Here is a 97,088-nt window from a genome sequence, read left to right as displayed (position 1 = left end):
CGCAATACCGTGGGTGCGAGCCATTCACCGCTGGCCATCACGGCGGTCACCGCGAGATCACTGTCCAGCACTACAAGGTTGGCTTTGCGGCCGGTGCAGAGCGCCCCGACGTCATTCAGCCCGAGCGCGCGCGCCGGGGTCGCCGATGTCATCTGCACCGCAGCGGGCAGGCCCGCATCGGCGGCCGCCGCCCGAAACAGTTGATCCATGGTCGCGGTGCTGCCCGCGATGGTCGACGTTCCCCGCACGCGTGGCACCGTCGAGACGACATCAACATCCATTGTCCCGAGCCGAAATTCGCCATCACCGATCCCGGCCGCCGAAATAGCATCGGTGACCAGCGCCACCCGATCAGGTCCTGCCGTCGCGAACACCGTCGACAGCACTGCGGGGTGGACGTGAGCGCCGTCTGCGATCAACTCGACGGCCACCCGCGGATCCTGTAGCAGCGCGAGCGCTGGTCCGGGGTCGCGGTGGTGCAGCGGCCGCATACCGTTGAACAGATGGGTGCCGACCGTCGCACCAAGAGCGATGGCGTCCCGGGTCTGGTCGTAGCTCGCATCGGTATGTCCCACAGCCACAACGACTCCCGCGTCGATAAAGCGGACAATCGCGTCGTCGCTTCCGTGCCGTTCCGGTGCCACCGTGACCATCCGGATCGCCCCGTCACCGGCCGCCAGCAGGGCGTCGATCTCAGCGGGCTCTGGGTCGCGCATCTGCTGAGGATCGTGCGCGCCGCACCGCCCCGGGCTCAGCCAGGGGCCCTCCAAGTGGATGCCGGCCACGATGCCGGCCTGTGTCGCTTCGGTCAGTGCCCCCACCGCGTTGCGCAGATGAGCGGGGGAGCCGGTGACCAGACTCGCCAATGTCGTGGTGGTGCCATGCCGGCGATGAAATGCCGCCGCCCGCACAATGTCTGCGCTGTCGGCGTCGGTGTAGCTCGCGCCGCCGCCGCCGTGCACATGCATGTCGACAAATCCCGGAACCACGATCGCGCTCGGCAGGTTGACGTCGGCCGGCCGGGGCGGAGGGCCGGCGCCGCAGCCCAGAATCCGATCACCCGACGTTTCCAGCCACCCGGGACGACAGACCCGCTGTTCGAGAACGACTGTGCCGGCCGTGATTAGAGCCATGACGGCGCATGTGGCGCGGTGGTAGGTAACTCCTCGGGCCAGCTGCCGCCGTTCTCCCAGAAGTGCCGGATGTCCTCCAACTGCTTGCCCTTGGTCTCGGGCGCAAACCGGTAAACGAAGCCGAAGCTTGCGACCGCCAAAACACCGAACACCGCGAAGGTTCCGGCGCCGCCCAACGAATTCAGCATGGACAGGAAAGCGCCGGCAACGACCGCATTGGCTACCAAATCTGCGGTGAGCATGGCGCTGGACCCAAGCGACCGCAGCCGCGACGGCATGCTCTCACCCGCATATACCGATACCAGTGCGCCGAAGCCGAATGTGAAGCCGACCATGAAGATCAGTACCCCGATGAACCCGAACAACGTGAGCGCATCGTAGGAGTCGGAACTCACGGCGAAGACGACGACCAGGATCACGTCAGCGACGATCATCGTGGCGATGCCGGTCAACAGAATCGGCCGGCGACCCAACCGGTCGACGAGCAGCAGCGAAACGATTACCGCTGCCAGGGCGGCGACCTGAACCAGTGCCGGCAACAGCAGCAGCGCGAAGCTGCCCCGGAAGCCCATCGCCTCGAACAGCCGCGGGCCGTAGCAGATGATGGCGTTGACGCCGGTGATCTGGATGAAAAAGCCGAGCCCGACCAGGAAGACGGTGGCCCGCAGATACGGCCGGCGCAACATCTCGGCGACTACGCCGCCGCTTTCTTCGCGTTCTTCGCGAAGCGCGCGGCCGATTTCGGCGAGCTCCTGCTCGACGTCGCGGTCCGGTTCGATCCGCTGCAGCGCCCGGCGCGCGTCAGCGGTGCGGCCCTTGAGCATGTACCAGCGCGCGGTGTCGGGCAATCGATGCAACAGCAGCAGCGCCAGCACGGCGGGCAGGGCGGCCAGGCCCAGCATCAATCGCCAACTCTGCGAGCCGGACAGCAGGTAGGCCGCCACGTAACCGAGGATGATGCCGATGACGGTTGCCACCTGGTAGGCGACCAGCATGGAGCCGCGGACGGCTGCCGGCGTGGATTCGGCGACGAATACCGGTGCCACCACCATGGACAGCCCGATGGTCAGGCCCAAGAGCAGCCGCGCGCCCAGCAGCATCGGCATCGACGACGACATCGCTCCCAGTACCGCCAGCACCGCGTAGGCGGCGGTGGCCAGGGTAAGCGACTTCTTCCGTCCGGCCGCATTGGCCAGGGGCCCGCCTCCCGCCGCGCCGATGATCTGGCCGATGACCACCGCCGTGGTGACCAGCTCCTGCTGGTGGGTGCTGAGGTGAAAGCCGTCGGTGATGTAGAGCAGCGCGCCGGCGATGTTGGACAGGTCATAGCCGCAGATCAGGCCCACACTCGCCGCGGTGACGCCGACCAGCAGCGCTCGTCGCGACAGCTGCGCCTGATTGGCGCGGCCCATTCTCGTCCGTTTGCTGATTCGTGCACGTGGCATTGGCATACGCCCTCCCACGTTAGGCGGCGCGCGCCGTTATGAAATGGCGGGGCATGCACCGGCCCCGCGGCACGCCATGTGGTATGCGCTGGGTGTTCAGAATTCGCGCTGCGGCCTGCGGTTCAGCGAGCGCGCGACCATGATCAAGCCGAACACGATGATGGTGCCGATGACCGCCACGCCGACTCGCACCGGCAGCGCGTCGGCGGGCGGCACGATAGCGGCGGCGGCGCGGGCGGCGAGGCCGTCGCCATCGGCATCGGTGACGGGTTTGGCTGCCACCAGCGCCGGGTCCGGCTCGATCAGCGTTCCCACCCGAGTGCCCGGGGAAGTGGCGAACCCGTAGTCCAGTAGATGTGCGGCCTGTTGCCACGGCGCAATCGGCTGACGGGTGCCGTGCAGCAGTACGGCCATCAGCCGGCGACCGTCCCGGTTGGCCGCACCTACGAACGTCTGGCCGGCGTCGTCGGTGTAGCCGGTTTTGCCGCCCAGGGCGCCTGGATAGTGTGCGAGCAACTGGTTGTCGTTCTCCAGCTGATAACCAGGGGCATCGCCGTGGCCGGGGAAGTCGAAGGTCGGTGTCGCGACGATGCCGGCGAATGTCGGGTTCTCCCAGGCATACCGGTAGAACAGGCCGATGTCGTAGGCGGATGTGCTCATGCCGGGCCCGTCCAATCCGGACGGCGTCGCGACGCGGGTGTCGCGCCCGCCGAGCTTGGCGGCCAGCGTGTTGATCTTCTCCAGGGCGACCTGCATGCCGCCCAGCTGCACGGCCAGCGCGTGGGCGGCGTCGTTGCCGGAATGCATGAGCAGCCCGTGCAAGAGCTGGTTGACGGTGTAGGTGCCGCCGGGCGCGACGCCCACCTTGGTGCCCTCTGCGGCGGCGTCCTCCGGGGTGCCGTCGACGGTCTTGTTGAGGTTGAGTTCGTTGAGCGATGCCATCGCGACCAGCACCTTGATGACGCTGGCCGGTCGGTGGCGGCCGTGGGGGTCGCGGGCGGCGATGATGGCGCCGCTGTCCAGGTCGGCCACCACCCACGCCTCGGCGGAGATGTCGTCGGGCACCGGTGGCGTGTCCGGCGCGGCGATGACACCGCAGCCGGCCAGCGCGTTGCCGCCGACTGGCGACGGGGGCACCGGCAGCGGAAGCGGCGGATCACCGGCCCGGGGCACTTCCGACGAATCCACCGCCGGCGGGGTGGACACCTTGTAGCGGCACGCGTCCGGCGCCGCGTCGGGTTCGGCCACGGCGGCGGGAAGGCTCGGCACCGCGGCCAAGAAAACCGCTGCTGCCAGGCACGATGCGGAACGTAGGAAGACCATCGTGTGTGCAGGGTAGGCGATCGGCGGCCCGATTCAGCGGAGCCGCGCTGTGACTGATGTTGCAGAAGTCAAAAAGCCAGGTTCAGCGGGCGCCGGCCGCCGCAAGTTCGACGTGCGCGACGGCCGGGAAGTCAATCGTGCCCATCCATAGCTTGCCGGCGCTTTCGACAAGGCCGGTGACGACGCCGAAGTGGGGATGGCTGGTACGTAGGCCGGCGACGGGCGCACCGCCGTCCGGGTCGAACGCGACGGCCCACACCTCGGGTTTGATCCGTGGTTGCAGGCGCTCGGGCAGTCGCCACGCGATCTTGCGCAGGATCGGCGGGCGCGGCAGCAGCCATTCCAGCGCGGTATTGGCCTAGGCGACCATCGCCGTCCAGATCCGCCAGTCGGCGTCGGCGACGACGTCCTCGGGTCCATTGCCGGGCAGCGGGACGACTGTGATGCTCGGCGTTGGCATGTCGGGAAGCGGGTCGACCGGTGGTGGCTGCCAGCGGACCGGGTCGATAATCTTGCCGCGAAAGTGCAACTACCGACGCTGTTCCGGGCTGTTTCGAAATTGAGGGTTAGGGCGGCATGTCCTACCGGGTGTGGTGGTGGATGTCGTTTAGATGGGTTGGTGGCCAAAGGGTATCGACCAGTGGAGCGTGATCAGCAGTTTTTGTTGCCGGAGAACATGCGGGATTGGTTGCCTGAATCCGATCCGGTGTGGCTGGTGATCAGGGTGGTGGCGGGGTTGGATACGTCTGGCTTGCACGCCACGCGGCGCACCGGTGGCGCGGGTCGGGCTGGCTATGACCCGGAGATGTTGTTGACGTTACTGGTTTGGGCGTGGGCTCAGGGGGTGCGGTCGTCGCGGGTGATCGAGCGGATGTGTCATCGTGATGTGGCCTTTCGGATCATTTGCGCCGGTGATGGCCCAGATCATGTGACGATTGCGCGGTTTCGTGCCCAGGCTGCGGCGGCCTGTGAGGAGTTGTTCGCTTCGGTGCTGGGGTTGTGCGCGCGGTTGGGGATGGGTCAGTTGGGGGTGGTGGCCATCGATTCGGTCAAAATCGCCTCCAACGCTTCGATATCGGCCAACCGCACCGAAGACGGGCTGGTCAAGGCGGCTGCCGAACAGGCCGCGATCGACGCGGACAAGGCCCGCGAAATCGCCGCGGCCGCCGCGGCTGAGCACGCCGCCGCCGATGCCGCCGAGGATGTTTTGTACGGGCCGGATCGTCGTGGTGATGAGCTGCCCGCCGATCTGGTCGATCCCCGAACCCGGGCCGCGCGTATCGCCGAGGCGCTCGCCGAGCTCAAGGCCGGTAGTGCCGCGGGTGGGGCCGACCGCCAGGGGGTGCAGGAGCGCCGGCGCCAGCGCGAAGCCGACCGTGCGGCCAAACGCCAGACGCTGTTGGCCGACTACCGGGACCGGCGCGCCCGCGGCCTTCGGGCCGGCCCGCCACCCGCAGAGATCCGCGTCGAGGTCCTCACCGAGAGTGTGGCCCAGGAGAAGGCCCGCGTGCAGGCCCGCAACGACGCCTGGGCGGCCCGCCCATTCCGCGGTGGGCATACTCCCGGTCCGGTCGAAGACAATGTCTTCGTCAAACGCAAGCAGGCTGCCCTGGACCGGGCGATCGCCGACCGCGCCGCCGCCGAGCAGGCCGCCGCAGCCAATGCCGAGGCTGAGAGCGCGCAGGGCGGCGCAGCGGCCGCAGCTAGCCCCAAACGCAATATCACCGATCCACAATCACGGATGATGCCGCTGCGCGGCGGAGGCTGGCTACAGGGCTACAACTGCCAGGCCGCCACCAGCAGCGACGGGTTGATCATCGCCACCAGCGTCGGCAACAACCCCAGCGACGCCACCGCATTTGCCACCATCATCGACAAGACCACCGCCGCCGCCGCGCTCATCGACACCCACGCCCCTCACATCGCCGGAGCCACAGCCGGGATCGGGGTAGTGCTGGCCGATGCCGGCTACCTGAGCATCGATAACCTCACGATGCCCGGCCCTGACCGGCTGATCGCGGTCGGCAAGAGCCGCGACCTGGCCCTGGCCGCCCGCCAAGATCCCGCCGCTGGGCCACCTCCGCCCGATGCCACCCCGATCGAGGCGATGGCCCACCGGCTACGCACTCCCGAAGGACACGACACCTACAAGCAGCGCAGCCATATCGCCGAAACCCCGTTCGCCCACGCCAAACACAACCTCGGATTCCGACGCTTCACCAGCCGCGGAATCGACAGAGCCGCAGCCGAATTCAACTTCCACGCCCTGGTACACAACATCATGAAAGCCATCACCACCGCCATCCCCACACCAACCCCGGCCTGAACGCGGCCAGCCCTAGCTCCCCACACCTACCTCGCCCGCCACACCAACCTCAGGCAATTTCGAAACAGCCCGGTTCCTCGAGAAATACGTCGGTAGTTGCACTTTCGCGAGACTAGAGATGACTCTCCGTGAGCGCACTGCGCAGAATCGATTCGATGGTGTCGAATTCGGCTGGGCCGCAGATCAGTGGCGGCGCCAACTGGATCGCCGGGTCGCCGCGGTTGTCGATGCGGCAGTACAGCCCGCCGTCGTAGATCGCCGCGGACAGCTTGGGCAGCAACCGCTGGCGTTCCTCGGCGCTGAAGGTCTGTTTGGTCGTCTGGTCTTTGACCAATTCGATCGAGTAGAAGTAGCCCTCGCCGCGGATATCGCCGACGATCGGCAGGTCGTAAAGCCGCTCCAGGGTGGTGCGCAGGTCGGCTGTGTAGTGTTTGACGCGATCGGTCAGGCCCTCACGTTCGAAGATGTCGAGGTTGGCCAATGCGACAGCGGCCGAGACCGGATGGCCACCGAAGGTGTAGCCGTGCGGGAACATCGTCGCCGCGTCGTCGAATGGCTCGAACAGTCGGTCGCCGGCGATCATCGCGCCGATCGGCGAGTACCCCGACGTCATCCCCTTGGCGCAGGTGATCAGGTCGGGCACGTAGCCGAAATCGTCACAGGCGAACATCGATCCGATGCGGCCGAAGGCACAGATCACTTCGTCGGAGACCAGCAGCACGTCGTAGTCATCGCAGATCTCCCGGACCCGCTCGAAATAGCCGGGCGGCGGCGGGATGCTGCCGCCGGCGTTTTGCACCGGTTCGAGGAACACCGCGGCGACGGTGTCGGGGCCCTCGAACTCGATCGCCTCGGCGATCCGGTCGGCGGCCCACCGCCCGAAGGCTTTGGCGTCGGCGTCGAACGGTTCAGCTGCGCGGTAGAAGTTCGTGTTGGGCACTTTCACCGCGCCCGGTACCAGTGGCTCGAACGGGGTCTTGAACTCCGGTACCCCGGTGATGGCCAGCGCGCCCTGCGGGGTGCCGTGGTAGGCCACGGACCGCGAAATCGCTTTGTACTTCCCGGGTTTGCCGGTGAGCTTGAAGTACTGCTTGGCCAGTTTCCACGCGGTTTCCACCGCCTCGCCGCCACCGGTGGTGAAGAACACCCGATTCAGGTCGCCGGGCGCGTAGTGCGCCAGCCGTTCGGCGAGCTCGATAGCCGGCGGCGTGGCGTAGGACCACAGCGGAAAGTACGCCAGCGTGCCGGCCTGCGCCGCGGCCGCGTCGGCGAGTTCGACGCGGCCGTGTCCGACCTGCACGGTGAACAGCCCGGACAGGCCGTCGAGATAGCTCTTGCCGCGGTCGTCCCAGATCGTGACGCCGTCGCCGCGGGTGATGATCGGCGCTGTGATGCCGGGTCCATGCCGGGCGAAGTGACCCCATAGATGCCGTTCGGCCTTGGCTGACAGATTCTCGCTCATGTTGACCGCGAGCGTAACGCCACGGCGCTTTCGGGCGCTTGAATTATCAGCGGCGTTACGCTCGGCGCCGACTGCCGACGCCTAGGCCGGCGCGCGTTGGCCAAGCAGCCGGCGCTCGATGAGGTCAGCGCCGTAGCCGACGCCGCCGGTGGCCGAGAATCCGTCCGCCACATGTCGTGCGCCCTCGGTCATCGACATCGCCTGCAACACCTTGTATTTCAACCGTTTCGGGCTTAGCCGCCGGGCAGCAAGGCGGGTTCCGCTGCGGGAGACCTCGACGCGTCGAGCCACCTCGAACTGGTCGCGGCCATGCGGCACGACGCAAACCGGCACACCGCGCACAAGCGCCTTCTGCGTGGTCCCCATACCGCCGTGGGTGACCGCGCAGACCGCCCGATCCAACACCGCGCCGTGCGGCACGAACGCTTTGACGGTGGCGTTGCGCGGCGGCGTGATTCCGTTCGGGACGCCGGTAGGCAACGTGGCGACGACGTGCACAGGCTGATCGGCCAGCGCTTCGAGGGCCGTGAGCGCCAGCGCGGCATCGTCTTGGCGTTCCGAGGAGTTGGTGACCAGCACGACGGGTGAGTCGATGTCGTCGAGCCATGGCGTCGGCTCAGCTGCGGGGTCAAAGTCGCAGGGACCGATCAGCTGGACTGAGCCACCCCAATCCGGGTGCGGATATTCGAACGGCTCGCCAGTGGCGACCAGGACCAGCGGCGCGCGCCGGGCGAACTCGTCGGCAGAACCGACCGGGGCGGCACCCGCGTCGCCGCGAACCTTGTTGAGCGGACCTAACATCGCCTTTTCCACCGCACCGAGCACAATCGGGCGCAGCGCCGCATTGCGTATCCGGCCGGCCAGGCCGGGCCACGGCCGCAGGCCCGGTCCGAATGGCGGCACATCGCGGGATCCCAGAAACGGGGTGTAGGGCCAGAACGTGAGCCAAGGCACGTCCCCGGCGTCGGCGACCGCGGCGGCGCCCCAGCAGTTGGTGTCGATGATCAACGCATCCGGCGCAACGGTATCGATCGCGCCACGCAGGTCGCCGATCTCATGTGCCGCGCGCTCGGAGAAGGTGGCGCAGGCCAGTGTCAATGCCGCCCGCTGATTGGGAGCCCGCCAGTCGGACATCACGATGTCTTCGATGCGTGAGTCGATGGCCTCGGTGGCGAATCCGGCTCGGCGGCCGGTGAGCACGCCGGCGGCCAGAGTGCGCAACACGACGCGGTGACCGCGTTCGCGGAGTTCGGTCAGCAACGCGCAGATCGGGTACAAATGGCCCAACGCGGGCGAGGTGTACGCCAAAATAGTTGCCATTACGGCTCTTTCGTCGTAAGTGGTTCGAGCATCTCTTGCAGCGCGGCGATGGTTTCCTCGCAGTTCAGACTGGAGTCGATGCGCAGCAGTTCCCAGGTGCGTAGATCGCAAATTGCAACCAGCTGCGCCAGCCGCCGCGATCGTCTCGGCTCGCCGAGCCGGGCCAGCGCGTCGGAAAACACTGCTTGGCACCAGTCGCGGTGATACTGCTTTCCGGCCGCCAGGGCGTCGCCGACGGCAGGGGAGGCGGTGTGCTCGCCGAGCATCTTGAGCATCAACGGCCCCCACTCTTCGTAGTGCCCGATCAGGTTGGTGACGATGTCATCGAGGTTGTTGGGGACCGCGTCGCCGCGCCGGGCGTGGACTTCGGCAGCGAAGTGGGCTACGGCAGCGGCGAACACGGAATCCTTGTCACCGAACCGGCGCAGGATGGTCTGCACCGTCACCCCGGAACGCGCGGCGATGTCGGCCAGGGTGATATCGGCGAACGCCTTAACCGCTACCAGCTCCTTGGTCGCGATCAGGATGTTGTCGGCGGTTTGGGCCGCAGCGGCCGCCCGAGCGGTCATCCGATAGGGCCGAGCCCTTTTCATGTTAATGATACTAACGCGAAAATTGCTCCGGTGGGTGCTTTGGTGGCGGGCGAACTTAAGCTGAAGCAATGACGACGGCTTCAGACGTCACCGAATTCGAGGCCTTACGGCCGCATTTGCTGACCGTTGCCTACCGGCTGACCGGCACATTCGCCGACGCCGAGGACATGGTGCAAGAGGCCTGGTTGCGCTGGGAGGGCACCGATGCCGAGATCGCGGACCTGCGGGCCTGGTTGACGACCGTGGTCAGCCGCCTCGCGCTGGACCGACTGCGCTCGGCGGCGCACCGGCGGGAAAGCTACGTGGGCGAATGGTTGCCAGAGCCGGTGGTGACCGGATTCGACGACGCCGATCCGCTGTCAACGGTGGTGGCCAACGAGGACGCCCGGTTCGCGGCGATGGTGGTGCTGGAGCGGCTGAGGCCCGACCAGCGGGTGGCGTTCGTGTTGCACGACGGGTTCGCGGTGCCGTTTGGCGAGGTCGCCGACGTGCTGGGAACCAGCGAGGCCGCCGCGCGACAGTTGGCATCGCGGGCGCGCCGGGCAGTGGCCGACTCGCCGCCACCGAAGCCGGACACCACCCACAACGAGGTGGTGGGCAAGTTGATGGCGGCGATCGCCGCCGGCGACCTGGCCGCCACCGTCGCCCTGCTGCATCCGGACGTGACATTTACCGGCGACTCCAACCGCAGGGCGCCGACCGCCGCCCGGGTCATCCACGGACCGGACAAGGTGGCGCGTTTCGTGTTGGGTCTCGCGCAACGCTATGGACCCGCCTTCGTCACCGCCAACCAGCTGGCGCTGGTCAACGGCGAGCTGGGCGCCTACACCTCGGGCTCCTCGGGTGAGGACGGCTATCAGGCGATGATGCCGCGCGTCACCGCGATGACGGTGCGTGCGGGGAAGGTGTGTGCCATCTGGGATATCGCCAACCCTGACAAGTTCACCGGCTCTCCGTTGCGGGCTGGTTAGCAACGGCAAGGCCGAGTTTGAGCGCTTCAGCGGCCTCCGCGGCGGCTTCGACGAACCGACCTCCGATGCCCACGAAGTTGAGGTAGGCGTGGGGTAGATCAGCCTGGCGGCTCAGCGCTACCGGAACTCCGCCGGTCCGCAGTTTGTCCGCGTATGCCTCGCCCTCGTCCCGGAGCGGATCGAAACCGGCGCTGGCGATATAGGCGGGCGGCAAGTTGTGGACCTCGCCGTGTAGTGGTGACAGTCGCGGGTCGCTGCGATCGGTTCCCGGCGGTACATAGTTGGCCAGCGCCCAACGCAAATTCTGGTCGGTGAAGGTCGAGCTTTGGTTGAACAGGTCGCGCGAAGGCCAGCGTGTGCTCAGGTCCGTCGGGGCATACATCAGCAGCTGAAACGCCGGGACCGGACCGCCTCGTCGCACCGCCTGCTGCGCGGTCACCGCGGCGAGATTGCCGCCGGCGCTGTCGCCGCCGACCGCGATGCGGTCGCGATGGGCGCCCAGATCGGTGGCGTGCTGGCATGCGTATTCGAAGGCGGTGATCGCGTCGTCGACGGCGGCGGGGAAGGGGTCCTCTGGCGCGCGCCGGTACTCGACGGACAGCACGCGCACGCCGGCCTGGCTTGCCAGGTAACGGGCGACCGGGTCGTGGCTTATCCGGGAGCCGACCGAGAATCCGCCGCCGTGGTAATACACCAGCAGCCCCGACGGCTCGGGCACCTTCGCGGGGATATACAGGGTGGCCGGGATGCGGCCGTGTCCGGCGGGGATGATGATCTCCCGCGACGCGATGGGTTCCGGCGATTGATACCCGACGAGGTGTGGGAGGCCGTCGTATCGCATACGGGCCTTATCGATGGGGTCGGTGAAAACGTCTGAGCCAGACAGGTTTTTGAGCCTGATCATCAGCTGCGCTTCGAGCGCCTGCTCCTGTCCGTCGATCCGCACCGGCGGGCCGGCCAATAACCGGCGGACCGGCTTGGGCAACGCGAAGACGCCACGGAACACGGTGGCCCGAACGCGGATACCTAGTGCTGCCATGGCAATTCCTCCATTCCCTTAACAGCGACGAACCGCATTACGTGGCCGAGTAGTCGGGACTGCAGGCTGAGGTCGAGCCCATGTCGCGCACACTCGGTCTGGAAGTCGTCAAGCACGATCAGCCGATGCGGTGAGCCGTCCAAACTGTGAAACAGCCTCGCCAGAGGCGTGCGGACCAGGTCGTAGCCGACGAAGATTCCGCCCCGCCGCAACACGCGTGCAACCTCGGCGACCGCGCGTTCCCAGTCGACGATGTGGTGCAGCCGCAGGCAGCTGACGACGGAGTCGAAAGAAGCGTCGGGGAACGGCATCGCGGTGGCGTCGGCCGTTTTCACCGTCGCTTTGGTGAATCCGTGCAGCCGCGCGGCGGTGGCCCGCGTCATGTGTGGGTCGATATCTATCGTCGTCAGAGCAAGGCCGGGTTTCCTCGACAAAAGCTGCTGGGCAACAGATCCACTGCCGGCGCCGATTTCCAGAACTTCGTGGCCCAGTCGTTGGCCACCCAGCTCACGCGCGATCGCTGCGCTGCTGCAACGCCAGAGCGCGCCGCAGCAGAAGGCACGTTCGGAGCGTGACATCACCGGCATGCCTCAAGCCTGCGGTTAACCCCCGGGGAACGCTTGTATGGATCCGTCAGATCCGGGTTTCTCGCTCCGCGTGTGCGAAGTCACGTGGGGCGGCCCCGGTCATCTCCCAGCACACCCTGTTGGCGTGCGACCCGTCGGCGAACCCGGCCAGGTGGGCAGCGTCGGTGACGGAGCGACCATCAAGGAGATAGCGCACGGCGGTCACCAGGCGCTCCCACCGGATCGCGGCCGAGAGCGAGACGCCGGTCTGCTGCTTGCACAGCCGGCCGAGGTAATCGGGCGACAGCGCTACCGCGCCCGCGACCGACGCCACGTCGATGTGGTTCGGTACTTGGCTCGACACGACTTCAATTGCTTGTCGTAGCTGAGGGTGAACGGATCTCGGCCGGCCGGAGCTTCGGTCGTCCATTCCGCAAAGCTGATCCACAAGGAAATCCGCCGCGGCGTGCGCGCCACTCGCGTCCAGCGCCGCAGTTGTCGCCTCGGCCAGTCGCTGTCCGTCGTCGACGATCCAAACACCTCGGTGGCCGCGGCAACGGCTCAGCGCGTTCAGCGCAATGCCCTGCGGTGTTTGCAGCCCGAAATACAGCGTCATCGCCCCGGATTCCGAATCCGACCGCACGGCGTGGCGTGCACCGCTGCCGATCACAACCAGCCGGCACACGGCATGCGCGTCGTCGGCATGGCTAACCGTTAAGGCACCCCGTCCACCGAGCGTGACTTGAACTGCCGGGTGATGGTGGATCGCAAGATCGGAGAACGCGCCGGCAACCATGAGCCGACCCGACCCGAGGTCCCTAACCCGCATTGCGCAACTGTAGCGCTGACAGCCACGACTGCGCCGTGCTTGTGATCGCGGCTAGGCCCACGGAACCCGGCAGGCGTCACCGGAATTGAAGCCCTGCTCGGTGATGCCCAGCGCCGAATACATCCGGGCCCGCATGTTTTCCACACCGATCTGGTAGCTCAACTCGACCACGCCGGCATCCCCGAAGCGGGTCCGCAGGTCGGCGACCTGCTCGTCGGTGATCGTGTGCGGGTCGGTGGTCATCGCGTCAGCGTAGGCGATGGCGGCGCGCTCGTCGTCGGTGTAGCGCGGCGACGTCGCGTAATTGTCGATGTCTTTCAGCCGTTCGACGTCAAGGCCGTCGAGGCGCTGCAGCATGGACCCGAAATCCACGCACCACGAGCAGCCGATGGTGCGGGCGGTCCAAAAGACGGCCAGCTCGCGCACACTGGCGGGCAGTTTGCGGGACGCTGACTGCAGCATGGACTCGTGTACGGCGTTGGCGGCCAACACCCGCGGGTGATGCGCGGCAACGGTAAACGGCTCGGGGACCTCGCCAAAGCGCCGCTTGGCATAGCGGTAGGCGGCGCGGGCCCACAGCGGGGCCTTCTTCGGCGGCAGCGGTTCGATGCGAGTTTTCTGTGTCATACCCGTCAGACGAGACACCCCGCGAAAGTGTGACAAGCCCCCCAATTGCCGCGAGCGTGCGTGTCCCCGGCCGACACGCCGGGTTGATTACCGGGGACACGCACGCTCGCGGCAGCAACGTCAGCGCATGAAGGTGTGACAGCTTTACGGCTTGACCGGAGACGCGTATACACACGCCTATGAGACTGGCTATCGCCACTTTGGCAGTGCTTTGTCTCACCCTCCTAGGGTGCGGTGGCGCCGCGGTGAACCCGCCGTCGTCGCCGCCCGGCGCGCCTGGGGAGTTCATTCTGACCAGTCCCGCGTTCGCCGACAACACGCCCATCCCTGGCGAATACTCTTGCAAGGGCCGTAACGTCCCTCCACCGCTGCGCTGGGAGAACGTGCCGGCCGGCACCGAGTCGCTGGCGCTGGTGGTCGATGACCCCGACGCCCCTGCCGGGCGCTACGTGCACTGGGTGGTCACCGCCATCCCGCCCGCGACTACCGAAATTCGAGAAGGCGTCTTGCCTCAACGAGCGACGGTGAGCCTGAATTCCGCTGGTAAGCCGGAGTATTTCGGTCCATGCCCACCGGCCGGCGCCGGTGTGCACCACTATCGCTTCCAGCTGTACGCGGTGAGCAAGCCTTTGACGGTGGCGCCGACAACGTCAGCGGCAGAAGCGACCCGGACGATCGCGGATGCGACCATCTCCGATGCCCGCACGGTCGGCCTTTTCAGCTCGTGAGTATTGAGATTGCGTCCAGGGTCGTGGATTTCGCGGAATCACAGCCCTACGCGCAACCTCAACGACAGCAGCTCGCGGCAGGAAAGCCACCGTTGCCGCGAGCGTGCGTGATCCCGGCCGACACGCCGGGCTGATAACCGGGGACACGCACGCTCGCGCAAGAGGCAAGAGGGGTAAGCGCTAACGCGCGAACATCAGCGCGCGCTTGACCTCTTGAATGGCCTTGGTCACCTCGATGCCGCGCGGGCAGGCCTCGGTGCAGTTGAACGTGGTACGGCAGCGCCACACCCCGTCGACCTCGTTGAGGATGTCGAGGCGCTCAGCGGCGGCCTCGTCGCGGCTGTCGAAGATGAAGCGGTGCGCATTGACGATCGCGGCCGGCCCGAAATACGAACCCTCATGCCAAAACACCGGGCAGCTGGTGGTGCAGGCCGCGCACAGGATGCACTTGGTGGTGTCGTCGTAGCGGGCCCGGTCGGTCTGGCTTTGGATTCGCTCGCGGGTCGGCGGGTTGCCGCTGGTGATCAGGTAGGGCTTGACCGCGCGATAGGCGTCGAAGAACGGCTCCATGTCGACCACCAAGTCCTTCTCGACGGGCAGCCCGCGGATCGGCTCGATGGTGATGGTCAGTTGCTTACTCGGCTTCTTGGGCAGCAGGTCACGCATCAGCACCTTGCAGGCCAGCCGGTTGTGGCCGTTGATCCGCATCGCGTCGGAACCGCACACCCCATGCGCGCAGGAGCGCCGGAACGTCAGTGTGCCGTCGAGGTAACTCTTGACGTAGATCAGCAGGTTCAGCAGCCGGTCACTGGGCAGGCACGGCACCCGAAAGCTCTGCCAGCCGGCAGCGTCCAGGTTTTCCGGATTGAACCGGGCGATCTTCAGCGTCACCATCACCGCGCCGTCGGGAACCGGCGGCAACGGCGGGTCACCGGCTTCCGGGGTCTCGACAACCTCGTCTGACGACATCAGTACTTCCGTTCCTTGGGCTCGTAGCGGGTCTGCGCCACCGGCTTGAAATCCAGCCGGATATCGGACAGCAGCTCGCTACCCTGCTTGTAGGCCATGGTGTGACGCATGTAGTTGGTGTCGTCGCGGTTGGGGTAGTCCTCGCGGGCGTGCCCGCCGCGGGATTCCTTGCGATTCAATGCGCCCACCACGGTGACTTCGGCCAGTTCCAGCAAGAATCCCAGCTCGATGGCCTCCAGCAAGTCGCTGTTGAATCGTTTCCCCTTGTCGTGCACCGTGATTCGGGAATACCGCTCTTTCAATGCGTGGATGTCGGTGAGCGCCTGCTTCAGCGTTTCCTCGGTGCGGAACACCGCGGCGTTGTTGTCCATGGTCTGCTGCAACGCGCCGCGGATATCGGCGACGCGCTCGTTGCCGTGTTCGGAGAGGATGTCCGAAACCCAGTTGACGACCATCGCCGCGGGCTCCGGCGGCAGCTCGACAAAGTCGTGGCCGGCCGCGTAGTTGGCGGCGGCAATCCCGGCCCGGCGTCCAAAGACGTTGATATCCAACAGCGAATTGGTGCCCAGCCGGTTGGCGCCGTGCACCGACACGCAGGCGCACTCGCCCGCCGCATACAGCCCCGGCACGGTAGTGGTGTTGTCCCGCAGCACCTGCCCGGTGACCGTGGTCGGAATGCCGCCCATCACGTAATGACAGGTCGGATAGACCGGCACCAGCTCGTTGACCGGGTCCACACCCAAATAGGTGCGGGCGAATTCGGTGATGTCGGGCAGCTTGGCTTCCAGCACGTCCTCGCCCAGGTGACGCACGTCGATGTAGACGTAGTCCTTGTTGGGCCCGGCACCGCGGCCCTCCAGCACCTCGAGCACCATTGAGCGGGCGACGATGTCGCGCGGCGCCAGGTCGACGATCGTCGGCGCGTAGCGCTCCATGAACCGCTCACCTTCGCCGTTGAGCAGCCGGCCACCCTCGCCGCGCACGGCCTCGGAGATCAGGATGCCCAGCCCGGCCAGGCCGGTCGGGTGGAACTGGTGAAACTCCATGTCCTCCAACGGAAGTCCCTTGCGGAACACGATGCCGATGCCGTCGCCGGTCAGGGTGTGCGCATTCGAGGTGGTCTTGTACATCCGCCCCGAGCCGCCGGTGGCGATCACGACGGCCTTGGCGTGGAACACGTGAATCTCGCCGGTGGCCAACTCATAGGCGATGACCCCGGTGGTGACCGGCCCCTTCGGGGTTTGGGTGAGCGCCAGGTCGAGCACGTAGAACTCGTTGAAAAACTGCACGTCGTGCTTGACGCAGTTCTGATACAGCGTCTGCAGGATCATGTGGCCGGTGCGGTCAGCGGCATAGCAGGACCGGCGCACCGGGGCCTTGCCGTGATCGCGGGTGTGGCCGCCGAATCGGCGTTGGTCGATGCGGCCCTCGGGGGTGCGGTTGAACGGCATCCCCATCTTCTCGAGGTCGAGCACCGCGTCGATGGCTTCTTTGCACATGATCTCGACTGCGTCCTGGTCGGCGAGGTAGTCGCCGCCCTTGACGGTGTCGAAGGTGTGCCATTCCCAGTTGTCGTCTTCGACGTTGGCCAGCGCCGCGCACATTCCGCCCTGGGCGGCGCCGGTGTGGCTGCGGGTGGGATAGAGCTTGGTCAGCACGGCAGTCCGAACGCGTGGACCCGCTTCCACCGCCGCTCGCATGCCGGCGCCGCCGGCGCCGACGATCACCACGTCGTATCGATGTTCTTGAATCATCGGGTTTCCTTCGCCAACAAACCCCGGTATTGATGCCAGGGAGGAACGCCGATTCCGGCCTGCGCGCGTGTGGTTTTTCTGTTGTTGTCGGTGGCGGTGGCTACCTTGCGGGTATGTCTCGATTTCGGTTGCTGCCAACGCCGGCTCAGCAGGTGGTGTTGGTGGAGCATTGCCGCCACGCCCGGTTCGTGTGGAACCTGGCGGTGGAGCAGCAGCAGTTGTGGCAGCCGGGACGTCGCGCTCCTGGGTATAACGAGCAGTGCGCGCAGTTGACCGAGGCCCGCGGTGAATACGACTGGTTGGCGGCCGGATCGCAGACTGTGCAACAGCAAGCGCTGCGCGACTTTGCGCAGGCCATGCGCAACTTCTTCGCTGGCACGCACCGGCGCCCGTCGTGGCGCAAGGCCGGCATGCATGAAGGCTTCCGACAAGTCGGAGTAAAACCTGGCCATATTGCGAAGGTGAATCGGCGTTATGGGCACGTATGGGTGCCGAAGATCGGCTGGGTTCGCTTTCGCCGGAGCCGGACTGTTCCGAAGGGCGTGAAGTCCTATCGCATCACGCGGGATCGGGCCGGGCGCTGGCATGTCGCCTTCGCGCAGATCCCCGAGCCGATCCCGGGACCGGGCGATGGGAGCGTGGTCGGCGTTGATCGCGGGGTGGTGGTCTCGGCGGCACTGTCCACGGGCGAGCTGCTGCACGCCCCTGGCCTGACCCCCGGTGAAGAGACCCGGCTGCGCCGGCTGCAGCAACGCCTCTCGCGCGCCCAGCGTGGCTCCAACCGCCGAGCCCGCACCAAACTGGCCATCGCCGGACTCAAAGCGCACGAAACCGACCGACGACGCGACTGGGTGGAAAAGACCACCACCGATTTGGCGCGCCGGTTTGACACGATTCGGGTGGAAGACCTTGATGTTCGGGCGATGACGCGTTCCGCGCGGGGCACCGTGGAACGCCCGGGTATTCGGGTCGCGCAGAAGCGGGGGCTTAACCGCGCAATCAGTTGTCAAGGGTGGGGTCGGCTGGTTGCCCGGCTCGACCACAAAGCTGCGGGGCGCCTTGAACGGGTCCCGGCTGCGTACACGTCGCAACGATGCTCCGTCTGTGGGCACATCGCGCCCGAAAACCGCAAGAGCCAAGCGGTCTTCGCGTGTGTGGCCTGCAATGCGGGCCCGTGCAACGCCGATGTGAACGCGGCTCGCAACATCGCCGCCGGGCGGGCGGTGCCAGCACAGGGAGACCTCGCCGTTAGGCGGTCTGTGAACTGTGAACCTCAACTCAGCTCTCCTGCTGCCTAAGTAGGTGGGACGGGTTGGAATCTCGGGACTTGAGTCTGGGGAGGACGTCAAGAGATGTTTGGGTCGAAGGTCAGCAGCACGTAAGTCCCCAGCACCAGCGTGAAGATCATCGACAACGCCAGCAGCGTGTTCAGCCAGAACCGGGTGGAATCCTTGCGGGTGTAGTCGTCGATGATCGTGCGCAGGCCGTTGCCGCCGTGCAGCTGTGCCAGCCACAACAACAGCAGATCCCAGGTCTGCCAGAACGGCGACGCCCAGCGCTGGGCGACGTAGTTGAAGTCGATGCGATAGACGCCGTCGTCCCACATCAACATCACGAACAGGTGCCCGAGCGCAAGAAATACAAGGACGAGACCAGACATTCGCATGAACAGCCAGGCGTACTTCTCGAAGTTGGGCATCCCGGCCCGGCGGCGCGGCGCCCGCGGATTGTCCAAGCCGGCGGGGCGGTCCTGGCTGCGCTGGCGCACCGGGGCGAACTGGCCACGGCCCAGCTGAAGATCAGGTGTGCTCATCCGAACCGCCCCCACATGTGGATGGCGACCACCACCGTCGCCGGAACCATGACCAGCAACCAGATGATCGCGATGGCCCACAGCATCAGCCGCTGATAGCGGGCGCCCTGCCACCAGAAGTCGATCAGAATGACCCGGATGCCGTTGAGCGCGTGGTAGAGCACGGCGGCCACCAGACCCAGCTCCATCAGGCCCACGATCGGGGTCTTATAGGTCTCGATGACCTCGTTGTAGGTCTGCGGCGCCACCCGGACCAGCGCGGTGTCCAGCACGTGCACGAACAGGAAGAAGAAGATCGTGGCGCCGGTGATGCGGTGCAGCACCCACGACCACATACCCGGATCGCCGCGATACAGACTTCGGCGCAGCGGCCGAACGCGCGATCCTTGGACTGTCGAGGATGTCGCCGTCGTCATCACCGCCTCCGGAATCTCGTGTCGACCCGCCGCGGCCCGGCTTCGCCGCGCTTGAGACGGCCACCAGTGAATTGATGGGCCGTCGGGTGGACTCTAAACCCATTTATGGGCCGGATAAACCACTCCGCGGCCGCCAACGCGTTGGACGGCGGTGGATCTAGGCTGGCGTTGTGAGTTAACCAACAGTGATCGGAGCCCGCCCCGTGTATTGCCCCCCACGCTCGTTGCCGCGATGATGACCGACACTGTTGACTGGGAATTGCTGCGCGACAAGGCGATTCAGGTAGCGCGGAGTGCTTACGCACCGTATTCGGGGCTGCGAGTGGGAGCAGCAGCGTTGGTCGACGATCGACGCGTGATCACCGGCTGCAATGTGGAGAATGTCTCATATGGCCTAGGTCTCTGCGCCGAGTGTGCTGTGGTGTGCGCCCTACATACGGGCGGCGGCGGACGGCTACTCGCGCTGTCCTGCCTCGAGGCAGGTGGCTCTCTTTTGATGCCCTGCGGGCGGTGCCGACAGGTGCTGTTGGAGCACGGCGGACCGGAGTTGCTGATCGATCACCCCGACGGCCCGCGCCGGCTGGGTGACTTGTTGCCCGACGCGTTCGGCCCGGGCGACCTCCCGTGAGCTTCGACGCGCCAACGGTCATCAAGACCAAACGCGACGGCAATCGGTTGTCCGATGACGCGATCGACTGGGTCATCGACGCCTACACCGACGGACGGGTCGCCGAGGAACAGATGGCGGCGCTGCTGATGGCGATTCTTTTGCAGGGCATGGACGCCAACGAAACCGCCCGCTGGACGGCGGCAATGATCGCCTCCGGTGAGCGGATGGACTTCGGTGATCTGCGCCGCGGCGGCGCGCCGCTGCCCACGGTGGACAAGCACTCCACCGGCGGGGTCGGCGACAAGATCACGTTACCGTTGGTAGCCGTCGTCGCGGCCTGCGGTGCCGCAGTGCCCCAGGCGTCGGGCCGCGGACTCGGCCACACCGGCGGGACGCTGGACAAGCTGGAATCGATCGCCGGCTTCACCGCGGACCTTACTAAACAGCAAGTCCGCCAACAACTCCGCGACATCGGCGCCGCAATCTTCGCGGCTGGCCGATTGGCGCCCGCCGACGCGAAACTCTATGCGTTGCGTGACGTCACCGGCACCGTGGAGTCGTTGCCACTGATCGCCAGCTCGGTGATGAGCAAAAAGCTGGCCGAAGGAGCCGGCGCGCTGGTGCTCGACGTCAAGGTCGGTTCCGGAGCGTTCATGACGTCGCGGCCGCCGGCCGAGGAGCTGGCACGTGCCATGGTGCGGCTGGGCGACGCGCACGGCGTACCCACCTGCGCGATGCTCACCGACATGAACGCTCCGCTCGGCCACACCGCAGGCAACGCGCTGGAGGTGGCCGAAGCCCTCGAGGTACTGGCCGGCGGCGGACCGCCCGACGTAGTCGAGCTGACGCTGCGGCTGGCCGCCGAAATGCTGCAGATCGCCGGCGTCGACGGCCACGACCCGGCCCAGACATTGGGCGACGGCACCGCGATGGACCGATTCCGGGCATTAGTGGCCGCGCAGCAGGGTGACTTGTCGGTACCGTTGCCAATCGGTAGGTGTTCCGAGACCGTCACAGCACCCCGGGGCGGCACAATGGGCGACATCGAGGCAATGGCAGTAGGGCTGGCGGTATGGCGGCTCGGTGCGGGCAGGTCCCGCCCGGGCGAGCGGGTGCAGCCCGGGGCCGGAATCCGAATCCACCGCCGCCCCGGAGACTCGGTGGCCGCCGGTGAGCCGCTGTTCACCCTCTACACCGACACCCCCGAACGCTTCGGTGCGGCAATGGCCGAGCTGGCTGGCGCGTGGAGCATCGGTGACACCCCGCCGGCCCAGCGGCCGCTGATCATCGATCGGATTGGGTCATGACCACACCGCTGAGCCTGGAGATGATCCGGCAGGCGCCGAAGGCGTTGTTGCACGATCACCTGGACGGCGGGCTGCGCCCGGCGACCGTGCTCGAGATCGCCGGTCAGACCGGATACGACGATCTGCCGGCCACCGATGTCGACGAGCTGGCCACCTGGTTTCGCACCGCATCGCACAGCGGCTCGCTGGAGCGCTACCTGGAACCGTTCTCGCACACTGTCGCGGTCATGCAGACTCCCGAGGCACTGCATCGGGTGGCCTGCGAATGCGTGGAAGACCTGGCCGCTGACTCGGTGGTCTACGCCGAAGTGCGATTTGCTCCAGAGCTGCACATCAACCGTGGGCTGTCCTTCGACGAAGTCACCGATGCCGTGCTGGCAGGTTTCGCCGACGGCGAGAAGGCCGCCGCAGCCGAGGGGCGCGCTATCACGGTGCGCTGCCTGGTCACCGCCATGCGGCACGCCGCGCTGTCCCGGGAAATCGCCGAGCTGGCGATCCGATTCCGGGACAAGGGCGTCGTCGGATTCGACATCGCCGGCGCCGAGGCCGGCTACCCTCCCACGCGGCATCTCGACGCCTTCGAATACATGCGAAACCACAACGCCCGCTTCACCATTCATGCCGGTGAGGCATTCGGTTTGCCATCCATCCACGAGGCGATCGCGTTCTGCGGCGCCGACCGGCTGGGCCACGGCGTGCGGATCGTCGACGACATCGATGTCGAGCCCGATGGCCGGGTCCGGTTGGGCCGGCTGGCATCGATCCTGCGGGACAAGCGGATTCCCTTCGAGATGTGCCCGAGCTCCAACGTGCAGACCGGCGCCGTCGACAGCATCGCCAACCACCCGTTCGACCTGTTGGCGCGGGCCAGATTCCGGGTGACGATCAACACCGACAACCGGCTGATGAGCGACACCTTCATGAGCCGCGAAATGCATCGGCTGGTAGAGGCTTTCGGCTACGGCTGGACTGACCTCGAGCGGTTCACCATCAATGCGATGAAGTCGGCCTTCATTCCATTCGACGAGCGGTTGGCGATCATTGACGACGTCATCAAACCGCGGTACGCGGTGTTGGTCGGCTAGCGCGGTGGCCGCGACCGACTCGGTGTTCGACTTCGCCGACGTCGTGGTGCAGCGTGACGATGTGCGTGCGCTGGACGGGTTCACCGCCGAGATCCCGAAGAAGGGGGTCACGGTGGTGTTCGGCCCGTCGGGATCGGGCAAGTCGACGTTGCTGCGATTGTGCAATCGGCTGGAGGTACCGACCAGCGGGCGAGTGTTGTTCTACGGCAACGACGTCGAAGACGCCGACCCGCTCTGGTTGCGGCGCCAAGTCGGCATGTGTTTCCAGCGCCCGACACCGTTTCCCGGCACCGTCAGTGACAACCTGCGAGCCGCCGACCCGCAGGCATCGCACGCGCAGATGCGCGACATGCTGGCGCGGGTGGCGTTGACCGGGTCGTGGCTGGATCGCGACGCCACGGCGCTGTCCGGCGGCGAGGCGCAGCGGATGTGCTTGGCCCGCACGCTGATTGCGCAGCCGCAGGTGCTGCTGCTGGACGAACCGACGTCGGCCGTCGACAACACCGCGGCGCGCGCGATCGAACAGGCGGTGCGCGCGCTGGCCGACGAGGACGGAATTCCTGCGCTGTGGGTCACCCACGATTCGGCGCAGGTTGAGCGCATCGCCGATTGGGTGGTGCAGATCGAACAAGGCCGCTGCACCGGAGCCGGACCGGCAGCGGGGAGGTGACGCGATGAACGGCGAAGTCGGATGGGTAGGGCTGGCGATATCGCTGGCATTGGTGGGATTCGCGGCGGCGATCTCGCTATGGCAGCGGCTGGATTTGGAACGCCAGGTGGTGTGGTCGGCGGTGCGCGCGCTGGTGCAGCTGCTGCTGGTGGGTGGCGTATTGGTCTTGCTTTTCGAGCCGGGCCGGTCGATGTGGTGGTCGTGGGCGTGGACGGCGGGCATGGTCGCGTATGCCGGCGATGTCGCCCGCAGACGCGCGCCGGAGGTCCCCCGACTGGGGCCATTGGCGATCGCCGCCTTCGCCACCGCGGCGGCCGTCACGCTCGGCGTGATATTCGGGTTGCGGGTGTTTCCCCTGGAGCCCCGGACCCTGGTTCCGATCGCGGGCATGATGATCGGCAACTCGATGACGGCCACGGTGCTGGTGGCCCGCCGCCTGGTCGACGAGTTGCGTGACAAGCGCGACGAGGTTGAAGCCCGACTGGCTCTCGCTCAGCCCTACCGTCAAGCTGCCGCCCCCTACCTGCGAACCGCGTTGCGGTCGGCGCTGACTCCGCAGATCGAAACCACCAAGGCCACCGGTCTGGTTTTCTTGCCGGGCGCGATGACCGGGCTCATCCTGGCGGGGGTGTCCCCGGTAGAGGCGGTACTGGTGCAGGCGGTCGTGATGTTTCTGATCCTGGGGTCGGTCGCGGTCACCACTGTGGTGGTGGCGCTTGGCCTAGTGCGTCGGATCTTCACTCGTGACCACCGGCTGCTGCCGCTCGGCCGCCGGCAGGCGAACCGGTAGTGGTTTAGCGGGCCGCGCCGATGTATTTGGTTTCCAGGAATTCGGCAATGCCGAGGAAGCCGCCTTCGCGGCCGAGCCCGGACTGCTTGACCCCGCCGAACGGGCCGGACGGTGTGGAAACCACACCCTGGTTGAGGCCGACCATCCCGGTGTCGAGCGCCTCGGCCACGCGCCAGCCGCGCCGGGTGTCGTTGGTGTAGAGGTAGGCGACCAGGCCGTATTCGGTGTCGTTGGCCCGTGCGACGACCTCGTCCTCGGTGTCGAAGGCGCTGACTGCGGCCACCGGTCCGAAGATCTCGGTGCACGCCATATCGGCATCGTCCGGGACATCGGTGAGAACCGTTGGGGGATAGAAGTATCCGGGCATGTCGAGGCGCTGCCCGCCGAGCCGTACGGTGGCCCCACGGGCGCGGGCGTCGGCCACCAATGCCGACACCTTGGCCACCGCGTCGGCGTCGATCAGCGGCCCGACGTCCACCCCGGTCTCGGTGCCACGCCCGACTTTCAGCGCGCGCATCCGGTCGACGAGCGCGGCGGTGAACGACTCGGCGATGGAGCGCTGAACGTAGATCCGGTTAGCGGCGGTGCAGGCCTGGCCGATGTTGCGCATCTTGGCGGCCAGCGCTCCAGCGACCGCCTCGTCGATGTCGGCGTCGTCGAACACGATGAAGGGCGCGTTGCCGCCGAGTTCCATCGAGGTGCGCTTGACGGTCGCCGCGCATTGCGCCAGCAGCACCCGACCAACGGCGGTGGAGCCGGTGAACGACAGCTTGCGCGCCCGCGGGTCGGCCAGCAACGGGGCCATCGCCGCTGCCGGATCGGTGGTCGTCACCACGGTGACGACGCCGTCGGGAACACCGGCCTCGCGCAGGCTGCCCAGCAGCGCAAGCATCGACAGCGGGGTCTGCTCGGCCGGCTTGACCACACAGGTGCAGCCCGCTGCCAGCGCCGGGCCGATCTTGCGGGTGCCCATCGCCAGCGGAAAGTTCCACGGGGTGACGAGCAACGACGGCCCGACCGGCTGGTGGGTGACCAGCAGACGGGACCGGCCGTCGGGTGAGGTCATCAACCCGCCGTCGATCCGCAGCGCCTCACCGGCGAACCAGCGGAAGAATTCGGCCGCATAACGCACCTCACCGGCCGCCTCCGGCAGGGGCTTGCCCATCTCGAGCGTCATCAGCAGCGCCAAGTCGTCGGTGCGCTCGACCATCAACTGGTAGGCGCGAGTCAAGACGTCGGCGCGTTGGGTGGGGGTGGTCGCCGCCCAGCACGGCTGCGCCGAGACCGCGGCGTCGAGGCAGGCGGTGGCCGCGTCGGGTCCCATGTCCAGCACCGCGCCTATCGGCTGCTCGGTCGAGGGATCGATGACGTCGAATCGGGTGCCGTCGGCCGGTTGCTGTTCCATGGCCCGGGCCACCACCATGCGTTCGGTATCCGTCGGCACGCCACTATGCTAGTGAATTGTCAACAATCGACAAAGGTAGGGGGCCCACGTGGCGCGCTTTATCTCGATCACGCTGACCAAGCGCAACGTGTCCTGCCGGGCGCGGTTGCTCGACGATCAAGCGCCGCGTACCTGCGCGGCAGTCTGGGATGCGCTGCCGGTGGCCGGCCAGGCCTATCACGGTAAGTACGCCCGTAACGAGGTGTACACGCTGCTACCGCCCCTGGGTGCTCCGGGACGCGAAAACTGCACGGTGACACCGATTCCCGGCGACGTGTGCTTCTTCGGCTTTGAGGCGTCCGAGATCGGAAACCCGGCCTACGGCTATGACGAAGGCTCCGAGGCGCATTCCCCGCAAGGGGCTACCGATCTGGCAATCTTCTACGGCCGCAACAACTTACTGATCAACGGGGACATCGGCTGGGTGCCCGGTAATGTCTTCGCCACGATCGAAGAAGGGCTGGACGACATCGCCGCAGCCTGTACCGACCTGTGGATGGGCGGCGCGATCGGCGAGCAATTGGCCTTCGCCCGCGCCTAGCTCGTTGGCCGGTCCCAGCTGCGAGCGTGCGCAAAAACGGTATCGCGCCAGGCGTGTCGGCCGGGGACACGCACGCTCGCGCAAAGGGAGGGGCTAACTCAGGACCTGTTCGGCGAACCGGCCCACGGCCAGCACCAGGTCGTCGCTGTGCCGGGGACCGATGATCTGCAGACCAATGGGCAGCCCGTCACGTGTCACCCCGGTCGGGATACTCAGCGCGGGCTGCTGAGTCATGTTGAACGGGTAGGTGAACGGTGTCCACTGCGCCCACCAACGCATCTCGGACCCGACCGGCACGTCATGGCCGGCGGTGAACGCCGGGATCGGCGTCGTCGGGGTGATCAGCAGGTTGTGCGTTTCATGGAACTGCCCCATTGCCAGGCCCAGGTCGACACAGACCTGCCGTGCGTCGAGATAGTCGACGCCCGATACGGTCAATCCCCGATCCCACATCTCCACCAGACCGGGGTCGACGAGGCCGCGGCTCTGGTCGCCGTAAGCCCGCAGGCTGCCGGCCACCCCGGTGGCCCACACGGTTTCGAAGGCGTCAATCGGGTCGGCGAAGCCGGGATCGGCCTCGACGACGTTCAGCCCTGCATCGGCCAGCGCCCGCACGGCCGTCGCCACCGCCGACGCGATCTCGGGATCGACCTCGACGTAGCCCAGCGTGGCCGAATAGGCGACGCCCAATCCCACGACGTCGCGGTGGAGTTCGCCGCGATAGGTGGCCAGCGTCGGTGGCAGCGAGGTCGGGTCACGATGGTCCGGCAGCGCGATGATGTCCATCAACATCGCGGCGTCCTCGACGGTTCGGGTGATCGGCCCGCCGTGCGCCAGTGGGCCGAACGGGCTGATCGGATACATCGGCACCCGCCCGTGGGTGGGTTTGAAGCCGACCACTCCGCAAAAGCTGGCCGGAATCCGAATGCTGCCGCCGCCGTCGGTACCGATCGACAACGGCGCCATGCCGGCGGCCACTGCCGCGGCGCTGCCGCCCGACGAACCGCCCGCCGTGCGAGTGGGATCGACCGGGTTGCGGGTCACACCATGCCGGGCGCTGTCGGTGACGCCTTTCCAGGCCAACTCCGGGGTGGTGGTCTTGCCGAGCATCACCATGCCGTCGTTGCGAATTTTGCCCACCGCCGGGCTGTCGTCGGGCCAGGGCCCGGCGGCGTCGGTCAGCCGCGAGCCGCGCAGGGTGGGCCAACCGGCGGTTCGGAACACGTCCTTGATGGCGATCGGCACACCGTCGAGAAGTCCCTTGGTGTAGTGGCCTTGCCAACGGGCCTCGGACTTGCGGGCCTGCGCCAGCGCCGCTTCCTCGTCGACCAGGCAGAAGGCGTTGATCTCGCCGTCACGCTCGGCGATGACCGACAGCGCGGCCGCGGTCGCCTCGACGGGTGAGAGTTCACCGGATGTGTAGGCAGCGACCAGCTGCAGCGCAGTCAGGTCGGTTGGTTCGGTCATGCGCGCTACTCCTTAGCCGGCCCCGGTCGGCGCGTAGCCGCGGTGCTTGTCGACGACATTGTGTAATGGTTGGCCGGCGCGATAGCGGTGGAAGTTGGCGATGAACTGCTGCTGCAGTTCGACGGTCCACCCGTGCACGTCGCCGCTATTGTGTGGAGTCAGAACAATATTGGGCGCAGTCCAGAGCGGATGGCCCGGCGGCAATGGTTCTGGATCGACGACGTCGAGTGCCGCACCGGCAAGGCGCCCGTCCTGCAGCGCCGCCACCAACGCATCGGTCACCACCAACTCACCGCGGCCAATGTTGATCAACCGTGCCCGGGGCGACATGGCGGCCAGCGCTTCGGCGTCCACGATTCCGCGAGTCTGCGGCGTCAGCGGAGCGGCGAGCACCACATAGTCGGCGTCGGCCACCGCGGCATGCAGATCAGCGCTGATCTCACCGAAGTCTGCATCGGCGCGCGGCGTGCGTCCGACACCGCGCACGGTCATGCCGACCGCCCGCAGCAACCGGGCGATGGCCCGGCCGACCGGGCCGGTGCCGACGACGACGACCGATGCGCCGGCAATTGGCTCCGATTCGAAGTGGCGCCACTGTTGAGTCTCCTGCGCACGCATCGACCGCCGGAAATCCTTGGCGAAAGCCAGGATCTGTCCCAGAACGTATTCCGCGATCGGACGTTCGAAGATGCCACGTGAATTGGTCAGCACCACCGGGCTGTCGATCAGATCGTCGAACAGCACCGCATCCACTCCGACGGCCGCGACCTGCACCCAGCGCAGCGAATCGGCAGCCGGCCAGGCCGACCGCAACGCCGGCGAGGAGAAGTCGTAGACAAAGAGCACATCGGCGCCCGGCAGCGCGTCGGCGAGCCGCGACGACGGCACCAGCCGCAGTTCGGCGTCCGCGTCGATCGAGGAAAGGTGGCCGGGGACCGACTCGCCGTGTTGGACCGTGACGACAGAGCGCGCGCCCACATTGACACGGTAGAAACACATCGTATGATTGTCAACAATCCAGGGCCGGCCTGGAGTGGTACGTCAGTTGGGACCACCCATGGATCTGTCGAGCTTGCCAGAGTTCGACGGTCCAGCTGAGCAACGAGGCATCGGCATCATCGCGCCCTTCGATCTGGCATTAGAACGCGAGTTGTGGCGATGGATTCCGGCCGACGTGTCCCTGCACTTGGCCCGCACCCACTATGAACCCGTTCCGGTGAGCCGGCTGATGGCCGAACTGGTTTCGAACACAAGCCATCTGGAGGCGGCGACTCGTGACGTGCTGCACGTCGAACCCGAGGTGGTCGCTTACCTATGTACTTCGGGTAGTTTCGTCCACGGCGTGGAGTATGAAAAGACCTTGGTCGCCGCCATCGAGGCCGCCGGCGCCAAGGCCGCCCTTACGACATCGGGAGCGTTAGCCGAAGCCATTACAGCGCTGAAGATTTCCCGGATATCCGTGATCACACCCTACGACGAAGAGTTGACCGAACTTCTGCACACCTTCCTCAACCAGCTGGGCGTGACGGTGCTGCAATCCGATTATCTTGGCTTGGGCGGCGGTATTTGGAAGGTGAACTACCGCACGGTGGCTGAACGGATCGTCGCCGCCGACCACCCCGACGCGCAGGCCATTTTTGTCAGCTGCACGAACCTGCGCACCTACGACATCATCGCCCCGTTGGAGGAAATGCTCGGCAAGCCGATCCTGACGGCCAACCAGCTGACCATGTGGGCGTGCCTGGGCCGGATGGAGCTACCGATGATGGGACCGGGCCGCTGGTTGCGAGACGTCTTCGCGGAGGCACAGCGATGAACGACACCGTCGGCTTCATCTACCCCGACCACGCCGCGGAATCCGACTACCCGTGGGTCGCGGAACGGCTCGGGGTGAACCTGGCCGTGGTGCACGTGTATGGAACAGACCTGCACGCCGTCGACGAGCTGCGCGACCTGGGAAGCCCGGCCAAACTGGCCGAGGGGGCGGCGTTGTTGGCGCCACACCGGCCGGATGCGGTGATGTTCGCCTGCACCTCAGGGGGATTCGTGTACGGGCCGGACGGGGCGGTCGAGCAGGCCGACGGACTGTCCAAGGCCGCCGGAGTGCCGGCGTCGAGCACCTCGTTCGCGTTCGTCCATGCACTGGCCGCACTGGGCTGCTCGCGGGTTGCCGTAGCGGCCAGCTATCCGCGAGACATCGCCGACCTGTTCGTCAGTTTCCTTGCCGCACACAACATCAGCGTCGAGTCGATGGGTAATGCCGGTATCGACACCGCTGCCGAAGTGGGGCGGCTGGACCCGGAGCAGGTGCAGAAGCTGGCCCAAAGCAACGACAATCCGACTGCCGACGCGCTGCTGATCCCGGACACCGCCATGCACACCGTGGCCCAGGTCGAGGCGCTCGAGCAGCTGCTCGACAAGCCGGTACTGACCGCCAACGCGGTCACCGTGTGGGAGGGCTTGCGTATTGCCGGGATAACGCGACATGCCACCGGCCTGGGGTCGCTGTTCGAGGAGCGACGATGACGGTTTCAGATCCGGCAGCCTTCGAGCCGTTGAGCAGACAGTCGACGGCCGAGCTGATCGCCGAGCGGTTGCGCGACGCAATCACCCGCGGCCAGCTGGCCCCCGGTCAACAGCTGGGAGAAGCCGGCCTTGCTGCCCAGTTCGCGGTGTCGCGCGGCCCGTTGCGCGAGGCGATGCAGCGGCTGGTGGCCGAAGGGCTGTTGCGCAGCGAACGCCACCGCGGCATCTTCGTGGTCGAACTCACCGAAGCCGACGTGTCTGACGTCTACCAGGTCCGCAAGGCCATCGAGCGGGCGGCGATCGAGGAGATTCTGCGCGGCGACACCGGCGCCGCCCGCGCCTGTCTCGCGGTGCCCGTCGACGCGATGATCGCGGCGGCCGCCCGCCTCGATGGTGCTGCAGTGGCGGACGCGGACCAGCAGTTTCATGAGGTGCTGGTCGCGTGCGCCGGCAGCCCGCGGCTGCATCGGGCGATGCGGACCCTGCTGTTGGAAACTCGAATGCTGCTCGGCGAACTCCAAGACGCCTACCCGGACCTGGCCGAACAGGTTGCCGAGCATGTCACGCTGCGCGACGCGATCGGCTCCGGTGATAAGGCAGCGGCGCTGCGGCTCATCGACGAGCACATGGACGACGCGGTCCGACGGCTCTTGGCACTGCGCGCTATTCGCGCCTGAGCCGCGACTCCACAAACCGGTCCAGCGCCTCCCACTCGCGCACCACTTCGGCGAACGGGGCGCCCGGCTTGCCTGCCGAACCCGGCTCCAAGACGTAGGCCACGAACTTGCCCAGCGGGCGTTCGTTCGCCAGCGCCTTGTCGACGGTGTTGTCCTCGGCGTAGTCGCCGACATCGCGCAGCAATTCCACCGCCAGGTCGAGCTGCTCCCGGTCCACCGCATCCGGCCCGTCGGCAAGATCGTCACCGAGGCCAGTCAGCACGTAGACGTTGTCGTCGGTGACCTCGACCTGCAACGACCCGTCGGTGGCGGCGGTGCGGATGTCGTCGTAGGTGCTCAGGTCCGACAGGTCATGGTCGTGCTCGTCGGCCAGATAACGCGCCAGGGCCCGCTCCGAGCTGAACACACTGATCCGCCCGTTGCGGCCCAAGAAGATCGGACGATCGTCGAAATAGCACCGCAGTGTGTAGAACGTGCCGGCCCCGGTCAGGAGCTGGATCGGGTCGATACCCACCTGGCCCCAGAAGTCCGCGTCGCCGCCCAACACCGCGGTGTCACCTGCCGCGCGGGTTTCCTCTTCGTCAGCGGCATCGTCGGCGGGCTCGACCTCGTCCGCTGCTGCGTCCTCGACCTCGTCTTCCTCGGGCTCGTCGAGCGGTTCCGCCAGTTCGTCGGCGGCCTTCGACGCCACCGCGGCGTCGACGTCGGGAGTGCTGATGACGCGGTCGACGGCGGCCAGCACGTCGTCCCAGCTGCGGGCGATGACCTCGGCGATCCCATGCCAGCGCCGCAGTCCGGCTTTGCCGGTGAAGTGATCGATACCGCCGGACACTGTGCCCAGACTGGGGTTGCCGTTGAAGAACTTCATCACCGCCGGCAACTCGCAGACCGAGCCGATGGAGGACACCACGGCCAGCGTGCCGGCCAGCGCCGTCACCGACTCCTCGGTCGGCTTCTCGGCGACCACCTCCTCGACCGCGATCAGGTCGAACTGCTGAGCCTCGGCGGGGTCCAGCTTGTGGGCGTTGGCCTCGGTCAGCCGCTGCCAGCCCGGATGGTCGACCAGGTCGTTGTCGGTGTTGGTACGTACGAAGGCGACCAGGTCAGCGGCCGTCTCGAAGCCGTACAAGTCTTCATCGTGGCCGAGGAACGCCTCCCACTCGTCACCGGCGTCGCGCCAGCGGGGCGCCCAGATGGTGTAGCGGTCACCGGCGGTCAGGCTCAGGCGAATCGGCACGAGGTCAGCAGCCATGCGGCACAGAATAACGACGGGTACCGTGCCGGTGACCGAGCGGGCTATCCGACCCAGATATCGGTGATGGCCGGCGCTCGCGCCGCCAAACCGAGCTTGGGCAGCCCGTACATCTGCTCCAGGGTGGACAGCAGGTTGTAGTGGCTCATCGGCTGACTGTAGGTGCCGGGCCTGACGTTGGCCCCGTAGAAGATCGTCGGGATCCGGTTGTGTTCGGAGTTGTCGTCCTCGTCCCAGGTCAAGATCAGCAAGCTGTTGTTGGCTTTTGCCCACTCGGCATAGGCCGACACGTTCTGCTGCAGCCAGGTGTCGCCGCGGGTGATCGAGCCGTCGTGCATGTCGTTGTCGACGTCGGGGATGACGAATGAGACGGTCGGCAGGCTGGCGTAGTTCTGCGGCGCCGGAAATGCGGAGAACGGCAACGAGTACGACGGCGGAATGTTGCTGAAGTTGACCCACGGTGCGTGCTTGCGGGCGTACTTCGCGGTGCTGCAGACCTGCGAGCCGGCGGCCGGCAGCCCTTCGGCGAACCCGATGAAAGTGCGCCCCGAGGCCAGCAACTGTGCGCCCAGGTTCGGGGTGTTGGCGCCGTTGACCGGGCAGGTGTTCTCTTTGACTCCCAGTGTGCTTCCGGCGAACAGCGCGAAGTAATTCGGTTGGCTCGGATGTACTTCGGCGAACGATTGCGTCATCGACGCGCCGCCGGCGGCCAGTGCGTTGATATAGGGGGCCGCCGCGTTACCGATGATGTTCGAGTAGGAGCGGTTCTCTTCCACCACCACCACCACGTGGGCCGGCGACGGTACGGTGGCGGCCGCGAAGCTCACTGGCGCTTTCGGGCCGGTGAAATGCGCTGTCGGCCAGGACATCACGACGGTCAACAGCGCCAATGTGCCATACAGGCTGACTGTTCGGTATCGGTTGCCATAGCGCCCGCGACGGCGTCGCATGCCGGGAGTATAAAAGCCGTTGTTCGGCGAGCCCGCCATGAACGCACGCGTGTCCAGCAGCAAAATACTAGGGTCGATTGCCGTGGAGGTGTGCGTCGTCGACCACCCACTGGCCGCGGCCAGACTCACTACGCTGCGCGATGAACAGACCGGCAGCGCGGCGTTTCGCGCTGCGTTGCGCGATCTGACGTTGATGCTGGTCTACGAGGCCACCCGGGACGCGCCCTGCGAGACGGTCACGGTGCGCACACCATTGGCCGACACGGCCGGTACGCGGCTGGCCAGACCGCCGCTGCTGGTGCCGGTGCTGCGGGCCGGTTTGGGCATGGTCGATCAGGCGCATGCGTTGCTGCCGGAAGCCCGTGTCGGGTTCGTCGGGGTCGCCCGCGATGAGGAGACCTTCCTGCCGGTCCCATATCTGGAGTCGCTGCCCGAAGACTTGAGCGAACAGGCGGTGATCGTGCTTGACCCGATGCTGGCCACCGGTGGGTCGATGGCGCACACCATCGCATTACTGTGTCGCCGTGGCGCGGTCGACATCACCGCGCTGTGCGTGGTGGCAGCTCCGGAAGGCATTGCGGCGCTTCAGGAGTCGGCTCCAACAGCGCGGCTGTTCACCGCCGCGGTCGACGAGCGACTCAACGAGAACGCCTACATTGTCCCCGGGCTCGGCGACGCCGGCGATCGGCAATTCGGTCCGCGGTGAGCTACCACCTTTGGATCACGGACATTAGTTCGTCGCGCAGCTCGGCTGCGTGATGCCGGGCATGATCCAGGTCGCCGGCCGGTGCGCAGCGAACTTCCAGATAGCACTTGAGCTTTGGTTCGGTTCCCGACGGGCGGACGACCACCCGGACTGACGTGTCGGCGGCGCCGCCGGTGAAGACCAGTGCATCGGTGCGCGGGGCGAGATCGGTTGTGCTGATCTGGAATCCGGCCAACCGGGTCGGATGGTTTGACCGTAACCGGCGCATGAACTCGGCTGCCTCGCCGGTGTCGGCTACCGGACGTGTCACGGCGCCCACGAGGTGCACCCCGTAGCGGCGCGCGAGTTCGTCAAGCACGTCGAGTACCGAGCGGCCCTGTTGCCGCAATGACGCCGCCAGATCACAAGCCAGCACCGCGGCGCTGATGCCGTCCTTGTCGCGCACTGCGACCGGGTCCACGCAGTGCCCGATCGCCTCCTCGTAGGCGTAGATCAAGGTGCTCTCGGGCTGCTCCGCGTCGGCGCGGGCCAGCCATTTGAAACCGGTGAGCGTCTCGACGTGCCGGGCGCCATAGTGCGCGGCGATCGCGGCCAGCATTCGCGACGACACCACCGTGCTGGCCACCACACTCGTCGCGGGGGCACCGACATGGGAGAGGAGGTAATCGCCGAGCAGCCAGCCGGTTTCGTCGCCCGACAGCATGCGCCACCCCGACGGGGTGGGTATTCCGACCGCGCAGCGGTCGGCGTCGGGATCCAGCGCAATCGCGATGTCCGCGTCGACATCGACGGCCAGGGCCAACAGCGCGTCGGTGACGCCGGGCTCTTCGGGATTGGGGAACGCCACGGTGGGGAAGTCGGGGTCCGGCGCGAATTGGGCGGACACAGTGCGCACGTCGTCGAACCCGGCGCGGCGCAAAGTTTCGACGGCCACCGCTCCGCCCACCCCGTGCAGCGGCGTCAGCGCTACTCGAACCGAACCCGCCGTCGAACGCCGCACACTGGCGGCGCGCTCGATGTAGCGGTCGATCAGCGCACTGTCCGCGGGTTCGACGGCCGAGCGCGCAATGCGATCGGCGAACGGGGCGGCCGCCATCGCGGTTTCGACGTCGCGGTCGGCCGGGAAGATGATCTGAATGCCACCGTCGAAATACACCTTGTAGCCGTTGTCGATTGGCCGGTTGTGTGATGCGGTGATCTGGATGCCAGCCACCGCGCCGATATGCCGCACCGCGAATGCCACGACCGGTGTAGGTACCGGCTGCGGCAGTGACAGCACTGAAAATCCTTCGGCGGCAAACACTTCAGCGGTTGCCGCAGCGAACGCATCCGAGCCGTGGCGGGCGTCGCGCCCGACGATCACCGTCGAACCGGCCGAACCGCGGCGTTTGAGCACTTGCGCCACCGCCCAGCTGGCACGCAACACCACCGCGAGGTTCATCGCGTCCGGCCCGCCCCGCACCGGGCCGCGCAACCCGGCGGTGCCGAACGTCAACGGCCGGGAGAACCGCGCGGACAGCTCAGCGGGATCGCAGCGGGCGAGTTCGGCGGCCGTCACCGGATCTGGATCGTGCGCGATCCACTCCTGAGGCGTCACAACCGCGCAACGACATCGGCCAGCAGCGAACCCATTCGGGTGGCCGAGGCGGCGCCGGCGGCCAGCACCTCGACGTGGCTGAGCGGCTCGCCGGTGATCCCGGCCGCCAGGTTCGTCACCAGTGACACACCCAGCACCTCGGCGCCGGCCGCCCGCGCGGCGATCGTCTCGTGCACGGTCGACATTCCCACCAGGTCGGCTCCCAGCACGCGCAGCATCCGGATTTCGGCCGGCGTTTCGAAGTGCGGTCCCGGCAACCCGGCATACACACCGTCGGCCAGCTCGGGGTCGACCTGCCGGGCCAGCTCCCGCAGCCGCGGCGCGTACGCATCGACCAGGTCCACGAACTGCGGCCCGATCAGCGGAGACCGCGCGGTCAGATTCAGATGGTCGCTGATCAGCACCGGTTGACCGACCGCGAAGTCCGTGCGCAGACCGCCGGCCGCGTTGGTGAGGATGACGACGCGGGCGCCCGCCGCGCAGGCCGCCCGCACCGGATGCACGACATGCACCAGGTCGTGTCCTTCGTAGGCGTGGACGCGGCCGGCCAATACCAATACCCGGTGTTCACCGATGCCGACCGACAACACCTGACCGATGTGCCCGACCGCGGTGGGTGGGGTGAATCCGGGCAATTCGGCCATCGGTAGTACTGCGGTCGCGGTGCCCAGCGCCGTGACGGCCGGCGCCCATCCCGACCCGAGAACAATCGCCACGTCGTGCTCGGCAACACCGGTGCCCTCGGCGATGAGTTTCGCCGCCCGTTGCGCCAGCGCGTCGGCATCGGGCGGACCAGTCACAAAGGGCGAGCCTACTCGGTGAGATACTGCGAGAATGCCCACTGCCACCGCGTTGAATGCCGTCAACGATGCGGTGTGGCGCCGTGGCACTGACCGGGTTGAGCCGTTCGAGGCAATCCACCCTGAACCAGAATCGGCGTTCGCGCACATCGTGTTTCGTCCGGCGGCGACATGAGCCTCGTCGACAGTGCCGAATCCTGGCTGGCCGCCCACTACGACGACCTGATCGACTGGCGGCGTCACATCCACCGCTACCCGGAATTGGGCCGGCAGGAATACGCCACCACCCAGTTTGTCGCCGAGCGGCTGGCCGACGTCGGCCTCAACCCCAAGGTGCTTCCCGGTGGCACCGGTCTGACCTGCGATTTCGGCCCGGAGAACGAACCGCGGATCGCGTTGCGCGCCGACATGGACGCGTTGCCGATGGCCGAGCGGACCGGCGCCCCCTACGAGTCGACGATGCCCAACGTCGCGCACGCCTGTGGACACGACGGGCACACCGCGATCCTGCTCGGCACCGCACAAGCATTGGCTTCGGTGCCCGAACTGCCGGTCGGGGTGCGGCTGATCTTTCAGGCCGCCGAAGAGCTGATGCCCGGCGGGGCGATCGACGCGATCGCGGCGGGGGCGCTGTCCGGAGTCACCCGGATCTTCGCGTTGCACTGTGATCCGCGACTTGCGGTCGGCCGGGTCGCCGTGAAACCCGGCCCGATCACCTCGGCGGCCGACCGGCTCGAGATCTCGTTGTACTCACCGGGCGGGCACACGTCACGCCCGCATCTGACCGCCGACCTGGTCTACGGGATCGGCACCTTGATCACCGGAGTGCCCGGTGTGCTGTCGCGCCGCATCGACCCGCGCAAAAGCACGGTGCTGGTGTGGGGCGCAGTCAACGCCGGGGTGGCCGCCAACGCGATCCCGCAGACCGGCGTGCTGGCCGGGACTGTCCGCACCGCCAGCCGGGAGACCTGGCAGAGCCTGGAGGGGATCATCCGCGAAGCCGTCTCCGCGCTGCTGGCACCGCTGGGGATCGAGCACACGCTGCAATATCACCGCGGCGTGCCGCCGGTGGTCAACGAGGAGGTCTCGACGCGGATCCTGGCGCATGCCATCGAGGCCGTGGGCCCCGATGTGCTGGCCGATACCCGGCAGTCGGGCGGTGGCGAGGATTTCTCCTGGTATCTGGAGGAAATCCCCGGCGCGATGGCGCGACTCGGCGTGTGGTCGGGCCAGGGGCCGCAGTTGGATCTGCATCAGCCGACCTTCGATCTCGACGAGCGCGCCCTGGCGATCGGCGTGCGGGTGCTGGTGAACATCGTCGAGCAGGCTGCTCTTTAGTCCACCGCGAGCGTGCGTGTTTGTACGCCGACACGCCGCAAATGCTGTACAAGGACGCACCCTCGGCGTCATTGTGCACAGCTGACTACACGGCCCGAGCCGATGCCCTGACGATCACTAGCATGAATGAAGAGCTGAACCGGTTGCTCGACGAGCAAGGCGGGGTTGTCACGTCCGCTCAGGCACTGACGTTCCTAACCCGCCGCGGCCTCGAGTCGGAACTGAAGCATGGTGGGCTGCAAAAGATTTGGTACCGCATCTATGGCCGTGGTCAAGTCAACCGTCGGTTGCAGTTGCGTGGTCTCGACCTCGCAGCTGGCACGACCGTCGCCGTTTGTCTGAGCACCGCGGCCGCGGCGTACGGCTTCGATACCGAGGAGACCCCGGATTTGCATGTGCTCAATCCACTCGGTCAACAACTGCGGTCCGCGGACGGTCTGATCGTGCATCGGCGCGAGGGCGCCCCGCTGACTCTGATCGTTGACCGACCGGCCACCGCTCCGGATTGGACCGCGATCGAGGTAGCCCGTGGACTGCGTCGGCCGCGAGCATTGGCGACGCTGGACGCAGCGCTGCGCAGTGGCGCGTGCACCCGTGCCGGTTTGGAACGGGCTATCAGCCGGCAGGCCGGTCGCCGCGGCATCGTCGCAGTCCGTGAGCTGCTCCCACTGGCCGCACCGGAGGCGGAGTCGCCAATGGAGAGCGAGGCGCGGCTGGTCATGATCGACGGAGGTTTACCGAAGCCGGTGCTGCAACACAAGATCGTCGATGCGAACGGCAAGGAGTGGCGGGTGGACTTCGCCTGGCCGGAGTATCGGGTCGCAGCCGAGTATGACGGCGTCGACTGGCACAGCGGCCCCGACGCCTTCTTCAGGGACCGCCGGCGATCCGCGGCGCTGCAAGAATTGGGTTGGGTAATCATCACTATCGTCGCCGAGGATGTCAGGTATCGACCGTGGGAGCTTGTCCGCCGTATCGACTCGCAATTGGAGCGTCGGAAAGCGGCGTGATGCCGTCACGAAGGTGCACAAAATGCCGTCGGAAACGGCATATCGGCGTACAAACATGCACGCTCGCGGAGAAGGGTGAGAAGCCAGAATAGTTACGTGCCCGGGCCGATGTTGCGTGCCGGGCGGGTGCGCAGATTGTGGACGTATTCCTCTGGAGCACCGGCTATTTCAGCCGCATCGGCCATCACGCCCAGGTAGTGGGCCGACGGCAGGCCGCCTTCCCAGGCATCCACCACGTACAACCAGGCAAGCACCGGATCGGTTGTGGTGTCCGACGACAAGCGCTCCACCCGACAGCGGATCTTCTTGTGGATGCCCAGCTCGGAGCCTTCCCAGCGGTCCAGGTCCATCTCATCCGAGGCCGTCACGTCGTAGAGCACGACGAACACCTTCGAGGCCGCGTCTTCGACGATGGTCGCCAGCGCGCCTTCCCAGCCGATGTCCTCGCCACCGAAGGTCAGCCGCCAACCATGCAGCCAGCCGGTTCCGGCCATCGGCGAGTGCGGTGCCCGCTGCTGCATCTGCTCAGGATGCATATTCGACCCGTAGGCGGCGTAGAGCGGCACGTGGACAAAGCTTAGACGCCGCCCGCTCACTCGGCGGTCATCCGACAACTTGGCTAGGTTAGGGGCTGTGGCGACCCGCATCGTGATCATCGGCGGTGGGCCGGCCGGCTACGAGGCGGCGCTGGTGGCCGCTGCACGCGATGCCGAGGTCATCGTCGTTGACTCCGACGGCATCGGCGGCGCTGCCGTGCTGGCCGACGTGGTGCCGTCCAAGACGTTGATCGCGTCCACCGGCGTGCGCACCGAATTGCGTCGCGCCCCCGACCTCGGCTTCGACATCGACATCGAGGACGCCAAGATCTCGCTCGCCGAAATTCACCAGCGGGTCAAGACGCTGGCCGCTGCCCAGTCCGCCGACATCACCGCGCAGTTGGTCAGCGCGGGCGTCGAGGTGATCCCCGGGCGCGGTGAGCTGGTCGACACCGCGCCCGGCTTGGCCCGGCACTGCGTCAAGGTGACGACTCACGACGGCGGCACCAGCGAACTCGTCGCCGACTTCGTGCTGATCGCCACCGGTGCCAGCCCGCGCATCCTGCCGTCGGCCCAGCCCGACGGCCAGCGCATCCTGACCTGGCGTCAGCTCTATGACCTGGAGTCGCTGCCCGACCACCTCATCGTCGTGGGCTCCGGGGTCACCGGTGCCGAGTTCGTCAACGCCTACACCGAATTGGGCGTCGAGATGACGGTGGTGGCCAGCCGGGATCGGGTGCTGCCCTACGAGGACGCCGATGCCGCGCGAGTGCTCGAGGAATCGTTCGCCGAACGCGGCGTCAAGCTGGTCAAGAACGCGCGCGCTGACTCGGTGACCCGCACCGACGACGGGGTCGTGGTGAAGCTGACCGACGGCCGCACCGTCGAGGGCAGTCACGCCCTGATGACGATCGGGTCGACACCCAACACCGCCGGCCTGGGCCTGGACCGGGTCGGCATCGAGCTGGGCCGCGGCAACTACCTGACCGTCGACCGGGTCTCGCGGACCTCAGTGCCCGGCATCTACGCCGCCGGGGACTGCACCGGTTTACTGCCACTGGCGTCGGTGGCCGCGATGCAGGGCCGGATCGCCATGTGGCACGCGCTGGGGGAGGCGGTCAGCCCGATCCGGTTGCGCACGGTCGCGGCGGCGGTGTTCACCCGGCCCGAGATCGCGGCGGTCGGTGTCCCGCAATCGGCCATCGACGACGGGTCCGTGCTGGCCCGCACCATCATGTTGCCGTTGAAGACCAACGCCCGGGCCAAGATGTCCGGACTGCGCCACGGCTTCGTCAAACTGTTCTGCCGCCAGGCCACCGGCGTGGTGATCGGCGGCGTGGTTGTCGCTCCGATCGCCTCGGAGCTGATCCTGCCGATCGCGGTGGCCGTACAGAACCGCATCACGGTCAACCAGTTGGCCCGGACGCTGGTCGTCTATCCGTCGCTGTCGGGCTCCATCACCGAGGCTGCGCGGCGGCTGATGGCTCACGATGATCTGGATTGACTCCCGGTAGCCTTAGGCCAGCGTCTACCGACGAGTAACCGACAGGAGTTCTGTGTCGTGAGCGACCCGATCCGCGGACCGGGCAACGGGCAGTACTGGCCGGCCTCCGCCTTGGGACCCGAACAACGTGCGGCTGCCTGGGAGCGGCTGGGTGCCGAACAGTTCGACGTGGTGGTGATCGGCGGCGGCGTGGTCGGCGCGGGATGCGCGCTGGATGCCGCCACCCGCGGACTGAAAGTGGCGATGGTCGAGGCGCGTGACTTTGCCTCCGGAACCTCCAGCCGGTCGTCGAAGATGTTCCACGGTGGTTTGCGCTACCTCGAGCAACTGGAATTCGGGCTGGTCCGCGAGGCGCTCTATGAGCGGGAATTGTCGCTGACCACGCTGGCTCCGCATCTGGTCAAGCCGCTGCCATTCCTGTTCCCCCTGACCAAGCGGTGGTGGGAACGCCCGTATGTGGCCGCCGGCATCTTCCTCTACGACCAACTCGGTGGTGCGAAATCGGTTCCGGCGCAGAAGCATTTGACCCGGGCGGGTGCGCTTCGGTTGTGTCCGGGGCTGAAGCGCAGTTCGCTGATCGGCGGCATCCGGTACTACGACACCGTCGTCGACGACGCCCGGCACACCATGACCGTGGCGCGCACCGCCGCGCATTACGGCGCGGTGGTGCGGTCCTCGAGCCAGGTCGTGTCGTTGCTGCGAGAAGGCGACCGGGTGACCGGGGTGCAGGTCCGCGACTCCGAGGATGGCGCGGTCACCGACGTACACGGTCATGTCGTGGTCAACGCGACCGGGGTGTGGACTGACGAGATCCAAGCATTGTCCAAGCAGCGCGGCCGGTTTCAGGTGCGTGCTTCCAAGGGCGTGCACATCGTGGTGCCGCGTGACCGCGTCGTCAGCGACGTCGCGATCATTCTGCGCACCGAGAAGTCGGTGATGTTCGTCATCCCGTGGGGCAGCCACTGGATCATCGGCACCACCGACACCGACTGGAACCTCGACCTGGCCCACCCGGCGGCCACCAAGGCCGATATCGACTACATCCTGGGCACCGTCAACACCGTGCTGGCGACCCCGTTGACCCACACCGACATCGACGGGGTGTACGCGGGATTGCGGCCGCTGCTGGCCGGTGAGAGCGACGACACCTCGAAGCTGTCCCGCGAGCACGCGGTGGCGGTGCCCGCGCCCGGCCTGGTCGCCATCGCCGGCGGCAAGTACACCACCTACCGGGTGATGGCAGCCGATGCGATTGACGCGGCGGCGCAATATATTCCGGCCCGCGTCGCGCCGTCGATCACCGAGAAGGTGCGACTGCTGGGCGCCGACGGCTACTTCGCGCTGATCAACCAGACCGAGCACGTCGGCGCGCTGCGCGGGCTTCACCCGTATCGGGTGCGTCATCTGCTGGACCGCTACGGGTCGCTGATCGGCGAGGTGTTGGCGATGGCCGATGACCGTCCCGACCTGTTGGACCCGATCGCGCAGGCACCGGTCTATCTGAAAGTGGAGGCGGCCTACGCGGCAGCCGCCGAGGGCGCGCTGCATCTGGAGGACATCTTGGCCCGCCGGATGCGGATTTCGATCGAGTATCCACACCGCGGCGTCGATTGCGCACGCGAGGTGGCTGAGGTCGTCGCGCCGGTACTGGGCTGGAGCGCCGCGGACATCGACCGCGAGGTGCAGACCTACACCGCGCGGGTGGAAGCCGAAATACTGTCACAGACCCAGCCCGACGACGAGTCTGCGGATGCGTTGCGCGCCAGCGCTCCCGAGGCCCGCGCCGAAATTTCGAGCCGGTGCCGTTAACGTGAGACCGGCGCCGTTGCCGGTCCGCGACGGATTGGGGCCGGCGCGGGTGCGGTTGCGCGGCGGACCGGTGCTGGCCGAGCTCAACGCCCGGTTCGGCGGGCGGCCCCGCGAAGTCGTCGACGCCGACGGGAATCCGGTTGACGACACGACCGTGCTGCCAACAGGTGCCAGCGTCTACCTCTACCGCGAGCTGCCGGTGGAGGTTGCCGTGCCCTTTGAGATCCCGGTGATCTATCGGGACGACGACATCGTCGTCGTCGACAAGCCGCACTTTCTGGCCACCATGCCGCGCGGTCGCCACGTCGCGCAGACCGCATTAGTACGGTTACGTCGCGAGCTGGGTCTGCCGGAGCTGAGCCCGGCGCACCGCCTGGACCGGTTGACCGCCGGGGTGTTGTTGTTCACCACCCGCCGTGAAGTGCGCGGTGTCTACCAGACGATGTTCGCTCGCGGAGCGGTCCGCAAGACGTATCTGGCGCGCGCGGACGTGGACCCGGATGCCACGTCGCCCCAGGTGATCCGCAGCCGAATCATCAAGCGACGAGGCTGTTTACAAGCCGTCGAGGAGCCCGGCGAACCCAACGCCGAGACGCTGGTCGAGTTGCTTGCCCCCGACGGGTTGTACCGGCTCACGCCGCGGACCGGACGAACCCATCAGCTGCGCGTGCACATGGCGTCGGTCGGCCTGCCTATTCACGGTGATCCGTTGTACCCCGAGGTCATTGACATCGCCCCTGATGATTTCAGTGCGCCGTTGCAGTTGTTGGCTCATACCCTGGAGTTCGACGACCCGATCAGCGGGATCCGGCAAACATTCGTTACCGGACGTCGTGGTCTTTAGGCGGCTTTCCTTGGCTAGCGCTGGCAGGACGGGCACCAGAACGCGACCCGGTCGCCGGTGTCGTCCGAGGCGATCGCGGTGCCGCAGCGACGGCACTGCTGCCCGGCGCGTCCGTATACCCACAGCTGACGGCCGCGACGGGTGTCACCGGTCGTGCAGCGCGACCAACGGGAGCGGTTGACCCACAACATGTCCCGAGCTCGCGCGACCAGACGCCGTGGATCGGCGAGTGCGGTGACCGGTGCCGTCGGCCGAAGGCCGCTAACAAAGCACAGTTCGTTGCAGTAGACGTTGCCGATCCCGGCCATCACCCGCTGGTCGAGCAGCGCCTCGGCCAGGAGCCGCTGCGGATCGGCCGTCAGGTTGGCGGTCGCGAGCTGCGGATCCCAGTCTTCACCCAGCAGATCCGGTCCCAGATGTGCCACCGCGTCTTGGTCGTGCGCCCGGTCGAGGACCTCCAACACGCCGAGGTCGATTCCCGCTACCCGAACATCACCGGCTTCCAGAATGATCCGCACCCGATGGTCGGGCGGACTGTTGGTGACCCGCCAGCTGCCGTCCATCTTCAGGTGCGAATGGATACTGGCGGACCCGGCCCGGATGAATAAATGCTTGCCCCGACTGAGCACCTCGTCGACGGTGTGCCCGGTCAGGTCGACGGTGGCAAACCGCGGGACTCGGATGTCGCAACGCGTCAAGGTCTTTCCGGCCAACGCCTGGCGCAGCGTGGCGGCCGTGTGCCAGACGGTGTCGCCTTCAGGCATGGTGGCTCATGTCCGCAGCCGCAACCCGCGTGGGGTGCGGGTGAACCCGGCATCGGTAAGAGCCGCGTGGACCGGCGAATCGCGCAGCTCCAGCACCGGCACGCCATTGACCCGCTCAACCAGGAGTGAGTCGATACGCCGCATGCCGACCACATCAGCGACGGCGGCGGCTGCCGCGCGGCCGGCCTCGGGGTCCTCGGTGAAACTGAGTAGTGACCGGCCGCCGCGCTCCAAAAACCAGGCCAGCGCGCCGTCCACCAGCACGACGAGCGCGCCTGCTTTGCGGCCGGGCCGTGCCGTGCCGTCGCTCGGCGGCCACGGCAGCGCGGCGCCGTACGGGTTGGCCGGGTCGGCGGCGGCCAGTACCACCGCCCGGTACTCGGGGCGTTCCGGGTCGACGCCATCGAGATAGCTGCGCAGCCGGTCGACCGTGGACGCGACGGCGAACTGGGCGCCGCCCAGCGACTCGACAAAATAGCCGCGCTGGCAGCGGCCGGCATCTTCGAACGCCGTCAGCACCTTGTAGAGCGTGGCGAACCCGCCGGGCACGGCCTCTGCGGCCACTGCGCCGCGGGTCAGCACACCGTGGCGGTTCAACAGCAGTTCGGCCTGATAGTGGGCCCGCAGTGTCGAGTCCGGCTCCGGCGCCGGCAGCGCCGACCAGCGACCGGCCACCGTTGCGTCGGTGGCGCGCGTCTGGGCGTGCGCGACGCTGTAGCGGCTCAGCCGCGGTGGGCGGCGGTTGCGGTGCGCCGGCGCGGAACGTTTGCGGGCGCCCGGGCCGCCGCCGAGCACGGCGCGCACCGGCGCGAAAGTGTCGCCGGTGACCCAGCCGGCCCAAATCAGTTCCCACAGCGCGGCTTTGAGTTCGCCGTCGGCGATCCCGTCACTGAGCTGTCGGAAGAAGAATGCGCCGCCGCCGGCCAGCGTTTCCAGCACCGCGCGGTGGGCGTCGGTGAACTCGATGTCGGTGCCGGCGGGCAGCGTCAACGGCGCGGCGTCGGCGGCGTGGAAGATGATCCAGCCGTCGGAACCAGAGATCGAGCCTGCGCCCGACCAGATGACTTCTCCCGAAGCCAGCAGTTCGTCGAGCATGGCCGGTGAATAGTCGCGCACCCGCGGCGTCAGCACCAGCGGCTCGATTGCCGAGGCGGGCAACGGCACGCCGGCGAGCTGGTCGATCACAGCGGCCAGGCCGTCCGCGCCGCTGTTGGTCGACGACCCCACCTGATGCCAGCCCCGCAGGAAGCGGGCGTAGGCGGTGGTGCTGACCGGTTCGACTTGTGCGCGCAGCGCCGCCAACGAGCGTCGACGCAGAATCCGCAGCACCTCGACGTCGCACCACTGGTCGCTGGAGGTATCGGTCGTGAACTCGCCGCGCACCAACCGGCCGTCGACGGCTAACCGACCCAAAACATCGCCCGCCACCCGCAGACCCAGGCCAAACCGAGCGGCGGCCTCGGCAGTGGTGAACGGGCCGCGCGTGCGGGCATACCGCCCCAGTAGTTCACTCAGCGGGTCGGCGACGGCTTCGGTGAAACTGGCCGGCACTCCGACCGGCACGGCCACCCCGACCCCGTCGCGCAGCCGGCCGATGTCCTCGATGGCTACCCACCAATCGCACCCGGCAAATGACACCGGCAGCGCCCGTTTGGCGGCGCGCAGGCCTTCCAGCCAGCCGCCCACGTCGGCGCCGCCGGCGCGGGCGCTGACTTCGTCTTCGGTCAGTGGGCCCAGCAGCCGCAGCAGGTCGGCGACCGCCTCGGCATCGCGGGCCGCCTGGTCATCCGCCAGGTGCTGCAACTGCCGGCCGGTGGCGGCGACGACGTTCGGATCGAGCAGCTCGCGTAGCTCGACACGGCCGAGTAGCTCGGCCAGCAGGGTGGCATCCAACGACAGCGCGGCGGCGCGGCGTTCCGCCAGCGGGCTGTCACCCTCGTACATGAAGGCTCCGACATAGCCGAACAGCAGCGGCGCCGCGAACGGCGACGGTGTCGCGGTCTCGGCCTCCAAGACCCGCACCCGACGCTGGGCGATCTGGGCCATCAGTGCGGTCAGCGTGGGGACGTCATAGACGTCTTGCAGGCATTCGCGCACCGTCTCCAACACGATCGGGAAGTCGGGGTATTTGCGGGCCACGTCGAGCAGTTGAGCCGCGCGCTGGCGCTGATGCCACAGCGGCGAGCGGCGGCCCGGATGGCGGCGGGGCAGCAGCAGGGCGCGGGCCGCGCACTCCCGGAAGCGCGACGCGAACAACGCCGATCCGCCCACCTCGGCGGTGACGATCGGATCGATCTCGTCGGCGTCGAAGACGAACAACTCGGCTCCCGGTGGGTTGTCCGCGGTATCCGCGTCCGGCAGCCGTACCACGATCCCGTCGTCAGAGGCAGTGGGCTTCTCGTCGATGCCGTAGCGCTCGCGCAGCCGGCGGCTCACCGCCAGCGCCAGCGGACCGTGCACCCGCAGTCCATAGGGCGAGTGCAGGATCACCCGCCAGTCACCGAGTTCGTCGCGGAACCGTTCGACCAACAGCGTGGCATCGGTGGGCACCACCGCCGTAGCGGCACGCTGGTCTTCGAGTAGCCGCCGCAGGTTGTCGGTTGCGTAGTCGTTGAAACCCAAGTCCGCGCAACGCTTCTCGAACGCACTGCCGTCCAGGCCGGCCAGCTCGCCGGTGAACGCACCGAGTGCGGCGCCCAGCTCGGCCGGTCGCCCGACGTCGTCGCCCCGCCAGAACGGTAGCCGGGCCGGCTGCCCCGGCGCCGGAATCACCAGCACCCGGTCGTGGGTGATCTCGGTGATCCGCCAGCTGGTCGCACCAAGGGCGATGACGTCGCCGGGCCGGGACTCATAGACCATCTCTTCGTCGAGTTCGCCGACCCGGGAAGGCGTTTCGGTGGCCAGGTACACCGCGAACAGTCCACGGTCGGGGATGGACCCGCCTGAGGTGACCGCCAGTCGCTGGGCGCCCGGGCGGGAGGTCAACGTACCGTTGTCCCGGTCGTAGACCAGCCGTGGCCGCAGCTCGGCGAATTCGGTGGACGGGTACTTGCCGGACAGCAAATCCAGCGTGGCCTCAAAGGCGCTGCGCGGCAACGTCGCGAACGGCGCGCTGCGCCGGACCGTGTCGAACCAGCGGTCGGCGTCAACCGGCTCCAGCGCGGCGGCGGCCACCGTGTGCTGGGCGAGGATGTCCAGCGGATTGGCGGGCACCCGCATCGTCTCGATCTGCCCGGTGAGCATGCGCTGCACCGTCACCGCGCAGCCGATCAGGTCGGTGCGATGTTTGGGAAACAGCACCCCCCGAGAGGTCTCGCCGACCTGGTGCCCGGCCCGGCCGATGCGTTGCAGACCGCTGGCCACCGACGGCGGCGCCTCGACCTGAATCACCAGATCCACCGCGCCCATGTCGATGCCGAGTTCCAGGCTGGAGGTCGCCACCACCGCCTTGAGCCGTCCGCTTTTGAGGTCTTCTTCGACGACGGCACGCTGCTCCTTGCTCACCGACCCGTGATGGGCGCGGGCCAGCACCAGCTCGGCGCCGTACGTCTGACCGCTGCCCAGCAGCTGAGCGGGAGCACCGCCGGCCACCTGCGGGTTGGCCTCCGCCGGCAAGCCGACGCCGGAGCGCTCGGCGTGAATCTCGTTGAGCCGCGCGGTGAGCCGTTCAGCCAACCGCCGCGAGTTGGCGAACACGATCGTCGAGTTGTGCGCTTCGATCAGGTCCACCAACCGGGCCTCGACATCGGGCCAGATGGTGTTGTTCGCCAAGTCGGCCATGTCGGGCACAGGTACCTGCACCGTCAGGTCAAACGTCTTGGCCGCGGCCGGCGCCACGATTGTCGTCGGGGCTGCGCCCGACAAAAACCGCGCGACCTCCTCGGGCGGGCGAACGGTGGCCGACAGCCCGATGCGCTGCGCCGGCCGGGGCAACAGCTCATCGAGGCGTTCCAGCGACAACGCCAGATGCGCACCGCGTTTTGTGCCGGCGATGGCATGCACCTCGTCGACGATCACGGTCTGCACGCCGGTCAGCGTCTGCCGGGCCGCCGAGGTCAGCATCAAAAACAGCGACTCCGGCGTGGTGATCAGCACCTCGGGCGGTGTGCTGACGAGTTGGCGACGGCGGGCGGGCGGGGTATCACCCGACCGCACCCCCACGCCGATCTCAGGGGTGGGCAGACCACGCCGCTCGGCGACTCTGGCCATGCCGGTGAGCGGCGTGCGCAGGTTGCGCTCGACGTCGACAGCCAGGGCTTTCAGCGGCGACACGTACAGAACCCGGGTGCCGGCCGGCCGCTCGGCCAAAGCGGCCAAGCTGTCGATCGCCCACAGGAATGCCGCCAGCGTCTTGCCGGACCCGGTCGGTGCGATGACCAGGGTGTTATGGCCGTCGGCGATCGCGGCCCAGGCGTCGGCCTGGGCGGGTGTCGGCGCAGCGAAGGTACCGGCGAACCAGTCCCGGGTGACCGGGCTGAACCGCGCGAGTGGATCGGCCGGTGTGGTGCTCACTCAGCCATAGTGCCAAGGGGCTACGACAAGGTCATGAGCGTTTGTCCGGACCCACCGCTTCGACCAGCTCGGGTGGGATGCCGGGAACCCGGGCGACCGCGTCGAGCAGCGTGTGCGCGCACGCGTCGGCGAGTCGACTCGCTTCGATCGAAGGGTTCATGATCCGCTGTCGGCCCAGCTCGAAGGTGAACGCTATCCAGCCGTGCACGATCACGTGCACGTCCTTCTCGACATCGGGCTCGAGTTGGCTTCCGGGCCCCTCGATATCGCAGATGCGCGACATGATGTGCATCATCAGGCGATTCTTGGTCTCGTCGTCGATGCCCAGCAGCACGGGATCGGTGCGGCCCAGGCCGACATACGCCGCCCAGGAGGAATGCGGATGCTGTTCGTGGTAGTACATGTACGCGAGCACGCCCGCCCGAACCTCGTCGAAGAGCGTCAAGCCCAAGTCGGGAAGGTTGTGGGTGGCGTCGAACAGCCGGTCGGCTTCGTCTTTGACCACTGCGGCGAAAAACGCTCGCTTATCCGGGAAATAGTGGTACATCAGCGCTCGCGAAACACCGGCCCGCTCCGCAATCTCGTCGATGCGGACGTCGTCGTAGGGTCGCTGGCCGAAGACCTCCGCTCCGAGGGCTAGCAACTCAGCGCGCCGACTCTCGGGAGATAACCGCCGTCTGGTTGCTGGCATACCGCGATGCTACTTGCACATCCCATTGCGGCGTTTGCTGCCATCATATTCAGCCGAAACGTCCAATAAACCGGATGCGGGCAAATTTTCGACCACCTGTGCCGGTCGGCACCGGCGAATGGTAAAAGTTAGCCAATGGCACGCCGCGATAAGGGATTGCAGAAAGCCGCCGCTCCATTGATCAGCTACCGGGCGCGCGACATTCGGCGGGAGCGGCTGATCATGCGAGTTTTCCAGAGCCCGCTAGTGGGCCGGGTGGTTCAGCGCATCGCCGGCCCGCAGCAGATCGTGGAGACGGGGATGGCGTTCTGGTCCTCCCGCCTCGTCCTGACCGCCGTCGAATGCGGTGTATTCACCGAATTGGCCGAGGGGCCGCGGACGAGAGGGGAGCTGATCGAAGCCTTCGGCTGGCACCCCCGGGCCGCCGGCGACGCACTGGATGCGCTGGTTGCCCTCGGGCTGCTGCGCCGCGACCGGTCGGGGCGGTATTCGAACTCGGCGCGCAGCGCCATTTTTCTGGATAGAGCCAAGCCGAGCTATGCCGCCGGACTGATGGAGTTGTCCAGCAAACGCCTCTACGGGCTGTGGTGCGGCCTTCCGGATCTGCTGCGGACGGGCCGTCCCGCCGCCGAGGAAGGCCAGGGCGAAGACAAGTTCTTTTCCACGCTCTACCGGGATCCTGAGGCGATGCGGGAATTCCTGACCGGGATGACGGGCGTTTCGACCGTCGAGGCCACCCTGCTGGCTGTCCGATTCCCCTGGAAGCGTTTTCGGACGTTCCTCGACGTCGGCTCAGCCCAGGGTGCACTTCCGGTACGGGTCGCGCTCACGCACCGGCACCTACGCGGCGCCGGTTTCGACTTCGCCGCAGTGCAGCCGGTCTTCGAGGAGTATGTCGCGTCGTTCGGGCTCAAGGACCGGGTCCGCTTCATCGCCGGCGATTGCCTCGAGGATCCCCTACCACCCGCCGATGTCGTTTCCTTCGGCCATGTGTTCCACGGCTACAACCAGACCACCCGGCGGGAATTGATCGACAAGGCGTATGCCGCGATTCCGCCGGGCGGTGCCGTGATCGTCTATGACGCCATGGTCGACCCCGGCCACCGTCACAACTACGCCAGTCTGCTGTCGAGCCTCAATGTCATGCTCGAGACTCGCGAGGGCTACGAATCTTCGGTTGCAGAGTGTGTCGAGATGTTTCGGGCCCACGGCTTGGTCGACGTCAAGGCGCGCCATCTGATCGGGCCGACCTCGGCGGTGTTCGGATACAAGCCAGGCCAGTTGCCGCGGGCGAACTGACGCCGAGGCGGCGCGCGCCTGTCGAGCGTTTGTCTAAATCCGGTATGGGTACCCAGCGTGCGAATTCCTATCCCGGAGGGACGCGATGGCAGACAACGAAAATGAAAAGCAACAGCAGCTTGACCAATACCGAGTCGACCGCAGCACCGGGTACTTAACCACTCAGCAAGGAGTCCGGGTCGATCACACCGACGATGCGCTCAGTGCCGGTGCACGCGGTCCCACGCTCCTGGAGGACTTCCACGCCCGGGAGAAGGTGACCCACTTCGACCACGAGCGCATCCCGGAGCGCGTCGTCCATGCCCGGGGCAGCGGCGCCTACGGCTACTTCGAGCCCTATGACGACGCACTTGCCGAATACACCGTCGCGAAGTTCCTGACCACACCTGGCAAGCAAACGCCGGTGTTTGTGCGGTTCTCCACGGTCGCCGGCTTTCGCGGTTCTGCCGACACCGTGCGCGACGTGCGCGGGTTCGCCACCAAGTTCTACACCGACCAAGGCAATTACGACCTGGTCGGCAACAACTTCCCGGTGTTCTTCATCCAGGACGGAATCAAGTTCCCCGATTTTGTGCACGCGGTCAAACCCGAACCGCACAACGAGATTCCGCAGGCCCAATCCGCCCACGACACGCTCTGGGACTTCGTGTCGCTGCAGCCCGAAACGCTGCACACCATCATGTGGTTGATGTCGGATCGGTCGCTGCCGCGCAGTTATCGAATGATGCAGGGCTTCGGCGTGCACACGTTCCGGTTCGTCAACGCCAAGGGCGAGGGCACATTCGTGAAGTTCCACTGGAAGCCGAAGCTCGGCGTGCATTCGCTGGTATGGGACGAATGCCAAAAGGTCGCCGGCAAAGACCCCGACTTCAACCGGCGCGACCTGTGGGACGCCATCGAGGCCGGTCAGTATCCCGAGTACGAGCTCGGTGTGCAGCTGATCGGTGAAAGCGACGAGTTCAACTTCGAGTTCGATCTGCTGGACGCGACGAAAATCATTCCGGAGGAACAAGTTCCGGTTCGGCCGGTGGGCAAGATGGTGCTCAACCGCAACCCGGACAACTTCTTCGCAGAAACCGAGCAGGTCGCGTTCTGCACCGCCAACGTGGTGCCCGGCATCGACTTCACCAACGATCCGCTGCTGCAGTTCCGCAATTTCTCCTACCTGGACACCCAGCTGATCCGGTTGGGCGGACCCAACTTCGCGCAGTTGCCGGTCAACCGGCCGGTGGCTGACGTCCGCAACAACCAACACGACGGCTACGGCCAAACCGCCATCCCGAAAGGCAAATCCAGTTACTACAAGAATTCACTGGGTGGCGGCTGCCCCGCGATGGCCGACGAGGGCGTGTTCCGGCACTACACCGAAAAAGTCGACGGTCACAAGATTCGTCAACGGGCCGAGAGTTTCCAGGACCACTACAGTCAGGCGCGGATGTTCTGGAAGAGCATGTCGGCGCCGGAAGCCAAACACATCGTCGCCGCATACGCTTTCGAACTCGGCCATTGCGAAACCATCGAAATCCGGTCGCGGGTCGTCGATCAGCTGAACCTGGTCGACCACGACCTGGCCGCTGCGGTGGCCGGCCAATTGGGCCTGCCCGTGCCTGACGAGCAACCCGTCGACGACAAGATGCCGGCTTCGCCGGCGCTGTCCCAGCTCAACACCGCCACCGATACCATCGAAAGCCGCAAGATCGCCATCCTGGCCGCCGATGGTGTCGACGTGCAAGGCACCGAAGCGTTCATCGAGGCGATGCGGCAGCGTGGCGCGATCGCCGAGGTGCTGGCACCGATCGGGGGAGGGACGCTGTCCGGTGGCTCCGGCGGCGAGCTCGCGGTGGACCGCGCCATCAACAGCGTGGCTTCGGTGCTGTATGACGCGGTGGTGGTGCCGTGCGGACCCGATGCCATCGAAACGCTGTCCGGCGACGGGTATGCGCTGCACTTCGTGACCGAGGCCTACAAGCACCTCAAGCCGGTGGCGGCGTTCGGGGCGGGCGTGAAGTTGCTGCCGAAAGCCGGCATATCCGAGCAGACCGCTGAGAGTACGGATGTGGTCGACGCCCAAGGCGTGCTGACGACGACAGCCGCCGCAGGCGACCTGGCCGACGATTTCTTCGACGCCTTCGCCGCCGCGCTGGCCAAGCACCGGGTCTGGGATCGAGAGACGGATTCGGTATCCGCTTGAGCTCACCGGCCCTCAGCCGAAGTGCACGCCCTGCGCAAGCGGCAATTGGTCGGAGTAGTTGATGGTGTTGGTGGCCCGGCGCATGTAGGCCTTCCATGCGTCCGACCCGGACTCACGTCCGCCGCCGGTGTGCTTCTCGCCGCCGAATGCGCCGCCGATCTCTGCGCCGGACGTGCCGATGTTGACGTTGGTGATGCCGCAGTCCGACCCGTCGATGAAGCGCTCTGCTTCGCGCATGTCGGTGGTGAAAATTGATGACGAAAGCCCTTGCGGGACAGCATTGTTCAAGGAGATGGCGTCGTCGAGATCATCATAGGTCAGCGTGTAGAGAATCGGCGCGAACGTTTCGGTCGCCACGATCGCCGTCGGCGAGGGCATCCGCACGACGGCGGGCGCAACGTAATACGCACCGGGCGGTCCGACATCGTGGCGCTCACCGCCGATCACCTCGCCGCCGTCGACCCGCGCCTGGTCCAGGGCGCCCACCATGTCGCGGTAGGCGGTTTCGTGGATCAGGGGTCCGACCAGGGTGGCACTGTCGGACGGATCGCCGATCGACAGCTGACGGTAGGCCGAGACGACCCGCTCAAAAACCTCGTCGGCGATCGAGCTGTGGACGATCAGCCGGCGCAGGCTGGTGCAGCGTTGCCCGGCCGTACCGGCGGCGGCGAACACGATGGCGCGCAGCGCCAAATCCAGGTCGGCTGACGGCGTCACGATCGCGGCGTTGTTGCCGCCCAACTCCAGGAGCGCCCGGCCGAACCGCTGCGCGACCCGTGGCCCGACCCGCCGACCCATCCGCACCGAACCGGTCGCCGACAGCAGCGCGACGCGCTCGTCGTCGACCAATTGCTCGCCGACCTCAGGACCACCCAGGGCCAGGCGGCTGGCCTCAGGTGGCGCCCCGACATCGCCGGCTGCGCGTTCAACCAGCGCCTGGCAGGCCAGCGCGGTCAACGGGGTCAGTTCCGACGGTTTCCACACCACGGTGTCGCCGCACACCAACGCCACCGCGGTGTTCCAGGCCCACACTGCAACCGGGAAGTTGAACGCGGTGATCACACCGACCACGCCGAGCGGATGCCAGGTTTCCATCAGCCGATGGCCCGGCCGTTCGGAAGCGATGGTGCGGCCGTACAGCTGACGCGACAACCCGACGGCGAACTGGCAGACGTCGATCATCTCCTGCACCTCGCCCAGCGCCTCGGCGGTGATCTTGCCGGTCTCGACGGTCACCAGGGCGGCGAGTGCTTCCTTGTGCGCGGTGAGCAACTCGCCGAGGCGCCCCACCAACGCGCCCCGCACCGGCGGCGGGGTGGCACGCCACGCCGGAAACGCCCGGGCGGCAGTCGCGACCACACTTTCGACATCGTCGGTCTGGGCGACGGTGAACAGTACCTCGCCGGTGATGGGAGTGCTGGCCGGCAAGCCGGACCCGCCCGGCTCGTCAAGCGTCGGCGAGGCGCCGATAGCGGCCAATGCGCGGTGCACTCGGGTGCGCAATTCATCGGCGGTGGGCAGTGTCATCGGGGCGGTCTCCTGTGCGGTTGCGTCGTAGCGTGCGGCGCCGGTCGGCAGGGACGTTTACCCCTTCCGACCACTGGGTATAACCGCTCCCGCGCGTGAGCGCGACGGAGTCGGGTATGGCTGACTACGACCGGATGTAACTGATGCGACCGATCGGACGATGGATCTAGAGCAGCCGAACGCAGGATCGAGGTTCAGGATGCAGATACCGCGCCAACGGTCACGTGGCGACCATATCGAGCAGCATGACGGCGACATTGGGTCGGCCGTCCGATTCGCGGTGTTGGCGGGGGCCGCTGCGGTGGGTTTTTTCATCGTCGCCGCCTTGTGGGTCAGCACCTGTACCGGTCCGCTGGCTGTCGACACCGCGGCGTGCGGCGCGCCGCAGCGCACGTTGCTGGCGTTCGGCGCACCGGCGATCCTGCTGGCCGGTGGGTTTTGGGCATTTTTGCGCACGTACCGCGTGTGGCGTGATCGTCGAACGTGGTGGGCATGGCAGGGCGCCGGATGGTTCCTGTTGGTGCTGATGGTCCTGACTCTGACGATGGGCGTCCCGCCGATCGTCGGCCCCGCGTTGGCCGGCTGAGGGCTGTTGGCTCAGGTCGCGGGCTGGTGCGGTCGGCCGTCGCGGTGCGCAACGTGCCACTGCTGGTCGATGCGGACCACGCGGCGACGCTCCACGACGAACCACAGCGCCCCGGTCACCGTGCCGAGCACGGCGACGAGCACTGTTGTGCCGAGCCACTCGTAATGCTGGTAAGCGGCGGCTGCCGCAGTGCTGATCATCCCGGCTACCGCAACGGCCAGCAGGATAAATCCGGGCCAGAACAGGTTGTCCTTCATAGACATACCAGCGTGGGGCTGGGTGGTACGGAAGTGATCGCTCGGATCGTGATGCCTGTCTCCCATCATCGCGCCTTCCGTCGTAGGACGAGACAAACACAATGCTAGTCAGTTCGAGCCGGCCTCGTCGCGGGCGAGCAACTCGGGCACCATGATCGCCCCCACCGTGGTCACGAGCCACACCACAACGGTGGTGGCAACCCAGGATGTCGTGTCGGAGATATCGAGCCCGCGTGTCACAGCCGCGGCAATGATCAATGCGACCACAGTCAGTGCCAGGCCGGTGGCCCCCAGCACCAGCGACGCATAGGCGCGGGGCAACCTCAAAATCCACCAGGACAGGACCGCCTGCGCTATCGAGAACACCACGATGGCGACGATGAACCCCGGCACCGACACCGAAACACCCGGCACCACCCACGCCGCCACCAGCAGTCCAATCGCCCACGCGGCCAGCAGCACAACAGCTCGCAGCAGAACTTGGCGGATAGTGACGCTCATGGCAATAAGCCTAAGTCCCGCGGCGCGGCCGGCGAAGGCTTACTACCGGTACTCCTCGCGGTCGTCATCGTCGCCGCCGACGATTTCCTGGTGCTGCTCTTGCCAGTCGGAGGTATTCGCCTCTACCGGCGGGATTTCGCCCTCGAGCACGCTCGGCACGGATGTGGTTTCCTGGTCCTGCTCGACGGCGTCGGCGACGGGAACTTCGTCGGATTTGTCGTCGCGGTCGTCCATCACATTCTCCTGGGTTTTATTCGCCGCAGCGAAGGGGTATCAAGTCTGCACAATGATGACTTCGACGGCATCCAGCAACGATGCGAAAACGCGGCTACGCCAGCATCGGAGACAGGATCACAAACGCGATGACGTAGATTCCCACTGCGACCAGAATCAAGACGACCAGCGTGATAACGGCAATCAGCGCAGTGCGCCGAAGTCGGCGCGTGCGGGGAGTTTCCGTCGTCTCAGCCTCGTCCATGGCGGCTGGAATACCCGGCGGTGGCCATGACTAACCGGCTCCAACGCGGGGGTAGTCTCAGTCGAACCATGCCGGGAGGGCAGATGACCACTACCGATGTGCCGGGCAACACCCAGCAACGGAGTGACCGCGCCATTGAGCTTCGGGTCGCCGCACGCTTGGAGAACCTTGCCGTGCTGCGCACTCTGGTCGGCGCGGTCGGCACTTTTGAGGACCTCGACTTCGATGCAGTCGCCGACCTTCGACTGGCGGTGGATGAGGTGTGCACCCGGTTGATCCGGTCTGCCGCCGACGACGCGTCGTTGGTGCTGGTGGTCGATCCGCGCGACGACGAGTTGGTGGTGCAGGCGTCGGCGGCCTGCCAGACCGCGGAGGTGGTGACCCCCGGGAGCTTCAGCTGGCATGTGCTGACCTCGCTGGCTGATGACGTGCAGACGTTCCACGACGGGCGAGCCCAAGATGGCTCCGGCGGGGTGTTCGGCATCACGCTGACTACGCGACGGGCGGGCTCCGCCAGGTGACACCGCGAGCTGTCGGCGGTTCGAGCTCGAGGCCCAACGAATACGCCGACGTTCCCGACATGTTCCGTGAACTGGTCAGTTTGACGGCCGATTCACCGGAATCCCAGCGTCAGCGGGACAAGATCGTCGAACGGTGCCTGCCGCTGGCCGATCACATCGCCCGGCGGTTCGAGGGCCGGGGCGAACCACGCGACGACCTGGTCCAGGTTGCGCGGGTCGGGCTGGTCAATGCTGTCGTCCGCTTCGATGTCGAAGCGGGGTCGGATTTCGTCTCGTTCGCGGTCCCGACCATCATGGGCGAAGTTCGGCGCCATTTCCGGGACAACAGTTGGTCGGTCAAGGTGCCCCGACGGCTCAAGGAGCTCCATCTACGGCTGGGCACCGCTACCGCCGACCTTTCACAGCGGCTGGGCCGCGCACCCACCGCCACGGAGTTGGCCGAAGAATTGGATATGGACCGCACCGAGGTCATCGAAGGCCTGGTGGCGGGCAGCTCGTACAACACGCTGTCCATCGACAGCGGCGGCGGCAGTGGTGATGAAGACGCCCGCGCCATCGCCGACACGCTCGGCGATGTCGACACCGGCCTGGAGCGAATCGAGAACCGTGAATCGTTGCGTCCGTTGCTGGATGCGCTGCCCGAACGTGAGCGAACGGTGTTGGTGCTCAGGTTCTTCGAGTCGATGACGCAGACGCAGATCGCCGAGCGCGTCGGCATCTCACAGATGCACGTGTCGCGGCTGCTCGCGAAATCCCTAGCGCGCCTGCGGGATCAGCTGGAGTAACCGCTGCGGCTCGTCATCGTCGGTGGCCAGGCCAGCCGCCGACGAATCCGTGGTCGGCAGTGTGTTGTCCGGATCGCAGATCCGCAGCAACCTGGAAACCGCGGGACCGGGCACGACGGCCCACTCCACATCGGCGCCAGCGCACCTGACGTTGATTGTGTGCAGCGCTGAAAAGCCTGCTGTGCCAAAGAATTCCAGGCCAGTCAAGTCCACGATCACTCGCTTGGCATGAGCGGAGCAACGCTGTACATAATTGGCGAGCTGATAGGCGTTGGACGCGTCGAGTTCACCGTAGGCACCGATTACGGCGACCGACGACACCCACTGAGCGGTGAATCGGACGGTGTGGGTTTCCCACGGTTGGGACGGAAATACGGCGTCTGCTGCAGCGGTGCTGCTCTCAACGCGTCTGTTCTTCGCGGAAGACATGGTGACTCCATCAGTCGACGAGTGTTCGTGCTGTGGATCACGTCAGGCGGTTTTGATGCCCCCTCACGGCGGGCGGCCGAGCCTCCCGCACGTCATTGACGCTTTTCCGGGCGGCTGTTAACTCAACCTGGTGATGAACACTACTCCCGCCCTGTCGGGTCGACAACGACCTGAGAGCGATTCTCAGAATCCCTGGTCACTGCGGGTTCGACGGCAGTGTCATCGCGAAGCGCCGCACCGACGCGCTGCCCGCCGCCGCCGGCTGGTCGTGGGTTGCGCGGGTTCGGGTGCGGATCTCACCGGTCGCCGGATCGAGCTTGACTTCGGCCAGCATCTCGCCCGTCGTCGGTTCGCATACCGCCCACGTGTAGCAGCTGTCCGATGCCCACTGGGCGGCACTGCGTTCGATGTAGTCGGGGTCAGTGACCCCGAGCTCGGCCAGCACCGGTCGGTCGTCGATCCGGTCGTCCGCTCGGAGTGCCCGCAGATACCATGTGCCGGCATTGATTTCGATGGGGTCTATGTCCGGCTCCTCGGTATCAGCCCGCGAGCTACTTGATCTCGGCGAGCACCGTGCCCTGGGTGATCGCGGCACCGGCCTCGACGGCCAGCTCGGTGATCGTCCCGTCCTTGTGCGCGGTGACCGGGTTCTCCATCTTCATCGCTTCCAGCACCACCACCAGGTCACCGGCAGTGACTTCCTGGCCCTCTTCGACGGCGACTTTCACCACGGTGCCCTGCATCGGCGCGGTCACCGCGTCACCGGAGGCCGCGGCGCCGGAGAGGGCGCCACGCTTGCGTGGCTTGGGCTTCTTTCGAATGACGCCCGCCGTGTCGCCACCACCGTTAGACAACGCCAGATCGGCCGGCAACGACACCTCGAGTCGGCGGCCGCCGACCTCGACGACCACCTTTTGGCGCGGACGGGCATCCTCGTCGTCGAGCGGCTCGCCGCCGGTGAACGGTTCGACGGTGTTGTTCCATTCGGTCTCGATCCAGCGGGTGTGCACCGAGAAGCCGTCATCGTCGCCGATGAACGCGGGGTCGGAGACCACTGCGCGGTGGAACGGGATCACGGTGGCCAGCCCCTCGACGTGGAATTCGTCCAGCGCGCGGCGAGCCCGGGCCAGCGCCTCCTGACGGCTGGCGCCGTAGACGATCAGCTTGGACAGCATCGAGTCGAACTGACCGCCGATCACCGAACCGGCTTCGACGCCGGAGTCCAGCCGGACGCCGGGCCCGGTCGGGATGTCGTACCGGTTGACCGGGCCGGGCGCCGGCAGGAAGCCGCGGCCGGCGTCCTCGCCGTTGATCCGGAACTCGATGGCATGCCCACGCGGGGTTGGGTCTTCGGTGATGTCCAGCTTTTCGCCGTTGGCGATCTTGAACTGCTGTAACACCAGGTCGATGCCGGCGGTCTCCTCGGTAACCGGGTGCTCGACCTGCAGCCGGGTGTTCACCTCGAGGAACGAGATCAGCCCGTCTTGGCCGACCAGGTATTCGACGGTGCCGGCTCCGTAGTAGTGGGCTTCCTTGCAGATCCGCTTGGCCGACTCGTGGATCTCCTTGCGCTGCGCGTCGGTCAGGAACGGCGCCGGCGCCTCCTCGACCAGCTTCTGGAAGCGGCGCTGCAGCGAGCAGTCCCGGGTTCCGGCGACGACGACGTTGCCGTGCTGGTCAGCGATCACCTGCGCCTCGACGTGGCGGGGCTTGTCCAGGTAGCGCTCGACGAAACATTCGCCGCGCCCGAAGGCCGCGACGGCCTCGCGGGTGGCCGACTCGAACAGTTCGGGAATCTCCTCGATGGTGCGGGCGACCTTCATGCCCTTGCCGCCGCCGCCGAACGCGGCCTTGATCGCGACCGGCACCCCGTACTCCTGGGCGAAGGCCACCACCTCGTCGGCGTCCTTCACCGGATCGGGAGTGCCGGGCACCAGCGGGGCCTGCGCGCGGGCGGCGATGTGGCGGGCGGTCACCTTGTCACCGAGGTCGCGGATCGACTGCGGGCTGGGGCCGATCCAGATCAGGCCGGCGTCGATGACCGCCTGAGCGAAATCAGCGTTCTCCGAAAGGAATCCGTAGCCGGGGTGGATGGCGTTGGCGCCCGACTTCGCGGCGGCCTCCAGGATCTTGTCGAACACCAGGTAGGACTCCGCCGAGGTCTGCCCCCCGAGCGCGAACGCCTCGTCGGCCAGCCGTACGTGCGGCGCGTCGGCGTCGGGTTCGGCGTACACCGCGACGCTGGGCAGGCCGGCGTCTCTGGCCGCCCGGATCACCCGGACCGCGATCTCCCCGCGATTGGCGACGAGAACCTTGGCGATCTTCGAGCTGGCGTGACTGGGCACTGCGCCTCCTGTATGGCTGGACGTCTGTCGATCTTTAAGAGATTTTCTTACAAGTCTGTCGGGGGGAAGTTTAAGCGTCGCGGTGTGGCGCCGAACCAGCCGGTGCCCCATTGGACTCGCGCAGCCGCCGCTTGATCCGGGCCAGGATCGCCGACATGCCGCGCAACCGCAGCGGGCTGATCAACGCCGCCAGCCCCAGATCGGTGTAGAAATCATCGGGCACCGCCAAGATGTCGGCGGCGGGTTGCTCGTCGAGCCCGGCCGCCAGGATCGAGGCGAACCCGCGGGTAGTGGGGGATTCGGCCGGCGCACTGAAATGCAGCCGCACTCGGTCGGGGTCATGAGCGTCGACGTGCAGGAACAGTGGGGTTTGGCACTCGGGCACCGGTTCCATCGCCGCTTCCTGCAGATCAACCGGCAAGGCCGGTAAGTCATTGGCGAATTCCAGTAACAACTGCAGCTTGTCCTGGCCCTGGACTTCAGCGAAGTCGGACACCACCTCGGCCAGCGGCGCGGGCATGCTCATCAGACCGGTACGGCTCCGGGTTGCTCGCCGGCGACGATCGGCACCCGCACGGTGTTGCCCCATTCGGTCCAGGAGCCGTCATAGTTACGCACGCCCGGGATACCGAGCAGATGAGTCAACACGAACCAGGTGTGGCTCGACCGTTCACCGATGCGGCAATACACGATCGTCTTGTCGTCCGGCTCGATGAACCCGTAGAGCTGCTCGAGCTCCTCGCGGCTGCGGAACCGGCCGCTGTCATCGGCGGCTTTGGCCCACGGAATCGACACCGCGCTGGGAATGTGGCCGGCCCGCAGCGCACCCTCCTCGGGATAGTCGGGCATGTGGGTGCGCTCGCCGGTGTACTCCTGTGGCGAGCGGACGTCGATCAGCGGGCCGGAACCCAACGCGTCCAGGACGTCGTCTTTGTAGGCGCGGATGGGTGCGTCGTTGCGTTGCACGACGGGATAACCGGTCGACGTCTTGGACGGGACATCCAGCGTGGTCTCCCGGCCGTCGGACAGCCACAGGTCGCGCCCGCCGTTGAGCAGCCGGACGTCCGGGTGGCCGAACAGCGTGAAGACCCACAGCGCATACGCGGCCCACCAGTTGCTCTTGTCCCCGTAGATCACCACGGTGTCGTCGCGCGCAATGCCCTTGCGGTTCATCAAGTCGGCGAACTGCTCGCCGGTGATGTAGTCCCGCACCCGGGGGTCGTTGAGGTCGGTGTGCCAGTCGATCTTGACTGCGCCGGGGATATGACCGACGTCGTAGAGCAGCACGTCCTCGTCGGATTCGACGATTACCAGGCCGGGTTTGCCCATGTTGCCGGCCAGCCAGTCGGCGGTGACCAACCGTTCCGGGTGGGCATAGGCGCTCAGGGTGGGGCTGGGATCTGCTGGTAGCGGCACGGCATTGAGCCTACCGTCGTGGCGCGTCGCCGGCGTCAGACGCTCAGCGCAACCTCGTAGGCCACCGCGAAGCGGCGGGCATCTGGCCTCGGCCGGAACAGCGCGCCGCCATTGGGGCACCAGCTGACCACCCGCAGAAGTCGCTTGCCCGGCGACAACTGGTCTCGCACAACGTTGGCCAGTGCGGCTCGGAGCTGTTCGGTGTCATAGCGGTCGATATCCCGCGACACGGGCACGTTCCACATCGTCTCTTCCACCGGCATGGGTCCAGTGTCCGCGGCGCTGCCCGCCAAGCGCGCAACCACGTCCGGCGCGCCCGGTCACGGTTGCGTCACGGCCGGGCGGCGCGCCGAAATCGACGGTAGAGCGCAAAAGTGCGAGAATTTCGGCGCTAACGTCGATCTCGACGAGTGGTCAAGCCCACAGGGCGCTGACGGACAACCCGACGCGCTGCAACAACCGGCGGGTCAACGGCAGGCTGATGCCGATGACCGTCGATGGATCGCCCTCGATCCGGTCGACGAACCAGCCACCGAGCCCATCGATCGTGAAGCCGCCGGCGACGCGCAGCGGCTCGCCGCTATCGATGTACGTCTGCAGGTCCGCTTGCTGAGGTCTAGCGAAATGCACTGTGGTGCACGATGGTTCGACTTCGCATGCGGCGATGGCGCCGTCGTGCAGGCGGACCAGGCAGTGGCCGGTGTGTAGCTGGCCGGGCCGGCCGCCCATCGAATGCCATTGGGCTTGTGCGGCATCGGCCGAGCCCGGTTTGCCGACCAGCCGGCCATCGACGTCCAGCATCGAATCACAGCCGATGACAACACAATCCGCGGCGACGGAAGCCTCCAGGCTATTGACCACCTGCTCGGCCTTGGCTCGGGCCAGCGCGCAGACAACTTCAGCGGATGAGGCATCTGATGGCAGCCCGGCCATGACGGCGTCCTCGTCGACGCCGGAGACCACGACCAGCGGCTCGATGCCGGCCTGGCGCAGCACATTGAGCCGGCCGGGCGAGGCGGACCCGAGCACCACCCGGGTCATCGGCGCATGTGCGTCCGTTCCAGCAGCGTCACCCGCTGCCAGCTGTACACCGGGTAGCGCAGCTTGTCGATGGGCAGCCCCCACCGGCTGCGCTGGGGCTGCACCGCCTCGGGTGCGCCGCCGCCGGCGCTGCCCAATACCGCGATCAGCGCGGCCAATTCCTCGTCGGTCGGGTTGCCCTTGAGCACCGCGATATGCGGCTCGTGTGCATGCTCCTGGTCGCTCATCTCGGTCCCGTCGGTCACAGCGGAATGTTTCCGTGCTTCTTGGGCGGCGTCTGGGCGATCTTGCGTTCCAGCAGCCGCAGCGCGGTCGCCACGTAGCCGCGGGTGTGCGACGGCGGAATCACCGCGTCGACGTAGCCGCGCTCGGCGGCAACGTAGGGGTTGACCAGAGTGTCCTCATACTCCTGCTGCAGCTGTAAGCGCAGCGCATCAACATCCCGGCCGTCCTCGCCCGCTTCCTTCAGCTGCTGGCGGTAGACGAACCCGACCGCGCCCGAGGCGCCCATCACTGCGATCTGCGCCGTCGGCCAGGCCACGCAGACGTCGGCGCCCATATCTTTGGAGCCCATAACGCAGTAGGCGCCGCCGTAGGCCTTGCGGGTGATCACGGTGATCTTGGCGACGGTGGCCTCACCGTAGGCGTACAGCAGCTTCGCGCCGCGGCGGATGATGCCGTTGTACTCCTGGCCGGTGCCCGGCAGAAAGCCCGGCACGTCGACCAGCATGACAATCGGGATGTTGAAGCAGTCGCAGGTCCGCACGAAGCGGGCCGCCTTCTCCGAGGCGTTGATGTCCAGGCAACCGGCGAACTGGGTGGGCTGGTTGGCCACGATCCCGACCGGTCGGCCGTCCACGCGGCCGAACCCGACCACGATGTTCTGCGCGTAACCGGCCTGCACCTCGCAGAACTCGTCGTCGTCGAGGATTCGGGTGATCACCTCGTGCATGTCGTAGGGCTGGTTCGGCGAGTCCGGGATCAGCGTGTCCAGCTCGGTGTCCTCGTCGGTGAGGTTGTCTTCGATGGCACCCTCGGGGATCGGCACCGGGTAGCGCGGCGGGTCGGTGAAGTTGTTGGGCGGCAGGTAGCTCAGCAGCTCGCGGACGTAGTCGAAAGCGTCCTGCTCGCCGGAGGCCACATAGTGCGCCAGGCCGGACTTGGACATGTGGGTGTGCGCCCCGCCCAGCTCCTCCATCGTGACGTCCTCACCGGTGACCGTCTTGATCACGTCCGGGCCGGTGATGAACATCTGGCTGGTCTGGTCGACCATCACGACGAAGTCGGTCAGCGCGGGGGAGTAGACGTGCCCACCGGCCGCGGCGCCCATGATCAGCGAGATCTGCGGGATCACACCCGAAGCTTGGATGTTGCGGTGGAAGATCCGGCTGTAGAGCCCCAGCGAGACGACACCCTCTTGGATGCGCGCGCCGGCGCCGTCGTTGATGCCGATCAGCGGGCGGCCGGTCTTGATCGCCAGCTCCTGCACCTTGACGATCTTCTCCCCGTACACCTCGCCGAGGCTGCCGCCGAACACCGTGACGTCCTGGCTGAAGACGCACACGTCCCGGCCGTCGATAGTGCCGTAGCCGGTGACGACACCGTCGCCGACCGGCCGCTTCTCACCGAGCCCGAAGTTGGTGCTGCGGTGCTTGGCCAGTGCGTCGAGTTCGACGAACGAGTCCTCGTCGAGCAGCGCGGTGATGCGCTCGCGGGCGGTCAGCTTGCCCTTGGCGTGCACCTTCTCGACTGCGGCCTCACCGACCGGGTGCAGCGTCTCGTTGGCCCGCTTGCGCAGTTCGGCCAGCTTGCCGGCGGTGGTGTGGATGTCGATCTCGTGCTCAGCAGCCGCTTCGACATGGCTCTCGGAAACGCTCGTCATGGGTGACGAGCTTAGCCGCGCTCGATCGATGGGCCGAATTGCGGGCATGCCGGTCGGCGCGTTGATTCTGCGTTCACCAGGCAGTCCACTCGCACATTTGCCTGGTAGCCGCAGACTCAACGTGAAAAAATCGCCGGATGGACGCTGACCTGCCGCGGCCGCCGCTAGACGCGGCGGTGATCGGCGGTGGGCTGATCGGGCCGGAGCTGGCATGGCGTCGGCTCGACGTGGTCGCCGAGACCGGCTCCACCAACGCCGACCTACTGGCCCGGTCGGCCGCCGGTGAAGACATCAACGGGTCGGTGTTGCTGGCCGAATATCAGAACGCCGGTCGCGGGCGCCATGGCCGGCAGTGGTCGGCACCGCCACGCACTCAGGTCGCCTTATCTGTGGGCGTCGACGGTTCCTCGGTGCCCCGGTCGGGTTGGGGTTGGCTGCCGCTGGCTACCGGTGTTGCCGTCGTCGACGCGCTGGCCGCAGAAGCCGACGTCGCCGCGGGCCTCAAGTGGCCCAACGACGTGCTGGTCGGCGACGGCAAGCTGGCGGGGATTCTCGCCGAAGTTGCCGCGCCGGCGGCGGCGATCGTCGTCGGGCTGGGCCTTAACGTGACACTGACGGCGGCGGAAGCACCCGACCCGGTGGCCACCTCGCTGCTGATGACGGGATCGGCAGTTGATCGAAATGCATTGGCCCACCGCATACTTCGCGAACTGGCCAGTCGAATCGATGCTTGGCGAGCCGCCGGCGGCGCCGACCCGAAGCTGTTGGCTGACTACCAGCGCTACAGCGTGACGTTGGGTTCACGAGTGCGGGCGCTGCTGCCCGGCGATCGGGAGGTCGTCGGCGTGGCCCAGGGCATCGACGAGTTGGGCCGACTGTGCGTGGACACCGGTGCTCAGACCGTGGCGGTCTCGGCCGGAGACATCACGCATCTGCGTTCCGCCGTCTAGAGTGCTGCCGTGGGTTACCCCGATAACGTGCTGGCCGGCGACGAACAGGTGGTGTTGCATCGACACCCGCACTGGAAGCGGCTGATCGGCGCGGTCCTCGTCCTGCTGCTGGCCACGGCGCTGGCGTCATTCGTCGCCGCCGTTGTCAGCACTACCGATTGGGATCGCAACGCCAAGAACATCATCTTCGCGGTCATCTGGGCGATCTGGCTGGTGGTTGTCGGCTGGCTGACGCTGTGGCCGTTCCTGACCTGGTTGACCACCCATTTCGTGATCACCGACCGGCGGGTGATGTTTCGCCACGGAGTGTTGAGCCGCAGCGGAATCGACATTCCGCTGGCCCGCATCAACAGCGTGGAATTCCGGCACGGCATCGTCGATCGGATCTTGCGCACTGGGACGCTGATCATCGAGTCGGCGTCACAGGATCCGTTGGAGTTCTACGACATTCCGCGCGTGGAGCAAGTCCACGCGCTGCTGTATCACGAGGTCTTCGACACCCTCGGGTCCGAGGAATCGCCGAGTTGAGAAAACCGGCTGCGGCGTGATCGCCAGGCGCGCAGCGGCGTAACGGTGCCGCCGCCCTCGATGTTGTTCTCGAGCGCCTCGGCGATCCCGCCGGCGGTGAGAGTGGATTCCAGCGCCTGATCCGCGGTTCGGCCGAACTCGTCGGGGAATACCCAGCGCCGGAACGCCCAGAACCGGAATCCCATCTGCAGCAGATTGCCGATGATGTAAGCCGAGATGAAGTCGGCGATGTTCTCCACCGTCAGCGAGACGTGCGGCACCCGCAGCTCCAGGATGTAGCTGGAGAACCACAGCGGCGCCATGGACAGCAGTACGCCGACACCGCTGAACACGAAGAACAACAGCGCCTCGTGGTGGCGTTCCCGTCCGCCGCGCTGCCGGAAGCTCCATTCCCTGTTCAGGATGTAGGACGCGATGACTGCGACGATGCCGGCGATGACCTTGGCGGTCACCGGCTTGGGCTCCAGAATCGTCAACTTGAGGGTGTAGAAGATCGCGGAGTCGATGATGAATGTGGTGGCCCCGACAATGGCGAACTTGATGAGTTCGTGATGGCGTTCCGCATACGGTCGGATCAGCCGCGGCAACCGCTCGATCGTGGCATCGGCAAAGGACACAGTGTCGCAGTGTACGTTTTGTCGGTTACTGGCGCGTCACGACTGTGTCGCCACCGTCAAATACCGCGGTCAGCCGCCATGACACCATGATGGCCGTGCCAAGTACTCCCTCTACTCCGCCGGTGGTCGCGATGGTCGGCGGCGGCCAGCTGGCCCGGATGACCCATCAGGCCGCGATCGCGCTGGGCCAGACGCTGCGGGTGCTGGCCGCCGACGCCGACGACCCCGCCGCCCAAGTCAGCCCCGACGTGGTGATCGGTTCACATACCGATCTCGACGACCTGCGCCGCGTGGCGGCCGGGGCCAACGCGTTGACCTTCGACCACGAGCATGTCCCGACCGAGCTGCTGGACAAGCTGGTCGGCGAGGGCGTCAACGTGGCGCCGCCGCCGCAGGCGCTGGTGCATGCGCAAGACAAGCTCGTGATGCGGCGCCGGCTGGCGGAATTGGGGGCGCCGGTGCCGCGCTTCGCCGCGGTCGGCGGGCTCGACGACCTGGATGCGTTCGCCGCCCGGGTCGACGGCCCGGTGGTGGTCAAGGCGGCCCGCGGCGGCTACGACGGGCGCGGGGTGCGGATGGCCGCCGATCTGGCGCAGGCTCGGGAGATCACCCGGGACATTCTGGACTCCGGCGTGCCGGTGCTGGTCGAGGAGCGGGTCGCGATGCGGCGCGAACTGTCGGCGCTGGTGGCCCGCTCGCCGTTCGGTCAGGGTGCGGCGTGGCCGGTGGTGGAAACCGTGCAGCGCGACGGTATCTGTGTGGAGGTGATCGCACCGGCGCCGGAGTTGCCGGCCGACGTCGGCATCGGGGCGCAGGAGTTGGCGCTGCGGCTGGCGGCCGAGCTCGGGGTTGTCGGCGTGCTGGCCGTCGAGCTGTTCGAGACGACCGGCGGGGCCCTGCTGGTCAACGAGTTGGCGATGCGGCCGCACAACTCCGGGCACTGGACCATGGATGGCGCCCGGACCAGCCAGTTCGAACAGCATCTGCGCGCGGTGCTGGACTATCCGCTCGGCGACACCGACGCCACGGTCCCGCTGACGGTGATGGCCAACGTGTTGGGAGCGGCACAGACGCCGACGATGACCGTCGACGAACGACTGCACCACTTGTTCGCGCGGATGCCCGAAGCCCGGGTCCACCTGTACGGGAAAGGCGAACGGCCGGGCCGCAAGATCGGCCACGTCAACTTCCTGGGCTCTGACATGGCCGAGCTGGCGACGCTGCGGGAACGCGCCGGGCTGGCGGCACACTGGTTATCACATGCGCAGTGGACGGACGGATGGAACCCACATGGCTAACGAGGCGAATCAGCCCCGGGTCGGCGTGATCATGGGCAGCGACAGCGACTGGTCGGTAATGCGTGACGCCGCCGACGCGCTGGCCGAATTCGACGTGTCCTACGAGGTGGGGGTGGTCTCGGCGCATCGCACGCCCGAGCGGATGTTCGACTACGCCCGGGGTGCGGCCGACCGCGGCATCGAGGTGATCATCGCCGGCGCCGGTGGCGCCGCCCACCTGCCGGGCATGGTCGCGTCGGCCACCCCGTTGCCGGTGATCGGGGTGCCGGTGCCGCTGGCGCGGCTCGACGGCCTGGACTCGCTGCTGTCGATCGTGCAGATGCCGGCAGGGGTGCCGGTGGCCACGGTGTCCATCGGCGGCGCCCGTAATGCCGGCCTGCTGGCCGTGCGCGTTCTCGGGGCGCGCGATCCGGCGCTGCGCAGCCGGATCGTCGCCTTCCAGCAGGAGCTGGCGGAGGCGGTGCGGATCAAGGACGAAAAGCTGCAGGGTAAAGTTACCGACCAGTAGCCCGGCGAGAACGCGGGCCGAGGCGGCCCGCGGTGGAGCCGGGCAATCGAGCACTGTGCAGGAGGTCGGTATGGCTGGATGGGCCGGAAATCCATCATTTGATCTGTTCAAGTTGCCCGAGGAGCACGACGAGCTACGGGCAGCGATTCGTGCTTTGGCGGAAAAAGAAATCGCTCCCTACGCCGCCGAGGTCGACGAGGAGTCGCGGTTCCCAGAAGAAGCACTAGTGGCGCTGAATTCCTCCGGTTTCAACGCCATCCACATTCCCGAGGAATACGGCGGTCAGGGGGCCGACGCGGTGGCCACCTGCATCGTGATCGAGGAGGTGGCGCGGGTCTGCGCATCGTCGTCACTGATTCCGGCGGTCAACAAGCTGGGCACCATGGGGCTGATCCTGCAGGGTTCGGAGGAGTTGAAGAAACAGGTGCTGCCGAGCTTGGCCACCGACGGGGCGATGGCGTCGTACGCACTCAGCGAGCGCGAGGCCGGCAGTGACGCGGCGTCGATGAAAACCCGGGCCAAAGCCGACGGCGACGATTGGATTCTCAACGGCGCCAAGTGCTGGATCACCAACGGCGGCAAGTCGACCTGGTACACCGTGATGGCGGTGACCGATCCGGACAAGGGCGCCAAAGGTATCTCGGCGTTCATGGTGCACAAGGACGACGACGGGTTTGTCATCGGGCCCAAGGAAAAGAAGATGGGCATCAAGGGATCGCCCACCACCGAGCTGTATTTCGAGGACTGCCGCATCCCGGGCGATCGCATCATCGGTGAGCCCGGCACCGGGTTGAAGACCGCGCTGCAGACCCTCGACCACACCCGCCCCACCGTCGGAGCGCAGGCGGTGGGCGTCGCGCAGGGCGCGCTGGACGCAACGGTGGCTTATACCAAGGACCGCAAGCAGTTTGGCAAGTCGATCTCGGAGTTCCAGGGGGTGCAGTTCGAGCTGGCCGACATGGCGATGAAAGTCGAAGCCGCCCGATTGATCGTCTATACCGCCGCTGCTCGCGCCGAACGCGGCGAGCCCAATCTCGGATTCATCTCCGCGGCCGCAAAGTGTTTCGCCTCCGACACCGCGATGGACGTGACGGAGTCGTCGGTGCAACTCTTCGGCGGCGCCGGCTACACCACCGACTTCCCGGTCGAACGGTTCATGCGGGACGCCAAGATCACCCAGATCTACGAGGGCACCAACCAGATTCAGCGGGTGGTGATGTCACGCGCGTTGCTGCGCTGATTTGTCATGCACTCGACCATCGACAGACGAGTCTCCGCCGCGTTGCCGGGTCCGTCAAGAGGGGCTATCGTCCATGATTGTGGACGATAGCGCCAAAGATCCGGCGATCGTTCTGCCCTACCTGGTCGGCAGGTCGCTGGCGGCTACCGAGGTCTACGAAGCATTCGGCTACCGCAAGTCCGCCTACTACAAGGCGGCTCGCGAGGGCCGGCTGGTCACCGCCGACAACCTGATCAAGGCGGCTAAGTATTTCGGGTTGAACCCGGTTGAACTGCAGGTTCGCTACGGGTTGATCGAGCCGGAATCGGTCGCCGAGTTCGTCGAGTCGGAGCGCCGCCTGCCCAGAATGCGTGAACTCTATCCCGACCCCAACAGTCCGCCGGTCTAAGCGGCGCTGCTGGGGACCACCTGATGATAAAAACCACCCTCATCACCGCCACTCTGGCTGCGATCGTGTACAGCCTGTGGATTCGCCGCCACACCTGGCGATCCAGTTGGGAAGCCGGCGCGACCCTCAACGTCGCGCTGCAGGGCTGCGCTGTGCTGCTGATGTCGCAGTGGGCGGCGGCCGTTCTCGGGCCGCCCCTGCACCGCATCTTCGGGCTGTGGAACGTGCAACATCTGCTCGGGCACATTTGCTGGATCTTCGCGGTGGCCGCGATCATCCAGCATGGGCTGGCCCGGCTCGCCAACGAAACCCACGTCCGCGGACTGCTGCGCAAATTCGTGGCACGCCCGTTGTGGTTGGGTGTTCCGCTGCTGGTGGCGGTGTTCGTCATCGCCGACGAGCGCCATCACCCCGACATGTTCGCTGCCCCGGTCACCGACGTCTGGCTAGGGGTCTACTGGCTGGTGCTGGGCGGGCTGCTGATCTACCTGCTCGGCTATGCCGTTCAGGTGCTTCTGATCCTGCGGAGCGACCCCCGCTCCACGTCGACAGTCGACCTCTACCTGATCTCGGCCGGGTTTGGGGTGGTGGCTCACGTGATCCAGATCGGCACGGCCTGGGCACATATCGATGTCGCTTTGCCTGTCTGGTTGTGCGCCTGCCTGGGCGCAATCGGCTTCGCCTATGGATCCGCCCGGTCCTGGCAGGCCAAGGTTGCCTGGTTCAAGCCCGGCACCTAACGCACCTGCGTCCCGGCTGAGGCACAGCGCTGATCGGCCTATCCGGCCGGCAGCGGGCGCGCCATCACGCTGTGGCGGAAGCCGTAGCGTTGGCCGATGTCTCCGCCGGCCTGCCGGCCCGAACCCGGAAGAAACGGTATTCCGCGGAGCAGGCCGTTTGCCTTACCGCCCCCGTCGGCGCTAACGACAGGCGGCGCCGCACTGGTCACGTTTGTCGCAGGAGCTGCCGCCGCCCAAGCCTGCGGCACCGATAACCTGCCGACCGCACCCGCGTTGCCCGACCCCGCCGACACCCCGGCTGACCCCCCTGCCGGCATCAGGCCGCCGCCACCCAGGTATCCGCCCAGACCGGGAAGGCGGCCCACCGCGGCCTCAGCTCCTTTGCTGCTGGCGGCCGCTGGGAGCGTGCCCTCAAAGATCTTCATGAAATGGTCGTAGTCGCCCATCTGGTAATAGGTCGACTTCAATAGAGTGGTGTAGACGTCGTTCCTCAAGAACTTCCACAGTTCTTTCGCGGACATGCCGGATGACTCCGACGATGCAGTCAGGGTGGGCGACGCCATCGTCTGCAGGGCGGAGGACACCGATGGCATGGGCTGCGCGCTCGTGTCGGCGGCGTGGGCGACGGCCGCCGCTTGGCCGGCCTGTGCCGCCGGGTTGGTGGTGGGCGGTGGCTGGTCGAAGGTGGTCAACGCTGACGCGGCCGCCGACGCGCCGGCGTAGCCATACATCGCAGTCGCATCCTGGGCCCACATTTCGGCGTAGTGAGCCTCGGTCGCCGCGATAGCCGGGGAGTTTTGACCGAAGAAGTTCGTCGCGACCAACATCATCAGTTGGGCGCGATTGGCCGCAATCACCGGCGGTGGCACCGTCATCGCAAATGCCGTCTCGTAGGCTATTGCGGCCGAGTTCGCCTGGACAGCCGCCTGCACAGCCTGCCCAGCGGTAGCGTTCAGCCAAGCCACATAGGGTGCCGCACCAGCTGCCATCGACGTCGACGCCGGACCCGACCACAGGCCACTGAGCTCGGCGATCGCCGCGCCGTAGCAGGCTGCTGTGGTGTACAGCTCGGTGGCCAGCCCGTCCCAGGCCGCGGCGGCCGCCAACATCGGTCCCGAGCCGGGGCCGAAGTACATCCGGCCAGAGTTGACCTCCGGCGGTAGTGCGCCGTAATCCACTAGTTGGTCCCCCCGTATGACCGACGCTTGGCGTCACTGCCCAGCACGTTGATGGCCGTTGCCGACATCTCCGGCTTTGTCGTCACGGATGTGATGCCCTTCCTCGCTGCTCGCAACAGCGACGATCTACTACCTGATACATAAGTCCATCTACGAAGATAGAAGTCCTCAGACACCACCAAGAGTGCACTTTCATGAACAATCGGAATCAAGAGATGAACACTCGTTATTGGTAGTGCACTGTCGGCCACCGGCCATCTAACGTCGCTAACGAGCGGCTTCGTGAAGGTCGCTGAAGGCCCTAGAGACCGAATCACTGAGGAGAAAACCAACGTGGCGTTCGTGGAAACCCAGCCGGAAGTGTTATCTGCTGCGGCCCGCAATCTGGCCGCTATCGGTGCGGCGGTGTCCGCGCAGAATGCGGCTGCGGCGGGCCCAACGACGGGAGTGGTTCCGCCGGCAGCCGATGAGATCTCGGCGCTGATGGCGGCGCAGTTCGCCACGCACGCCCGGATGTATCAGGCGGCCAGTGTCCAAGCCGCGGCAGTTCACGAGATGTTTGTGAACATGCTGGGTGTCAGCGGCGGCTCGTACGCGGCCACCGAAGCCGCCAACGCCGTCGCGGCCAGCTGAGGCGAAGCAATGCTTGATTTCGGGGCGCTACCGCCAGAGATCAACTCGGCTCGCATGTATACGGGCTCGGGGTCGGCGGGGATGATGGCCGCCGCGTCCTCTTGGAGGTGGCTGGCCGGCGAATTGGAGTCCGCCGCCATCGACTACGACCGGGTAATCACACAACTCACCAGTGAATGGCGCGGCCCGGCGTCGGCGCAGATGGCCGCCGCGGCCGCACCCTATATCGCATGGATGAGCAGTACCGCCGGGCAAGCCGAGCAGGCCGCCGCTCAGGCCAGGGCCGCCGCGGCCGCTTACGAGACAGCGTTCGCAGCGACGGTGCCCCCGCCGCTGATCGAGGCGAACCGCCTCCAGCTGACACAGGCGGTGTCGACCAACGTTCTCGGTCAAAACATGCCGATCATCGCGCAACTGGAAGCGCAATACGGTGAGATGTGGGCCCAAGATGCTGGCGTGATGTACGGTTACGCCGGTCAAGTCGCGCCCGCCACCAAGGTGACGCCGTTCACCGGTCCGGCGCAAACCACCAATCCCGCCGGACAAGGCATGCAGGCAGCCGCGGTAACCCACGCCGCTGCCACATCGGCCGGCACCGGCGCGCAGTCAGCCGAGTCGCAGCTGCTGTCGTCGGTGCCACCCGCGGTGCAGACCCTCGCGAGCCCAGCGGCATCGAGCGCCGCCGCCACTCCATCCGCGGCGTCGATCGGCGACGTGCTGGCAGCGAACCCGATAATCGGCTTGTGGAAGGACTATGCAAGTCCTGTCCAGAACACCCTGGCGATGATGTATCGCGCTACCGGCATGTCGACCCACTTTCTCTCACTGCAAAAGGCTCTGGCGCCGGCCGCCAAGGCCGCCAGCGACGGCGCCAAAGCCGCGGCGGGCCTACCCGGTTTAGGGGGAATGCTGGGCGGCCTGGGGGGCGGTGCGCCCGTCGCGGCGGGCCTGGGTGCTGCCAGCCCGGTCGGCGGCCTTTCCGTGCCGCCCGCCTGGGGCGCGGCGGCGGGCGCGGCGGCGGCCCCCGGAGCGCCGCCGCTACCGGTCAGCGCCATCACCGCCACGCCGGAGACGGCAGCGGGAGGCAATCTGATGGGTGGGATGCCACTGGCGGGCGCGGGTGCCGGCGCGAGTGGCGCCGGCCCGCGATACGGGTTCCGGCCCACCGTCATGCTGCGCCCCCCGTTCGCCGGATAACCGCCGATTCAGTAAGGCGGTTCCCGCTGGGCGGCCAGAAACTCGTCGTTGTGCGCGCCCAACGCCGGCGGCGGCGCTGTCACCGCCGCGCCGAAGGAGGCGTAGCGCGCCGGTGTGCGCAGCACCACGACAGCCTCGTCGCCGCCGCCGACCGGCAATGCGAGATCATTCTCGGTGAACAGCGGAGTGTCGACAACCTGCTTCCAGGTGTAGGGCAGGCAGGCCATGATGCCGTTGGCGCACAACAATTCGACCCACTCGGCCGCCGGTTTGGTGCTCAACGCGGCTTCCAATTCATCGGTGAGCTCGCCGTAGTTGATCGACCGCGAGCGCTGGTCGGCGAACCGCTCGTCGTCGAGAAGATCGGGTCGGCCGATCGTATGACACAGCAGCTCCCAGTGTTTGGGCACGTAGGCGCTGATGACGATATACCCGTCGGCGGTGCGGAACGCGTCGGACGGCTGGGTGGCGAAGCCAACACCCTTGCGCCGCTTGGTTTTCGACGCCGGCAGATCACTGGGCCGGTTGAGATGCACCATCAGCTGATTAGCCTGCAGCCCCACCGCGACGTCGTACATCGCGACGCGGACGATGTCGGCGACGCCGTGCCGCTCGCGGTTGAGTAGTGCGGCAAGTATGGCTTGCGCCAGGACGTGGCCGCTGGCGTTGTCGACAAGCTGAAACGGGATGATCTGCGGCTTGCCGTCCGCCGTGCGCATTCCCGACGTCATCCCGGCTTCGGCGGCGACCATCAGGTCGACACCCGGCCGGTTGCCGTGCGGCCCGTTGCCGCCGTATGCCGACAGTCGGGCATAGATCAGTTTCGGGTTGCGCGACTGCAGTTCGTCTGGCCCCAGGCCGAGTTTCTCCATGACGCCGGGCCGAAATCCTTCCAGGACAACATCGGCCGTGTCGGCCAGGCGCAGGACCTGCTGCTTGGCTTCGGCGGTGCTCAAATCCACGCACACCGACTTCTTGCCCCGGTTGTTGGGCAGGAAATACGTTGCCAGCGGCGGACGCCCGGGCAGAACCGAGGTGATGTGCCGGCCCGCCTCGCCGGCGGGCGCCTCGATTTTGATGACCTCGGCACCCAGGTCGGCCATTATCTGGCCGGCCAGCGGGCCCGCTACATTCTGGGTGAAATCGAGTACCCGATACCCGTCGAGAGGTTTGGGGCTACCGCTGCTCACGAGCCCGGCCCAACACGGCGGCGCAGTAGTAGTTCTGGCTGTCGGCGCTGAGCATCGGTAATCCGCTGTCGGCCAGTAGCTGATTGGAGGGTGTGCGATCCGTGCGCCAGCCCCGGCCGTCCAAATAGGTCGCCACGTCATTGCGCTCGGCGGGGTAGCCCAAGTTGTCGATGTGCACATCCAGGCCGTGCTCGTACCACTTGTGGGTTGCGGCTTGCTGTGCTTGCACGGATTCGGGGGAGTTCAGGAAAATCTCGACGACCGCTCGGCTGCCTTCGGCGCTGAGCCCAGTGATGTTGTCCAGCAAGCGGTCCTGGGCTTCCGGCGGCAGGAACGCGACCAGCCCCTCGGCGATCCAGGCGGTGGGCCTCGCGGGATCGAAGCCCGCCTGCTGCAGCGCCGCCGGCCAATCGTGGCGCAGATCGATGGGTACCGTCCGCAGGTCGACCGTCGGCTGGTCGCCGAGCGCGGCCAGGGTGGCGGCCTTGAATTCGAGGACCTGCGGTTGGTCGATCTCGAACACCAACATTCCCGACGGCCAGGACAGTCGATAGCCGCGCGCGTCGAGGCCGGAAGCCAAAATGACCGCCTGGCGGATACCGGCTGCGCCCGCGTCGGCGAAGAACCTGTCGATGAAGCGGGTGCGCACCGCCAGTAGGTGGGTCATCGGCTGCATGCCCCAGGGCAGGTCGGGAATGTCGACCTCAGCGGAGTCGAGTTCGCCGGTGGCCCACCGGGTGAAAAAGTCGATGCCGACCGCGCGCACCAACGGTTCGGCGAACCGGTCGTCGATGAACCCGTTCGTGGTGGCGCGCGCCCGACCGGCGGCCACCATCGTGGCGGTGGCCCCCACGCTGCTGGCCAGGTCCCAGGTGTCGTTGTCAGTGCGCGCCATGCTGAGCAGCGTAACGAGCCCTTAAGATCGTCTGGTGACCGTCTCCCACCCGCACCATCCCCCCGCCCTGGCCGGCGACACCTGCGGCGAACGGGACGCCGGATGGCATCGGGGCGCCCGGTGGGCGCGACGGCTGGCCTGGGTCAGCATGCTGGCGATGCTCGCCGAGGGTGCGCTGGGGTTGTGGCAGGGCCTGGCGGTCGGCTCGATCGCGCTGACCGGCTGGGCATTGGGCAGTGCCCCCGAAGGCCTGGCCAGTGCGATGGTGGTGTGGCGGTTCAGCGGCTCCCGCACGCTCTCGGCAACCGCCGAGCGGCGCGCCCAAATCGGCGTCGCAGTGTCCTTTTGGCTCGCTGCCCCGTACATCGCCGCGGAATCGGTACGCCACCTGCTCGAGGAGCACCACGCCGAGACGTCGGTGATCGGTATCGCGGTGACGGCGGTCGCCTTGGTGCTGATGCCGACCCTGGGCCGCGTCAAACATCGACTGGCGGTGCGGTTGCACTCAGCGGCCACCGCAGGCGAAGGCACCCAGAACTACCTGTGCGGGGCCCAGGCGGCCGCGGTGCTGGTCGGACTTGCGATCACAGCGGCCTGGCCGGGCGGTTGGTGGCTCGACCCCGCGATCGGCCTGGGTATCGCCGTCGCGGCGGTGTGGCAGGGTATTCGATCTTGGCGCGGGGAGAATTGCAGCTGCTGAATCGGCGTCAGCCGTGCCGAAAGCCTTTGTCGGCGCGGTCCAGCGGGTCGGGCCCGAGTCCCAGGTATTCGGCCCGCAGCCGGTCCCACCGATGAGCCTCGAGGGGGCCGGTGGCTTTAGCGGCCGGGGGATCGGGGGGTAGGCGAACAGCGTGGTCACGCGGGTTTTGTCGGTATCGTTGCGTAGCGTTCGGGTCGTGTCCGGTGGGCGGTTTCGTTGCACGTCGGGAGGCGTGTGTTTGCTGGGCCTACATCTGGTGTGGTGCCCGAAGTATCGGCGCGGGGTGTTGGGCGGGCGGGTCGCCCGCCGCCTGGACGAACTGATCGAGCAGATCGCCGACGAGCGCGGTTGGCAGATCGTGGCTCACGACGTGATGCCCGATCACGTGCGCCTGTTGGTGCGGGTCGGTCCTACCGACGCCCCGGCGTCGGTGGTGCGCGCGTTCAAGGGGCGCACCGCACGAGTGCTCCGCGAAGAGTTCTTGCACCTGCGGAATTTCGCAAAGGTGTTGTGGTCACCGGCGTACTTGGCCGCCTCGGTCGGCTGTGTCTGGGAGACGACGGTCCGCCGCTACATCGAACACCAGTGGGATGCGGTGCTGGCGTCGTGAGTCAACAGGTCAAGTTCACCCGCGTCCGCGTGCACGGCAGCGCCGTGTACCTGGGTGATGTCAGAGGGCCGGATGGCGCCCAGATGCCGGTGTGGTCGGCCAACCCGGATGAGGTTGTGAGCTGGCTGTGTGATGGGTTCCGGTTTCGGTTCAATCAGCGCCGCTCGACCCGCTGCCGGTATGTGACCTGCCAGGACCGTGATGGCCAGAACGTCGTGGTGATCGATACTGTGGGTGAGCCGGTGTTGATGCCGATCGGGCGCACGGTCACCGACATCACCGACGCCCGGGCCCGCAAGGAGCATAGTTTTCTGGCGGCGATGCCGTCACTGGTGTTGGAGGCGACGCTGAAAACCGAAGCGACGGACTGGTTCTCGGCGACCAAACGCCGCAAAACCAACAACGCTAACGGGCGCAAGCCCGGGGCGATGCCCGGTTTCCGCCGTAAGAATTCCGATCAGCGGTTTGTGTGCTGGTTCAACGGTGGCCGTAACGCGGTGTTCACGAAGACGGGCCGCCGCTCTGGCATGGTGACGATCACCGGCGCCAACCCGAGAACGCACCGCGCACCGGGGCTGGGACGTGATGGTGAGCCGCACAAACTGGGCTGGAAGGTCACGCTGCATGTCCGGTTGTCGCAGCCGATCCGGCCCTACACCTCGGTGCGGGTGAACTGGACGCGCCGCGAGTTGGTGTTCGTCAACGAGCCGCTACCGGTGGCTGGCAAGGCCGGTACGGGTGGGGTGATCGGGCTTGATCGGGGGGTGGTTCACACCGCCGCCGATGACCGCGGCCGGTTCTATGACGCGCCTAACACCGCCGAGCTGGACAAGCAGCGGAAGTTTCATCAGCAGCGGATGGCCAAGTCGAAATTGATCGCCGCGCGGCAAGGCCGGCGTTTCTGGGAGTCGAGCCGCTACCAGGCGCACAAGGCCGCCGCCGCCAACCTGGCCGCGCGGCAGGCGCGGATCCGGGACGATTTCGCGCACAAACTCAGCACACAACTCGTGCGTGAGCATGACTTCATCGGGATCGAGAAACTGTCCTTAGAGCCCATGACCCGGCGCCGCCGGGGCAGCGGTGCGGCGGCCAAGCGTGGACTGAACCGGGTTTTGCAGAACGCCGCGTTGGCGCGGTTGGCCAAACACATCGAATACAAAGCCGAACTGGCCGGTGCTGCTCTGGTTGAGGTGCCGGCGGCCTACACCAGTCAGCGTTGCCATCAGTGCGGGCACACGTGCAAAGGAAACCGTGAAAGCCAAGCGGCGTTCCGTTGTCTGTCGTGTGCATGGACCGGCAACGCTGACACCAATGCCGCGGTGAACGTGCGTGAGGAAGCCATCGCGCGCTGGGCGGCGCACACCGGACAACTGGCTGGGACATCCGCGCAAGCGGGCGGCGTAGCCGTCAGCCAGGCGGGGAGCAAGAGTAAGACCGACCCCCATACGGGTCCGGCCCCTGGGCTGGCGGCATCTGCGATGAACCGCGAACCACCCAACGCCGCCTAACGGCCAAGGGAATCCACCGCTTTCAAGCGGTGGAGGATGTCAAAGTTCCAGCTGCCCCCAGGCGGGCTCGTCGCGGAGCTGCTGATCGTTGGTGAGAAACGGATTGGGCAGCATCCGCGTCATCAGCTGTTCGTCGCGTCCGTTGTAGAGGCGCACACCCCACGAAGTGGGGTAGCCGTCGTCGGCGATCCGGCGATACATTTCGGCGCGTGCGCACCTTCGGATCCGGCCGAGGTCGGGACCGCTTGCCGTCTGTTCCCCGATGCACAGTGGAAGTGCCAGCGGCCGAAGTCGACTGTGGCGTACCCGTCGTACATCGTGATGCGCTTGGGCGGGTTGGGCGCCGCCACTTCCCAGGCTGCGCCTTCGACGATGATGCCGAACCAAATATCGTCCCAGTACTCTTCGAAGCACAGGTGGATCAGATCGAGCAGCCGCTCTTCGTCGGCCGGTAACGGCCAGCGCTGCTCTCGGCCGCCGTCCTCGGTCTCGACGATGGCGGGATCGGTTTCGGTCATGCCTTCTCCTTTCCCCGCTTGGCCGCCAGCACGCACTCGCTGCAGAACCCGCCCACAGGCGTGCGGTAGTAAAGACAGCAGCTGGTTCGACGATAGCTGCCGTTGTTGAAACGAATTGCGCCGGTGAGTCTTTCGTCGTCGCAGAGTCTGCGGGCCAACTGCCATCCCGCCTCGGATGCGCACTTGTCGTCGAAGACCCGGGCCGCGCTGAGCAGCGCAGAGGCGGCATTGCCCCGCAACACCTTTGCCGAGATCGGCCCGAGCCGGCGCACCGCCGCAGTAAGCGGAGCCAGGTGCGACTCGAGGACCATGTCGGCCAGCATCGGCTCCAGGTCGTCACCTCGCCACGCGACGGGGTGCTCGATGTGCAGATGCAGCCGGCCGCCGGTCTCGCGAAACAGCAGATGTTCGGCACACAGGTCGGGCAGCAGTCGATGACCGGCCACCGCGCCGAGCCCGATCGACCACAGCCGCGCGGCGAAGCCGAGCTGAAACGTGGATACCGCAACCCGGCGCTCCCCGGCGCCGATGCGGGTCTGCACCCGCCCGACGATGCCGTCGAGCACATCGGTATCCGTGTAGAGCAGATGCACGGGCCGCCAATCACTTTCAACTGCCGGTCCGGTGCCCGCCGCGAAATACGGGCTGACTTTCGACAAGTCGGCGTGCATCGCCGCCGTCATCTCCGCCGACGCGCAGTCGCGGCCCTCGGGTGGATATTCGCGCAACAGCGCCGGCAGCCCGCCCAGCGTCGTCGACACGGCCGGGTGGCCGCCGGCCCGCAGCGTGATCGTCTCCGGATCGGCGGCGGTGACCACGATCTCGGCGGGTTCGCAGGTGCGCCAACCCTCCCTGGCGAGCACCCGCTCGAGCGCGCCGGCCAGCGGGTCGGATGCGTCGACGCGCGCGTTTCTCCCGTTCGTGTCGCGGACCACGAACACCCCGTCCGCCGAGTCGAAACGTAATGTGCCGCAGTCGAACAGCGTGCCGATGTGTCCGGCGAGGATGAGTTCCTCGGGGATGGCGTCGAGCAGCGCGCCGTCCGGGCCGAGCAGCCACACCCGGTCAGCGACCCGCAACGCGAGTTCCAGGTCATGCGTTGACATCACGATCGCCAAGCCGTGACCGCGGGCCAGGCCGCGCAACATCTCGACCAGTCCGGCGCGCGACGGCACGTCCAGGAAGGCTGTCGGCTCGTCGAGCACCAGCGCCGAAGGCTGCTGGGCGAGCGCCCGCGCCGTGAGCACCCGCTGCCGTTCGCCGTCGGAGAGTTCGGCGGCCGGCCGCGCGGCCAGGTTGCTTGCGTCGACCGCGGCCAGTGCCCAGTCGATGACGGCATTGTCGTCAGCTGTGAGCCGGGCGCCGCGGCTCAGGTACGGGATGCGGCCCAGCCCAACGAGTTCACGTGCTGAGAGCAGGCCCGGGTCGACTCGGTCGGTGAGCACCACAGCCACCCGTCGGGCCAGCTGATCGGGCGGCAGTGCAGCCAGGTCGCTGCCCTCCAGCAGCACCTGCCCGCCAAGGGCGGGCTGCAGTCCGCACAGGGTGCGGATCAGCGTGGACTTTCCGCATCCGTTGGGCCCCAGCAAAACTGTCAGCTCGCCGCGGCGGGCCACCGCCTGCAGCCCGGCGGCGACGGTGCTGGTGCGACGACGGCTGCGGTAGCCGATGGCCAGCTCACGCAACTCGATCATCGCTCGATGCCCACCCCGCGACGGCTGCGCAGCAGCACGACGACGACGATCGGTGCCCCGATCAGCGCGGTGACCGCGTTGACCGGAAGCACGGCGTCGCTGCCGGGTACCTGGCTGACGATCGCGCATCCCAGCGCGACGGCCGCACCCATCAGCACCACGCCGGGAACCAGCACCCGGTGATCGGAGGTACCCAGCGCAAGACGGGACAGGTGCGGTACCGCCAGCCCGAGAAAGGCGATCGGGCCGCAGAACGCGGTCGTCACACCAGCCAACAGCGACGCCGAGGCCACCGCGACCGTCCGGGCCCGCCCCACGTCGATACCCATCGTGCGGGCATATCCCTCGCCGAGCAGCAGCGCGTTGAGAGCGCGGACCGTCATCGCCGCGGCCGCCACGCCCACCGCGACGCACGGCAACAGCAGGCGCAAGTCGGCCCAGGTGGTGCCGGCGAAGCTGCCCAGCCCCCACAGCAGATACTGCTGGACGCGCTGCGGATCCGCATACACCAGCAGCACACTCACCACCGCGGTGCTGGCCGCGCCCACCATCACGCCGATCAACAGCAGCGTCGCGGCCGAACGCACCCAGCGGGCCAGCGCCAGCACCAGCGCCAGCACGATCGCGGCTCCGAACGCCGCAGCGAGCACCACGCCGGCGCGCCCGCCGCCGGCCAGGCCCGCGGTGAATCCGGCGCCCGATCCGGCGCCGGCGATCACCACGACGGCAACCCCCAGGCTTGCTCCCGAGCTGACGCCCAACACGTAGGGGTCGGCGAGCGCGTTGCGGAACAGGGTCTGCATCTGGAGTCCGGCCACGCCCAGGCCGGCGCCGGCTGCGATCGCGGTCAGCACCCGCGGTACGCGCATGCTCGCCACGATGACCTGCCAGCGGGGGTCCGACGGGTCGGCACCGGCCAGGATGCGGACGGTGTCCAACAGCGGCACCCGCACCGGCCCCAGGGCAATTCCCAGCACAGTCAGCACCGCCACCGCCGCGGCAAGCGCCGTCAGCGCGGCGGCCGCACGGCTCACGCGGCGGCGACCTGTCGATAGAACTCGAAGCGGTGGTTGGGCGCGAGCTCGGGATGCAGGATTGCCACCAGATCTGCCAACACCAGGTCGGGTCGGGCCACGCCGCGCTCCCAGTAGTCGTTGCCGCCGCCCGGGCCGATTGCCTCGGTTGACGACCAGACCTGCCCGTCGCGGACGGCGGTCAGTTCGCCGTAGCGGTTGTCGGCGGCCAGTGCGTCGTCGAGGGTTTTCCAGTCAGCGCTCACCAGCCACACCGGAGCATGTCCGGCCTTGGCGTAGACGGATTCGAAGCTCAGCTGCAGGCTTCCGGTTTGCGGGTCGCGCGACCACGGATAGTCACCGCCGGCGTCGACGATCAACCGGCCGGCGTAGTCGCCGCCGGCGGGCACCGACCAGGTGCCCTGGTACATGGTTCCGGGCAGCACATCGACGGGCCGCGCGCCGGCGGTCTTGGCCGCGACCGTGCGATAGTCGTCGCGCAGCCGGTCGTAGATTCCACCGGCCTTCTTTTCGGTGCCGGTCAGCGCGGCGAACACCTTGACCCACTCCGCCCGGCCCAACGGCGTGGCCTCGAGCCATTCGGCGTCGGCGACCACGTTGATCCCGGCGTCGCGCAGCTTGGCATAACTCGGGTCGTCGGTGCCCTGGGTCACCAGCACATCGGGATGGCCCGCGATCACCGACTCGACGTTGACCTGCTGGCCCGGCGCGTAGTCGGCCACCTTGCCGGCATCGACGCGTTCGCGGATCTGCGGGTTGACGGCGTTGGCGCTATTGGCCAGACCGGTGACCACCTCGGTCTGGTCGAGTTCGGCGATCATCCCCAGATGGGTGGTCGACGCCGAATACAGGCTGGCGACGGGCACCGTGATCTGCGGTGCGTGCGCCAGGTCGCCGGTCAACGCCGGCGCCGGGGACCCGCAACGCACCAGCACATAGGACTGTGGCGACCCGTTGGGGTAGGGCTGGTGGACGGTCAGCACCTGATAGCTGTTGTGATAGCTGATCGTGAAATTGGTGGCGTCTCGGACCGCCGACTTGTCCGGGAAGTAGTCGGCATTCGGGTCGAATTCGCTGATGCAGCTTGGCTTATCGGAGGCGCTGGTGTCGGACGGCTTCTTCGACGAGGGGGCGCATGCGCCCACGCCGAGCGCCAGGATGGTGACCCCGAGCAGGGCCACCCACGGCGGACGTGACATCGGTCAGCTCTCTCGGGGTACACCGCCCCGGTTCGCAGGACGCGATGACGGCAGTGTCCTGGCTTTCGGATCGCTGCTCGCCTCGCCTTCCAGCCGGCTGGCCGTGGCCGATGAGGGTCGCTCCCCGATGACAGTGGCGGGACCGCGCCGGACTTGCACCGGCTTCCTGCATCGTGATCGCCTTATCGGCGACATTGTCGCACGACGGGTGCGGCATCGGCCGCGGCCGCCAGCTTTGCCACCTTATTTTGGGGCACCGGCGAATACGCCGGCCAGTGCGTCTAGGGTTGCGGGTACTAGCCGGTAGTAAGCCCATTTGCCGCGCTTTGCGCGTTCGAGCAAGCCAGCCTCGACCAGGATCTTGAGGTGGTGCGACACCGTCGGCTGGGACAGGCCGACCGGGTCGGTCAGGTCGCACACGCATGCCTCGCCGCCCTCATGGCCTGCGATCAGCGATACCAGCCGCAGCCGGGTCGGCTCGGCCAGCGCCTTGAGCACCCCAGCCAGCCGCTCGGCGGCCGCCGCGTCGAGCACGCCGCCGGTGATCGGGCTGCAGCACGCCGCCAGATCGGCCACAAGCAGCGAGCGATTGGGGTCGGTTCTGGATGCGATCGTGGCGGGCATGACCCCAGTATGACACACGCATTGACAGCCATCGATGTTTTGTGCACTATGTTCGCATAGACAACCGTCAATGGAAGGAGTGGTCCGATGACCGCCGAACACAACGAGCTGCGCGATCAGGTCCAGGCAAGCTACGGCGCCGCCGCCGCCGCGGTGCGTAGCGGTGACACCAACAGCGATGTGCTGACCGCAGCGAGTTGCTGCGGGTCAAGCGATTCGGCCGATTTTGGGACCATCTTCGGCGCCGGCCTCTACGGCGCCGACGAGCACTCCGCGATTCCCGCCGAAGCACTCGCGGCGAGCCTGGGCTGCGGCAACCCGACCGCGGTCGCCGACCTACATCCCGGCGAGCGGGTGCTTGACCTGGGTTCTGGCGGCGGCATCGACGTGTTGTTGTCGGCGCGCCGGGTGGGTCCGCAGGGGTTTGCTTACGGCGTCGACATGACCGACGAAATGCTCGCTCTGGCCGAGGAGAACAAAGCCAAGGCCGGCGCTACCAACGTCGAGTTCCGCAAGGGCACCATCGAAGACATCCCGCTGCCCGAGGCCGCCGTCGACGTCGTCATCTCCAACTGCGTGATCAACCTGTCCGCCGACAAACCCGCCGTGATTGCCGAAATGTTCCGCGTGCTGGTCCCCGGCGGGCGGATCGGGATCTCCGATGTCGTCGCCGAAGATCAGCTCAGCGCCGCTGAGCGTGCCGAACGAGGCTCCTACGTTGGCTGCATTGCCGGAGCGCTGTCCAAGCAGGAGTACCTCGACGGGCTGGCCGCAGCCGGATTCACCGATGCCACAGTCACATTCACCCATGAAGTCGCCGAGGGAATGCACGGCGCGATCATCCGCGCGACCAAACCCACCACCTCGTCCGACTGAGGCAGCCGCAGAGAACACGATCGCACCACACGCCAGAACCGCGTCACGTTGACACTTGCCAGCGAAGCGGGCCGCCGCTTCGCGCCACTGGGAGAGAACCTATGAGCGACACCGCCGTATCGACTGCCGCGCCGTCAGCGGCCGCCAAGCTGTCCACATTGGACCGGTTCTTGCCGGTGTGGATTGGGGTGGCGATGGCCGCCGGCCTGCTGCTGGGCCGGCTGGTGCCGGGCCTGGGCGAGGGCTTGAGTGCCGTTGAGGTTGACGGTGTTTCGCTGCCGATCGCCCTTGGATTGTTGGTGATGATGTATCCGGTGCTGGCCAAAGTCCGCTACGACCGGCTCGGCGAGGTCACCGGCGACCGCAAACTGCTGGTGTCCTCGTTGGTGTTGAACTGGCTGATCGGGCCGGCGGTGATGTTCACTCTGGCGTGGCTGCTGCTGCCCGATCTGCCCGAGTACCGCACCGGGCTGATCATCGTCGGGTTGGCTCGCTGCATCGCCATGGTCATCATCTGGAATGACCTGGCCTGCGGGGATCGCGAAGCCGCCGCGGTGCTGGTTGCGTTGAACTCGATCTTCCAGGTGCTGATGTTCGCCGCGTTGGGCTGGTTCTACCTGTCGGTGCTGCCCGGCTGGCTGGGCTTGCCCCAGACCGGGATCGAGGTCTCGCCGTGGCAGATCGCTAAATCCGTGCTGATCTTTCTCGGCATCCCACTGTTGGCCGGGTACCTGTCCCGTCGCCTCGGTGAACGGCTCAAGGGCCGGCCCTGGTATGAGTCGCGGTTTATGCCCCTTATCGGCCCCTGGGCGTTGTATGGGCTGCTGTTCACCATTGTCATTCTGTTCGCCCTGCAAGGCCACCAAATCACCTCCCGGCCTTTCGATGTCGCGCGGATCGCGGTGCCGCTGCTGGCCTACTTCGCCATCATGTGGGCCAGCGGCTATCTGCTCGGCGCCGTCCTGAAAGTGGGTTACGAGCGCACTACCACGTTGGCGTTCACCGCCGCCGGCAACAACTTCGAACTCGCGATTGCCGTGGCGATCGCCACCTACGGCGCCACCTCCGGCCAAGCTCTGGCCGGGGTCGTCGGACCGCTCATCGAAGTACCCGTCCTCGTCGGCCTGGTCTACGTCTCCCTAGCACTGCGCACCCGTCTCTTCAGTCGCGACACCACCCAAAGAGTGGCTGCCGATGGCCCATAAACCCAGTGTCTTGTTCGTCTGCGTGCATAACGCCGGACGCTCCCAAATGGCGGCCGCACTGCTAACCCACCTGGCCGGTGACCGCATCGAGGTGCGCTCCGCCGGAACCGAACCCGCCGACCAAATCAACCCGATCGCGGTGGCCGCGATGGCCGAACTCGGCATCGACATCACCGCCGCAAACCCCAAAGCACTCACCGGTGACACGGTGCAAACCAGCGACGTGGTGATCACCATGGGTTGCGGCGACACCTGCCCCTACTTCCCGGGGGTGGCCTACCGCGACTGGAAGCTGCCCGACCCCGCGGGCCAACCCCTCCAGACCGTACGTTCCATCCGCGACGATATCGCCGACCACGTCCAGGCACTGATCAGCGAACTGCTGCCCACCAACAGGAAACCGTCGGCCGACTAAGTAACGGACACGACCAACCCGAGCCGCCAGCGCGAATCACGATGTGCCTCAGATCAACTGACAAACCCAGCCAACGGGATTGCCACTTCATTTGAGGCACCACCGGCGCGCCTGCCCGCGACTGCCCCAGATAGAACGACAACGGACATTGATCGTCATCGCCGGAACCTAGACCCAACACGACAAGCCAGCGATATCAGTCGCAGCCGGGTTCGGCTCAGTGCCTTGAGCATGGTGGCCAGCCGCTCGGCGGGTGCGCTGTTACGTCGTCCTAACGAGGATTGCCGCCATCACACGCGTAAGCCAATCGCCGAAAGAAGCTGATTTCTCCAGCCAGATCACAACCGAGAGCGCCACCCCATGCCAATTGCATTGTGCCCAAGGCGATCAGCAGCACAGCTTTCGCGGGTCTCCGATACGCCGCGGCGGACACAGCCTAGTCGCGGGGGTGGCTGAGCTCGGCGGTGGCGTCCGAATCCAGGTCGCTTTCCAAGACCCAGCACACCGTGGAACGGTCGTGTTCGGTGGGTGCGGCGTGCGGCGCGTGGTCGAGAAGGGTCTGCAAGTGGCCTTCAAGGGCGACGAGTTAGGCGATCTGTGCGCGGACTCCGTCGAGACGGGTGTTCAGGACCTGTCGGACGTGCCCGCACGGCACCTCGGCGCGGACGTGGATTGCCAAGATTTAGCGCACCTTCTGCAAGTCAGCCCGGCGGCTTGACCCCGCGGTGAAAGCCGCCAATTTCGTGATTCGTCGCATGGGCTTGACCTGTCCCCAGGGGCCAGCTTTAGCGTCATCTATACCTACGACACCGCAAGGATGAAAGATGCCATTTCGTGAAGGCGACGTGTACCGCTGCCCGCGGCCGGACTGCGGATGTGAACTGACGGTGACCAGGAGCGCACCCCCGGATTGTCAGGGCCGGCAGGATCCGACTTGCTGCTGCGGGCAAACGATGGAAAAGGTCAGCTGAACCGGCGCTCCTGGCTGGGCGGTGCGATCGGCTTCGGGCCATGCAGCCGCGCTTGGCGACCCGTCGATTCGGCCAGCGCCAGTGCGGGCCCCTGAGTGTCGCTACCCACCTCAGCTCCGGTTGTGCCAGGAGCGAAGGTCGCTGCGAACTCTGTCCGCCTTCCCGGAAGGATTTCCGGTATGCCACGAACTCGGCGATCGTTTACTTCTGAGTAGCCGGTTTCGAGGTCACACATCGTGTCATCGACGGTAACGGGCGTGTTACTGATCTTGCCCGCGAGCTAGGTCTGAATAAGAGCCTCTTGCATATGTGGGTGAGCGGTGGCGGATAACCTTGGCCGGCGCTGGCGGTCCGCCGAAGCTTATTGGAGGCCAATCGCTTTCAGTCGATGAGCATGCTGAGCTGGTACGACTGCGCGCTCCGGTAGCCGAGTAGGCGGGGGTTCTCGCGCTCCTGGAAAAGGGCCTCGACGACTCTGTGGCGCAGCTGAACCGTCGCCAGTTGCATGCGCTCAGTCTTTCCTCAAATAAATGAGCAGTGACGCGATGATCGGCTATGCCGTTGGCGATTCGATGATGCGGCAGACGGTGGCAGCCTGTCCGCGGCGTTGGTCGCTGCGGGCGCTCTGTAGCGCAGCGGCCAGGGTGGTGCGTAGGGCGCGCAGGTCGGCGATGGCGCGGTCGATGTCGCGAATGTGCTTGTCGAGCAGCGCGGTGACCTGCTCGCAGGGCGCCATACCGTGGCGATGCAGGTCAAGGATGTCTTTGATCTCCGACAAGGTTAGGCCAAGGGTCCGGGCCCGCAGAATGAACCGCAGGATCGCGATGTCGTCGTCGCTGAACAGCCGGTAGCCGGCTTGGGTGCGCTCAGCGGGCGGCAGCAGCCCCTTGGCTTCCCAGATCCGGATGGCCTTGGCCGAGACGCCGATGGCTTTGGCGGCGTCACCGACGGTGTGCGTTACCGGATTTCGTTCACGGACGGTGGCCGCCATTGATGACGGTTCCCAGCTGCTGGGTTCAAACGTATCCGGGCGAGTGCCGGATGCAGATGTCGCGCTCATTGGTCGTTGGGGGCGCGGTGTCGGCGTAGCGGGTCCGCTTCCCCTTCCTCCTTTTCGTCTGAATTGCAGACGTCGTCGAGTGACGCCTCGCCCCCTGGCGGCGAGCATCGGCGACGGTGACTCCAACGGTAGGGGTTGCCTCAAGGGCAAAGTCAAGGGTACGGCGCGATGGCCTGCCAGAACTTAATACAACGCCCTAGTGGGGGCCACTAGTTGCTGAAGAACATTTGCCCATCGAGGGCGGCTGTTAACCAAAGGTTACTGGCTTGAACTACGCGCGGCAGTTCACGACCGTGCGGCCTGCACCGAGGTCATCATCGCGAAGCGATCAGCGGCGGGCATTGGCGGCAGCCGACGACTCGGTTCCTGTCTCAGGGTGCGAGCCTGATAAAGCCCGGCGGCCTGGGTCGCGCCGGCGACGGCTCCACCGGACCGCCACCGCCGTTGCCGCCACCCCCGTTGCCACCATTGCCGCCGCTGCCGGCAGCACCCCCGGGCTGAGGAGCATCAGCAGGAGGTTCCACCTCTTGCGGTGGCGGCGGCTGTTGCGGTGGCGGCGGCGATTGTTTTGGTGGCGGCGGTGCGGCGGTCGGCAGGGGTGGTGTCAGGGTACGCGCCGTCGGCGGCGGTGGTGGCGGAATCTGCGGCGGGTCCGGTAAGCGGGGATCCCCCGTGGGAACCGCTCCGATCAGTGAGGTGAGCATTTTGCCATGCACGTCTGACTGGTCGTCCCGGTAGCGGCCCGCCGCAAAAACGCCGCCGTCCATCGAGTGTGGCAGCCGCACCGTACCGGTGCCCGTCGGTTCCTGGCATGCCGCCGGCATGTTGGTCATATGCAACCCCGGCGGCGGCTCCGGTAAATCGCTTCCTGGGTTGACTGTGTTGTGCGTGTACGTGGCGACCCGGTGCGTCGGTTCATTCGATACCGGGTCGGGATTAGCCTTGATGGAAGCTATCTTGCTTTGATCGTATGGGCAGTAGATCTCCACTGCGGCAGTGATGAATCGGGTCATGGTGGTCGTGAGGCGGGCAGGGTACAGATGCACGGTCGGGTCTATGTTGTACGCATCGTTCCTTAGCCCGTCCAGTATGTCGTTCGCCGGCATACCACCATCGAGTTTGCGACAAACTTTGTGGGCTGCGGCGATGACGCTTGGCACGTTCTTGATGGCAGGGATTTCATCTTTATCGAGCAGTGCCAGAAACTGGTCGTCCTGGCTTGGGTCGGCGGATACCGCGCCGCTGCTCAGAATTGCGGCGCCGGTTAGCACCATGATGGCGGTAACCAGGGCACCGGCGTGGCTAGTGATGCCGGTGGACATGGTAGGGGTTTCCGTTCTGCTAGGGTGCCCCACGGCGTCGCGAGCCATTGGCCGTCGGCGATACCGTGGTCGGGTCTTGTGACGTGAGCCGTTGCATTGCAGAATGTTTCGCGACGGCGCTGGTGCTCAAAGGATCGGTGTGTAAGTGATGCACAATGTCGCCAATCGATAAATCTGCTTGCGGCGTTGGCGGTGCGCCGCAGAGTGGCCTACAGGGACCACGAGGCCCAATTACGGTGTGGCTCAACTCGTGTTCGCCTCCTTTGCGTGAATACGGTGGAGGCATTACCGCCGTAACTCCAACGCTAGCGATTGCCGCGGGGACAAAGTCAAGGGCCAACGTCGTAATGTTTCGCCGCCTACGGTTTCCCGAGCCATCGGGTTTCGGTGATACGCGCTGTAATCGCGTAGGCCAGGGCGTTCCGAAATGTTTCGGTACTGCGCCCGGTCGAATATCAGGTGCAATTAGGACCCGGTGAACTCGATGAATCATCACCGGCGCGGGTGTTGCCTAACCCTTGACCTTGCCCTAGGGGCAACCCTTACCTTGGGGGTTGCCGGTGGGCTAACGCGACGCGCGACGCGCGCGCCGCCGCGAGGGTAAGCCAATAACGGCAACGATTGTGAAGGGAGCGGTCGAGATGGCCCTGCATGGATTTTTGGTGAAGGCGGCGCCCCACGTGTTGACTTTTGCGGCGTATGAGGCGGTGCACCGGGTGGTGGCGAAGACTCCGTGGCGGGAGGCAACGGTTTCGGCGATGGCCTGTGGTGTGCGCGGTGTGCGCAAGGCTGAGGCGAAGACGGAGCGGGCGCGGCTGACGGCCGCTGACATGTTCGCCGAGGCGATAGAGCGCAGTGGGGAGAAAGCGCCGCTGTCAGCGGTGGCCGACGAGGACGTTCCATCCCAGCCGCGGCGGACTGGAAAGACCAAGACCAGGACTGCTGATGCTGACGATTGATGCTGAGCGGGAGGTGGGCGTGACCGTTGCTTCCGATGCGGCGGGGCGGATGCGTGTGCACACCAACGGCTTTCGTATCGATGAGGGCCGGGTCGCCGCGATCGAAGAGATGGTGGGCAAGCTGGCCGGGGTGCGCACTGTGCGTGTCTACCCACGGACGGCGTCGGTGGTGATCCGGTATGTGCCCGGGCGCTGCGATTCCTCTGCTGTCTTGTCGGCGATCACCCAGGCCGAGCGCAGCCCCGTCGCCCCGGAGCCTTGGGGTGCCCCGCGCTCAGTTGATAACGGCGGCATTGTGGGGAAAGTCGTTGGCGGGATCGGCCGGATGCTGTTGGGTCTGCGCGGCGACGCGCCGGAGAATCCGCCGGAGATCGAGCGGCTGCGGAAGGCGCTAGCAGGCATCGGTCATCAGCTGGAGCCGGTGACCGCGGGTCAGCTGTCGCCGCGCGAGGAGGCCGAGCGCGGGATTCGGGCTTGGTTGCGGCGAGTGTGGTTGGCCTGGCCGTTGGGGCTGGTGGCATCTGGCTTGACGATGTTTTTCGGCGCTTACCCGTGGGCGGGGTGGTTAGCCTTCGGCGCGACGGTGCCGGTGCAATTCATCGCCGGGTGGCCGTTCCTGTTGGGGGCGGCGCAGCGGGCGCGGGAGAAAACCGCGAACATGGACACGCTGATCACACTCGGCACCCTGACCGCGTTCCTCTACTCCACCGTTCAGCTGTTCGTTGGTGGGCCGTTGTTCTTCGACACCGCGGCATTGATCATTGCGTTCGTCGTGCTGGGCCGCTATTTCGAGGCCAGAGCCCACGGCAAGACGCGAGAGGCGATCAGCAAGCTGCTGGAGATGGGCGCCAAGGAAGCCTGCCTGCTGGTTGACGGCCAGGAGCTCCTTGTGCCGATTGATCGCGTACAAGTCGGCGACGTGGTGCTGGTGCGGCCGGGGGAGAAGATCCCGGTCGACGGCAAGATCATCGACGGGCGCGCCGCCGTCGATGAGTCGATGCTGACCGGCGAGTCCGTCCCGGTCGAGAAAACGGTGGGTGACCATGTCGCCGGGGCCACCGTCAACACCGATGGGCTACTGACCGTGCGCGCCACCGCCGTCGGGACCGACACCGCGCTGGCCCAGATTGTGCGCCTGGTCGAGCAGGCACAGGGCGGCAAGGCGCCGGTACAGCGGTTGGCCGATCGGGTCTCGGCGGTGTTCGTGCCGGCTGTTCTCGGCGTTGCCGTGGCGACGTTTGCCGGCTGGACGCTGTTCGCCGCCAATCCGGTCGCTGGCATGACTGCGGCGGTCGCGGTGCTGATCATCGCGTGCCCATGTGCGCTGGGCCTGGCCACCCCCACGGCGATCATGGTCGGCACCGGCCGCGGCGCAGACATGGGGATCCTGGTCAAGGGCGGGGAGGTGCTGGAAGCCTCGAAGAAGATCGATACCGTGGTGTTCGACAAGACCGGCACCCTCACCCGCGCCCAGATGCAACTCACCGATGTTATTGCCGACAAGCGGCGTCAGCCCAACCTGGTGTTGCGGATGGCCGCCAGCGTCGAGTCGGGCTCTGAGCATCCCATCGGCGCGGCGATCGTCGCCGGTGCGCGCGAGCGAGGGTTGGAGATTCCGGCCGCCACGGCGTTCGCCAACCTGGCCGGGCATGGGGTGCGGGCCGAGGTCGACGGCTGGCCGGTGTTCGTTGGGCGGCGCAAGCTCGTCGACGACCACGATTTGGTGCTGCCTGATCACCTTGCCGCCGCGGCCGAGGAGCTGGAAGAACAGGGCCACACCGCCGTGTTCGTCGGCCGCGGCGGTCAGGTTGTCGGTGTGCTCGCTGTGGCTGACAGGGTGAAAGACGACGCCGCCGATGTGGTTCGGCAACTGCACGCCATGGGGCTGCAGGTCGCATTGATCACCGGTGACAACGCCCGGACGGCAGCCGCGATCGCCAAGCAGGTCGGCATCGACCGGGTGCTGGCCGAGGTGTTACCGGAGGACAAGGTAACCGAGGTTCGCCGACTCCAAGACGAGGGCCGAGTGGTGGCGATGGTCGGCGATGGCGTCAACGACGCCCCCGCTTTGGTGCAGGCCGATCTGGGCATTGCGATGGGCACCGGTACCGACGTGGCCATCGAGGCATCCGATATCACGCTGATGTCCGGGCGGCTCGACGGCGTCGTGCATTCGATCGAGCTATCGAGGCTGACGCTGCGCACGATTTATCAAAACCTTGGCTGGGCCTTCGGTTACAACACTGCCGCGATCCCTCTTGCCGCGCTCGGCGTGCTCAACCCGATCATCGCGGGCGCCGCGATGGGATTCTCCTCGGTCAGCGTGGTGACCAACTCGCTGCGGCTACGCCGATTCGGGCGCGACACCGCGCAGAGGATTCCCGAGTATGTGGTGTAGCGGGTCTTGATCGCCGACCTCGCCCTGCGGTGGGCCGTCACCGTCCTCTTCGGCGCAAGCTTCGCGGGACACGTGTATGGCCTTGTCGCGCAACGTGAACGCTGGATATGCACGGTCGAGCGCCTGTTGCACATAGTGATGTGTGCGGCGATGGTTGTGATGGCCTGGCCCGTCGGAATGAAACTTCCGATCCTCGGGCCGATGGTTTTCTTCCTAGCTGCGGCGGTCTGGTTCGTGCTTGTGGCTACCCACCTGTTCTCCGGCGACGCCGGCCGACTGACCAATGGCTACCACGCAATAATGATGGCGGCGGTAGCTTGGCTGTACGCCGTGATGAGCGGCGGCCCGCTGGACGGGCGCGGTCACTCGCCCGACCACACAATGTCGAGCTCGCAGGGCATGAAGATGCCCGGTATGGACATATCGGTACCCGAGACAGCCCAATCCGGGTGGATTACCACGCTCGACTGGATCGCGGCTGTCGGATTCGCAAGTGCGGCAGCGTATTGGCTTTACCGGTACGCCGCGCAGCGGAAGACGAACCCTGCGCGTCTCGGGAACTGGGGAACACTCTGTAACGCGTTCATGGCCTCCGGTATGGCCATCATGTTCGGTGTGTTGCTGTAGGGAACGGAGGAATGACCCGCCGGATTCACCCAGTCGAAAGCGGTGCGCACGAATAGCCCGAGCCAGGTGTAGATGCCGGATCGCACCACGGCGTTGATCAGCACGCGGCCGGTCGCATCGGATGCGACTGGGCAGTCTCGTCCAGAAGTCGAAACATGATGACATGTACATGTCTTCGGAGTATGGTCGAGAGCGTCGGCCTAGGTGTCGACGAGTCAACAAGCGAAGGAGAGGATCCTCAATGTCGCATCACACCCACGCCACCGATGAACCGCAGTCGCAGTCGCAGGAACCCGGGCCCGCCGACCGCGATCAGAACCGCGCGGATGAGACTGAACAGCAAAAACCTGCCCAATCGCAAGCGGTGAAGACGGGTAGCTAGGCACACCTCTGGCCGCCGCCCAGCTACCTGCGTTGCGGCTGGGCGGCAGCAGCTTTGCCGGTAGGTCACGCCCGCGGTGATACCTCTCGGGGAAAGGCACGAGCCAGCCGTTTGATGGCAAAGCACCGATGCGTGGCACGACTCGATGTCACAACCCGTAAAGCCATTGGCATCGTTGTAGATCATGGTTTTTAGGCGACCTTCTCAACGGTCGCGTCGTTGGGTCGTTCGACGGGCTTTCGCTTCTTGAAGCGGGCGCCGGCACGGATGAGGGCGACCAGCTGGGATGCGTTCACCGCGCGCCGTCGTGCCTACGTGACCTCAATCAGCCTGTAGGCCAAGGCGATCGCTTGCGCTCGCGAACCTGTCGTCGGCAGCCATGGGTTTTCTTCCAGAAGGAACGCGACATGGTCGGTGACGTGGTCGGCAGGCAACCATCCGCATGGTCTCGGCTGCGGGCGGCTTTAACGCTCGACGAGTGGCTGCGGCTCGGGTCGATGCTGGCGGTGATCGTCGCGCTGCACGTAATCGGTTGGGCCATCCTGGTGTTCGTCGTCGAGCCGGCGCACTTTAGCGTCGGAGACAAGGCATTCGGCATCGACATCGGGCTGACGGCCTACACGCTGGGGCTGCGCCATGCATTCGACGCCGACCACATCGCCGCCATCGACAACACCACCCGCAAGCTGATGACCGACGGGCAACGGCCCCTTGGCGTCGGGTTCTTTTTCTCGCTCGGCCACTCCTCCGTTGTGTTCGGGCTGGCACTGCTCATCGCAGTCGGGCTCAAGGCGATCATCGGACCAGTCAAGGACGATTCTTCGGCCCTGCATCACGGCGCAAGCGTGATCGGCACCGGCGTCTCGGGCGCATTCTTGTGCCTGATCGCCATCATCAATGTGGTCATCCTGGTGAGCATCCTGGGCGTGTTTGCGCGGATGCGCCGCGGCTTCTATGACGAAGACGAGCTCGAAGCACAGCTAAACAACCGCGGGTTGCTCAACCGGGTGCTGGGCCGCTTCACCAAATCGATCACCGCGTCCTGGCACATGTATCCAGTGGGCTTATTGTTCGGGCTCGGTTTCGACACCGCCACTGAGGTCGCACTGCTGGTGCTGGCGGGCACCAGCGCAGCAGCCGGCCTGCCCTGGTATGCCATCTTGTGTCTGCCGGTGCTGTTCACCGCCGGGATGTGCCTGTTGGACACCGTCGACGGCTCGTTCATGAATTTCGCCTACGGCTGGGCGTTTTCCAATCCGGTACGCAAGGTCTACTACAACATCACCATCACCGGACTGTCGGTCGTCGTCGCGCTGCTGATCGGCAGCGTGGAAGTGCTCGGACTGCTCGCCGACCAGCTCGGCTGGAGGGGTGGATTCTGGAACTGGCTTGGCGGCATCGACCTCAACGCCATCGGGCTTCTCATCGTCGGGCTATTTGTGCTGACATGGACTGTCGCAATGCTGATCTGGCGTTACGCACGCATCGAGGAGAAGTGGACGGTGCAGACCGAACGCGTCGGCTAAACGTGTCGGGCGCGAATCAGCAGTGCACCGTGCCGCACCCGCCACCGACCTGGATTGGATTTGACGCGCAAAATGTTTTAACCGAGCAGAGCCCTCCGCTCGTGGTCACGTCAAATAGGCAGTTTGCTGTACCGGATCGGTAGCGTCGTTTTCGACGGTGACCGCCTGCAAATGACGGGTTCTGGAAGGGTCTTTGCGCGCCCGCATCCGTTGTGACGGTCATTCAACGCTGATGGCCGATCACACCTCGGAGTTGATCTGTCCGCTAACCGGCCGTCTTGGGCCGGTCGGGCACTCCCATGCGTAGGTGCTCGCTGTGGTAGATGGCCTCATCGAGGAGTTGTGCGACGTGGTTGTCGTAGAGACTGTAGACGATGCTGCGGCCGGTGCGGGCACCCACGACCAGGCCGAGGTTACGCAGTAGCCGCAGCTGATGCGAAACCGCCGACTGCTCCAGGCCGATCTTTTCGGCCAGCTCGGTCACCGCTAGCGATCCTTGCCGCAGCTCGGTCAAGATCAGCAACCGACTCGGCGTCGCTAATGCCTGCAAGGTCGTAGCGACATGGGATGCGGCGGCGGCATCGAGCCGCGCCGCTGGACGGTCTCGGCCTTCGATCCCGTGTCCCACAGTGCAGCAGCATACCCTACTCAGCCCACGTGAAGACGTGTTCATGTGGCAATGCTATTGTCAGCGCGTTTGTCGCCCTTGATTTGGAGGTGCCGGTGGCCGTTCCGACACTCACGTCGGCGTCTGCGATGGCGCCGGTGCGCCGCACGCAGCTGTTCGCCTTGCCGGAGATGCGTTGGGCCGCATTGGCCTTGGTGTTTTTTCTGGTCGGCCTGATCATGCAGCTGACCAGTGCGCCGCAGGCGATGTGGTGGACGCTATATCTGGGCTGCTACGCCGCCGGCGGCTGGGAGCCCGGCTTGGCAGGCCTGCGGGCGCTACGGGACAAGACACTCGATGTTGACCTGCTGATGGTCGCCGCCGCGATCGGTGCTGCGGCGATCGGGCAGATCACCGACGGCGCCCTGCTGATTGTCATCTTCGCCACCTCCGGCGCCCTGGAAGCCCTGGCCACCGCCCGTACTCAGGATTCGGTACATGGGCTGCTAGACCTAACCCCCGACACCGCAATCCGGGTGAGTGCTAGTGGCGGGGAAGAAACCATCAACGCCGCCGGCGTCGAGATCGGCGACGTGCTCGTGGTGCGTCCCGGTGAACGGATCGCCGCCGATGCAACGGTGATCTCGGGCGGAAGCGAGGTCGACGAGGCCACCATCACCGGCGAGCCGCTACCCGTTGGCAAAGGCCCCGACGACGAGGTGTTCGCCGGAACCCTCAACGGCACCGGCGCGCTGCGGATCCGCGTCGACCGACGCGCCGAAGACTTCGTCGTTGCCCGCATCGCCGCGTTGGTGGAGCAGGCCAGCCAGATCAAGGCCCGCACGCAATTGTTCATCGAAAAGGTCGAGCAGCGGTATTCGGTCGGCATGGTCGCAGTCACCCTCGCGGTGTTCGTGATCCCGCTGCTGTTGGGTGATCCGCTGCAGTCCGCGTTATTGCGGGCAATGACGTTCATGATCGTCGCCTCCCCGTGCGCGGTCGTGCTGGCCACGATGCCGCCACTGCTGGCCGCGATCGCCAACGCCGGCCGCCACGGCGTACTCGTCAAATCCGCGGTCGTGATGGAACAGCTGGGCACCACCACCCAGATCGCATTTGACAAGACCGGCACGCTGACTCGCGCCACACCTGAGCTAGCTGAAATCCACGCTCTGGACCACAGTTTCAGCGAGGACGAGTTGCTATGGCTGGCCGCGGCCGCCGAACACCCCAGCGAACACCCCCTTGCCGCGGCGATTGTGCACGCCGCCAACACCCGCGGTCTCAAGCTGCCGACCGTCGACAAGTTCGCTGCCCAACCCGGTCGGGGCGTAACCGCAATGGTCGGTGACCGTCTCATCGGTGTGGGCTCCCCGGCCGCGCGGCTAGGCGGGCTCGACGAAACAACCGCCGCTGCAACGGTGGACGCGGTACAGCACCGTGGCTACACCGCGGTGATTGTTGTCTGCGACAGCCGCCCGGTCGGGGT

Annotated in this window: 94 protein-coding genes, 6 pseudogenes and 1 riboswitch; of the genes and pseudogenes, 45 read left to right on the top strand and 55 right to left on the bottom strand. The window is 66.6% G+C overall.

Annotated features, from left to right (window positions below):
• The 5 genes from nagA to AC5Y49_RS22330 all read right to left on the bottom strand — a co-directional run.
• Nucleotides 1–1,133 (bottom strand): N-acetylglucosamine-6-phosphate deacetylase (gene nagA, locus AC5Y49_RS22350; RefSeq protein ID WP_499891337.1); only part of this gene is annotated, 1,133 nt, incomplete at its 3' end.
• Nucleotides 1,124–2,545, bottom strand: coding sequence for a sugar porter family MFS transporter (locus tag AC5Y49_RS22345; protein WP_499891357.1), 1,422 nt, complete (start codon nt 2,543–2,545; stop codon nt 1,124–1,126). The genes nagA and AC5Y49_RS22345, both read right to left, overlap by 10 nt.
• Before the next feature lie 129 nt (nt 2,546–2,674).
• Entirely contained in the window at nt 2,675–3,901 is a 1,227-nt protein-coding gene (dacB1, locus tag AC5Y49_RS22340) for a D-alanyl-D-alanine carboxypeptidase DacB1 (protein ID WP_499891335.1), read from the bottom strand.
• 82 nt (nt 3,902–3,983) lie between these two features.
• On the bottom strand, nt 3,984–4,160 hold the full coding sequence (locus tag AC5Y49_RS22335) for a hypothetical protein (RefSeq protein WP_499891333.1): 177 nt from the start codon (nt 4,158–4,160) through the stop codon (nt 3,984–3,986).
• A 99-nt stretch (nt 4,161–4,259) separates the two neighbouring features.
• The gene (locus tag AC5Y49_RS22330) at nt 4,260–4,430 is read right to left on the bottom strand and encodes a hypothetical protein (RefSeq protein ID WP_499891331.1); all 171 of its coding nucleotides are present in this window, start codon (nt 4,428–4,430) and stop codon (nt 4,260–4,262) included.
• Nucleotides 4,431–4,520: 90 nt separating this feature from the next.
• Between AC5Y49_RS22330 and AC5Y49_RS22325 the strand changes: the two genes are divergently transcribed.
• Entirely contained in the window at nt 4,521–6,227 is a 1,707-nt protein-coding gene (locus AC5Y49_RS22325; RefSeq protein WP_499891330.1) for a transposase, read from the top strand.
• 112 nt (nt 6,228–6,339) lie between these two features.
• Here AC5Y49_RS22325 and AC5Y49_RS22320 read toward each other — a convergent pair whose 3' ends face one another.
• From AC5Y49_RS22320 to AC5Y49_RS22310, 3 genes are all read right to left on the bottom strand, one after another.
• The gene (locus tag AC5Y49_RS22320) at nt 6,340–7,689 is read right to left on the bottom strand and encodes an aspartate aminotransferase family protein (protein WP_499891328.1); all 1,350 of its coding nucleotides are present in this window, start codon (nt 7,687–7,689) and stop codon (nt 6,340–6,342) included.
• Nucleotides 7,690–7,770: 81 nt separating this feature from the next.
• On the bottom strand, nt 7,771–9,009 hold the full coding sequence (locus AC5Y49_RS22315; RefSeq protein WP_499891326.1) for a nucleotide disphospho-sugar-binding domain-containing protein: 1,239 nt from the start codon (nt 9,007–9,009) through the stop codon (nt 7,771–7,773).
• Complete coding sequence (locus AC5Y49_RS22310; RefSeq protein WP_499891324.1) at nt 9,009–9,602, bottom strand: TetR/AcrR family transcriptional regulator; 594 nt, start codon at nt 9,600–9,602, stop codon at nt 9,009–9,011. The genes AC5Y49_RS22315 and AC5Y49_RS22310 overlap by 1 nt, the downstream gene beginning before the upstream one ends.
• A gap of 68 nt (nt 9,603–9,670) precedes the next feature.
• Between AC5Y49_RS22310 and AC5Y49_RS22305 the strand changes: the two genes are divergently transcribed.
• Nucleotides 9,671–10,573, top strand: a complete 903-nt coding sequence (locus AC5Y49_RS22305) for a sigma-70 family RNA polymerase sigma factor (protein WP_499891323.1) — start codon at nt 9,671–9,673, stop codon at nt 10,571–10,573.
• Here AC5Y49_RS22305 and AC5Y49_RS22300 read toward each other — a convergent pair.
• Together AC5Y49_RS22300 and AC5Y49_RS22295 are read right to left on the bottom strand one after the other, a co-directional pair.
• Nucleotides 10,545–11,612, bottom strand: coding sequence for an alpha/beta hydrolase (locus tag AC5Y49_RS22300; protein ID WP_499891319.1), 1,068 nt, complete (start codon nt 11,610–11,612; stop codon nt 10,545–10,547). The two genes, AC5Y49_RS22305 and AC5Y49_RS22300, sit on opposite strands and share 29 nt — an antisense overlap.
• Nucleotides 11,600–12,082: a class I SAM-dependent methyltransferase gene (locus tag AC5Y49_RS22295; RefSeq protein ID WP_499891355.1), complete on the bottom strand. Its 483-nt coding sequence runs from the start codon at nt 12,080–12,082 to the stop codon at nt 11,600–11,602. Before AC5Y49_RS22295 ends, AC5Y49_RS22300 begins: the two co-directional genes overlap by 13 nt.
• Between AC5Y49_RS22295 and AC5Y49_RS22290 the strand changes: the two genes are divergently transcribed.
• Nucleotides 11,996–12,187: a hypothetical protein gene (locus AC5Y49_RS22290; protein ID WP_499891358.1), complete on the top strand. Its 192-nt coding sequence runs from the start codon at nt 11,996–11,998 to the stop codon at nt 12,185–12,187. The genes AC5Y49_RS22295 and AC5Y49_RS22290 overlap by 87 nt on opposite strands.
• Nucleotides 12,188–12,245: 58 nt before the next feature.
• On the opposite strand, the gene AC5Y49_RS22285 is transcribed toward AC5Y49_RS22290, so the two are convergent.
• Entirely contained in the window at nt 12,246–13,007 is a 762-nt protein-coding gene (locus tag AC5Y49_RS22285; RefSeq protein ID WP_499891317.1) for a helix-turn-helix transcriptional regulator, read from the bottom strand.
• Between the two features lie 51 nt (nt 13,008–13,058).
• Nucleotides 13,059–13,649, bottom strand: a pseudogene (locus AC5Y49_RS22280) (carboxymuconolactone decarboxylase family protein); the annotation flags it as partial.
• A 164-nt stretch (nt 13,650–13,813) separates the two neighbouring features.
• Between AC5Y49_RS22280 and AC5Y49_RS22275 the strand changes: the two are divergent.
• Complete coding sequence (locus AC5Y49_RS22275; protein ID WP_499891313.1) at nt 13,814–14,362, top strand: YbhB/YbcL family Raf kinase inhibitor-like protein; 549 nt, start codon at nt 13,814–13,816, stop codon at nt 14,360–14,362.
• Between the two features lie 180 nt (nt 14,363–14,542).
• Here AC5Y49_RS22275 and AC5Y49_RS22270 read toward each other — a convergent pair whose 3' ends face one another.
• Both AC5Y49_RS22270 and sdhA read right to left on the bottom strand, forming a co-directional pair.
• Nucleotides 14,543–15,331, bottom strand: a complete 789-nt coding sequence (locus AC5Y49_RS22270; RefSeq protein ID WP_499891310.1) for a succinate dehydrogenase iron-sulfur subunit — start codon at nt 15,329–15,331, stop codon at nt 14,543–14,545.
• Nucleotides 15,331–17,085, bottom strand: coding sequence for a succinate dehydrogenase flavoprotein subunit (sdhA, locus tag AC5Y49_RS22265; RefSeq protein ID WP_499891308.1), 1,755 nt, complete (start codon nt 17,083–17,085; stop codon nt 15,331–15,333). The genes AC5Y49_RS22270 and sdhA overlap by 1 nt, the downstream gene beginning before the upstream one ends.
• Nucleotides 17,086–17,198: 113 nt before the next feature.
• Here sdhA and AC5Y49_RS22260 point away from each other — a divergent pair, with 113 nt between their 5' ends.
• Nucleotides 17,199–18,383 (top strand): RNA-guided endonuclease InsQ/TnpB family protein, encoded by a 1,185-nt coding sequence (locus AC5Y49_RS22260; RefSeq protein ID WP_499891306.1) that lies wholly within the window; start codon nt 17,199–17,201, stop codon nt 18,381–18,383.
• 47 nt (nt 18,384–18,430) lie between these two features.
• On the opposite strand, the gene AC5Y49_RS22255 is transcribed toward AC5Y49_RS22260, so the two are convergent.
• Nucleotides 18,431–18,898, bottom strand: a complete 468-nt coding sequence (locus AC5Y49_RS22255) for a succinate dehydrogenase hydrophobic membrane anchor subunit (protein WP_499891304.1) — start codon at nt 18,896–18,898, stop codon at nt 18,431–18,433.
• Complete coding sequence (gene sdhC / locus AC5Y49_RS22250) at nt 18,895–19,233, bottom strand: succinate dehydrogenase, cytochrome b556 subunit (protein ID WP_499891353.1); 339 nt, start codon at nt 19,231–19,233, stop codon at nt 18,895–18,897. Before sdhC ends, AC5Y49_RS22255 begins: the two co-directional genes overlap by 4 nt.
• Before the next feature lie 316 nt (nt 19,234–19,549).
• On the opposite strand from sdhC, the gene AC5Y49_RS22245 reads away from it, so the two are divergent.
• The 5 genes from AC5Y49_RS22245 to AC5Y49_RS22225 are packed head-to-tail and all read left to right on the top strand — an operon-like array spanning nt 19,550 to nt 23,776.
• Nucleotides 19,550–19,942, top strand: coding sequence for a cytidine deaminase (locus AC5Y49_RS22245; protein ID WP_499891303.1), 393 nt, complete (start codon nt 19,550–19,552; stop codon nt 19,940–19,942).
• On the top strand, nt 19,939–21,231 hold the full coding sequence (locus AC5Y49_RS22240; protein ID WP_499891301.1) for a thymidine phosphorylase: 1,293 nt from the start codon (nt 19,939–19,941) through the stop codon (nt 21,229–21,231). Before AC5Y49_RS22245 ends, AC5Y49_RS22240 begins: the two co-directional genes overlap by 4 nt.
• Nucleotides 21,228–22,316 carry an adenosine deaminase gene (locus tag AC5Y49_RS22235; protein WP_499891298.1) on the top strand — a complete coding sequence of 363 codons (1,089 nt, stop codon included), beginning with the start codon at nt 21,228–21,230 and terminating at the stop codon, nt 22,314–22,316. Before AC5Y49_RS22240 ends, AC5Y49_RS22235 begins: the two co-directional genes overlap by 4 nt.
• A gap of 4 nt (nt 22,317–22,320) precedes the next feature.
• A complete protein-coding gene (locus AC5Y49_RS22230) occupies nt 22,321–22,986 on the top strand; it encodes an ABC transporter ATP-binding protein (RefSeq protein ID WP_499891296.1) in 666 nt (221 codons plus the stop codon).
• A gap of 4 nt (nt 22,987–22,990) precedes the next feature.
• A complete protein-coding gene (locus AC5Y49_RS22225; protein WP_499891294.1) occupies nt 22,991–23,776 on the top strand; it encodes an ABC transporter permease in 786 nt (261 codons plus the stop codon).
• A 4-nt stretch (nt 23,777–23,780) separates the two neighbouring features.
• Here AC5Y49_RS22225 and AC5Y49_RS22220 read toward each other — a convergent pair whose 3' ends face one another.
• On the bottom strand, nt 23,781–25,181 hold the full coding sequence (locus AC5Y49_RS22220; RefSeq protein WP_499891349.1) for an NAD-dependent succinate-semialdehyde dehydrogenase: 1,401 nt from the start codon (nt 25,179–25,181) through the stop codon (nt 23,781–23,783).
• Nucleotides 25,182–25,269: 88 nt separating this feature from the next.
• Here AC5Y49_RS22220 and AC5Y49_RS22215 point away from each other — a divergent pair, with 88 nt between their 5' ends.
• Complete coding sequence (locus AC5Y49_RS22215; RefSeq protein ID WP_499891293.1) at nt 25,270–25,761, top strand: DUF3830 family protein; 492 nt, start codon at nt 25,270–25,272, stop codon at nt 25,759–25,761.
• A 93-nt stretch (nt 25,762–25,854) separates the two neighbouring features.
• Here the strand turns inward: AC5Y49_RS22215 and AC5Y49_RS22210 are convergent, their stop codons facing one another.
• Together AC5Y49_RS22210 and AC5Y49_RS22205 are read right to left on the bottom strand one after the other, a co-directional pair.
• On the bottom strand, nt 25,855–27,228 hold the full coding sequence (locus tag AC5Y49_RS22210; protein ID WP_499891290.1) for an amidase: 1,374 nt from the start codon (nt 27,226–27,228) through the stop codon (nt 25,855–25,857).
• Nucleotides 27,229–27,240: 12 nt separating this feature from the next.
• Nucleotides 27,241–28,227 (bottom strand): D-2-hydroxyacid dehydrogenase, encoded by a 987-nt coding sequence (locus tag AC5Y49_RS22205; protein WP_499891289.1) that lies wholly within the window; start codon nt 28,225–28,227, stop codon nt 27,241–27,243.
• 58 nt (nt 28,228–28,285) lie between these two features.
• On the opposite strand from AC5Y49_RS22205, the gene AC5Y49_RS22200 reads away from it, so the two are divergent.
• The 3 genes from AC5Y49_RS22200 to AC5Y49_RS22190 are packed head-to-tail and all read left to right on the top strand — an operon-like array spanning nt 28,286 to nt 30,431.
• Entirely contained in the window at nt 28,286–29,044 is a 759-nt protein-coding gene (locus AC5Y49_RS22200; RefSeq protein WP_499891287.1) for a maleate cis-trans isomerase family protein, read from the top strand.
• Nucleotides 29,041–29,754 (top strand): maleate cis-trans isomerase family protein, encoded by a 714-nt coding sequence (locus AC5Y49_RS22195; protein WP_499891285.1) that lies wholly within the window; start codon nt 29,041–29,043, stop codon nt 29,752–29,754. The genes AC5Y49_RS22200 and AC5Y49_RS22195 overlap by 4 nt, the downstream gene beginning before the upstream one ends.
• Complete coding sequence (locus tag AC5Y49_RS22190) at nt 29,751–30,431, top strand: GntR family transcriptional regulator (RefSeq protein WP_499891283.1); 681 nt, start codon at nt 29,751–29,753, stop codon at nt 30,429–30,431. The genes AC5Y49_RS22195 and AC5Y49_RS22190 overlap by 4 nt, the downstream gene beginning before the upstream one ends.
• On the opposite strand, the gene satS is transcribed toward AC5Y49_RS22190, so the two are convergent.
• Together satS and AC5Y49_RS22180 are read right to left on the bottom strand one after the other, a co-directional pair.
• Complete coding sequence (gene satS / locus AC5Y49_RS22185) at nt 30,418–31,683, bottom strand: protein export chaperone SatS (RefSeq protein ID WP_499891281.1); 1,266 nt, start codon at nt 31,681–31,683, stop codon at nt 30,418–30,420. The genes AC5Y49_RS22190 and satS overlap by 14 nt on opposite strands.
• A gap of 44 nt (nt 31,684–31,727) precedes the next feature.
• Entirely contained in the window at nt 31,728–32,633 is a 906-nt protein-coding gene (locus AC5Y49_RS22180; RefSeq protein WP_499891279.1) for an alkaline phosphatase family protein, read from the bottom strand.
• 82 nt (nt 32,634–32,715) lie between these two features.
• On the opposite strand from AC5Y49_RS22180, the gene upp reads away from it, so the two are divergent.
• A complete protein-coding gene (gene upp / locus AC5Y49_RS22175) occupies nt 32,716–33,339 on the top strand; it encodes a uracil phosphoribosyltransferase (protein ID WP_499891347.1) in 624 nt (207 codons plus the stop codon).
• Between the two features lies 1 nt (nt 33,340).
• On the opposite strand, the gene AC5Y49_RS22170 is transcribed toward upp, so the two are convergent.
• Nucleotides 33,341–34,936, bottom strand: a complete 1,596-nt coding sequence (locus AC5Y49_RS22170; protein ID WP_499891278.1) for a phospho-sugar mutase — start codon at nt 34,934–34,936, stop codon at nt 33,341–33,343.
• Nucleotides 34,933–35,736 carry a purine-nucleoside phosphorylase gene (locus AC5Y49_RS22165; protein ID WP_499891277.1) on the bottom strand — a complete coding sequence of 268 codons (804 nt, stop codon included), beginning with the start codon at nt 35,734–35,736 and terminating at the stop codon, nt 34,933–34,935. The genes AC5Y49_RS22170 and AC5Y49_RS22165 overlap by 4 nt, the downstream gene beginning before the upstream one ends.
• A gap of 34 nt (nt 35,737–35,770) precedes the next feature.
• On the opposite strand from AC5Y49_RS22165, the gene AC5Y49_RS22160 reads away from it, so the two are divergent.
• From AC5Y49_RS22160 to AC5Y49_RS22150, 3 genes are all read left to right on the top strand, one after another.
• Complete coding sequence (locus AC5Y49_RS22160) at nt 35,771–35,911, top strand: hypothetical protein (RefSeq protein ID WP_499891275.1); 141 nt, start codon at nt 35,771–35,773, stop codon at nt 35,909–35,911.
• Nucleotides 35,908–37,074 (top strand): amidohydrolase, encoded by a 1,167-nt coding sequence (locus tag AC5Y49_RS22155; protein ID WP_499891274.1) that lies wholly within the window; start codon nt 35,908–35,910, stop codon nt 37,072–37,074. The genes AC5Y49_RS22160 and AC5Y49_RS22155 overlap by 4 nt, the downstream gene beginning before the upstream one ends.
• Nucleotides 37,075–37,196: 122 nt before the next feature.
• Nucleotides 37,197–38,084, top strand: a complete 888-nt coding sequence (locus AC5Y49_RS22150; protein WP_499891271.1) for an endonuclease domain-containing protein — start codon at nt 37,197–37,199, stop codon at nt 38,082–38,084.
• 92 nt (nt 38,085–38,176) lie between these two features.
• Here the strand turns inward: AC5Y49_RS22150 and AC5Y49_RS22145 are convergent, their stop codons facing one another.
• Complete coding sequence (locus tag AC5Y49_RS22145) at nt 38,177–38,650, bottom strand: gamma-glutamylcyclotransferase family protein (RefSeq protein ID WP_499891268.1); 474 nt, start codon at nt 38,648–38,650, stop codon at nt 38,177–38,179.
• A gap of 67 nt (nt 38,651–38,717) precedes the next feature.
• Here AC5Y49_RS22145 and AC5Y49_RS22140 point away from each other — a divergent pair, with 67 nt between their 5' ends.
• From AC5Y49_RS22140 to AC5Y49_RS22130, 3 genes and pseudogenes are all read left to right on the top strand, one after another.
• Nucleotides 38,718–40,124 (top strand): NAD(P)H-quinone dehydrogenase, encoded by a 1,407-nt coding sequence (locus AC5Y49_RS22140; RefSeq protein WP_499891265.1) that lies wholly within the window; start codon nt 38,718–38,720, stop codon nt 40,122–40,124.
• 57 nt (nt 40,125–40,181) lie between these two features.
• Nucleotides 40,182–41,938 (top strand): annotated as a pseudogene (locus AC5Y49_RS22135) (glycerol-3-phosphate dehydrogenase/oxidase).
• Nucleotides 41,935–42,777, top strand: a complete 843-nt coding sequence (locus AC5Y49_RS22130; RefSeq protein ID WP_499891263.1) for a pseudouridine synthase — start codon at nt 41,935–41,937, stop codon at nt 42,775–42,777. The pseudogene AC5Y49_RS22135 and the gene AC5Y49_RS22130 overlap by 4 nt, the downstream one beginning before the upstream one ends.
• Nucleotides 42,778–42,791: 14 nt before the next feature.
• Here the strand turns inward: AC5Y49_RS22130 and nei2 are convergent, their stop codons facing one another.
• The 3 genes from nei2 to AC5Y49_RS22115 are packed head-to-tail and all read right to left on the bottom strand — an operon-like array spanning nt 42,792 to nt 48,744.
• A complete protein-coding gene (gene nei2, locus AC5Y49_RS22125; RefSeq protein ID WP_499891260.1) occupies nt 42,792–43,541 on the bottom strand; it encodes an endonuclease VIII Nei2 in 750 nt (249 codons plus the stop codon).
• Nucleotides 43,542–43,547: 6 nt separating this feature from the next.
• Complete coding sequence (locus tag AC5Y49_RS22120; RefSeq protein WP_499891256.1) at nt 43,548–48,053, bottom strand: ATP-dependent helicase; 4,506 nt, start codon at nt 48,051–48,053, stop codon at nt 43,548–43,550.
• A 31-nt stretch (nt 48,054–48,084) separates the two neighbouring features.
• Nucleotides 48,085–48,744 carry a TetR/AcrR family transcriptional regulator gene (locus tag AC5Y49_RS22115; protein WP_499891253.1) on the bottom strand — a complete coding sequence of 220 codons (660 nt, stop codon included), beginning with the start codon at nt 48,742–48,744 and terminating at the stop codon, nt 48,085–48,087.
• Between the two features lie 135 nt (nt 48,745–48,879).
• Here AC5Y49_RS22115 and AC5Y49_RS22110 point away from each other — a divergent pair, with 135 nt between their 5' ends.
• Both AC5Y49_RS22110 and AC5Y49_RS22105 read left to right on the top strand, forming a co-directional pair.
• Nucleotides 48,880–50,043, top strand: coding sequence for a methyltransferase (locus AC5Y49_RS22110; RefSeq protein ID WP_499891249.1), 1,164 nt, complete (start codon nt 48,880–48,882; stop codon nt 50,041–50,043).
• A gap of 85 nt (nt 50,044–50,128) precedes the next feature.
• Nucleotides 50,129–52,234: a catalase gene (locus AC5Y49_RS22105; RefSeq protein ID WP_499891248.1), complete on the top strand. Its 2,106-nt coding sequence runs from the start codon at nt 50,129–50,131 to the stop codon at nt 52,232–52,234.
• A 12-nt stretch (nt 52,235–52,246) separates the two neighbouring features.
• Here the strand turns inward: AC5Y49_RS22105 and amaB are convergent, their stop codons facing one another.
• Nucleotides 52,247–53,761, bottom strand: coding sequence for an L-piperidine-6-carboxylate dehydrogenase (gene amaB, locus AC5Y49_RS22100; RefSeq protein ID WP_499891247.1), 1,515 nt, complete (start codon nt 53,759–53,761; stop codon nt 52,247–52,249).
• Nucleotides 53,762–53,960: 199 nt separating this feature from the next.
• On the opposite strand from amaB, the gene AC5Y49_RS22095 reads away from it, so the two are divergent.
• The gene (locus tag AC5Y49_RS22095) at nt 53,961–54,347 is read left to right on the top strand and encodes a hypothetical protein (protein WP_499891246.1); all 387 of its coding nucleotides are present in this window, start codon (nt 53,961–53,963) and stop codon (nt 54,345–54,347) included.
• An 11-nt stretch (nt 54,348–54,358) separates the two neighbouring features.
• Here the strand turns inward: AC5Y49_RS22095 and usfY are convergent, their stop codons facing one another.
• The 4 genes from usfY to AC5Y49_RS22075 all read right to left on the bottom strand — a co-directional run bounded on the left by usfY (nt 54,359) and on the right by AC5Y49_RS22075 (nt 55,583).
• On the bottom strand, nt 54,359–54,670 hold the full coding sequence (gene usfY / locus AC5Y49_RS22090; RefSeq protein WP_499891244.1) for a protein UsfY: 312 nt from the start codon (nt 54,668–54,670) through the stop codon (nt 54,359–54,361).
• Between the two features lie 42 nt (nt 54,671–54,712).
• Nucleotides 54,713–55,105 carry a hypothetical protein gene (locus AC5Y49_RS22085; RefSeq protein WP_499891243.1) on the bottom strand — a complete coding sequence of 131 codons (393 nt, stop codon included), beginning with the start codon at nt 55,103–55,105 and terminating at the stop codon, nt 54,713–54,715.
• Nucleotides 55,106–55,147: 42 nt separating this feature from the next.
• On the bottom strand, nt 55,148–55,339 hold the full coding sequence (locus AC5Y49_RS22080) for a hypothetical protein (protein ID WP_499891241.1): 192 nt from the start codon (nt 55,337–55,339) through the stop codon (nt 55,148–55,150).
• Between the two features lie 94 nt (nt 55,340–55,433).
• Complete coding sequence (locus AC5Y49_RS22075) at nt 55,434–55,583, bottom strand: hypothetical protein (protein ID WP_499891239.1); 150 nt, start codon at nt 55,581–55,583, stop codon at nt 55,434–55,436.
• 83 nt (nt 55,584–55,666) lie between these two features.
• On the opposite strand from AC5Y49_RS22075, the gene AC5Y49_RS22070 reads away from it, so the two are divergent.
• On the top strand, nt 55,667–56,104 hold the full coding sequence (locus AC5Y49_RS22070; RefSeq protein ID WP_499891237.1) for an anti-sigma factor: 438 nt from the start codon (nt 55,667–55,669) through the stop codon (nt 56,102–56,104).
• Complete coding sequence (locus AC5Y49_RS22065) at nt 56,101–56,889, top strand: RNA polymerase sigma factor SigF (protein WP_499891235.1); 789 nt, start codon at nt 56,101–56,103, stop codon at nt 56,887–56,889. Before AC5Y49_RS22070 ends, AC5Y49_RS22065 begins: the two co-directional genes overlap by 4 nt.
• On the opposite strand, the gene AC5Y49_RS22060 is transcribed toward AC5Y49_RS22065, so the two are convergent.
• The 9 genes from AC5Y49_RS22060 to AC5Y49_RS22020 all read right to left on the bottom strand — a co-directional run bounded on the left by AC5Y49_RS22060 (nt 56,860) and on the right by AC5Y49_RS22020 (nt 64,002).
• Nucleotides 56,860–57,318 carry an STAS domain-containing protein gene (locus AC5Y49_RS22060; protein WP_499891233.1) on the bottom strand — a complete coding sequence of 153 codons (459 nt, stop codon included), beginning with the start codon at nt 57,316–57,318 and terminating at the stop codon, nt 56,860–56,862. The two genes, AC5Y49_RS22065 and AC5Y49_RS22060, sit on opposite strands and share 30 nt — an antisense overlap.
• A gap of 196 nt (nt 57,319–57,514) precedes the next feature.
• On the bottom strand, nt 57,515–57,841 hold the full coding sequence (locus tag AC5Y49_RS22055; protein WP_499891346.1) for a hypothetical protein: 327 nt from the start codon (nt 57,839–57,841) through the stop codon (nt 57,515–57,517).
• A gap of 28 nt (nt 57,842–57,869) precedes the next feature.
• Nucleotides 57,870–59,663, bottom strand: a complete 1,794-nt coding sequence (locus AC5Y49_RS22050; protein WP_499891231.1) for an acetyl/propionyl/methylcrotonyl-CoA carboxylase subunit alpha — start codon at nt 59,661–59,663, stop codon at nt 57,870–57,872.
• A gap of 70 nt (nt 59,664–59,733) precedes the next feature.
• The gene (locus AC5Y49_RS22045; protein WP_499891229.1) at nt 59,734–60,189 is read right to left on the bottom strand and encodes a SufE family protein; all 456 of its coding nucleotides are present in this window, start codon (nt 60,187–60,189) and stop codon (nt 59,734–59,736) included.
• Nucleotides 60,189–61,079 (bottom strand): sulfurtransferase, encoded by an 891-nt coding sequence (locus tag AC5Y49_RS22040; protein WP_499891228.1) that lies wholly within the window; start codon nt 61,077–61,079, stop codon nt 60,189–60,191. The genes AC5Y49_RS22045 and AC5Y49_RS22040 overlap by 1 nt, the downstream gene beginning before the upstream one ends.
• Nucleotides 61,080–61,114: 35 nt before the next feature.
• Nucleotides 61,115–61,342: a hypothetical protein gene (locus AC5Y49_RS22035; protein ID WP_499891226.1), complete on the bottom strand. Its 228-nt coding sequence runs from the start codon at nt 61,340–61,342 to the stop codon at nt 61,115–61,117.
• 151 nt (nt 61,343–61,493) lie between these two features.
• A complete protein-coding gene (locus AC5Y49_RS22030) occupies nt 61,494–62,120 on the bottom strand; it encodes a Maf family protein (RefSeq protein ID WP_499891225.1) in 627 nt (208 codons plus the stop codon).
• Nucleotides 62,117–62,365: an acyl-CoA carboxylase subunit epsilon gene (locus AC5Y49_RS22025; RefSeq protein WP_499891223.1), complete on the bottom strand. Its 249-nt coding sequence runs from the start codon at nt 62,363–62,365 to the stop codon at nt 62,117–62,119. Before AC5Y49_RS22025 ends, AC5Y49_RS22030 begins: the two co-directional genes overlap by 4 nt.
• Complete coding sequence (locus AC5Y49_RS22020) at nt 62,362–64,002, bottom strand: acyl-CoA carboxylase subunit beta (RefSeq protein WP_499891222.1); 1,641 nt, start codon at nt 64,000–64,002, stop codon at nt 62,362–62,364. The genes AC5Y49_RS22025 and AC5Y49_RS22020 overlap by 4 nt, the downstream gene beginning before the upstream one ends.
• 137 nt (nt 64,003–64,139) lie before the next feature.
• Between AC5Y49_RS22020 and AC5Y49_RS22015 the strand changes: the two genes are divergently transcribed.
• Complete coding sequence (locus AC5Y49_RS22015; RefSeq protein WP_499891220.1) at nt 64,140–64,952, top strand: biotin--[acetyl-CoA-carboxylase] ligase; 813 nt, start codon at nt 64,140–64,142, stop codon at nt 64,950–64,952.
• Between the two features lie 9 nt (nt 64,953–64,961).
• A complete protein-coding gene (locus tag AC5Y49_RS22010; protein ID WP_499891219.1) occupies nt 64,962–65,480 on the top strand; it encodes a PH domain-containing protein in 519 nt (172 codons plus the stop codon).
• Here AC5Y49_RS22010 and AC5Y49_RS22005 read toward each other — a convergent pair.
• Nucleotides 65,435–66,097, bottom strand: a complete 663-nt coding sequence (locus tag AC5Y49_RS22005) for a GtrA family protein (protein ID WP_499891216.1) — start codon at nt 66,095–66,097, stop codon at nt 65,435–65,437. The genes AC5Y49_RS22010 and AC5Y49_RS22005 overlap by 46 nt on opposite strands.
• An 86-nt stretch (nt 66,098–66,183) precedes the next feature.
• On the opposite strand from AC5Y49_RS22005, the gene AC5Y49_RS22000 reads away from it, so the two are divergent.
• From AC5Y49_RS22000 to AC5Y49_RS21980, 5 genes are all read left to right on the top strand, one after another.
• Nucleotides 66,184–67,395: a 5-(carboxyamino)imidazole ribonucleotide synthase gene (locus tag AC5Y49_RS22000; protein ID WP_499891214.1), complete on the top strand. Its 1,212-nt coding sequence runs from the start codon at nt 66,184–66,186 to the stop codon at nt 67,393–67,395.
• Nucleotides 67,388–67,903, top strand: a complete 516-nt coding sequence (gene purE, locus AC5Y49_RS21995; RefSeq protein ID WP_499891212.1) for a 5-(carboxyamino)imidazole ribonucleotide mutase — start codon at nt 67,388–67,390, stop codon at nt 67,901–67,903. The genes AC5Y49_RS22000 and purE overlap by 8 nt, the downstream gene beginning before the upstream one ends.
• A gap of 70 nt (nt 67,904–67,973) precedes the next feature.
• Nucleotides 67,974–69,143: an acyl-CoA dehydrogenase gene (locus tag AC5Y49_RS21990; RefSeq protein WP_499891210.1), complete on the top strand. Its 1,170-nt coding sequence runs from the start codon at nt 67,974–67,976 to the stop codon at nt 69,141–69,143.
• Nucleotides 69,144–69,222: 79 nt separating this feature from the next.
• Entirely contained in the window at nt 69,223–69,531 is a 309-nt protein-coding gene (locus AC5Y49_RS21985; RefSeq protein WP_499891209.1) for a hypothetical protein, read from the top strand.
• A 23-nt stretch (nt 69,532–69,554) separates the two neighbouring features.
• Entirely contained in the window at nt 69,555–70,271 is a 717-nt protein-coding gene (locus tag AC5Y49_RS21980) for a hypothetical protein (protein ID WP_499891208.1), read from the top strand.
• A gap of 38 nt (nt 70,272–70,309) precedes the next feature.
• Here the strand turns inward: AC5Y49_RS21980 and AC5Y49_RS21975 are convergent, their stop codons facing one another.
• Entirely contained in the window at nt 70,310–71,449 is a 1,140-nt protein-coding gene (locus AC5Y49_RS21975) for a PPE family protein (protein ID WP_499891207.1), read from the bottom strand.
• 333 nt (nt 71,450–71,782) lie between these two features.
• On the opposite strand from AC5Y49_RS21975, the gene AC5Y49_RS21970 reads away from it, so the two are divergent.
• Nucleotides 71,783–72,082, top strand: coding sequence for a PE family protein (locus AC5Y49_RS21970; RefSeq protein WP_499891205.1), 300 nt, complete (start codon nt 71,783–71,785; stop codon nt 72,080–72,082).
• A gap of 9 nt (nt 72,083–72,091) precedes the next feature.
• A complete protein-coding gene (locus AC5Y49_RS21965; protein WP_499891203.1) occupies nt 72,092–73,279 on the top strand; it encodes a PPE family protein in 1,188 nt (395 codons plus the stop codon).
• An 8-nt stretch (nt 73,280–73,287) separates the two neighbouring features.
• Here AC5Y49_RS21965 and AC5Y49_RS21960 read toward each other — a convergent pair whose 3' ends face one another.
• Both AC5Y49_RS21960 and AC5Y49_RS21955 read right to left on the bottom strand, forming a co-directional pair.
• Complete coding sequence (locus AC5Y49_RS21960) at nt 73,288–74,469, bottom strand: CoA transferase (protein ID WP_499891201.1); 1,182 nt, start codon at nt 74,467–74,469, stop codon at nt 73,288–73,290.
• Nucleotides 74,456–75,364: a class I SAM-dependent methyltransferase gene (locus AC5Y49_RS21955; RefSeq protein WP_499891199.1), complete on the bottom strand. Its 909-nt coding sequence runs from the start codon at nt 75,362–75,364 to the stop codon at nt 74,456–74,458. Before AC5Y49_RS21955 ends, AC5Y49_RS21960 begins: the two co-directional genes overlap by 14 nt.
• A 148-nt stretch (nt 75,365–75,512) precedes the next feature.
• On the opposite strand from AC5Y49_RS21955, the gene AC5Y49_RS21950 reads away from it, so the two are divergent.
• From AC5Y49_RS21950 to AC5Y49_RS21940, 3 genes are all read left to right on the top strand, one after another.
• Entirely contained in the window at nt 75,513–76,064 is a 552-nt protein-coding gene (locus AC5Y49_RS21950; RefSeq protein ID WP_499891344.1) for a cation efflux transmembrane domain-containing protein, read from the top strand.
• 196 nt (nt 76,065–76,260) lie between these two features.
• Nucleotides 76,261–76,674 (top strand): IS200/IS605 family transposase, encoded by a 414-nt coding sequence (gene tnpA / locus AC5Y49_RS21945; RefSeq protein ID WP_499891195.1) that lies wholly within the window; start codon nt 76,261–76,263, stop codon nt 76,672–76,674.
• Nucleotides 76,671–78,182 carry an RNA-guided endonuclease InsQ/TnpB family protein gene (locus AC5Y49_RS21940; protein WP_499891194.1) on the top strand — a complete coding sequence of 504 codons (1,512 nt, stop codon included), beginning with the start codon at nt 76,671–76,673 and terminating at the stop codon, nt 78,180–78,182. Before tnpA ends, AC5Y49_RS21940 begins: the two co-directional genes overlap by 4 nt.
• A 39-nt stretch (nt 78,183–78,221) precedes the next feature.
• On the opposite strand, the pseudogene AC5Y49_RS21935 reads toward AC5Y49_RS21940, so the two are convergent.
• From AC5Y49_RS21935 to AC5Y49_RS21915, 5 genes and pseudogenes are all read right to left on the bottom strand, one after another.
• A pseudogene (locus tag AC5Y49_RS21935) lies at nt 78,222–78,700 on the bottom strand (DUF7676 family protein).
• On the bottom strand, nt 78,697–80,394 hold the full coding sequence (locus AC5Y49_RS21930; RefSeq protein WP_499891193.1) for an ATP-binding cassette domain-containing protein: 1,698 nt from the start codon (nt 80,392–80,394) through the stop codon (nt 78,697–78,699). Before AC5Y49_RS21930 ends, AC5Y49_RS21935 begins: the two are co-directional and overlap by 4 nt.
• Nucleotides 80,391–81,428: a FecCD family ABC transporter permease gene (locus AC5Y49_RS21925; RefSeq protein ID WP_499891192.1), complete on the bottom strand. Its 1,038-nt coding sequence runs from the start codon at nt 81,426–81,428 to the stop codon at nt 80,391–80,393. The genes AC5Y49_RS21930 and AC5Y49_RS21925 overlap by 4 nt, the downstream gene beginning before the upstream one ends.
• Nucleotides 81,425–82,627: an ABC transporter substrate-binding protein gene (locus AC5Y49_RS21920; RefSeq protein ID WP_499891190.1), complete on the bottom strand. Its 1,203-nt coding sequence runs from the start codon at nt 82,625–82,627 to the stop codon at nt 81,425–81,427. Before AC5Y49_RS21920 ends, AC5Y49_RS21925 begins: the two co-directional genes overlap by 4 nt.
• A 31-nt stretch (nt 82,628–82,658) precedes the next feature.
• Nucleotides 82,659–82,825, bottom strand: a riboswitch (cobalamin riboswitch).
• Nucleotides 82,826–82,870: 45 nt separating this feature from the next.
• Nucleotides 82,871–83,251, bottom strand: a complete 381-nt coding sequence (locus AC5Y49_RS21915) for an ArsR/SmtB family transcription factor (protein WP_499891188.1) — start codon at nt 83,249–83,251, stop codon at nt 82,871–82,873.
• 87 nt (nt 83,252–83,338) lie between these two features.
• Between AC5Y49_RS21915 and arsM the strand changes: the two genes are divergently transcribed.
• Nucleotides 83,339–84,127, top strand: coding sequence for an arsenite methyltransferase (gene arsM, locus AC5Y49_RS21910; protein WP_499891185.1), 789 nt, complete (start codon nt 83,339–83,341; stop codon nt 84,125–84,127).
• A 101-nt stretch (nt 84,128–84,228) separates the two neighbouring features.
• Nucleotides 84,229–85,747: pseudogene (gene arsB, locus AC5Y49_RS21905) on the top strand (ACR3 family arsenite efflux transporter).
• A 436-nt stretch (nt 85,748–86,183) separates the two neighbouring features.
• Here the strand turns inward: arsB and AC5Y49_RS21900 are convergent.
• The 3 genes and pseudogenes from AC5Y49_RS21900 to AC5Y49_RS21890 form a co-directional block, all read right to left on the bottom strand.
• Nucleotides 86,184–86,482 (bottom strand): annotated as a pseudogene (locus AC5Y49_RS21900) (MerR family DNA-binding protein); the annotation flags it as partial.
• Nucleotides 86,483–87,271: 789 nt separating this feature from the next.
• The gene (locus tag AC5Y49_RS21895; RefSeq protein WP_499891183.1) at nt 87,272–87,709 is read right to left on the bottom strand and encodes a MerR family DNA-binding protein; all 438 of its coding nucleotides are present in this window, start codon (nt 87,707–87,709) and stop codon (nt 87,272–87,274) included.
• Between the two features lie 440 nt (nt 87,710–88,149).
• The gene (locus AC5Y49_RS21890) at nt 88,150–89,100 is read right to left on the bottom strand and encodes a DUF732 domain-containing protein (RefSeq protein WP_499891181.1); all 951 of its coding nucleotides are present in this window, start codon (nt 89,098–89,100) and stop codon (nt 88,150–88,152) included.
• Nucleotides 89,101–89,741: 641 nt separating this feature from the next.
• Here AC5Y49_RS21890 and AC5Y49_RS21885 point away from each other — a divergent pair.
• Genes AC5Y49_RS21885 through AC5Y49_RS21875 form a run of 3 tightly spaced genes read left to right on the top strand, consistent with a single transcriptional unit; the run spans nt 89,742 to nt 93,084 of the window.
• Nucleotides 89,742–90,059, top strand: a complete 318-nt coding sequence (locus AC5Y49_RS21885; RefSeq protein ID WP_499891179.1) for a DUF1490 family protein — start codon at nt 89,742–89,744, stop codon at nt 90,057–90,059.
• Nucleotides 90,060–90,108: 49 nt separating this feature from the next.
• Entirely contained in the window at nt 90,109–92,457 is a 2,349-nt protein-coding gene (locus AC5Y49_RS21880) for a copper-translocating P-type ATPase (protein WP_499891340.1), read from the top strand.
• A 6-nt stretch (nt 92,458–92,463) separates the two neighbouring features.
• The gene (locus AC5Y49_RS21875) at nt 92,464–93,084 is read left to right on the top strand and encodes a DUF5134 domain-containing protein (protein WP_499891178.1); all 621 of its coding nucleotides are present in this window, start codon (nt 92,464–92,466) and stop codon (nt 93,082–93,084) included.
• Between the two features lie 573 nt (nt 93,085–93,657).
• On the opposite strand, the pseudogene AC5Y49_RS21870 reads toward AC5Y49_RS21875, so the two are convergent.
• Nucleotides 93,658–93,831, bottom strand: a pseudogene (locus AC5Y49_RS21870) (IS256 family transposase); the annotation flags it as partial.
• 42 nt (nt 93,832–93,873) lie between these two features.
• Here AC5Y49_RS21870 and nicT point away from each other — a divergent pair.
• On the top strand, nt 93,874–94,992 hold the full coding sequence (gene nicT, locus AC5Y49_RS21865; protein ID WP_499891175.1) for a Nickel transporter NicT: 1,119 nt from the start codon (nt 93,874–93,876) through the stop codon (nt 94,990–94,992).
• 265 nt (nt 94,993–95,257) lie between these two features.
• Here the strand turns inward: nicT and AC5Y49_RS21860 are convergent, their stop codons facing one another.
• A complete protein-coding gene (locus AC5Y49_RS21860; protein WP_499891174.1) occupies nt 95,258–95,620 on the bottom strand; it encodes an ArsR/SmtB family transcription factor in 363 nt (120 codons plus the stop codon).
• Nucleotides 95,621–95,748: 128 nt separating this feature from the next.
• On the opposite strand from AC5Y49_RS21860, the gene AC5Y49_RS21855 reads away from it, so the two are divergent.
• Nucleotides 95,749–97,088: HAD-IC family P-type ATPase (locus AC5Y49_RS21855; RefSeq protein ID WP_499891338.1), on the top strand; the 1,340-nt coding region annotated here is incomplete at its 3' end.

The sequence above is a fragment of the Mycobacterium sp. NGS62 genome, from assembly GCF_059812285.1.
Note: the sequence above shows the minus strand (reverse complement) of the source record. Positions and strands in the feature narration are given on the sequence as shown.

Excerpts from the sequence above, each read along its gene's own strand:
- sdhC (WP_499891353.1), bottom strand. The coding sequence starts at position 19,233 with ATGTGGTCGTGGGTGCTGCACCGCATCACCGGCGCCACGATCTTCTTC.
- AC5Y49_RS22105 (WP_499891248.1), top strand. The coding sequence starts at position 50,129 with ATGGCAGACAACGAAAATGAAAAGCAACAGCAGCTTGACCAATACCGA.
- AC5Y49_RS22160 (WP_499891275.1), top strand. The coding sequence starts at position 35,771 with ATGCCCACTGCCACCGCGTTGAATGCCGTCAACGATGCGGTGTGGCGC.
- satS (WP_499891281.1), bottom strand. The coding sequence starts at position 31,683 with ATGGCTGCTGACCTCGTGCCGATTCGCCTGAGCCTGACCGCCGGTGAC.
- AC5Y49_RS22060 (WP_499891233.1), bottom strand. The coding sequence starts at position 57,318 with ATGTCTTCCGCGAAGAACAGACGCGTTGAGAGCAGCACCGCTGCAGCA.
- AC5Y49_RS22095 (WP_499891246.1), top strand. The coding sequence starts at position 53,961 with ATGCAGATACCGCGCCAACGGTCACGTGGCGACCATATCGAGCAGCAT.
- AC5Y49_RS22315 (WP_499891326.1), bottom strand. The coding sequence starts at position 9,009 with ATGGCAACTATTTTGGCGTACACCTCGCCCGCGTTGGGCCATTTGTAC.
- purE (WP_499891212.1), top strand. The coding sequence starts at position 67,388 with ATGGCTAACGAGGCGAATCAGCCCCGGGTCGGCGTGATCATGGGCAGC.
- AC5Y49_RS21980 (WP_499891208.1), top strand. The coding sequence starts at position 69,555 with ATGATAAAAACCACCCTCATCACCGCCACTCTGGCTGCGATCGTGTAC.
- AC5Y49_RS22180 (WP_499891279.1), bottom strand. The coding sequence starts at position 32,633 with ATGCGACGCCGTCGCGGGCGCTATGGCAACCGATACCGAACAGTCAGC.
- AC5Y49_RS21895 (WP_499891183.1), bottom strand. The coding sequence starts at position 87,709 with ATGGCGGCCACCGTCCGTGAACGAAATCCGGTAACGCACACCGTCGGT.
- AC5Y49_RS22200 (WP_499891287.1), top strand. The coding sequence starts at position 28,286 with ATGGATCTGTCGAGCTTGCCAGAGTTCGACGGTCCAGCTGAGCAACGA.
- amaB (WP_499891247.1), bottom strand. The coding sequence starts at position 53,761 with ATGACACTGCCCACCGCCGATGAATTGCGCACCCGAGTGCACCGCGCA.
- AC5Y49_RS22085 (WP_499891243.1), bottom strand. The coding sequence starts at position 55,105 with ATGAGCGTCACTATCCGCCAAGTTCTGCTGCGAGCTGTTGTGCTGCTG.
- AC5Y49_RS22220 (WP_499891349.1), bottom strand. The coding sequence starts at position 25,181 with ATGGAACAGCAACCGGCCGACGGCACCCGATTCGACGTCATCGATCCC.
- AC5Y49_RS22345 (WP_499891357.1), bottom strand. The coding sequence starts at position 2,545 with ATGGGCCGCGCCAATCAGGCGCAGCTGTCGCGACGAGCGCTGCTGGTC.
- AC5Y49_RS21890 (WP_499891181.1), bottom strand. The coding sequence starts at position 89,100 with ATGTCCACCGGCATCACTAGCCACGCCGGTGCCCTGGTTACCGCCATC.
- AC5Y49_RS22070 (WP_499891237.1), top strand. The coding sequence starts at position 55,667 with ATGACCACTACCGATGTGCCGGGCAACACCCAGCAACGGAGTGACCGC.
- AC5Y49_RS22115 (WP_499891253.1), bottom strand. The coding sequence starts at position 48,744 with ATGCCAGCAACCAGACGGCGGTTATCTCCCGAGAGTCGGCGCGCTGAG.
- AC5Y49_RS22080 (WP_499891241.1), bottom strand. The coding sequence starts at position 55,339 with ATGGACGACCGCGACGACAAATCCGACGAAGTTCCCGTCGCCGACGCC.
- AC5Y49_RS21880 (WP_499891340.1), top strand. The coding sequence starts at position 90,109 with ATGCGTGTGCACACCAACGGCTTTCGTATCGATGAGGGCCGGGTCGCC.
- dacB1 (WP_499891335.1), bottom strand. The coding sequence starts at position 3,901 with ATGGTCTTCCTACGTTCCGCATCGTGCCTGGCAGCAGCGGTTTTCTTG.
- AC5Y49_RS21990 (WP_499891210.1), top strand. The coding sequence starts at position 67,974 with ATGGCTGGATGGGCCGGAAATCCATCATTTGATCTGTTCAAGTTGCCC.
- arsM (WP_499891185.1), top strand. The coding sequence starts at position 83,339 with ATGACCGCCGAACACAACGAGCTGCGCGATCAGGTCCAGGCAAGCTAC.
- nei2 (WP_499891260.1), bottom strand. The coding sequence starts at position 43,541 with ATGCCTGAAGGCGACACCGTCTGGCACACGGCCGCCACGCTGCGCCAG.
- AC5Y49_RS22110 (WP_499891249.1), top strand. The coding sequence starts at position 48,880 with ATGGCACGCCGCGATAAGGGATTGCAGAAAGCCGCCGCTCCATTGATC.
- AC5Y49_RS22205 (WP_499891289.1), bottom strand. The coding sequence starts at position 28,227 with ATGTGTTTCTACCGTGTCAATGTGGGCGCGCGCTCTGTCGTCACGGTC.
- AC5Y49_RS22045 (WP_499891229.1), bottom strand. The coding sequence starts at position 60,189 with ATGAGCATGCCCGCGCCGCTGGCCGAGGTGGTGTCCGACTTCGCTGAA.
- AC5Y49_RS21965 (WP_499891203.1), top strand. The coding sequence starts at position 72,092 with ATGCTTGATTTCGGGGCGCTACCGCCAGAGATCAACTCGGCTCGCATG.
- AC5Y49_RS22310 (WP_499891324.1), bottom strand. The coding sequence starts at position 9,602 with ATGAAAAGGGCTCGGCCCTATCGGATGACCGCTCGGGCGGCCGCTGCG.
- nicT (WP_499891175.1), top strand. The coding sequence starts at position 93,874 with ATGGTCGGTGACGTGGTCGGCAGGCAACCATCCGCATGGTCTCGGCTG.
- AC5Y49_RS21920 (WP_499891190.1), bottom strand. The coding sequence starts at position 82,627 with ATGTCACGTCCGCCGTGGGTGGCCCTGCTCGGGGTCACCATCCTGGCG.
- AC5Y49_RS22210 (WP_499891290.1), bottom strand. The coding sequence starts at position 27,228 with ATGACCGAACCAACCGACCTGACTGCGCTGCAGCTGGTCGCTGCCTAC.
- sdhA (WP_499891308.1), bottom strand. The coding sequence starts at position 17,085 with ATGATTCAAGAACATCGATACGACGTGGTGATCGTCGGCGCCGGCGGC.
- AC5Y49_RS22225 (WP_499891294.1), top strand. The coding sequence starts at position 22,991 with ATGAACGGCGAAGTCGGATGGGTAGGGCTGGCGATATCGCTGGCATTG.
- AC5Y49_RS22275 (WP_499891313.1), top strand. The coding sequence starts at position 13,814 with ATGAGACTGGCTATCGCCACTTTGGCAGTGCTTTGTCTCACCCTCCTA.
- AC5Y49_RS22000 (WP_499891214.1), top strand. The coding sequence starts at position 66,184 with ATGATGGCCGTGCCAAGTACTCCCTCTACTCCGCCGGTGGTCGCGATG.
- AC5Y49_RS22320 (WP_499891328.1), bottom strand. The coding sequence starts at position 7,689 with ATGAGCGAGAATCTGTCAGCCAAGGCCGAACGGCATCTATGGGGTCAC.
- AC5Y49_RS22305 (WP_499891323.1), top strand. The coding sequence starts at position 9,671 with ATGACGACGGCTTCAGACGTCACCGAATTCGAGGCCTTACGGCCGCAT.
- AC5Y49_RS22150 (WP_499891271.1), top strand. The coding sequence starts at position 37,197 with ATGAATGAAGAGCTGAACCGGTTGCTCGACGAGCAAGGCGGGGTTGTC.
- AC5Y49_RS22015 (WP_499891220.1), top strand. The coding sequence starts at position 64,140 with ATGGACGCTGACCTGCCGCGGCCGCCGCTAGACGCGGCGGTGATCGGC.
- AC5Y49_RS21950 (WP_499891344.1), top strand. The coding sequence starts at position 75,513 with ATGCTGGCGATGCTCGCCGAGGGTGCGCTGGGGTTGTGGCAGGGCCTG.
- AC5Y49_RS22245 (WP_499891303.1), top strand. The coding sequence starts at position 19,550 with ATGACCGACACTGTTGACTGGGAATTGCTGCGCGACAAGGCGATTCAG.
- AC5Y49_RS22190 (WP_499891283.1), top strand. The coding sequence starts at position 29,751 with ATGACGGTTTCAGATCCGGCAGCCTTCGAGCCGTTGAGCAGACAGTCG.
- AC5Y49_RS22270 (WP_499891310.1), bottom strand. The coding sequence starts at position 15,331 with ATGTCGTCAGACGAGGTTGTCGAGACCCCGGAAGCCGGTGACCCGCCG.
- AC5Y49_RS21930 (WP_499891193.1), bottom strand. The coding sequence starts at position 80,394 with ATGATCGAGTTGCGTGAGCTGGCCATCGGCTACCGCAGCCGTCGTCGC.
- AC5Y49_RS21885 (WP_499891179.1), top strand. The coding sequence starts at position 89,742 with ATGGCCCTGCATGGATTTTTGGTGAAGGCGGCGCCCCACGTGTTGACT.
- AC5Y49_RS22235 (WP_499891298.1), top strand. The coding sequence starts at position 21,228 with ATGACCACACCGCTGAGCCTGGAGATGATCCGGCAGGCGCCGAAGGCG.
- usfY (WP_499891244.1), bottom strand. The coding sequence starts at position 54,670 with ATGGGAGACAGGCATCACGATCCGAGCGATCACTTCCGTACCACCCAG.
- AC5Y49_RS22255 (WP_499891304.1), bottom strand. The coding sequence starts at position 18,898 with ATGAGCACACCTGATCTTCAGCTGGGCCGTGGCCAGTTCGCCCCGGTG.
- AC5Y49_RS22285 (WP_499891317.1), bottom strand. The coding sequence starts at position 13,007 with ATGCGGGTTAGGGACCTCGGGTCGGGTCGGCTCATGGTTGCCGGCGCG.
- AC5Y49_RS22300 (WP_499891319.1), bottom strand. The coding sequence starts at position 11,612 with ATGGCAGCACTAGGTATCCGCGTTCGGGCCACCGTGTTCCGTGGCGTC.
- AC5Y49_RS22075 (WP_499891239.1), bottom strand. The coding sequence starts at position 55,583 with ATGGACGAGGCTGAGACGACGGAAACTCCCCGCACGCGCCGACTTCGG.
- AC5Y49_RS22155 (WP_499891274.1), top strand. The coding sequence starts at position 35,908 with ATGAGCCTCGTCGACAGTGCCGAATCCTGGCTGGCCGCCCACTACGAC.
- AC5Y49_RS22030 (WP_499891225.1), bottom strand. The coding sequence starts at position 62,120 with ATGACCCGGGTGGTGCTCGGGTCCGCCTCGCCCGGCCGGCTCAATGTG.
- AC5Y49_RS21915 (WP_499891188.1), bottom strand. The coding sequence starts at position 83,251 with ATGCCCGCCACGATCGCATCCAGAACCGACCCCAATCGCTCGCTGCTT.
- AC5Y49_RS22260 (WP_499891306.1), top strand. The coding sequence starts at position 17,199 with ATGTCTCGATTTCGGTTGCTGCCAACGCCGGCTCAGCAGGTGGTGTTG.
- AC5Y49_RS22035 (WP_499891226.1), bottom strand. The coding sequence starts at position 61,342 with ATGCCGGTGGAAGAGACGATGTGGAACGTGCCCGTGTCGCGGGATATC.
- AC5Y49_RS22195 (WP_499891285.1), top strand. The coding sequence starts at position 29,041 with ATGAACGACACCGTCGGCTTCATCTACCCCGACCACGCCGCGGAATCC.
- AC5Y49_RS22020 (WP_499891222.1), bottom strand. The coding sequence starts at position 64,002 with ATGACGAGCGTTTCCGAGAGCCATGTCGAAGCGGCTGCTGAGCACGAG.
- AC5Y49_RS21955 (WP_499891199.1), bottom strand. The coding sequence starts at position 75,364 with ATGGCGCGCACTGACAACGACACCTGGGACCTGGCCAGCAGCGTGGGG.